This is a genomic window from Burkholderia sp. HI2714 (assembly GCF_002223085.1).
GTDB lineage: Bacteria > Pseudomonadota > Gammaproteobacteria > Burkholderiales > Burkholderiaceae > Burkholderia > Burkholderia lata_D.
Map to the genome: position 1 here is coordinate 346,029 of NZ_NKFM01000053.1, position 115,343 is coordinate 461,371.

Below are 115,343 nucleotides of genomic sequence, written 5' to 3' on the forward strand. Positions count from 1 at the left end.
TACCCGGTGCTGCTGGCCGCGCTGCTGTTTACGCTCGCACTCGACTCGGTCAGCCTGCAGATCGAGCCCGTCAGCCACAAGATCCGCGACGTCGGCCTCGTCGCGTTCCTCGTGAACCTGTTCTCGCTGCAGGGCGTCGCCGGCTACACGTACGGGTCGAACGGCGCGCTGTGGACGCTGTCGCTCGAAGTGCAGTTCTACGCGATCTACCCGCTGCTGTTCGCGATCCGCCGGCGCATCGGCATGCCGGCGGTCGTGGCCGCGGTCGCGCTCGTCAACGTCGCGTCGGCGTGGCTGCTCGAACGGCACGACCTGCAGTTCTTCACGTCGTACTGGCTGTCCTGGACGATCGGCGCGTGGATCGCCGACGTGCGCGCGCAGCCGGCACGCGGCGCGGCCGCCGTGCCGTCGCGCGCGTGGTACGGTACGGCCGCCGTGCTGCTGGCCGCCGGCTGCGGCGCGTTCCATTTCGGCCAGTACGGCGCATTCCAGCTGTGGTCGGCCGGCTTCGCATGCTTCCTTTATCGCGCGCTCGCCCGTCCTCCGCGCCCGACGCCGCCGCTGCGCGTGCTGAGCTGGTTCGGCGACTTCAGCTACTCGCTGTACCTGATCCACCTGCCGCTGTTCGTCTGCCTCGGCTCGGTGCTGTTCCATTCCGAGCTGCAGCTGTCGATCTGGCCTTCGTTCGCGTTCATGGCCGCCGCGATCCCGGTCGCGTATGTGTTCTACCGGATGTTCGAACGGCCCGCGATGACGTGGTCGGCCAGCTTCAAGCCGGCTCGCCCTGCCCGGGTCGTTTCGGCGGCGCCCGAACGAGCCGTCTGACCCGGCCGGAACGCTTTCCCGAGCCCTCGCGCGGCGGTACGCTGCGCGGGGGCTTTTTCATGGCCTGAGCGCGCCGGCAAGCCGGGTTGGCGGGATGGGGTAGCCCTCCGGCGTGCGACGGCGCCACGCCCCGCACAGGCCGTCTCCGACCGATTTTCTCCACGCAGGCTGCCTGGGTGTCGCCTTCTCGGGTCGCCTTCTCGAGTCGCCCCACGCGCCGCCGTCTTCTCCGACGTCTCGCACCGCCCGTCGTCGCCCCAATCGACGATCGGTCAAGCCCGCGCCCAACCCCGCACGAGACAACCTGCCAGCCGCCCCTCGCCGGACAAAGCCCCGGCGCTGAAAAACAAAGCCCCCACGCGGCGCACCGCCGCATGAGGGCCTGTTTCCCGCCGGCTCGCGCCGCTTTTACCGCTTCTTCGCCTTCGCGGCCTTCGCCGTATCCGCGAGGATCTTCTCGACCCGCTCCACGTAGGTTTCGGTGCCGAACCGGCGCACCGCCGTCGCGCGCCCGCTCGCGACGAGCCGCTCGCGCAGCGCACCGTCACGCTTCAGCGTAGCCAGCGCATCGGCCAGCGCGGCCGCATCGCCCGGCGCGCAGAGCAGCCCGTTGTCGCCGTCCTCGATGATCTCGACGACGCCGCCCGCGCGGGCCGCGACGACCGGCCGGCGCGCGAGCATCCCCTCGACGATCACGCGCCCGAACGGCTCCGGCGTGATCGACGTGTGCGCCACGACGTCGACCGCCGTCATGCAGGCGGCCACGTCGCGCTGGAACCCGAGGAAATGCACGCGCCCGCCCATCCCGTGCCGTGCGACGGTCTCGTGCAGCTGCGCCGCGTATTCGTCCTCGCCGAACAGCGGCGCGCCGACCAGCACCACGTGCATGTCGGGATGCCGCGCGGCGGCTTCCAGCAGCACGTGCTGTCCCTTCCAGCGCGCGAGACGGCTGAACGAGCCGACGAGCCATGCATGCTCGGGCAACCCCAGCCGCGCGCGCAGCGCGGCCTGGCTGACGCCTTCCAGCGCATCGAACGGCTCGGCCGAAATGCCGTTGAACACGACATCGACGTGCTGCGGCGTGAAGCCCGTCAGCGTCCGGAACGCCTGCGCGGACGCGTCGGAGTTCGCGATCACGCGCGTGATGCCGAGCCGCGCGCAGTATTTGATCGCCAGCAATTGCTTGCTGCCGAAATGGTCGGTGCTGACGATGTCGCGCAGGTGCCACACCACCGGCTTGCGTGCGAGCCGCCCGGCGAGCGCGGCGACCACCATCGCGCGCTGCGTGTTCGCGTAGATCACCTCGGCACGGCGCGCGCGCCGCGCGACGTCGCGCACCAGCCGCACGAGCTGTTTCACCGCCCCGACCGACACGCCACCCTGCTTGCGCACGCCCGCGAGCGCGCCCTGGTCGACCACGTCGACGCGCGCGCCGATCTCGTCGAGCGCCGCACGGAACGGGCCGTCGTCGAACAGCAGCACGTCGGCGTTCGCGCGCATGTGCTTCATGATCTCGAGCAGCGACAGCTCGGCGCCGCCGAGCACGCCGCTCTGGTCGAGCACGAGCGTCGCCGGGCCGCGCGCGGCCGGCATCGGCGCGATGGCCGTACCGCGCTGCGCGGTCGAGCCGGGCAGCGCGGCTTCCACATAGTCGAGAAAGCGCCGCCGGAACGTATCGGCGGAAAACCGCTCCGCATTCGTGCGGCAGGCGGTCGGCGTGAAGCGCTGCGGCGCACGCTCGAAATCGTCGACGGCCGCGACGATCGCGTGCGGCGTCTGTTCGTCGAAGAAGAGCCCGGTCGGATTCAGGTTCGATTGCGGGTCGAGCACGGTTTCGAGCGCGCCGCCCTTGCCGTACGCGATCACCGGCGTGCCGCACGCCTGCGCCTCGACCACCGAGATCCCGAAATCCTCCTCGGCCGCGAACACGAACGCCTTCGCGCGCCGCATCCGGTCGTGCAGCACCGCGAACGGCTGGTAGCCCATGATCTCGACATTCGGGCCGGCCTTCGCGCGGATCTTCTGCATCTCGGGACCGTCGCCGATCACGACGAGCTTGCGCTCCGGCGTGCGCGAAAACGCTTCGACGATCAGGTCGATCTTCTTGTACGGCACCATTCGCGACGCGGTCAGGTAGAAATCCTCCTTCACCGCGTTCAGCGAGAACGCGTCGACGTCGACCGGCGGGAAGATCACCGCCGCGTCGCGGTGGTAGACCTTCTTGATACGCCGCGCGATGAACGCGGAGTTCGCGACGAAGCCGTCCACCGCGTTCGCGGTGCGCGTATCCCAGTTGCGGATGTAATGCAGGATCATCCGCGCGAGCAGCGATTTCGGCCCGTGCGTGAGATTCGACTGTTCCAGATACTGGTGCTGCAGGTCCCACGCATAGCGGATCGGCGAATGCACGTAGCTGATGTGCACCTGGTCCGGCCCGGTCAGCACGCCCTTCGCGACCGCGTGGCTGCTCGAGATCACCAGGTCGTACTCCGACACGTCGAGCTGCTCGATCGCGAGCGGCATCAGCGGCAGGTAGCTGCGGTACTTGGTGCGCGCGAACGGCAGCTTCTGGATGAACGACGTCGTCACCGGCTTGCCGCGCACGAACGCGCGGTCGTCGAGGAAATCGACGAGGCTGAACAGGTCCGCGTCGGGAAAGCACGCGACGATCTGCTCGAGCACGCGCTCGGCGCCCGCATAGGTGACGAGCCAGTCGTGGACGATCGCCACGCGCAGCGCGCGCGCCGGATGGCGTGCGCTTGCGCGTTCGGCCGGCAGCGCCCGGCGCAGCGCGGTGGCGTCGCCGGCTTCGGCCACGGCCGCATCGGCGGTGGCGAGATTCAATACGGCGTGTTCCGCCAGATCGCGATTCATACGGTTCTCCTCGCATTGAGACGGACAAACAGGTCGCGCACCAGCGCACGCAGCCCCGGCGTCATCGTGAGCGACCACGCGACGTTCAACAGCAGCACGACCGCGCACATGCCGATCGACTCGACGAGCCCCGGCCACGCCTGCGCCAGGAACAGGCTCGCGAGCAGGAAGGCCAGGTGCGCGAGCATGTCGAGCACGATCGCGCGCATCCGGATCGCCGACAGGTACAGCAGCACACCGTAGTCGACGAGCGCGCGCGCCGCGACCACCACCGCCGCGCCGATCAGCCCGAAGTGATGAATGCCGAACCACAGGCCGCCGACGAAGAACGGCATCTCGACGAGCCCGGCAAATGCCGCGCGGGCCGGGTTGACCTGCGACTGGATCAGGATGCGCGTGACGCTCGCCTGGCCGACGAGCCACACGCTGATCACCAGCACGCGGCCGACCGGCGCCGAATGCGCGGCGAGATCCGCGCCAACCCACAGCGTGAGGAACGGCGCGAGCGCGAAGATCGCGACGATGCCGACCGGCGTGAACACGCCGTTCAGGAATTCGAGCGACTGGCGCGCGAGCGTGTCCGCATGGTCGCGGCCGACCGCCGACAGACGCGGGAACAGCGTGCGCACGAGCGCGTTCGGCAGCATGTTCAGGCGCGTGACGAGGTTCTGCGGCACCGTGTAATAAGTGACGAACTTCGCGCCCATGCCGGCGCCGAGCATCACGCGGTCGAGCGTGTCGGCGATCATGCTCGTCGTGCTCGCGATCAGCATCCAGCCGCCGAAGTTGAACAGTCCTTTCGCGGTGCCCCACTGCGGCGGATCGATGCGCCGGATCCCGAGCACCTTGATGCTCGCCTGGCCGAGCATCACCGCCGCGATCAGCCGCGCGACGACCGCCGCGGCGAGCACCGTCTGCAGGTTCGGCGCGATCCACCACGCGGCGCCGAGCGGCAGCAGCTGGAACAGGAACGTGCCGATCGTCTGGTTCGTGTTGAACACGCCGAAGCGTTCGGCGCCGTTGATCGCGCCGGCGAACACCCACGACACGTTCGCCAGCGGAATCGCGAGCGCGAGCCACGGCAACGCGAGATACACCTCGTGCTGCATCGCCGCCGACACCTTCGTGAAGTACGCGGTGTAGACGAACGCGCCGAAATAGATCAGCAGCCCGCCGACGATGCCGGTGCCGAGGTTCAGCCAGAACGCGCTCCAGAACACGCGCGCGCTTTCGTCGGCGTTGCCGCTCGCGAGCGCCTTCGAGATGTGGTTCTGCGCGGCCATGCTCATCCCGAGATCGAGGATCCCGAAATAGCCGATCAGCGTCCACACGAGGCTGACGACGCCGTAGCGTTCGACGCCGAGCGCGTGGATATAGGCGGGCACCGTCACCAGCGACACGAAGGTCGGCAGGATCAGCCCGATGAAGTTGATCGAAACGTTCTTGAGTATGCCTTTGTCCATGCTTCTGCCTTGTGTGACGTCGCCCGTCACGGTTTCCAGCGATACATCAGCACCTTGCCGCGCGCGTCTTCCTCGACGAACACGAGGTACTCGCCGTTCTCGCGCCGGAACGCGCTGATGCCGAACGGCACGTCGACCCAGCCGGAGGCCTTGCCGACCTCGGCGCCCGGGCTCATCACGCCCACTTCCTTGCCGGTTTCCTTGTCGTACACGTGGATCTTGCCGACCGGCTCCACCCCGAACAGGTAGCGGCCCTCGGCCGTGAGCCCGATCAGGTCGAAGATCGGCTTCGCGTCGAGCTGCCACGGCAGCGCGACCTGGTAGCGCACGACCGGCGAGCCCGTCGACCACTTGTCGAAGCGGATCAATACACGGCCCACTTCCTTGTTGATGCCCGGCTGCGGCGGTGCGTCGGCCGTATAGCCGGTCACGTACAGCGTGTCGGTCTGCGGCTCGTAGATCGCGCGGCGCAGCTGCGTGAACGGCTGCGGCATCGGATAGGTCGTGACCTTGTCGTACGAGTAGATCGGGTTACCGGCCTTGTCGACGCCGCCGTACTGGAAGCGGTGGATGCCGCGCACGTCGCTGGTGCGCCAGATGTCGCCCTTCGTGTCGACCCACCAGCCCCAGCCGCCCGCCTTCGCCTTTCCGGTCGTGTTGATCTCGGCCTCGTCGGCATCGATCCGGCCGTTGCCGTTCGCGTCGCGCCACAGCCAGTCGCCGCCCGGCGGCTTGTTCGGCACCTTGTCGACCGGTCGCGCACGCCCCGCGATCAGGCCCGACGGAATCGCGACCTCGCCGTCGCGCTTCGCGTCGAAGCGGTAGATCTTCAGGTGGTCGGCGTACATGTCGGTCAGGTACAGGAACGTGCGGCCGTCGAGGCGCCGTGCGAACGGCATGCCGGGATACTGGTCCGTGTGGAACACAGGATCGTCCGGATACTTGAAGCGGTTCGACAGGAACCCGACGTATTTCCAGTCCTGGCCCGGCGGCTTCGACAGATCGAGCTCGAAGCGCTTGTTGCCCGTGTACACGCTGTTCGGCCGCGCCGGGTCGAGCCACGCACCGTCGACGAACAGCAGCCCCTGCACCTGCCAGCGCTGCTTGCCGTCCGGCGTATAGCTTTCGAGCACCGCGCCGAGCCCTGCGCCGATCGTGTCGTGGCGCGGCCCGATGCCGTTCATCGACACATAGATGTTGCCAGCGCGGTCGACACCGACGCCCGTCAGCCCGTTGAAACGCTGCGGCCCCGGCCGGCCCGGCACCGGGCCCGCGAAGATGCCGCCGCGCTCGCCGAGCGTGCCCGACGGCGCATAGCCCTTGCCGCCTTTCGAGAAGATCAGGATTTGCTGGCGCGGCCCGTTGTCCGCCACCAGCACGCGGCCTTTCGCGTCGACGGCCACGTCCACCGCATCGGTGCCTTCGGGCAGGACCGGCGCGTCGTCGAGCTTGCGGCCGTCCGCGCGCACGTGCACGAGGTGCGCGGGCCCGTTGAGCGTATCCGTGAGCAGCCACAGCGTGCCGTCGCCCGCGAGTGCGATGCGGCCCGGCTCGTGCGCGCTCCACGTGCCCTTCTGCTGCATCGTCTCCGCGTCGTACACGGCCACCGCGTCGCGCGACGGATTCGTCGCGAACAGCGTCTTGTCGTCGGCTGCGAGGCCGCCGACTTCCGCCTTCTGCTCGCCCACTTCCGAGCGCGCGGGCGCCGCGACCTCGTTCATAATCATGAAGCTCGCGGCCATCCGCGCGCGGCCGGTGTCCGCGCGGCCGCCCGGCGCAAGCTGCGGCGCCGCGCGGAACGGCGCGGGCTGCTTCAGGTCGCCGATCGTGCGACGCGAGATGCCGAACCACTGCTTGCCCTTGTCCGGCCAGATGCCGGGCGACTGCAGATGGCCGCGCTCGTTGCCGACACCGATCGCGACGTACGCGTACTTGCTGTTCACGGCGATCGCGCTGCCGCCGAGGTTGCCCCAGCCGTGCGTGCCGCCGGCGAAGCCGAGCATCTTCCCGTCCTGGTAGACGCTCGCCTCGGCCCCGCTCTCGTCCCACGGCGCATTCGTATACACCTTGCCTTCAGGCGTCACCGCGATCGCGCGGATGTCGATCTGCGTCCAGCTGCCGTCGCCATAGCCGAACGTATTGCCGATCCACGACGTCGTCGCGGGCAACACCGTTTCGGCCGGTGCGGCGCTCGTCAGCAGCGTCGCGCATACCGTCATGCCTACCAGAATCAGACGTCGCAATGCGCTTCTCCAGACTTGATGCAACAGCGACCGGGCCGCCGCAAGGACTGCCGCCGGCGCACCCTGTCGCTAAATGGGTTTCAAACGTCGCGATGCAGGTTACAAGCAAAAATAATCACAAGAAATTTGGAAATATTTGGGGATGTTTCCGCCTGAAATATCGAACCGGAACAGCGGCGAACAGACGCTCGAAAGCGGCAATAACGACCGCCTTTCGTTTTCCGTCCTGTAGAAAATGCCGCTTTCCCCCGCCTGACGGGGCCGTCCGGGCGCCGACCTTTCACCCCGCGACAGAAATAATCGGCACTTGAATATTTGTCGCCAGATAAATGACGCGCGTTTTTTTGCCGATTTCTTTTCCCTAGAATCGATTTCGATTCGATATTTCATTTAATGGCATGCATTACGTTCACGTTTACGCATCGGATGTGCGACACGCCCCGGCTCATGTCGCGCGTCGCGAAGGAGCGGCGCGATGACGGGCATCTCGCGACCGACTGACCTCACCCCGCCGCAACACGGCCGCATCGTGCAGCTCGACGGGCTGCGCGCGATCGCGGTGGGCGCCGTGTTCCTGCAGCACGCGCTGAAGGCGCCGCTCTGGATGGGCGTCGACCTGTTCTTCGTGCTGAGCGGCCTGCTGATCACCGGCATCCTGCTCGATCGCAAGGCGCGCGGGCAGTCGTACTTCAGCCACTTCTACGCACGCCGCGTGCGTCGCATCCTGCCGCCGTACGTGCTGCTGCTGGTGGTGTCGACGATCCTGTTCGGCGCGGGCTGGCTGCCGCACTGGCCGTGGTTCGCGTTCTTCTCGACCAACATCGGGCTGTCGCTCGGCAGCATCGGCCATGACAGCCTGAACGTGCTGTGGTCGCTCGCGGTCGAGGAGCAGTTTTATATCTTCTGGCCGTTCGTCGTGCTGTGGTGCTCGGAGCGCGCGCTGCTGTGGGTCGCCGCCGCGCTGATCGTCGCGGCCCCGGTACTGCGTGCGATTGCGACACCGTGGTTCGACTCGTTCTGGCCGATCTACTACCTGACGCCGTTCCGCATGGACCTGCTCGCCGCGGGCGCGCTGCTCGCAATCGTGCTGCGCCGCGACCGGCGCGCACTCGAGCCGTTCTATCCGCTCGCGATCGTCGGCGCGCTCGTGTCGCTCGCGATCCTCGGCTGGCTGCACCTGTCGTTCCCGCGCTTCCGCGCCGCGAACACGCCGCTGTCGAATGCGGCGCTCTACAGCATCTCGCTGCTGCTGTGCACGTCGATCGTCGTGATCGCCCTGCGCGGCCGCGGCCTCGTGCAGCGCGTGCTGACGAACCCGATGCTCGTCTACGTCGGCACCGTCAGCTACACCGTATACCTGATCCACCTCAGCGTGCTGTACGCGCTGTGGCCGCTGCACCTGAACCGCTTCGTCACGGCCGCGCTGGCCCTCGCGATCACGCTCGCGTACGCGACGCTCAGCTGGTACGGCTTCGAACGGCGCCTGACGCGCGGCCCCGCACGCCGCGCGCTGCCGGCCGCCGCCGGCACGACCGCCTGAATTTCATCATCCATCGTTTCTACCAGGACAACGTCATGAGCCAAACTCGCAAGAAGGCCATCATCACCGGGATCTCGGGGCAAGACGGCGCCTACCTGACCAAGCTGCTGCTCGACAAGGGCTATGAAGTCACCGGCACCTACCGCCGCACCAGCTCGGTGAATTTCTGGCGCATCGCCGAGCTCGGCGTCGACACGCACCCGAACCTCACGCTCGTCGAGCACGACCTGACCGACGCCGGCTCGAGCCTGCGCCTGCTCGAGCGCACGCAGCCCGACGAGCTGTACAACCTCGCCGCGCAGAGCTTCGTCGGCGTGTCGTTCGACCAGCCGGCGACGACCGCCGAAGTGACGGGCCTGGGTCCGCTGAACCTGCTCGAGGCGATCCGCGTCGTGAGCCCGAAGACGCGCTTCTACCAGGCGTCGACCTCCGAGATGTTCGGCAAGGTGCAGTCGATCCCGCAGACGGAAGCGACCTCGTTCTATCCGCGCAGCCCGTACGGCGTCGCGAAGCTGTACGCGCACTGGATGACGGTGAACTACCGCGAGTCGTACGGCCTGTTCGGCAGCAGCGGCATCCTGTTCAACCACGAATCGCCGCTGCGCGGCCGCGAGTTCGTCACGCGCAAGATCACCGACACCATCGCGAAGATCAAGCTCGGCAAGGCGACCCGCCTCGAGCTCGGCAACCTCGACGCGAAGCGCGACTGGGGCTTTGCGCTCGAGTACGTCGAAGGCATGTGGCGCATGCTGCAGGCCGACGAACCCGATACCTATGTCCTGGCAACCAACCGCACCGAAACCGTGCGCGACTTCGTGCGGATGGCGTTCGCGGCGGCCGGCTATCAGATCGAATGGACCGGCAAGGGTGAGCAGGAACGCGGCCTCGACGCGGCGACCGGCAATGTGCTCGTGGAAGTGAATCCGAAGTTCTATCGCCCTGCCGAGGTCGACCTGCTGATCGGCTGCGCGGACAAGGCGAAAAGCAAACTCGGCTGGGAACCGAAGACGACGCTCGAACAACTTTGCCAGATGATGGTCGAAGCGGATTTGACGCGGAATCAACACCATGACACGTTCTGAAGCCGGACGCCCGTCGCGCCGTGCATTCGTCACCGGCCTGACGGGCTTCACCGGCCGCTACATGGCCGAACGCCTGCAGGCGGCCGGCTATGAGGTCTGGGGCACGGTCGCGCCCGGCACGGCGCGGCCCGACGACCCGGCCTTCGCGCACTGCACGCTGCTGCCCGTCGACCTGCTCGACGCGGATGCGATGCGCGCAGCGGCCGCCGACGCGCGGCCCGATGCGGTCGTGCATCTCGCCGCCCGCGCGCACGTCGCGCAGGACGAGCCGTCGCAGACTTACGCGGTCAACATCGTCGGCACACGCAACCTGCTGGCCGCGCTCGCGGGCCTCGACCGCCGCCCGTCGGCCGTGCTGCTCGCCAGCAGCGCGAACATCTACGGCAATTCGACGGCCGGCGTGCTCGACGAAACCGTCGCCCCGGCCCCGGCGAACGACTACGCGGTCAGCAAGCTCGCGATGGAATACGCGGCGAAGCTGTGGGCCGACCGGCTGCCGATCGTGATCGCGCGGCCGTTCAACTACACGGGTGTCGGCCAGAGCGATGCGTATCTGCTGCCGAAGCTCGTCGCGCACTACGCGCGCAGCGCACCGCGCATCTCGCTCGGCAATCTCGACGTGAGCCGCGATTTCTCCGACGTGCGCGACGTGACGGCCGCGTACCTGAAGCTGGTCGAGGCCGCGCCGGCGGGCGAGACGTTCAACGTCTGCTCCGAGCGTGCGTATTCGCTGAAGGAAGTGCTGGCGATGCTGTCGCGCATCGCCGGTTACGTGATCGACGTGACGATCGATCCGCGTTTCGTGCGGCACAACGAGGTGAAACGCCTGAGCGGGTCGCGCGACAAGCTGCGGCGCGCGGTGGGCGAACTACCGGTCACGCCGCTCGATGAAACGCTGCGCTGGATGGTGGAGGCGATGCGCAACGACGCGCATGCGGACGGACATCCCGCCGGGTAAGCCGGGCGATTTGCATCGACACCAAAACGAAGGGCCGGTCACGCAAGCGACCGGCCCTTCGTCCATGTACCACGTCAAATCACGTCAATCACGTCACGACATGCGTGACGTGCCGCGTTCAGCCCTCCAGCCCGCGTGCAAGATCCTTGCGCAGATCGCCCGCATCCTCCAGGCCGACCGACAACCGGATCAGCCCTTCGCTGATCCCTGCTGCCGCGCGCGCTTCCGGCGTGATGCGGGCGTGCGTGGTCGTCGCCGGATGGGTGATCGTCGTGCGCGTGTCGCCGAGGTTGCCGGTGATCGAGATCAGCTTCGTGTTGTCGATCACGCGCCATGCATTCGCGCGCTGCTGCTCGGGCGTGTCGCCCTTCAGCTCGAACGACAGGATCGCGCCGCCCGCCTTCTGCTGACGCTTCGCGAGTTCGTGCTGCGGGTGCGATTCGAGGCCCGGGTGAAACACGCGCGCGACGGCCGGATGCGAATCGAGCCAGCGTGCGATCTCCAGCGCGTTCGCCGACTGCTTCTCGACGCGCAGCGACAGCGTTTCCATCCCCTTCAGCAGCACCCACGCGTTGAACGCCGACAGGGTCGGGCCCGCGCTGCGCACGAACGGGAACACCTTGCCCACGATGAATTCCTTCGTGCCGACCAGCGCGCCGCCGAGCACGCGGCCCTGGCCGTCGAGGAATTTCGTCGCCGAGTGCATCACGACGTCCGCGCCGAGCTTCAGCGGCTGCTGCAGCACCGGGCTGCAGAAACAGTTGTCGACGACGAACAGCGCGTTCGATGCCTTCGCGATCTTGCCGATCGCCTCGATGTCGGCGAGTTCGGTCAGCGGGTTCGACGGCGTCTCGAGGAAGAACATCTTCGTTTCCGGACGCACGGCTTCCTTCCATGCGTTCAGGTCGGTCGGGTCGACGAAGGTCGTCGTGATACCGAACTTGCTGAAGATCTGCGAGAACATCCCGAGCGTCGAGCCGAACAGGCTGCGCGAGCTGACGAGGTGGTCGCCGGCCTGCAGCGCGGCCATCACGACCGACATGATCGCGGCCATCCCCGAAGCCGTCGCGATGCAGGCCTCGCCGCCCTCGAGCGCCGCGAGACGCTCCTGGAACATGGTGACGGTCGGGTTCGTGAAGCGCGAATAGGTGAAGTAGTCTTCCGAATTCGCGAAGCGCTGGGCCGCATCGGCCGCGCTCTGGAAGCAGAAGCTCGACGTGAGGAACAGCGCTTCCGAGTGCTCGTTGAAGTCGCTGCGCAGCGTGCCCGCGCGCACGGCAAGCGTGTCGAAGTTGAGGGAGTCGTCCATGTTCCGTTTTCCGTATTCGATGGTCGCGCGGGTGGCGCGAACCCAGTCAAAACCAGGGCAAAACAAAAAGCCCGCTATGCGTCGGCATCAGCGGGCTTCGGTGCGGTACGACAGCGATCGACTCGGGCCGGTTGCCACCGGCCTTCGCTTTAGCTGTTTTGGGAAGTCGCCCCGCGTCCGCAAGCTGATATCAAATCGACGCAAGGCCACATCCTATCACGCTTCGTCAAAAGCGTGCGCCGGTGTCACTCGACCGACAACTGCAGGTTCATCTGCGAGCGTTCGGTATCGCCCGCCGTGTCGCGATCGGCCTGCGATGCCGGCGTGAGGCGCGCGCGCTCGATCGCATCGAGATACTCGGGCGTCACGGCGCCGGTGATGTAGTTGCCGTCGAAGCACGACGCCTCGAAGCGCTCGAGCTTCGGGTTGATGTCGCGCACCGCGCGGCGCAGATCGTCGACGTCCTGATAGATCAGGTGGTCGGCACCGATGATCTTCGCGACTTCCTCGTCGGTGCGGCCATGTGCGACCAGTTCGCCGCGCGTCGGCATGTCGATGCCGTACACGTTCGGGAACTTCACGGGCGGCGCCGCCGACGCGAAGATCACCGACTTCGCGCCCGCATCGCGTGCCATCTGCACGATTTCATGCGAGGTCGTGCCGCGCACGATCGAATCGTCGACGATCAGCACGTTCTTGTCCTTGAACTCGATGCTCATCGCATTGAGCTTCTGGCGCACCGACTTCTTGCGCACGGCCTGGCCCGGCATGATGAAGGTACGGCCGACGTAGCGGTTCTTGAAGAAGCCTTCGCGGTACTCGACGCCGAGCTTCGCGGCGACCTGCATCGCAGCCGGGCGCGACGAATCGGGAATCGGCATCACGACGTCGATCGGCACGTTCGGCAGCTCGCGCTTGATCTTCTCGGCGAGATAGTCGCCCATGCGCAGGCGCACGTTGTAGACCGGCACGCCATCGAGGCACGAATCCGGACGGGCCAGATACACGTATTCGAACATGCACGGATTCAGCGTCGGGTTCTCCGCGCACTGTTGGCTGTGGAAGTTGCCGGCCTTGTCGATGAAGATCGCTTCGCCCGGCTCCAGGTCACGCACGAATTCGAAACCGATGCCTTCGACCGCCACCGACTCCGATGCAACCATCCATTCGGTGCCGTGCTCGGTTTCGAGCTTGCCGATGCACAGCGGACGGATGCCGAACGGGTCGCGGAATGCGAGCAGGCCGTAGCCGGCGATCAGCGACACGATCGCGTACGAGCCCTGCAGGCGGCGATGCACGCCCGAGACGGCCTTGAACACCGAGGCCGGATCGAGCTCGAGGCCCGTGGTCGACAGTTGCAGCTCGTGTGCGAACACGTTGAGCAGCACTTCGCTGTCGGAGTTGGTGTTGATGTGCCGGCGGTCGATCCGGAACATCTCGTCCTTCAGTTGCTGCCAGTTCGTCAGGTTGCCGTTGTGCGCGAGGATGATCCCGAACGGCGCGTTCACGTAGAACGGTTGCGCCTCGGCTTCGCTCGACGCCGAGCCGGCGGTCGGGTAGCGCACCTGGCCGATGCCGTAGGTGCCGGGCAGGCTGCGCATGTTGCGCGTGCGGAACACGTCGCGCACCATGCCGTTCGCCTTGTACATGTGGAAATTGCTGCCGTCCGCCGTCGCGATGCCCGCCGCGTCCTGACCGCGATGCTGCAGCAGCAGCAGGCTGTCATAGATCAGCTGGTTGACCGGGGATTGGGAGATAACGCCTACGATGCCGCACATGGCATGTCCTTCAGAATGACAAAATCGGATACGTCCTGCCCGGCCGCGTCGTCACACGCGTACGTACTGGGCCATGCCGTCGGGCAGGAGCTGCTTCAGCTCGTGCACGCCCTGTTCGGCGAAAGGACGCAATAGCGCATTGCGCCAGAATTCCTGTTTGGGCAGTTCGGTCAGCCCCGCCGCCGCGACCAGCAGCACCACCAGCACGCAGCCGCGGACGAGCCCGAACATCATGCCCAGCGAGCGGTCGACGCCGCCCAGGCCACTCGCCTGCGCGATCCGCGACAGCAGCGCGTTCGCCACGCCGGCGACCAGCACCACGCCGATCACGACCAACGCGAAGGCGATCACCCACTGCGTCAGCGCACCGCCCGGCCAGTTCGCCGGGATATACGGCACGACCAGTCCGACGTAGCGGCCCGCGATCACGATCGCCGCGATCCAGCCGATCAGCCCGAAAATCTCGGACACGAAGCCGCGCCACGCGCCACGCAGCGCAGACAACGCGATCACCGCCAATACAGCGTAGTCGAAAGCCGTCAGCATCGCGCGTTACTGCGTCAGACCGGCTTCGCGCACCTTCGCGATCGCGGCGGACGCCGCCGCGCGATCCGCGAACGGGCCCGCACGCAACAGTGTAGCCGTGCTGCCGTCTGCCTGCTTGCGATGCTCGACATATGCGGGCACACCCGCCGATTTCAATTTGGTGGCCCACGAACGTGCCGTCGCGTCGTCCTTGAACGAACCGAGCTGCACCGCGAAACGCGCACCGGCCGGCGACGACGGCGACGAAGCGTCGCTGCTGTCCGGGCTGGCGGCGTCGGTATGCGCGACGGCCGCGGGCGCGGGTGCAGGCTTCGGCGCGGCCGGCTTCGCCACGGGGGCAGCCGGTTTCGGCGCGGGCTTCGGCGGCGTCACGCTCGCCGTCGTGGTCGTGGTATCGGGTTTCGCGGCCGGCTTGTCGGCATCCTTCGGCGCGGGCGCCGGTGCAGCCGCAACGGCCACATCGGAAGCCGGCGGTTCGTCGTGCGCGACGCCCGCCTGTACGTCGGAGGCGTCATCGTCACGCGGTGCGACCGCCTGGTGCGCGGGCCGGTTCGGAATGTCGATTGCGATGTCGTCCGTGACCGGCTTCGGGTGCGAGTCGAGCACCATCGGCAGCACGATCACGGCGGCGACGACGAGCGCGATCGCGCCGACGAGGCGACGGCGCGCGCGTTGCTTTTCTGGAAGGGTCGGATCGAGGAGCAGTGCGTCCGATTCCGGACGCTCGGTGCGGCGCGAGCGTCGCTCGACGCGTTCAGTGCGCTCCGTGCGCACGTTCCGGGAGGTCCCGGTGCGACCGCCGCGCCGCGGGGGCGCGTCGTCGTCTTTTTTGCCGAACGAGAAAATTCCCATGAATGGCTGAGTCCGAAACTGCCCGTCAGTCAGTGTTGCTGCGATTTACGGTAGGCCAGCACGCCGGCAACCGTATGGAAACTGCCGAAAACCACGATTCTATCATTCTCGGATGCTCTTTTTAGTGCATCGCGAAACGCTTCGGCAGGCGACGTGTAACGCGTGACGCTCGAATCGGGCCCCTCCTCCACGCCAGCCTTGCGCAGCGCGGCTTCGAGCTGCTCCGCGGTGGCCGCGCGCGGCAGCGGCAGGTCGGTCACGCACCAGTGGTCGATCTCGCCCTTCAGGTGCTGCAGCACGCCGTCGATGTCCTTGTCGTGCATCGCGCCGAACACCGCGTACGTGTACGGGAAGAAGCCCATGTTGCCGAGGTTCTGCTCGAGCACGGCCGAGGCATGCGGGTTGTGCGCGACGTCGAGCACGATCGCCGGCTTGCCGGGCAGCACCTGGAAGCGCCCCGGCAGTTCGACGTTCGCGAGGCCGAGCCGGATGTCCTGCGCCGACACCGGCAGCACCGGACGCAGCGCTTCGAGCGCGGCGAGCGCGGCCGATGCATTGATCAGCTGATTCGCGCCGCGCAGCGCCGGGTATGCAAGCGCCGGATAGCGCTTCTCGCGGCCGAGGTAACTCCACTGCTGGCGCTCCGCGCCTGCCTGCGCCTCGTAGCGGAAATCGCGGCCGACGAGCCACAGGTCGGCGCCGATCGCTTCGGCGTGGTCGATCAGCGTTTGCGGCGCGGCCGGATCGCCGCAGATCGCCGGCTTGCCCGAGCGGAAGATCCCGGCCTTCTCGAACGCGATCTTCTCGCGCGTATCGCCGAGATATTCGGTGTGGTCGATGTCGATGCTCGTGACGATCGCGCAATCGGTATCGATGATGTTGACCGCATCGAGGCGGCCGCCGAGCCCGACTTCGAGGATCACCGCGTCGAGCCCGCGCGATGCGAACAGGTGCATGATCGCGAGCGTCGTGAATTCGAAGTACGTGAGCGACACGGGCTCGGGCAGCGACGTGCGCGCGGCTTCGACGGCCTCGAAGTGCGGCAGCAGTTCGTCATCGGTGACGTTCTGCCCGTTCACGCGCGCGCGCTCGTTGAATTCGAGCAGGTGCGGCGACGTGTGGCAGCCGACCTTGTAGCCGGCGCGCACGAGGATCGTCTCGAGGAACGCGCAGGTCGAGCCCTTGCCGTTCGTGCCGCCGACGGTGATCACCGGGCACGCGAATTCGAGCTGCAGCGCCGCCTTGACCTGCCCGATGCGGGTCAGGCCCATGTCGATGCCGACCGGGTGCGCGCGTTCGAGATGCGAAAGCCACGCGTCGAGAGTGGGAAAAGTGCTCATCGGTTCAAATCTGGATCGGGACCGCCACTACGCCAAAAAACGAAGCGCGCCGCCTGACGCTGAAGCCAGGCGACGCGCAGTGTTCACAACCTCGCGCCGGTCAGGCCAGCGCGTCGGCCGGTTGCCGCTGCAGCAGCGCGAGCAGCTGCGCGATCTCGTCGCGCAGCTTGCGGCGGTCGACGATCATGTCGATCGCGCCCGTCTTCAGCAGGAATTCGGCACGCTGGAAGCCTTCCGGCAGCTTCTCGCGAACCGTCTGCTCGATCACGCGCGGGCCGGCGAAGCCGATCAGCGCCTTCGGTTCGGCGATCACGACGTCGCCGAGGAAGGCGAAGCTCGCCGACACGCCACCCATCGTCGGGTCGGTCAGCACCGAGATGAACGGCAGCTTGGCTTCGGCCAGCTTGGTCAGCATCGCGGTGGTTTTCGCCATCTGCATCAGCGACAGCAGGCTTTCCTGCATCCGCGCACCGCCCGAAGCGGTGAAGCAGATGAACGGCACTTGCTGTTCCAGCGCGTTCTGCGCGCCGCGTACAAAGCGCTCGCCGACCACCGAGCCCATCGAGCCGCCCATGAACGAGAACTCGAAGCAGGCCGCGACCACCGGCAGCGTGTGGATCGCACCGCCCATCACGACCATCGCGTCGGTTTCGCCCGTATCGTCCATCGCTTCCTTCAGACGATCGGGGTACTTGCGGCTGTCCTTGAACTTCAGCGTGTCGACCGGCACGATTTCCTGGCCGATCTCGTAACGGCCTTCCGGATCGAGCAGCCCGTCGAGGCGCTCACGCGCACCGATGCGCATGTGGTGATCGCACTTCGGGCACACGTGCAGGTTCGCGTCCACGTCGTTGCGATAGAGTACGGCCTCGCAGGACGGGCACTTGACCCACAGGCCTTCCGGAATGCCCTTGCGGCTTTTCGGGTCGGTCTGCTTGATCTTCGGCGGCAACAGTTTGTCGAGCCAGCTCATCGTATGGTTTCCTGTTCCGTGGCGGGGCGGGCCAACCGGCCCGTTCCCGCTTCCTGTGTTGTGTTTATCGCGCCGCCTTGCCCGCGCCGTCCAGGGCGGCGCGCAGCTCGGCGATGAACGTCTTCAGCGCGGCGGCGGCACCCTCCGGCGCAGCGCTTTCGAGCAGCTGCACGAGGCGGCTGCCGATCACGACCGCGTCCGACACCTCGGCCACCGCGCGCGCCGTTTCGGCGTCGCGGATACCGAAGCCGACGCCGACCGGAACCGGCACGCGCGACTTGATGGCCGGGATTTTACCCGCAATGCTCGAAACATCCAGATTTCCTGCGCCGGTCACGCCTTTGAGCGACACGTAATACACGTAGCCGCTCGCGATCTTGCCGACGTCGGCGATGCGTTCGTCGGTCGACGTGGGCGCGAGCAGGAAGATCGGATCGATCTGCGCGGCGCGCATTTTCTCGGCGAACACGCCCGCCTCTTCCGGCGGATAGTCGACGACGAGCACGCCGTCGACCCCGGCCGCCTGTGCTTCGGCCGCGAACGCGTCGACGCCCATCCGCTCGATCGGGTTCGCATAGCCCATCAGCACGACGGGGGTTTTGGGGTCGGTTTCGCGAAAGCGCTTGACGTCGGCGAGCACGCGCTTGAGCGTGACGCCGCGCGCGAGCGCGCGTTCCGACGAGCGCTGGATCACGGGGCCGTCGGCCATCGGGTCCGAGAACGGCACGCCGAGTTCGATCACGTCCGCGCCGCCTTCGGCGAGCGCGTGCATGAATTCGACGGTTTTCGCGGGATCGGGGTCGCCTGCCGTGATGAACGGGATCAGGCCCTTACGGCCTTGTTCGGCGAGCGCGGCGAAGGTCTGCTGAATACGGGACATGGCAATTTTCCTGGATGCGTTCGGCGATGCAGCGGCGCGATTCACGCGCACGCCGGCGCAGCGAGCGCGTTCACACGCTCGTGCGCGATCGCACAATAGCTTTCGTTGATCTCGTAGCCGACGAAGTCGCGCCCCTGCCGTGCGCAGGCCACCGCGGTCGTGCCGCTGCCCATGAACGGATCGAGCACGCGGCCGCCCGGCGGGCAGCTTGCGAGCACCATCCGCTCGATGATTTCCAGCGGCTTCTGGGTCGGATGATCGACGCGCTCCGCGTGCTGCCGATGCAGGCGCGAGACCGACCAGACGTCCTTCGGGTTGTAGCCCATCTCCAGCCACTTGCTGCCTTCGAACAGCTTGCGCGAGCGGGCCTTCTTCGTGTCGGCGTCGTACGGGATGCGGACCGGATCGAGATCGAAGTAATACGCCTTGGAAACCGCGAAAAAGCCGATGTTGTCGTGCACCGACGTGAAACGGCGCGTCGTGCCGCCCATGCTCGGCACGCGTCGGTCCCAGATGATCTCGTTGACCATCGTGAGTTGCGTCTTCAGGAAACTGAAGATTTCCGGCGCGTACTGCCACGTGCAGAAGATGTACATCGACCCGCTCGGCTTCAGCTTCGGAATCGCGAGCTCGAGCCACTCGCGCGTCCACGCGAGAAAGTCGTCGCCCGAACGCTTGTCCGAGTCGTTGCCGTAGTCCTTGCCGAGCCCGTACGGCGGATCGGCGACGATCAGGTCGATCGACGCGTCCGGCAGGCGCGCGGCATGGGTCAGGAAATCGCGGTTATGCAGTTCGATACCGGACGGCAGCGCGCGCGGCTCGGCAGCGGCGGGCTGAACCGCCCCCGCCTCGCTCGCGGCACCGCCGCCCGGTTCTTCGATCAGGTCACGCATCGGTCGGGGTCAGAGCTCGATGCCCGATCGCTCGGCGACCGTGTGCATGTCCTTGTCGCCGCGGCCCGACAGGTTGACGAGCAGGATCTTGTCCTTCGGCAACGTCGGCGCGAGCTTCACGCCATACGCGATCGCGTGGCTCGACTCGAGCGCGGGAATGATCCCCTCGATCCGGCAACAGTCGTGGAATGCCTTCAGCGCCTCCTCGTCGGTGATGCCGACGTACTGCGCACGGCCGCTGTCCTTCAGCCACGCGTGCTCGGGGCCGACGCCCGGATAGTCGAGGCCCGCCGACACCGAATGCGTCTCGATGATCTGGCCGTTGTCGTCCTGCAGCAGGTAGGTACGGTTACCGTGCAGCACGCCCGGGCTGCCTGCGATCAGCGACGCCGCGTGATGGCCCGTGTCGAGGCCGTCGCCGGCTGCTTCGACGCCGATCAGCTGCACCGAGGTGTCGTCGATGTACGGGTAGAAGATGCCCATCGCGTTCGAACCGCCGCCCACGCAGGCGATCACCGCGTCAGGCTGCCGGCCTGCGAGCTCGGGCATCTGCACCTTGCACTCGTCGCCGATCACGCGCTGGAAGTCGCGCACCATCATCGGGTACGGGTGCGGGCCCGCGACCGTGCCGATGATGTAGAACGTGTTCTCGATGTTCGTGACCCAGTCGCGCATCGCTTCGTTCAGCGCGTCCTTCAGCGTGCGCGAACCCGATTCGACCGGCACGACCGTCGCGCCGAGCAGCTTCATCCGGTAGACGTTCGCGGCCTGGCGGCGCACGTCTTCCGAACCCATGTAGACGACGCACTCCATCCCGAAGCGCGCGCAGATCGTCGCGGTCGCGACGCCGTGCTGGCCCGCGCCCGTCTCGGCGATCACGCGCTTCTTGCCCATGCGCTTCGCGAGCAGCGCCTGGCCGATCACGTTGTTGATCTTGTGCGCGCCGGTATGGTTCAGGTCTTCGCGCTTCAGGTAGATCTGCGCGCCGCCGAGCGTCTCGCTCCAGCGCTGCGCGTGATAGATCGGCGACGGGCGGCCGACGAAATGCTTCAGCTCGCGCTCGAATTCGGCGACGAAATCGGGATCGTTCTGGAATTTTTCATATGCCGCGCGCAGTTCGTCCAGCGCGTGAATCAGCGTCTCGGCGACGAACGTGCCGCCATACGGGCCGAAATGGCCGCGATCATCAGGAAGGTTGTACATGGTGTCTCTCTCGATCGGTCGGCGCGCCCCGCTTTCGGAGCCGCACCGGCTTGCATCACCCGGCGTCCGCTTCGCGCACCGCGCGTACGAACGCCGCCATCCGGGCGTGATCCTTCACGCCCTTCGCGCCCTCCACTTCGATGCCACTCGAGACATCGACAGCAAACGGGCGCAACTGGCGAATCGCATCACCGACGTTTTGCGCGCTCAAGCCACCACTCAAAACGGCCCGATGCGCGAGCTCTGCGGGAATAAGAGACCAATCGAAGACCTTGCCGCTACCACCGTAATCCGGCACCAGGGTGTCGAACAGGAGGCCGCGCGCTTTCGAATAATGAAGACCCGATTCTACCAAATCGGCCGATTGCGTCGAGGGGCCCACGCGCACCGCGCGCAGCCACGGCAGGCGTGCCGCGCGGCCAAGTGCGTCGCACTGTTCGGGCGTCTCGTCGCCATGGAACTGCAGCAGCGTAAGCGGCACGTCGCGCACGACGGCCTCGATCTCGGCCTCGGTCGCGTTCACGAACAGCCCGACCACCGACACGAACGGCGGCGCGAGGCGCGCCAGCTCCGCCGCCTGCGCGATCGACACCGCGCGCGGGCTCTTCGGATAGAACACGAGACCGATCGCATCGGCGCCGAGCGCCGCCGCGTGCAGCACGTCCTCGGGACGCGACAGCCCGCACAGCTTGATGCGGGTGCGCGGCGGCAGGCCGGCCGCGGCGGGAATCGAGGGAGACACGGCGTGATCCGTCATGATTGCGGGTCCAGATCGGCCCAGACGCTGCTCCACGGCACACTGCCGAGCTGCGCGGGCGGGACGGCGAATTCCGCCGGGTAGCCGACGTGGGCGAGGTACAGCCCGTCGGCCATGAACGTGGGCGCTGCAAGCTTGCGATCGCGTCCGGCCAGCACGTCGGCGAGCCAGTCGGCCGGATAGCGGCCGCGACCGACCGCGACGAGGCAGCCCATCAGGTTGCGCACCATGTGGTGCAGGAACGCGTTGGCGCGGAAGCGGAAATGAATGAAATAACCCACGCGCCGCACGTCGATCTGATACAGGTGTTTGACCGGCGTCTTCGACTGGCATTCCGACGACCGGAATGACGAGAAGTCATGCTCGCCGATCAGGTGCACGGCGGCGGCGCGCATCGCGTCGTCGTCGAGCGGTGTATGGATCCAGCCCGCGCGCCCCGCCAGCATTGGCGAGCGTACGGGATGCACGTACAGCGTGTAGTAATAGGTGCGCTCGAACGCCGAGAAGCGCGCGTGGAACGTGTCCGGCATCGGCTTCGCCCATTGCACCGCCACGGTCGGCGGCAGGAACGCGTTGGTGCCGCGCACCCACGAGAAAACCTCGCGATCGAGGTCGGTATCGAAGTGCACGACCTGCCCGAGCCCGTGCACGCCCGTGTCGGTCCGCCCGGCCACCGTCGTATGCAGCGGCACGCGCGCGAACTCGGCCAGTGCGTGCTCGAGCCGATCCTGCACGGTCTTGCCGTGCGGCTGCGCCTGCCAGCCGCAGAACGCCGCGCCGTCGTACTGAATGCCGAGCGCGATCCGCATCACGCCTCGTCCGCCAGTTTCGCGAGCAGCGCGCGCGCATCGTCGCGCGTCGCGGCGTCGTTCGCGTCGACCACTTCCTGCAGCAGCGTCCGCGCACCGGACAGGTCGCCCAGCTCGACGTACTCCGACGCGAGATCGAGCTTGTTGCGCGCGATGCGGGCAAGCTCGTCCGGCGTCAGCGCCGGCAACGCGGCGCCCGGCGCGGCCGGCAGGTCGAGATCGAAATCGAGCTTCAGCGCGCCGAACTGCGCGCCGCCGAGCGGCGGCAGCGACGACGTCGCGAACGAACTGCCTGCCTGGCTCGCAGGCGTCGCTGCGTCCGGATCCCAGTCGAACTCGTCGTCCTGGTCGGCCGGATGTTCCGGGGCCGGATCGATCGCGCCAATCGGGAGGGGCTGGGCAGCTTGACCGTTAGTTGCGATTTTATCGGTGCCGGACTGCCCTGCTTGCGCAGGCGGCTCATCCGCCGCCATCGGCGACTCGTCCGGCGTGCGCGGCGGCAGCGGCATGTCGAGGCTGCTGAGCGCGCTGATCGCGTTCTGCATCAGCGCCGCGTGCTGCGCTTCGGTGGCCGCGGGTGCGGCCGGCGTCTCGACCGGCATCGCGCCCCGTGCCTCCACCGACGTCTCGATCGGCGTCTCTGACGGCTTTTCGGCCGGCGTTTCGGCTGCGACCTTTTCGATCGGCTCGGCATCGTGCGAAACCGGCGCCGTCTCGCTCGCGGGCTGCACTGCCGCGTGCGCGGTCGGCAATTCGGGCTGCTCGACATGCGCCGTCGCCACGTCCGGCGCCGGCGATACGTCCGTATCCGGCGTCTCGACCGGTTCCGCCGCTGCGGCAGTCGCCGCGGCAAGGCTCAAGTCGGAAGCGGCATCACGCGCGACCGGCATCTCGGGCCGGATCGGCAAGTCAGGTTCGACAGCAGGCGCGGCTTCGGCTTGCGCAGCGGCAGCCGCTGCCGCGACACTGCCCGCTGCCGTAGCGGTAGCCACCGTGTCCGTACCCGCATCGTCCGTGCGTCGGCTCTTCCTGCGCTTGCGCCACGCGAAACCCGCCGCGAGGACGATCACGGCGGCACCGGCCACCGCGGCCGGACGCCAGTCGATCTGCTCGTTACCGCGTGCAGGCGCCACCACCGGCGCGACCGGTTGCGCGGGCGCCGATACCGATGCCGGCTGCACCGCGCTGGCAGCAATGCCGGACGCCGCTTCGACTGTCGTCGACGCGGCCGCGGACGCGCCCGTATCGTTCGCGGCCGGACGCGGCGCGACAGGTGCCGGCGCCGGAGCCGGCTTGACCTCGTTCGTCGTGGCCGGCTTGCCGATACCGTGCTTCTGCAATTCCATCAGCACGCGGTTCTTCAGCGCCAGCAGTTGCTGCAGGCTCGACGGCCGCGGCTGCGACGCGCCCGTGACCGGTGCCGCGCCAGCCGGTTCGTTCATGCCCGGAACCTGGCTGCCCGATGCAGGCGGGATCACGGCACCGCTCGCGGACGACGGCACCGACTGGATCGTGCCGCTCCACACATGCGGACCGCTTGCCCCGGCAACGGGTGCCGCCGGCTGCATGCTTTCGACAGCCGATGCGCCGTGGGCAGCCGAAGCACCGACCGATGCCGACGCGCCGGCGGCCGTCGCGACGCTCGCCCCGCTGACAGGCGCCGCATGCGCGGCCGGCGCCACCGGCGCGGATTGCACGGTCGACCCCGGGTGCGGTGCGGACGCACCATGCTGCGCGACTGCCGTGCCGCCCGACGCGGCGGCTGGTGCGGACGCTGCGGCTGCACCGGACGCTGCGGATGCAGCGGATGCACCGGCCGGCACGAGTGCCGCGCCTGTCGCGTCGAGCGCCGGCACGGTCAGCGTCGCGCCGACTTTCAGGCGGCTCGCGTCGTGCTTCATGAACGCCTGCGGATTGGCGTCGAACAGCGCGCGGCCGGCGCGCGCGAGCACCCCCGGATCGCGCGACTGCGTGGCCGCTTTCGCGATGTCGTTCAGCGACTGGCCCGGCTGGACCGTCACGGTAAGCGGCACTGCGCCGTCGGCAGCGGACGCCGGCAGTTCGCCGGTGCCGGCCGCCCAGGCCGATGCGGTTGCGCCGAGCGCCAGGATCGCCAGCGCGCCACGCACGGCGCGCGACAGACGGGACTGACGCGGAAACAAGGAAATTCGGGACATCGTTGGCTCTATCGCCGCGCGCGGGCGCGGCTCGGATTCGCGGTTGAAGGCGTCAATAAAGTTGCCGCAGAAATGCAAAAGCGTCGCGTGGAACGCGACGCTTTCGGCGGCTCTGTGCGTCGTAACCGCGTAGTTTACTTCACGTGATCAGGTTCGGGCCGAATTCATCGCCGACAGGTGCAACCGATCGCGCGCACGCGTCGGCGCGTCCCGCGGTCGGGCCGCGTGGATGTCCGGTTGCGCACGCTGCGACCCGCGTCCGCGATCGACCGGAGGCGCGCCTCTCTCGGATGAAAAACCGTCCGGCCGCATCGCCCGCCGAACGCATCCCACGTGCCTTTGCTCACTCAACGGTGCGGTTCGCACAACCCGGGGCCCGACACAGGACCACGACCGGGAAATCGGGTGCGTTTGTTCAATAATTCGCGCTGCCCGCCGTTAATGAATTAACAAGCGCCAATCAAAATAAATCCATCCGGCCATTATCTTATTCCAATAAATTTCAATTGATCGATAAGAGGCCGATTCCCCCCTCTGATCGCCGAATTGAGCATTCCCGCCGCAAAACCCCCGCCCCACAAGGCTCCCCAGCCTGACCTCCGCTTCATTGCCCATACGAAATCAAACATTTCGACAGCAATTCAATTTCATTACACAAAATTACACAGATCGAATAATTGCCGTCGTTAGGATCATCCTCAAACAAGAATCGGCGCAATTCGACCATCGCGCTCGCACCCGCCATAAAAGCGGGAACGCGGTCGGCCGGGCCGACGCCGTGAGGTGCCAGGGAGGCATCGCGCAGTCGCACGACTGCATTTACTCACCAGCTCGTTACGGGGATCGAACATGGGCTATCAACAGGGTTTGAGCGGGTTGGCCGGCGCGGCAAACCATCTCGACGTGATCGGCAACAACATCGCGAACGCAAACACGGTTGGCTTCAAGCAGGGTCGCGCGAACTTCGCCGACATGTATGCGAATTCGGTCGCGACGTCGACCAACACGCAGATCGGCATCGGCACGCGGCTCACGTCGGTGCAGCAACAATTCGGCCAGGGGACGATCAACACGACGAAGTCGTCGCTCGACATCGCGATCAACGGCAACGGCTTCTTCCAGATGTCGAACAACGGCGTGACGACGTACTCGCGCGACGGCGTATTCCACCGCGACAAGAGCGGCGCCATCGTCGACGCGCAGAACCGCAACCTGATGGGCTATGCGGCAGGCCCCGGCGGCGCGATCAACACCGCGGCGACCGTGCCGCTGCAAGCGCCGACCAGCAACATCGCCCCGCAGGCGACGACGAAGATCACCGGCCAGTTCAACCTGAACTCGCAGGACAAGGTGCCGGCCAAGACGCCGTTCAACGCGGGCGACAGCACCACGTACAACTACAATTCGTCGATCCAGGTGTACGACACGCTCGGCGGCGCGCAACAGGTGTCGATGTATTTCACCAAGAACGCGGCCGGCACCTGGCAGGCCTACGCGGGCGTGCAGGGCCAGACGCCGACGCATCTCGGCACCGTCACGTTCGACGCATCGGGCCGGATCAGCTCGACGACGTCGGCCGCAACCGGCCAGCCGACGCCGAGCCTCGGCCAGTTCGCGTTCTCGATCCCCAACGCGTCGGGCGGCGCCAATCCGCAGAACCTGACGCTCGACCTGACCGGCACGACGCAGTTCGGCGGGAAAAGCGGCGTGAACAACCTCGCACAGGATGGTTTCGCGAGCGGCACGCTGACGACGTTCTCGATCGGCACCGACGGCAAGCTCACCGGCAATTACTCGAACGGCCAGAGCGCCGTGCTCGGCCTGATCGCGCTCGCGAACTTCAACAACCCGAACGGGCTCGAGAACATCGGCGGCAACCAGTATGTGGAAACCGCCGCGTCGGGCGTGCCGCAGATCTCCGCGCCGGGCAGCACGAACCACGGCACGCTGCAGGGGAGCGCGCTGGAAAACTCGAACGTCAACCTGACGACCGAGCTCGTGAACCTGATCAAGGCGCAGCGCGATTACCAGGCGAACGCGCAGACGATCAAGGCGCAGCAGGCCGTCGACCAGACGCTCCTGAACATGCGCTGACCCGCACATGAAAAACGCGCCGCGCCAGCCTTGATATCGTCAAGGCCGACGCGGCGCGCAATCTTGTGCACCGCGGCCCGCATATCGCGGGCCGGACATGCAACTTACTTGTCGAGCAGGATGCGCAGCATGCGGCGCAGCGGCTCGGCGGCACCCCACAGCAGCTGGTCGCCGACCGTGAACGCCGACAGGTATTCACCGCCCATCGCGAGCTTGCGCAGGCGGCCGACCGGCACCGTCAGCGTGCCCGTGACGTTCGCCGGCGACAGGTCGCGCATCGACGCTTCACGCTCGTTCGGCACGACCTTCACCCAGTCGTTCGCCGATGCGAGGATGCCGTTGATCTCGTCGAGCGGCACGTCCTTGTTCAGCTTGATCGTCAGCGCCTGCGAGTGGCAGCGCATTGCGCCGATCCGCACGCACAGGCCATCGACCGGGATCGAACCCGGCTCGCCCATGGCCGGCTTGCCGAGGATCTTGTTGGTTTCCGCGCCGCCCTTCCACTCTTCCTTCGACATCCCGTTGCCGAGATCCTTGTCGATCCACGGAATCAGCGAACCGGCGAGCGGCACGCCGAAGTTGCTCGTCGGCATCGCATCGCTGTTCATCGCGGCCAGCACGCGGCGGTCGATGTCGAGGATCGCGGAAGCCGGATCGGCGAGCTGCTCCTTCACCGCGCCGTTCAGCGTGCCCATCTGCGCCAGCAGCTCGCGCATGTTCTGCGCGCCCGCGCCGGATGCGGCCTGGTAGGTCATCGCCGTCATCCAGTCGACGAGGTTCTCGCGGAACAGGCCGCCGAGTGCCATCAGCATCAGGCTGACCGTGCAGTTGCCGCCGATGAAGTTCTTCTGGCCCTTGACGAGCGCATCCTTGATCACATCGAGGTTGACCGGATCGAGGATGATGACCGCGTCGTCCTTCATCCGCAGCGACGATGCCGCATCGATCCAGTAGCCGTTCCAGCCGGCCGCGCGCAGCTTCGGGAACACGTCGTTCGTGTAGTCGCCGCCCTGGCACGTGATGATCACGTCGCACTTCTTCAGCTCGTCGACGTTGGTCGCGTCCTTGAGCGTAGTCTCGTTTTTCGCGAACGACGGCGCTTTGCCGCCCGTGTTGCTGGTGCTGAAAAACACCGGTTCGATCAGGTCGAAATCGCCCTCTTCCTGCATGCGCTGCATCAGGACGCTGCCGACCATGCCGCGCCAACCTACGAGACCTACGTTCATGACTAACCCTTTGATGGAGCTTCCCCGCCATTTCCGTCCCCGGTGTGACCGCGCGGGGAAATAGGCGGGCACGACGGACGATCAGCGTTTAATGATCGTTTTCGTGGTAATGGTTTTCGTGATGACGATGGCGCGCGCACCCGCACGGGCTGTGTTGCCGTGGAGTTTCAAGACCGGGGAGATCAGGGAAAGATGCGCCATCGTTCGAGTCTACACAAAGCCGGTGGCCCGCACAACGGCCAACCGCACGCGAACCGGCCGATTTCGCGGCCCGTTCGCACCCTTTCTACGTGATTGCGTTACAGCGCCGCGACCACCGCGTCGCCCATCGCCGTCGTGCCGACCTGCCGGCAACCCGGCGTCGCGATATCGCCCGTGCGGTAGCCCTGTTCGAGCACCGTTTTCACCGCGCGCTCGATGCGATCGGCCTGCTCGGCGCGATTCAGCGAGTAGCGCAGCATCATCGCGGCCGACAGGATCGTCGCGAGCGGGTTCGCGATGCCCTTGCCCGCGATGTCCGGCGCCGAACCGTGCGACGGCTCGTACAGGCCCTTGTTGTTCTTGTCGAGCGATGCCGACGGCAGCATGCCGATCGAACCCGTCAGCATCGACGCTTCATCCGACAGGATGTCGCCGAACATGTTGCCGGTGACAATCACGTCGAACTGCTTCGGCGCCTTCGCGAGCTGCATCGCCGCGTTGTCGACGTACATGTGCGACAGCTCGACATCCGCGTATTCCTTCGACACGTCGATCATGATGTCGCGCCAGAACTGCGACGTCTCGAGCACGTTCGCCTTGTCGACCGACAGCAGCTTCTTCGCGCGCTTGCGGGCCGCCTCGAACGCGACGTGCGCGATGCGGCGCACTTCCGGTTCCGAATAGCGCATCGTGTCGAAGCCTTCGCGCTCGCCGGCGAACAGGCCGTCCGGTGCGGCGCGCACGCCGCGCGGCTGGCCGAAGTAGATGTCGCCGTTCAGTTCGCGCACGATCAGGATATCGAGGCCCGCGACCAGCTCGGGCTTCAGCGGCGAAGCATCGACGAGCTGCGGATAGCAGATCGCCGGACGGAAGTTCGCGAACAGCTCGAGGTGCTTGCGCAGCCCGAGGATCGCCTGCTCGGGGCGCAGCGCGCGCTCGAGCGAGTCGTACTTCCAGTCGCCCACGGCGCCGAACAGGATCGCATCGGCTTCCTTCGCGAGCTTCAGCGTCGCGTCGGGCAGCGGATGGCCGCTTGCCTCGTAGCCCGCGCCGCCGACCGGCGCCTGTTCGAGTTCGAACTTCTCGTCGAGTGCGTTCAGCACCTTCACGGCTTCATTGACGATTTCCGGACCGATGCCGTCGCCGGGCAGCACTGCAATCTTCATGCGAAATTCCTGACTGGGTAGGTTTTTATGGAGGCAGGCCGGCGAACGCGCCGCCGGCGCGCCCGCCCGAAAGGCGATCTCAGCCGACCAGCTTGGTGTTGAGCCACGGCTGCTTCACGAGGCGCTCGGCTTCGAACTGGCGGATCTTGTCCGCGTGGCGCAGCGTGAGGCCGATGTCGTCGAAGCCGTTCAGCAGGCAGTACTTGCGGAACGCGGCGATCTCGAACGGATACTCGCGGCCGTCGCCCGTGCGCACGACCTGCGCGTCGAGGTCGACCGTGACTTCGAAGCCGTTGAACGCGACCGTCTCGTTGAACAGGTGATCGACCTGCTGCTCGGTCAGCACGATCGGCAGCAGGCCGTTCTTGTAGCAGTTGTTGAAGAAGATGTCCGCGAAGCTCGGCGCGATGATCGCGCGGAAGCCGTACTGCTGCAGCGCCCACGGCGCGTGCTCGCGCGAGCTGCCGCAGCCGAAGTTCTTGCGCGCGAGCAGCACGGATGCGCCCTGGTAGCGCGGCTGGTTCAGCACGAAGTCGGGATTCAGCGGACGCTTCGAGTTGTCCTGGCCCGGCTCGCCGTGATCGAGGTAACGCCACTCGTCGAACGCGTTCGGACCGAAGCCGGTGCGCTTGATCGACTTCAGGAACTGCTTCGGGATGATCGCGTCGGTGTCGACATTCTCGCGATCGAGCGGCGCCACGACGCCGGTATGCACAATGAATTTTTCCATGATCCGTCTATCCGGTTGGAGGGCCGGCGTTCAGCCGGCGCACATCGACAAATTCTCGGTGGGGGACGTTACTCCGCGGCGCGCTTCAGCGCGCTGCCGGCGGCGTTGACGTCCTGCCCGAAACCCTGGACGGTATTGCAGCCCGCGAGGCCGAAGCCCAGCCCTGCGAGCGCCAGCGCGGCAACCAGCCGCGCCACGAGTTTCGATGCCGTCATGCGTTACCCCAGCTGGCGAATGTCGACGAAGTGACCTTCGATCGCCGCGGCTGCCGCCATCGCGGGGCTCACGAGGTGCGTGCGACCGCCCGCGCCCTGCCGGCCTTCGAAGTTGCGGTTCGACGTCGACGCGCAGCGCTCGCCCGGATCGAGCCGGTCGGCATTCATCGCGAGGCACATCGAGCAGCCCGGCTCGCGCCATTCGAAGCCGGCGTCCGTGAACACCTTGTCGAGCCCTTCGCGTTCGGCCTGTGCCTTCACGAGGCCCGAGCCCGGTACGACCATCGCGAGCCGCACGTTCGACGCGACGCGCCGGTTCAGCTTCTTCACGACATACGCGGCCGCGCGGATGTCTTCGATCCGCGCGTTCGTGCACGAGCCGATGAAGATCTTGTCGACCTTGATCGATTCGATCGGCGTGTTCGGCTCGAGCGCCATGTAGGCCAGCGCACGCTCCATCGCATCGCGCTTGACCGGATCCTTCTCGCGCTCGGGATCGGGCACGCGGCCGTCGATCGACGTGACCATTTCCGGTGACGTGCCCCACGTGACCTGCGGGACGATTTCGGCTGCGTTCAGCTCGACCACGCGATCGAACTGCGCGCCGTCGTCCGACTTGAACTGGCGCCAGTATTCGACGGCCTGGTCCCATTCCGCGCCGGTCGGCACGAACGGGCGGCCCTTCAGGTAGTCGATCGTCGTGTCGTCCACCGCAACCATGCCTGCGCGCGCACCGGCCTCGATCGCCATGTTGCAGACGGTCATGCGGCCTTCCATCGTCAGCGCGCGGATCGTCGAGCCGCCGAATTCGATCGCGTAGCCCGTGCCGCCGGCCGTGCCGATCTTCCCGATGATCGCGAGCACGATGTCCTTCGCGGTACAGCCGCGCGGCAACGTGCCCTCGACCTTCACGAGCATGTTCTTGCTCTTCTTCTGCAGCAGGGTTTGCGTGGCGAGCACGTGCTCGACTTCCGACGTGCCGATGCCGTGCGCGAGCGCACCGAATGCGCCGTGCGTCGACGTATGCGAATCGCCGCACACGATCGTCATGCCCGGCAGCGTCGCGCCCTGTTCCGGCCCGATGATGTGGACGATGCCCTGGCGCACGTCGTTCATCTTGAACTGCGTGATGCCGAACGCGTCGCAGTTCGCGTCGAGCGTGTCGACCTGGAGCTTCGAGACGGGATCGGCGATGCCGTGGCTGCGATCGGTGGTCGGCACGTTGTGGTCCGACACGGCCAGGTTCGCGCTGATGCGCCACACCGGACGCTGCGCCATCTTCAGCCCTTCGAACGCCTGCGGGCTCGTGACTTCATGCAGCAGCTGACGGTCGATGTAGAGCAGGGTCGTGCCGTCTTCCTCGGTGTGGACCACGTGGGTGTTCCACAGTTTGTCGTAGAGAGTCTGTGCCATGGGTATGCGGGGTCGTTGTGACTACAAGCCTTGCGGATGTGATCGATTATGCCACGCAAAATCGGCCCACGGAGTACCACGATAACGAAAAAAGTGAATAAAAACAGTGAGTTGGGTGGTACAGGCGATACCCGGATAAGCATTACCCGGCAACGCGGACACCACGGCGCGGCGCCGATTGCCGCCGCCGCGCCGCGTTGCGCGTGTCAGGGCGACGCGCGCCGGCCGGCCGCCTTCGCCGGCGGCACATACCCGTCGTCGAGCGTCGCGAGGAAGGCCGCGACATCGTCGATATCGCGCGCGCTCCACACCGGTTTCTCGCCGCGCTTGCGCGTGAGCGGCTCGTCCGTCGTGTCGACGTTCACGCGCAGAGGCGCAGGCAGGTCGTCGTACTGCACGACGCGGCCGTGCCGGTCGGCCGGATACCACTTCGCGGGGTCGGTATCGCGCTGCACGTAGAAGCGCAGCGCGTCCTTCAGCGTGTGGAAACGGCCGTTGTGGAAGAACATCCGGCGCAGTGACGTGCTGCGCAGCGAAGGCGTCTTGAAGAACCCGCAGTTCGCGCGGTCCGCCGCCTGGTCCTTCCATACGGGGGCCGCACACCCCGAGGTCGTAGTAGTCGGGATTCGCGTTCGCGCGCAATGCGCGGTTGCGCGGCACGCCGAGCGCCTCGAACGTGAAGTCGGTCAGCGCGTGGCACGCAACCAAAAACGAAAGGACATGACGATTCCTGAACCGAAGAAGTTGATGAACGGGAAAGGTTCAGCGAACGTCCGGCGGCTTCAGCCGTTCGGGTATTCGCGCTTGATCAGGTCGAGCCGCAGCATGCCCAGCTGCACGCCGACGTTGCTCAGCAGGTAGAGATCGCGGCGCCGCAATGCCGGCATCTGCGCGGACGCGTCGTAAAGCGACGGCAGCGTCAGGCCCGCCGGCACCGCGGCCTGCATCCCCGCGGCATTCGACACGCGCACGGCAAGCGACGCCTGATCCGTATGGGTGACGATACCGACGTTGCCGAGTGCCGCAGCCGAGCCGGCCTGCTTGACGATCGCGGCAGCGACGCCATCTGGCGTCGGTATCGGGCTGCCGGCGGCCAGGGCCGGGGTTGCGATCGACGTCACGCCGGCCGTCAGCCCGTATTTCGACGCGAGCACGCTCGCGACTTCCTGCTGCGCGAAGATCCGCACGGCAACCTTCTGGCGCAGCAGGAACACGGCGTCGGCGATCGCCTCGTTCACCGGGCCCGGCACCGGCGCGGCACCGGTCGCCGCCGCGGCGCGACTGCCGAAGCTGAATGCGGCAATCGTGTTGATGGCCGTGTTCTGGACGGTCGGCGGCATCCACGAGAAAAACGTATCGAACAGGTAACCGGTCTCGTCGGTGGCGGCTGCGCGGTCGTTCAGTTCGTTCGTCAGCTTGCCGAGCATCTGGCGTTGCAGTTCGGCGTCTGAAACAGGCGCGTCGCTCGCGAAGGCCGGCGTACTGGCGGCATCGGTCGCGGCCAGCGCGGAAGCGGAAACGGAAGCGAGAAAATGGCGGCGGGTCTGCATGGTCATCGGAATCGGGAGAAAGAAAGAGCGTCAGCCCTTCGGGAACGCCTGCATCGTCGCGCCGATCGCGCGGCCGAGCATCTGCGCATACATGTCGTGCACGAGGTACAGGCTGCGGTTACGCGTCCACGGCTGGCCCGACTGCGGGTCGTAAAGCGTCGGCAACGCCACCTCGGCAACCGCGGCCGCCTTCATGCCGGCCTGTTGCGAGGTCTGGATGCAGCGCTTCGCGTGATCCCGATGACCGACCACCGCGACGCTGCCCATCGCGGCCGCGCCGCCCGCGCGCGACACGGCCTCGGCGGCCACGCCCGCCGTACTGAGGTACACGATCGTGCCGTCGCTCGCGATCACGGGCTCGATCGACGACAGCACGTCGGCGCCCATCCCGTATTTCGACACGAGAAAGCGCGCAATCTCCCACTGCGCGTAGACCTTGACCGGTTTCAGTTGCCGAATGCGGTAGACGGCGTCCGCGAGCGCTTCGTTGACGGGCCCCGGATCGGGCAGCGCGGACTGATTGCCGCCCGTGCTCGACGTATTGCCGCTTGCCGCGTTCGGGCGATTGCCGAAGCTGTATGCGACGATCGCGCCGGCCTGGGCCGCCGGCATCGACGGCAAGTCCCAGGTAAAACCGACGTCGGTCAGCGCGGGCTGGATCGCACCGACCGTCGCGGCATCACCGAGCTGCGCATTCAGCTTCGCGGACATTTGCGCGGCCAGCGCCGCGTCGGTCACGGGGGCCGACGTAACGTCGTCGCCACCGCACGCGCTCAGCAGCGGCACCGCCGCGACGGCCGGCGCGGCGGCCAGGAATTTTCTGCGTGAAGCAGCCAGCGGATTCAGTTTCATAAGAAATACGAAATGATGCGAATAACGTCGACGGGATGCCTCGGCGTCGCATTCACGGTCACGGGAAATGGCAATCGGGCGGGTCGCGCAGGTGGGCGACGGACGGCAGTGCCGCAGCGCGGATCGAATCGCTGCGTCTCTGTCGATTGACGAGGCCGGATCGTAGTCGGTGTTTATTAAATTGCGGTGAAGCTCACGATAGAATCCGCGCAATCGCATCGTCGTTTCACGGATGGACACCGCTGTTTCATGCATGGCGAGCGCCCGCGTGACTCGTTCCACGGATGGCGATCGCGCGTCCCGCGCGCCGTATGACGCCCCGGCATTTCGCGCTACGATGGCACGACCCGTATGGCCCGATCCCCACGATCCAGACCCGGAGCCCCCGCCATGAAGCTCGGCCTGAACGAATCGCTCGCCCGCCTCGACGAAGAAGGCACGCTGTTCACGACGTTGTTTCGCCACGGCACGCTCGACGTCGAGCTGTACCGGCCGCGCATCGAGGACAAGCAGAAGCCGCATACGCGCGACGAGATCTACGCGATCGCCACGGGCACGTCGCGCTTCGCCGTCGACGGACGCGAATGCGAAGTCGCGGCCGGTGACGTGCTGTTCGTCCCGGCACACGCCGAGCACCGCTTCATCGGCTTCTCCGACGACTTCTCGACGTGGGTGTTCTTCTACAGCCCCGAAGGCGGCGAGCGCGGCGCGTAACGCACGACGCACGCGGCACTTTTCCTGCGATCGCCTAGACTGTCTATTCGCAGCGGGTGGCGCGCGACGCGTGGCCGCCCGGTCGTCACGATGCCGGTGGCAGCCGGTTCAACGAACGGGAATACAGCATGCGATACGAACTGTATTACTGGCCCGAGATCCAGGGCCGAGGCGAGTACGTGCGGCTCGCGCTCGAAGCGGCCGGAGCCGACTATGTCGACGTCGCGCGCGAATCGGGCCGCGGCATGGGCGTGCCGGCCATGATGCGCATGATGGACAGCACGAAGGCGGAATGCGTGCCGTTCGCGCCGCCGTTCCTGAAGGCCGGCGACGTCGTCATCGGGCAGACCGCGAACATCCTGCTGTTTCTCGGCGCGCGGCTGGGGCTCGCGCCCGACGACGAAGCCGGCCGGCTGTGGGTGCACCAGCTTCAGTTGACCGTCGCCGATTTCGTCACCGAGATCCACGACACGCACCATCCGATCGCAAGCGGCCTCTACTACGAGGATCAACAGGCGGAAGCCGCCGAACGTGCCGCCGATTTCCTCGAAAACCGGTTGCCGAAATTCCTCGGTTACTTCGAGCGCGTGCTCGACCAGAATCCGCACAAGAGCGGCTACCTCGCCGGCAATGCACTCAGCTATGCGGACCTGTCGATGTTCCAGTTGATCGAGGGCCTGCGCTACGCGTTTCCGAAAGCGATGAAGCGTGCGGAGCGGAAGATCGCGGCGCTGGTTGCACTGCACGACCGTGTTGCACTGCATCCGCCTGTCGCGCTCTATCTCGAGTCGGCACGCCGCATCCCGTTCAACGACATGGGCATCTTCCGGCACTATCCGGAGCTGGACAAGTAACGCCGGCACGGCATCCGCAGCGCTTCCTTCATGCAGGGCGGCGGATGCCCCCTGCTCACGCGGCGACCGGCGTCTCGTGCAGATGACGCCACACGCTAGCCGCACGCATCGGAGCCGGCCGGACAAAACATGCCGGCTCCCGTTATCGCGCTTTCGGTACCAGGCAGTCAGTGCGACTGCCCGTGCTGCGTGGCCGCTGCATCGACGGCCTCGACCGAACGCGTCAGCCACGGCCCGATGTCCATCTCCTCGTAGCGCACGAGCCGGCTCTTGCGCGCACGGCGATACGCCCACCAGATCGCGACGAACAGCGGAATCCACACGTAGATCGACAGCACTTCCATCCAGTCGATGCGGGCCGCGAAGAACGCCTGGTAATCCTGTCCGAGCGAGATCACGATGCAGATCGCGATCGCGAACAGCGGCCCGAACGGGAACCATTTCGCGCGGTACGGCAGTTGATCGAGCCGGTAGCCCTGCTTCAGGAACCCCTTGCGGAACCGGTAATGGCAGACCGCGATGCCAAGCCACGCGATGAAGCCCGTGATGCCGACCGTGTTCAGCAGCCACAGGTAGATGCTCTGGTTGTTGGTCAGCGACGTGAGGAAGCACAGCCCGCCGACGGCCATGGTCGCGTACAGCGCGTTGCGCGGCACGCCGCCCGGCGACAGCGTCGCGAACATTGCCGGCGCGCGCCCTTCCGCCGCGAGGTTGTACAGCATCCGCGTCGCCGCGTAAGTCCCGGAATTGCCGGCCGACAGCACGGCCGTCAGGATCACGAGATTCATCGCGCCGGCCGCGAGCCGGAAACCCGCATGGCTGAACACCAGCGTGAACGGGCTCACGCCGAGTCGGTCACGTCGCTCTTCAGCAGGTTCGGGTCCGTGTACGGCACCAGCAGCCCGATCACGAAGATCGCGAACACGTAGAACAGCATGATCCGCCAGAAGATCTGCTTCACCGCACGCGGGATCGTCTTGCGCGGGTTTTCCGATTCGCCGGCCGTGATCCCGACCAGCTCGGTGCCGAGAAACGAGAACCCCGCGATCAGCGCGACGCTCATCATCGCGTGTACCCCGCCGACGAGCGGTGCGTCGCCCGTCGTGAAGTTGCGCAAGCCGACCGGATGCCCGTTCCCGATCAGGCCGGCGGCGATCAGCAGCCCGGCCGCGATGAACGCGACCACGGTGACGACCTTGATCAGCGAGAACCAGTATTCCGATTCGCCGAAACCGCGCACCGACAGCGTATTCAGCAGGAAGATCAGCACGAGGAAACCCGCGCCCCACCAGATGCCGGGTAGGGTTGGAAACCAGTAGCGCATCACGATCTGCGCGGCGACCAGCTCGATCGCGATCGTCACGGCCCAGCTGTACCAGTAGGTCCAGCCGAGCGCGACGCCGAAGCCTTCGTCGACGTACTTCTCGCCGTAGATCGCGAACGAGCCCGATACCGGCATCAGCGCGGCCATCTCGCCGAGGCCCGTGACGACGAAGTACACCATCAGCCCGATCGCGATATACGCGGCGATCGCCCCGCCCGGCCCCGCCTGGGCAACCGACGCCCCCGACGCGACGAACAACCCCGTGCCGATCGAGCCGCCGATCGCGATCATCGCGATGTGGCGGCCCTGCAGACGGCGCTTCAGCGTCGTTCCGGACGGTGCGACCGTCTCCGCTGTCGCTTGCAAAGCATCCATAGTGTTCACCCTGGTTCGATTGGAGCCTGACGATTTGCTTCGGAATGCAAATCGTCAGGCCCAGTCATTCGCGTCGAAACCGGCCCTTCCCGGCCGGCCGCATCACACGATGCTGCGCTTGATCGCCTGCAGTTCGGCCGTCGTCACGATCTTCTCGATCCGGAACCGCGGGCTTTCCAGCCACACGTTCGCGATCCGCCGGTACTCGTCGAGATCCTCGCACGCGAGCCGCACGAGAAAATCGAACGTGCCGCTGACGAGCCAGCAATCGAGCACGGCCGGATTCGTCCGCATTTCGTCCTCGAACGGCGCCTGCGAACGCCCGTGGTCGGCCAGCGTGATCTGCGCGATCACGACGATCGGCTTGGTCGCGCGCGGCGCCTTGATCACCGCGCGGTATCCTTCGATCACCCCGAGCGCCTCGAGCCGCTCCACGCGCGCCTGGCACGGCCGCGGCGTGAGGTTCACGAGTTCCGACAGCTTCCGGTAGGAAATCCGCCCATCGGTGCGCAGGATGTCGAGGATCCGGAGATCGATCTTGTCGAGCTGCATCTTCTTGTCGGTCATCCGCGTTCGCTCCGGTCGGGTCGTGGCTGATGCGCGGAACGTCTCCTGTTCCGCGCGGGGGCCACATTATCCGGCCGAAGCGGCCGCGCGCCAATCGGCTAGAACCGCAGCGACAGGCAAGTCAGGCCGCCGTCCATCTTGCGGAACTCGCTCGTATCGATCACGTGCAGCGGCAGCCCGAGCGACGCGATCGCGTCGTGCACGCGCGGGTAGCCGGCCGGGGTGATCAGCGTGCCGTTCACGCGCAGCGTGTTGCCCGCGTATTCGTCGGCGGCCGAGATCGCGATCCGGCGATAGTCGGCGAAGGCCGGATGCGCGGCCAGCGCTTCGGTCACGAGCAGCGTGTCGTCACCGAGCGCGTTGACGACCGACTTGAGATGCAGGCCGGCGCCCACCGGCACCGCGACGACCGAATAGCCGTAACGCGATACGAGCGATTCGAATGCGGCGATGCCGTCGGCGTCGGTACGGCCCGTCAGGCCAATGTAGAAGCGCTTGCCGACCTGCATCACGTCACCACCGTCGAGGCGGCCGTCCTGCATCGGCAGCAAGTCGCGATGCGCGGCCAGCGCCGCTTCGATATGCACCGTCTCGCCACGCCGCGCCGGCGCACCGGGGCGCGTGATTACCGCGAATTCCGGCGTCACGACCGCGGTGTCCTCGACGAAGTGCGAATCGGGGAACGCCTCCAGCGGCGGCAGCTCGGTCAGTTCGACGCCGAGTGTGCGCAGCGCTTCGCAGTAAGCGTGGAACTGGGTGAGCGTCTTGTCGTAGTCGGGCGCGCCGAGTTCGGCGGTGGTCAGGCCCGCGCCACAGGACGGCGCGGGGCGGCGAACGATCGCTTGCGTGAATTGCATCGACTCCTCCATGGTCAGCGCCACACCCGTGCTTCACACGGGGCGGCTGCGTTGTGTCCGGACCATTATCGGAAGCCAAATTGCGCAATTCGCGTCGATTTCGGCGGCGCCGACAGCCGATTGCGTCGAATTGCGCGCGGCGCGCAGCGGATTCGGCAGCCCGCCGTTCGCCGCCTGGCGGGCCGCCGCTTTCACGGGCGGCACGCTTGCTACACGCCCGCCCCGAACCCCATCTGCGAACGGCCCAGCGCCGTGAGATCGTCCTCCCCGTCCCGCCCGTCGAATTCGACCTCGAAATGATCGGCCGGGAAATCGGGCGGGCTTTCGCCGCGCAGGAACGCAGCGCGCTGGCGCTGCAGGTACGCGTCGTTCTTCGCGCAACCGGGCGCGGCCGCGATGTACATCACGTTGCTGTCGCCGCTGCCACGGTGCGCATCCTCGACCGCGTGCACGACGTCGCCGTGCCAGAACACCGCGTCGCCCGGCTCCATGTGCGGGATCGGCACCAGCGCGTCGAGCAGCAGCGCGTGCCATTCGGGCCGGATCGACAGCGCGCGGCCCGGGCGCGCGCCGCACAGGTCGTCGTCGGCAACGTCGTCCTGCAGCGCACGCAGCACGACGTAGGCCATCGCGTTCGCCACCGGGATCAACTGCAGCGTGCCGTCGCCGGGCCCCTGCGGCGTCAGTGCGGTCCAGCCCTGGAACGTGCGGAACATCGAGCACACGGCCGGCGACGGAATCTCCTCGACGTCGGGACGGAACGCCGCATCGAACGGATCGTAATCGCGCCAGCGGCCGGCCAGCACGTGACGGTAGACCTGCCGGAAATTCGCGCCGAGCCAGCGCTCGACCGAACCGCCGTCGACATGCGGCGACAGCCCGAGCGACGTCGAGCCGGGCGGGCGGCGGCGAATCCGGTCCGCATAGGCCGGCACCTGGTCGGGATCGAAGTGCGTGCGGCCGCCGTCCGCGTGCCGCCACAGGCGGTTCAGGAACACGCGCGCCTGGGTCAATGCCGGCGACTGGCGCGCAGCCACCTGCGGCTTCGACCAGTAGACGCCGTAGATCTGCGGCTTGCCCGACGCGAGGTTGCCGAAATAACGGTCCTCGGCACGAGCGTGCAGCCGCTCGGTGAAACGGTTCGCGTCCAGGTACGCGCCGATCTCGTCGTTCCAGTCGCGCGCCTGCTGCGCATCGAATACGCCACGGATCACGACCGCGCCATGCGTGCGGATCGCGGCAATCGCGTGCGGATCGACGGCCCCGCCCGCAATGTCCGCGAACGGCACTACCGGAATCACGTCATGACCATGCGCATGCGCACGCCGAATCGCGTCGACCTGCCGCTCGATATCGCCCTCCAGTTCGCGGAACGTGGCCGCATATCCGGGCAAGTCGGCGCACAGCGCCCTTTTCGCGTCGCGAATCGCGGCAGGCAGGTCGTCAATCGTCAGTTGCATCGTGGTCTCCTCGCTGACAGGTGTCGTGATGTGCTGTCAGCGTACGGCCGGCGCGCGGCCGCGATTACCACTATCCGGCCAACTATCGATACAATCCGGACAACCGTGCATCACGCCGGACGATGGCAGACCACGCACAGCTTGTTGCCGTCCGGATCGCGGAAATACGCGCCGTAGTAGTCGCGGTGATAGTCCGGCCGCAGGCCCGGCGCCCCTTCGCAGGTGCCGCCGTGACGCAGCGCGAGCGCGTGACAGCGATCGACGTGCGCGCGGGTCGGCGCAACGAACGCGATCGTGTGGCCATTGCCTGGTTCGGGCGCGCGGCCGTCGAGCGGCTGGCCGAAGAAGAACAGCGGCCGGTCGGTGTCAGGCGGCATCCAGCCCGACCAGCCGTCCGGCTCACGGAATTTCAGGCGCAGCCCGAGTTCCGCGAACAGCGGCGCGTAGAAATCGTAGGCGCGCGCGGTGTCGGACACCCCCACGCAAACATGTGAAAACATGGCATCGCTCCGTCGTGACGATCGCCCACGATCATGCCACGGCGCGATGCCGCTCTCCCCCGGAGGCCGCGATGAAACCGCAGTACGAGCACGTGACGTTCGCCCCCGGCTGTTCGATCCGCGTCTATCACCGTCAGCTCGCGCGCATTCCGTTCGAATGGCATCGCCATCCCGAATACGAGCTGACGCTGACGCTCAACAGCCGCGGCCGGCGCTTCATCGGCGATCACGTCGCGCACTACGCGGACGACGACCTGGTGCTCGTGCCGCCCAACCTGCCGCATACCTGGTCGTCGAATGCACGCATCGATCGCGATGCGCCCGAAGTCGCGCTCGTCATCTGGTTCGACGGCGACTGGGCGCGGCGTCTGGCCGACTGTTGCCCCGAATACGCACCGCTGCGCTCGCTGTTGCGGCGTGCCGCACCGGGCCTGCGCTTCGACACGGACGCGGCCCGCGCGATGCGCGCAAGGTTGCCGCAGTTGCTCGATCCGTCGCCGCGCACCCGGCTCGCGGCGGCACTCGACACGCTCGCCGATCTCGCGGAAGCCGGCGGCGAACCGCTCGCCACCGCGCACGCGTACGACCGGGCCGACGGCACGACCCCGCCCGCCAACGTCGCCGCCCCGGAAGCCGAACGCCTCGACCGCGTGCTCGATGCGATCGACCGGCACTTCCACGAGCCGTTGCGCATCGACGCGCTCGCCGCCACCGCGCACATGTCCGAACGCACTTTGCAGCGCCTGTTCGTCCGGCATCTCGGCGAAAGCGTCGGCCGCTACGTGCAGCGGCTGCGGCTTGCGCACGCGTGCCGTCATCTCGTCGGCACCGACTGGCCGATCGCGACCGTGGCCGCGCGCTGCGGCATTCCGAATGCCGCGAACTTCAATCGCCAGTTCCTCGCCGCACGCGGGATGACGCCCGGCGCATACCGGCAATTCTTCGTGCAGCACGGCCACGCGCCCGATGACGACGCACCCGCACTCGACACGCGCCCGCCGTCGCTCGAGCGCCGCGCCGGCCCGGGCGAAGCTCGGCCGCACAAATGAAAACACCCCGACGGGATGACCCGTCGGGGTGTCGTGGCGTTGCGATCGCCCGACGCGAGCGGCCAGCCGGCCGTTCGCGCCGCGCACGACTTAACGTGCGTTGAGCGGCTTCGCTTCGCGCGGCGTATCGCCGATGAACAGCTGACGCGGACGGCCGATCTTCTGTTCCGGATCGCCGATCATTTCGTTCCACTGTGCGATCCAGCCGACCGTACGTGCCATCGCGAAGATACACGTGAACATCGACGTCGGGATGCCCAGCGCGCGCTGGACGATGCCCGAGTAGAAGTCGACGTTCGGGTACAGCTTGCGCGACACGAAGTATTCGTCTTCCAGCGCGATCTTCTCGAGCTGCATCGCGAGCTTGAACAGCGGGTCGTCGTGCAGGCCCAGTTCGTTCAGCACTTCGTAGCACGTTTCGCGCATCAGCTTCGCACGCGGGTCGTAGTTCTTGTACACGCGGTGACCGAAGCCCATCAGCTTCACGCCCGAATTCTTGTCCTTCACCTGCTTGATGAATTCGGGGATGTTGTCCGGCGAACCGATCTGCTCGAGCATGTTCAGCGCGGCTTCGTTCGCACCACCGTGCGCCGGGCCCCACAGACAGGCGATACCGGCAGCGATACAGGCGAACGGGTTCGCGCCCGACGAGCCGGCCAGGCGGACGGTCGACGTCGATGCGTTCTGCTCGTGGTCGGCGTGCAGGATCAGGATGCGGTCGAGCGCGCGGACGAGCACGTCGTTGACCTTGTACTCTTCGCACGGGTTCGAGAACATCATGTGCATGAAGTTCGCGCTGTACGACAGCGAGTTCTTCGGATACACGAACGGCTGACCGATGCTGTACTTGTACGCCATCGCGACGAGCGTCGGCAGCTTCGCGATCATGCGGATCGCCGACACGTCACGGTGACGCGGATCGTTGATGTCGAGCGAGTCGTGGTAGAACGCCGACAGCGCGCCGACTGCAGCGACCAGGATCGCCATCGGGTGCGCGTCGCGACGGAAGCCACGGAAGAAGAAGTGCATCTGCTCGTGCACCATCGTGTGCTTCGTGACGGTGTCGACGAATTCCTTCTTCTGCGCTGCGTTCGGCAGTTCGCCCTTCAGCAGCAGGTAGCAGCTTTCGAGGAAGTCCGCGTTTTGCGCGAGGTTGTCGATCGGGTAGCCGCGGTACAGCAGCTCGCCCTTGTCGCCGTCGATGTACGTGATCGCCGAATTACAAGCTGCCGTCGACATGAAGCCCGGGTCGTACGTGAACTTGCCGGTCTGGCCGTACAGCTTGCGGATGTCGATCACGTCCGGGCCCATCGTGCCCTTGTAGATCGGCAGTTCGACGCTCGGCGAGTTGTCGCTGAACGATAGCGTGGCTTTAACATCAGACGGAGTCATGGCACATCCTCAATCGAAATAAAGAAACGGGATTCGATAACGGGCACAACGCGTTACGCCTTGGCGTTACACGTTGCGCAGCATCTCCAACAGCCGGTGAATATCCGTGCTGTCTAGGTCGCCTTCTGGTTCCTTGCGCGCGAGGAGCAAGTCCATCAGGTCGTTGTCGCTCAGATCGAGCAGGCGCGACAACGCGCCTACGTCTGCATCGGTGAGGTCATGCTCGTATCTGCTGAAGAAACGCTCGAAAATGATGTCGTTCTCCAGCAGACCCCGCCGCGCACGCCAGCGAAGGCGTGCGCGACGGTGCGGGTCGGATTGATGCGAATCGCTCATCTCGACTTAAACAGCGCGGCGGACCATCAGTTCCTTGATCTTGCCGATCGCCTTCGTCGGGTTCAGGCCCTTCGGGCAAACGTCGACGCAGTTCATGATCGTGTGGCAACGGAACAGACGGTACGGGTCTTCCAGGTTGTCGAGACGCTCGCCGGTGGCCGTGTCGCGGCTGTCCGCGATGAAGCGGTAAGCCTGCAGTAGGCCGGCCGGGCCGACGAACTTGTCCGGGTTCCACCAGAAGCTCGGGCACGACGTCGAGCAGCTCGCGCACAGAATGCACTCGTACACGCCGTCGAGCTCGTCGCGCTCTTCCGGCGACTGGAGGCGTTCCTTCTCCGGCGGCGGCGCGTCGTTGATCAGGTACGGCTTGATCGAGTGGTACTGGTTGAAGAAGTGCGTCATGTCGACGATCAGGTCACGCACGACGGGCAGCCCCGGCAGCGGACGCAGCACGATCTTCTGCGGCAGGTCGTTCAGGTTCGTCAGGCACGCGAGACCGTTCTTGCCGTTGATGTTCATCGCGTCCGAACCGCACACGCCTTCACGGCACGAACGGCGGAACGACAGCGTCTCGTCCACGGCCTTCAGCTTGACCAGTGCGTCGAGCAGCATGCGCTCGTGCTCGAGCTCCAGCTCGTACGTCTGCATGCGCGGCGCTGCGTCCTTGTCCGGATCGTAGCGGTAGACTTCAAAAATGCGTTTTGCCATTTCGGATTCCTTTGACTCGGCTTAGAACGTGCGCGGCTTCGGCGGCACGGATTCGACCGTCAGCGGCTTCATTTGAACCGGCTTGTAGTCGAGGCGATCGCCTTCGCTGTACCACAGCGTGTGGCGCAGCCAGTTGTCGTCGTCGCGGTGTTCGTAGTCGCTGTGGGCGTGTGCGCCACGGCTTTCCTTGCGCGCTTCCGCCGACACCATCGTCGCGCGGGCCACTTCGATCAGGTTCTCCAGCTCGAGCGCTTCGACGCGCGCGGTGTTGAACACCTTCGACTTGTCCTTCAGGTGGATGTTTTCCACGCGCGCCTTCAGGCCGGCCATCTGGTCGACGCCTTCCTTCAGCAGTTCCGACGTGCGGAACACGCCTGCGTGCTTCTGCATCGTCGCGCGGATGTCGTTCGCGACGTCCTGCGTGTACTCGCCCGAGCTCGACTTGTCGAGCTTGTTCAGGCGCGCCAGCGAGAACTCGCCCGCATCGGCCGGCAGCGGCTTGTGTTCCTTCTGGTTCTTCACGTGCTCGACGATGTGGTTGCCGGCCGCACGGCCGAACACCACGAGGTCCAGCAGCGAGTTCGTGCCGAGGCGGTTCGCGCCGTGCACGGACACGCACGAGCATTCGCCCACTGCGTAGAAGCCGTTGACCGGATCCTTGTGACCGCGCGACGTGCCGACGACCTGACCGTGGATGTTGGTCGGGATGCCGCCCATCTGGTAGTGGATCGTCGGGACGACCGGGATCGGTTCCTTGATCGCGTCGACGTTCGCGAACTTCAGCGCGATTTCGCGGATCGACGGCAGACGCTTCATGATCGTCTCGGCGCCGATGTGCGACAGGTCGAGCAGCACGTGATCCTTGTTCGGACCCACGCCGCGGCCTTCCTTGATTTCCTGGTCCATCGAACGCGACACGAAGTCACGCGGCGCCAGATCCTTCAGCGTCGGCGCGTAGCGCTCCATGAAGCGCTCGCCGTTCGCGTTGCGCAGGATACCGCCTTCGCCGCGCACGCCTTCGGTGATCAGCACGCCCGCGCCGGCCACGCCGGTCGGGTGGAACTGCCAGAACTCCATGTCCTGCAGCGCGATGCCCGAACGCGCAGCCATGCCGAGGCCGTCGCCGGTGTTGATGAACGCGTTGGTCGATGCCGCGAAGATCCGGCCTGCGCCACCCGTCGCGAACAGCGTCGTCTTGCCTTCCATGATGTAGACGTCACCCGTCTCCATCTCGAGGGCCGTCACGCCGAGCACGTCGCCGTCCGCGTCGCGGATCAGGTCGAGCGCCATCCATTCGACGAAGAACTGCGTCTTCGCTTCGACGTTCTGCTGGTACAGCGTGTGCAGCAGCGCGTGACCGGTACGGTCGGCGGCCGCGCAGGCGCGCTGGACCGGCTTCTCGCCGTAGTTCGCGGTGTGGCCGCCGAACGGGCGCTGGTAGATCGTGCCGTCCGCGTTGCGGTCGAACGGCATGCCGAAGTGCTCGAGTTCGTACACGACGTTCGGCGCTTCACGGCACATGAACTCGATCGCGTCCTGGTCGCCGAGCCAGTCGGAGCCCTTGATCGTGTCGTAGAAGTGGAAGTGCCAGTTGTCTTCGCTCATGTTGCCGAGCGACGCACCGATACCGCCCTGCGCGGCCACCGTGTGCGAACGGGTCGGGAACACCTTCGACAGCACGCCGACCGACAGGCCCGCGCGCGACAGTTGCAGCGCTGCGCGCAAGCCGGAGCCGCCTGCGCCGACGATCACGACGTCAAACTTGCGGCGCGGGAGGGAAGTTTTGATTGCAGCCATTCTTTACACTCTCCAGAGAATCTGCGCGGCGTAGCCCGCACATGCGAGCAGCCAGACGATGGTCAGCGATTGCAGCAGCAGGCGCACACCGACGGGCTTCACGTAGTCCATCCAGATGTCGCGCACGCCGACCCATGCGTGGTAGAAGAGGGAAAGCAGCATCACGAAGGTCGCGAGCTTCATCCATTGCGCGGCGAAGATCGAGGCCCAGCCTTCGTACGAGAAATCGTGCGCGCCGAAGAACAGGACGAGCAGAATGACCGTGTAGACCGCCATGATCGTGGCGGTGATGCGCTGCGCAAGCCAGTCGCGCAGGCCGTAATGTGCGCCGACGACGAGGCGCTTCGAGCCGATTCGGTTATTGGCTGCCATTTTCTTAGAATGCTCCGAACAGTTTGAGTGCCATGGCGATCGTCAGCGCGATCGAGACGACAAAGACGACGACTGCCGTCCGCTTGCCGCCTTCCTTCGTGACGGCGTCGTGGTTGACGTCCATCAGCAGGTGGCGAATGCCGGCGCAGAAATGGTGGAAGAAGGCCCACGACAGTGCGAGGACGATCAGCTTGACGATAATGTTGGAGAGGAACTGCTTGAAGACTTCGAAGCTGAGCTCGGAGGTGAGGCTCTGGTCGAAGAGGAACAGCAAGAACGGCAGGAACAGGAACAGCAGCGCGCCGCTGACTCGATGGAGAATCGACAAAGTCGCTGCCAGCGGCATGCGATATTTCATCGTGATATCGGCGAGTCCGATGTTCCGGTATTCCGGCCTCGGCTTTCTTACTGCATCAGTCATGCTAGACCCCTACTATGTTGTCACACTAATCCGCGATTTTAGCGCCTTTTTATATCGCGCTGCAGCGAAAGTCTGCTCTGGATAGTTGCGCGAACAAGAACAAAGGCGGCCCGAAACGTGCTTCGCGAACGTGGGGAACGCGAACGCACTCGGCTTGAGCCGATACACCGTCAACTCAAGTCATTCTGATAGTAGTACCCGGTTGTGACATACCAGCCGCGACGCACTTCCACCGGCCGGTCTCCGTATGTATAGGACACACGCTCGACCGACAGCAACGGGAAACCTGCCGGCACGTGCAGCAGGTCGGCCACCGCCGGCTCCGCCGCTACCGCGCGGATCTTTTCCGTCGCGCGGATCATCCGCGTGCCGAACTCCGTCTCGAACATCGCGTAGAGCGGCCCCTTGTACTCGCTCAGCCGCTCGAACGTGAGCCCGCGGAACATCGCACCCGGCAGCCAGATCTCGTCCAGCACCGTCACTTCGTTCTCGAACTCCAGCAGGCGGCGCACCTGCACGACGGGATCGGCCGGCTTCAGGTCGAGTTGCCGCGCGATCTCGGCCGGCGCGCGCAGGCGCCGGCATTCGAGCAGGCGGCTCACGTGCGGATGCTCGGCACCGTCGTCGGCCAGCAGCCGCAGGAAGCGGAACTGCGCACGATCTTCATTGTGCGTTGCAACAAACGTACCCTTGCCCTGCCGCCGGACCACGAGGTTTTCGGCGGCCAGCTCGTCGATCGCCTTGCGGACGGTGCCCTGGCTGACCTTGTAGCGGGCCGCGAGCTCCACCTCGCTCGGGATGATCTCGCCCGGCTTCCACTCGCCGGTTTCGAGACTTTGCGTGATCAATGACTTAATCTGCTGGTATAACGGGCTGAACGTCGGCGACGGAGCCGCCGCAGGCGAAGGTGCGGGATCGCTCGCGCCCGGCTGCCCTGGGCCGCCTGCGCCGGTCTGATTCGCGGTATTCGCCTGGTTCGATGTCATGGCGCGCATTTCATCACAAACCGCACTTTTAAGTCCACTCAATTTCCGCAAAACATCTGTCTTATATAAGACATATGATACCGTTTGACTTTGAGCCGGACGGCTCCTACACTCCGGGTCGAGCAAGGGTTCGCGGGTGCAAAAGCGCGTCCCCGGCTACGTGCCACGGCCGTCTCCAGGTTCACCGCGTCTGCCATCGCGAGTCCTCCGCCCTGCTTCAATGCAACACTCAGCACAACGCGCATAGAATGGCGTTTTCGCGAGTGTCCAACGCTTCACCCGTCCTGGAGATTTTCAATGGCTAAGCCCGCAAAGCGCGTTGCCGTCACCGGCGCCGCAGGTCAAATCGCTTACTCCCTGCTGTTCCGCATCGCGAACGGCGACCTGCTCGGCAAGGACCAGCCGGTCATCCTGCAACTGCTCGACCTCCCGCAAGCCCAAGGCGCCGTCAAAGGCGTCGTGATGGAACTCGACGATTGCGCGTTCCCGCTGCTGTCGGGCGTCGTGATCACCGATGATCCGAAGGTCGCATTCAAGGATGCCGACGTCGCACTGCTGGTCGGCGCACGTCCGCGCTCGAAGGGCATGGAGCGCAAGGACCTGCTGTCGGCAAACGCCGAAATCTTCACGGTTCAGGGCGCTGCGCTGAACGAAGTCGCGAGCCGCGACGTGAAGGTGCTGGTCGTCGGCAACCCGGCGAACACGAACGCCTACATCGCGATGAAGTCGGCACCGGATCTGCCGAAGAAGAACTTCACGGCCATGCTGCGCCTCGACCACAACCGCGCGCTGTCGCAGCTCGCGGCGAAGTCGGGCAAGCCGGTCGCATCGATCGAGAAGCTCGCCGTGTGGGGCAACCACTCGCCGACGATGTACCCCGACTTCCGCTTCGCGACCGCCGAAGGCGAATCGCTGCTGAAGCTGATCAACGACGACGTGTGGAACCGCGACACGTTCATCCCGACCGTCGGCAAGCGCGGCGCGGCGATCATCGAAGCGCGCGGCCTGTCGTCGGCAGCGTCGGCAGCAAACGCAGCGATCGACCACGTGCGTGACTGGGTCCTCGGCACGAACGGCAAGTGGGTCACGATGGGCATCCCGTCGGACGGCTCGTACGGCATCCCCGAAGACATCATCTACGGCGTGCCGGTCACCTGCGAAAACGGCGAATACAAGCGCGTCGAAGGCCTGGAAATCGACGCGTTCTCGCGCGAGAAGATGGACGGCACGCTGGCCGAGCTGCTCGAAGAGCGCGATGGCGTCGCCCACCTGCTGAAGAACTAAGCACCAAGCACCTCGCCGGGCGGCCCTCGGGCAGCCCGGTTTCGGCCCGGGCCGGCATGCCGCCGGCCCGGCCGACCGATCCGATCCGCGCACGTTTTGCCGCCCCGCGCTTGCCGCGCACCGGCCCAGAACGCGTCCGAATCCGATTTTCTCCACGTTGACCCGCTTCCCTGACGTAGACGAGATGGCCGCGCTCACTCCCGCACAAGTGCTGTACGACGGGGCGTCCCCGCCCGCGATCCTGCCCTGCTGTGATCATTACGCGGGCAGCGAAAAGCTGATGCGCAAGTCGCTCGCGCTGCAGGCCGAGCTGGGCCCCGTGTTCGACATCACGCTCGACTGCGAAGACGGCGCCGCCGTCGGCCAGGAAGCCGCGCACGCGGCGCTCGTCACCGACATCCTCGGCAGCGACGAGAACCGCTTCGGCCGCGTCGGCGTCCGCATCCACGACTTTTCCCACCCGCACTGGCGCGACGATGTACGCATCGTGCTGCGTGCGGCGCGCGTCCCCGCCTACATTACGCTCCCGAAGATCGCGAGTGCCGCCGATGCAGCCGAAATGACCGCGTTCATCGAGGGCACGCGCCGCGAGCTCGGCATCGCGCAGCCGATTCCCGTCGACGTGCTGGTCGAGACGCACGGCGCGCTCGCGCAGGCGGCCGCCCTCGCCGCGCTGCCGACGGTCGGCACGCTGAGCTTCGGGCTGATGGATTTCGTCTCCGCGCACCATGGCGCGATTCCCGATTCCGCGATGCGCTCGCCCGGCCAGTTCGAGCACCCGCTCGTGCGCCGCGCGAAGCTGGAAATCGCCGCGGCCTGCCACGCGCACGGCAAGACGCCGTCGCACAACGTGACGACCGAGGTGCGCGACATGAGCGTCGTCGCCGCCGATGCACGCCGCGCGCGCGACGAATTCGCGTTCACGCGGATGTGGAGCATCCACCCCGCGCAGATCCGCCCGATCGTCGACGCATTCGCGCCGCGCACCGACGAGGTCGCGCTGGCCGCCGAGATCCTGCTGGCCGCGCAGGCCGCCGACTGGGGCCCGACGCGCCACGGTGATACGCTGCACGATCGCGCGAGTTACCGGTATTACTGGTCGGTGCTGCGCCGCGCGCGGGCCACCGGCCAGCCCGTGCCGGCCGAGGCCGCGCCGCTGTTCGGCCCGGCCGCCGAGGGCAGCGCGGCGTAAGCCGCGCGCCGCCGGCCGATACACGAGTTTCATGCATTCGACGAGGCGCGAACCGGATAGAGGTTTGCGAAACGACAAAAAACGTAACGGAGCCCGAAAACCTGATATACACGCGGCCAAATAGGTGAAAATAGCGGCCGCTGCGCGCTTTCGGGGCGCGTGCAGTTTCAAACCGGCCGGTGGCGCAGACTGCCGGCCCTTGTCAACTGATTATCGAAAGGTTCTGACTCCATGAAGAAACTCCTGATCGCTACCGCCATCGGCGCCTTGTCCGCCACGATGCTGGTGTCGGCTCCGAGCGCGTTTGCCCAGGGTACGACCACGACGACCGCGAAGAAGGCAACGGCCAAGCGCCCGGCGCCGGCCAAGCGCATCATCCCGCGCAGCAAGAAGGCACAGGCACGTGCCGCAGCCAAGGTTGACACGGTGCCGGACGGCGCAGTCAAGTGGTCCTGCAAGGAAGGTCTGTCGTTCGACCTCGCCGGTGACATGAAGCGCGACCAGGTCGTCACGGTTCACTGGGCGAAGAAGAACTACAAGCTGCCGCGTCAGGCCACGACGACGGGCGCCGACACGTTCTACGATCCGGCCGCGGGCTTCAAGCTGGTCGTGATCCCGACCAAGGCGATGCTGTTCTCCGACGCGAACGGCGGCGAACGCCTCGCGGACGAATGCGTGACGCCGGAAATGGCGCAAGGCACGCCGGCACCGACGCAGTCGAACGAGCTGAAGCCGGCAACGAACTAAGCGCGTTCCCATCGGCCCCTCGATGTCCGCCCCGGTCTCCAACGTCCGCCCTGCTCCGGATACGGTACTCGTCGATATCGTCGACTACGTGCTGAATGCCGGCATCGACAGCGCGCTCGCGCTGGAGACGGCGCGTCATTGCCTGATCGACACGCTCGGATGCGGACTCGAGGCGCTGTCCTACCCTGCCTGCACCAAGCTGCTCGGCCCTGTCGTGCCCGGCACGATCGTGCCGAACGGCGCGAAGGTGCCCGGCACGTCCTTCCAGCTCGATCCCGTCCAGGCCGCCTTCGGCATCGGCGCGATGATCCGCTGGCTGGACTTCAACGACACCTGGCTCGCCGCCGAATGGGGTCATCCGTCCGACAACCTCGGCGGGATCCTGGCGACGGCCGACTGGCTTTCCCGCACGGCCGTCGCGGCCGGCCGGAAGCCGCTCACGATGCGCGACGTGCTGGTCGCGATGATCCAGGCCCACGAGATCCAGGGCTGCCTCGCACTCGAGAATTCGTTCAATGCGGTCGGACTCGACCACGTGCTGCTCGTGAAGGTCGCGTCGACGGCCGTCGTCGGCCGGCTGCTCGGGCTCACGCGCGACGAGCTGATCAACGCGGTATCCAACGCGTTCGTCGACGGCCACGCGCTGCGCACCTACCGCCACGCGCCGAACACGGGCTCGCGCAAGTCATGGGCGGCCGGCGACGCAACCTCCCGTGCGGTGCGCCTCGCGCTGATCGCGAAAACGGGTGAAATGGGCTACCCGTCGGCGCTCACCGCCAAGACCTGGGGCTTCTACGACGTGCTGTTCGACGGCAAGCCGTTCCGCTTCCAGCGCCCGTACGGCACGTACGTGATGGAAAACGTGCTGTTCAAGATCGCGTTCCCCGCGGAATTCCACGCGCAAACGGCCGCCGAGGCCGCGCTGCAGTTGCACGCGCAGCTCGCCGCCGCGGGCCGCACGACGGTCGACATCAGCCGGATCACGATCCGCACGCACGCGGCCGCGATCCGCATCATCGACAAGCAGGGCCCGCTCGCCAATCCGGCCGACCGAGACCACTGCATCCAGTACATGGTCGCCGTGCCGCTGCTGTACGGCCGGCTGACCGCGGCCGACTACGAAGATTCGGCCGCCGCCGATCCCCGCATCGACGCGCTGCGCGCGAAGACCGTGTGCGTCGAGGATCCGCAGTTCACGAAGGATTACCACGACCCGGACAAGCGCTCGATCGCGAATGCACTGACGATCGAGTTCACGGACGGGTCGAAGCTTGCCGAGGTGGCGGTCGAATACCCGCTCGGCCACCGGCGGCGCCGGGCCGAAGGCGTCCCGCTCCTGGTCGAGAAGTTCCGGACCAACCTTGCCCGCCGCTTCCCGGCAAAGCAGCAACAAGCGATTCTCGACGTGTCGCTGGACCAGGCAAAGCTCGAAGCGATGCCGGTCGATGAGTACGTCGATCTGTACGTGATATAGCCGTCATTTACAGGACACGTAGTTTCCTAGCCTTAAACCCAGGAAAATCACCATGGCCCACAATCTCCACAAGACCCTCAAGGAATTCGACAGCGGTTCCGGCAAAGGCAAGTTCTACTCGCTGCCGCAGCTGGGCAAGGAACTGAAGACGAAGATCGAACGCCTGCCGGTGTCGATCCGTATCGTGCTCGAGTCCGTGCTGCGCAACTACGACGGCAAGAAAATCACCGAAGAGCACATCGAGCAGCTTGCGAACTGGAAGCCGACCGCGAAGCGCGTCGACGAGATTCCGTTCGTGGTGTCGCGCGTCGTGCTGCAGGACTTCACGGGCGTGCCGCTGCTCGCCGACATCGCGGCCATGCGCGGCGTCGCGGAGCGCACGGGCAAGAACCCGAAGAAGATCGAGCCGCTGGTCCCGGTCGATCTCGTCGTCGATCACTCGGTGCAGATCGACTACTTCCGCCAGAAGGACGCGCTCGACCTGAACATGAAACTGGAATTCCAGCGCAACAACGAGCGCTACCAGTTCATGAAGTGGGGCATGCAGGCATTCGACACGTTCAAGGTCGTGCCGCCGGGCGTCGGCATCGTCCACCAGGTGAACCTCGAATACCTCGCGCGCGGCGTCCACAAGAAGACGGACGGCGGCGACACCGTGTACTACCCGGACACCCTCGTCGGCACCGACAGTCACACGACGATGATCAACGGCATCGGCGTGGTCGGCTGGGGCGTGGGCGGCATCGAGGCCGAAGCCGGCATGCTCGGCCAGCCGGTGTACTTCCTGACGCCGGACGTCGTCGGCGTCGAGCTGAAGGGCAAGCTGATCGAAGGCGTGACGGCCACCGACCTGGTGCTGACCATCACCGAAATGCTGCGCAAGGAGAAGGTCGTCGGCAAGTTCGTCGAGTTCTTCGGCGAAGGCACGAAGTCGCTGTCGCTGCCGGACCGCGCGACGATCGGCAACATGGCGCCGGAATACGGCGCGACGATGGGCTTCTTCCCGGTCGACGAAAAGACGATCGAGTACTTCGAAGGCACGGGCCGCACGAAGGCGGAAATCGCCGCGTTCGAAAACTACTTCAAGGCGCAGAAGCTGTTCGGCATCCCGAAGGCCGGCGACATCGACTACACGAAGGTCGTGACGCTGGATCTGGCGACGGTCGCCCCGTCGCTGGCCGGCCCGAAGCGCCCGCAGGACCGCATCGAGATCGGCAACGTCAAGTCGACGTTCACCGACCTGTTCTCGAAGCCGGTCGCGGAAAACGGCTTCGCGAAGAAGGCGGACGATCTGGCCACGCAATACACGACGAGCAACGGCGTCGACGTGAAGAACGGCGACGTGCTGATCGCCGCGATCACGTCGTGCACGAACACGTCGAACCCGAGCGTGCTGCTGGCCGCCGGCCTGCTTGCGAAGAAGGCGGTCGAGGCCGGCCTCACGGTCGATCCGAAGATCAAGACCTCGCTCGCGCCGGGATCGCGCATCGTCACCGAGTACCTGACGAAGACGGGCCTGCTGCCCTACCTGTCGAAGCTCGGCTTCGAAGTCGCGGCCTACGGCTGCACGACCTGTATCGGCAACGCGGGCGACCTGACGCCGGAGTTGAACGAAGCGATCACGAAGAACGACATCGTCGCGGCAGCCGTGCTGTCGGGCAACCGTAACTTCGAAGCGCGCATCCACCCGAACATCCGCGCGAACTTCCTCGCGTCGCCGCCGCTGGTCGTCGCCTACGCGATCGCCGGCAACATCACGCGCGACCTGATGACCGAGCCGGTCGGCAAGGGCAAGGGCGGCCGCGACATCTACCTCGGCGACATCTGGCCGACGAGCGAAGAAATCCACGCGCTGCTCAAGTTCGCGCTCGACCCGAAGAAGTTCGAGGACAACTACTCGAAGCTGACCAAGAAGGGCGACCTCTGGAGCAAGATCGAGGGCGAATCGGGCCAGGTCTACGACTGGCCGAAGTCGACGTACATCGCCGAGCCGCCGTTCTTCGGCAACGACTTCTCGATGGAACCGGCTGCATCGATCCCGACGGTCAAGGGCGCGCGCGCACTCGGCATCTTCGGTGACTCGGTCACGACCGACCACATCAGCCCGGCAGGCTCGATCAAGGAAGACTCGCCGGCAGGCAAGTGGCTGAAGGAAAACGGCGTGCAGAAGGCCGACTTCAACAGCTACGGCTCGCGCCGCGGCAACCACGACGTGATGATGCGCGGCACGTTCGCGAACGTCCGGATCAAGAACCTGATGATCCCGGCGAAGGCAGACGGCACGCGCGTCGAAGGCGGCCTGACGATCCACCAGCCGAGCGGCGAACAGCAATCGATCTATGATGCAGCGATGCAGTACGTTGCCGCCGGCACGCCGACCGTCGTGTTCGCGGGCGAAGAGTACGGCACGGGCTCGTCGCGCGACTGGGCCGCGAAGGGCACGCAACTGCTCGGCGTGAAGGCCGTAATCGCTCGCAGCTTCGAACGCATCCACCGCTCGAACCTGGTCGGCATGGGCGTGCTGCCGCTGCAGTTCAAGGGCGCGGACAGCGTCCAGTCGCTCGGCATCACCGGTGAAGAGACGTACGACATCGAAGGCCTCGGCGACGACTTCAAGCCGCAGCAGGACGTCACGCTCGTGATCCATCGCAAGAACGGTGAAACGCAGCGCGTGCCGGTGCTGCTGCGCATCGATACGCCGATCGAAGTCGACTACTACAAGCACGGCGGGATCCTGCCGTTCGTGCTGCGCTCGCTGCTCGCAGCGTAAGCGCCCTGCACCTTGCAGGTGCCGCAGCCGCCTCGCGGGCGGTTGCGGCCGATTTGGATGCCCGACCTCGTGTCGGGCTTTTTTTGCCTGCGCTACGCTGCGTGACCGGTCGTGCGGCGCGTCATGCCGCCTTGTCGGCCCGCGCCTTCGTGCCTGCGCCGGCTCGCCGCGCATTCTTCTTCAGATGCGTGCGGTTGTAGTCGATCGCCGCGCGCACCAGATTCTTCAGTGCCCGCTTGTCGAGCTTGTCGCCTTCGAAGAAATCGATCGCGCGCCGCGCATTGCCGTCGAGGCCGTCGTTAAAGAGCTTGTCGGGATCGGGCAACTGCGCGCCGTGCATGAAGGTCAGCTTCACCTTGCCCTTGTGCGCGTTCGCCACCGCGATCATCCCGTCGCACGACCATACGGGGCTGCCCATCCATTTCCATTCCTCGACGATGCCCGCCTGCGCGTCGAGGATCGTCTGGCGCAGGTCGGCGAAGGTCTTGCCGCGCCAGTCGGCGATGCCGGCGATCAGCGCGTCGATACGCTCCGACGGCGTGAGATCCGTTGTGCTCATGCGCGCGCCTCCGTGCCTTCGTCAGGGCGCGCCAGCACCTGTTCGAGCGAGTCGAAGAACCGGACCCAGCCGTGCTGCGCACCGCGGTACGCCTGCTCCTGGTCGGTCCGGAAGCCGACCTGCTCCAACCGCAGGTGCGTGCCGTGCGGCGTCGGCGTGAGCGTCCACGTGACGACGCTTTCGAGGCCGTACGCGGCCCACGTATAGGACAACGCATGCGGCGGCTCGATCGTCAGGACCGTGCAGTCTACCGAGCCCCAGTCGGCGCGGAAGCTGAAGGCGCGGCCCGCGACGGGCTCGAAGTCGCTCTTCATCAGCCACGCCTCGATCAGGTGCGGTTGCGTGAGGGCGCGCCAGATCTTCTCCGGCGGATGAGGCAGCTCCCGGTCGACGACGACGGAGCGCGTTTCGGTAGTGGCCTGGTTCATTACTGGTCCATCCTTTTCAGAAGATCTTCGAGGGCATCGAACCGGGTCTGCCAGAAGCCGGCCATCTGGCTCGTCCAGTCGATCAACGGGGCCAGCGCTTGAGGCTGTGCGCTGTAGTGCGTCTGCCGGCCTTCGTGACGGTCGCTCACGAGCCCGGCCTGCTTCAGGACGCCCAGATGCTTCGAGACGGCCGGCTGCGAGACGCCCGCATGGGCCGTCAATGCGGCAACCGTCAGCTCGCCGTCCGCGCACAGCCGCTCGAAAAGTGCGCGGCGCGTGGGATCGGCAAGTGTCCTGAAAAGCATGTCGTGTGCGTTCTGCATGTCCAAATCCATAACCCGATGGTTATGAATTGAAGCATATCCGCTGATCGACGCACGTCAAGGCGGAATTTCGCGAATGACGCCGCGCGATCTTGCGCGGGCCCGCCGTCCGCCGCGCCCGGGTGTGGACGCCCCCGAATTCGAGCCTTTCCTCTAATCCGCAATTGCCGCATGCGATCCGAAAGTCGCCTGCAAGACTGCCGGAAGCACCGTTCCACAGTTCGGGAAACGTTTGCGATCGACCGGCCCCTTTCTTGTGCACGCGCGAATCCCGTTCCTGCCGTGCCGCTGCGTTTGACCAAATAGTGCGACGCGGCACGCGGCAACGACCGGTCGCGCGCGATGCGTTCACGCGGCGATCCGCTCCGCGATCGCGCACGTTCCGGCGTCGCGACGAGCGACTCGTGCGTGCGAGCGTCGCGCATTGCCGCGTCGTCGTATCGCGAACCGGTTCCGCTCGCCGCTGCCGCAATCGCCTGCGCGCATGACGCCGCGCATGCGTGCACCCGCGCCGATGTCAGAACTGACAGCTATGGAAAATGGCAGCTACCTGAACGGCAGCGACGCCCTACGCTCGTCACCGCTCGCGATCCCACAAGGGTCGAGGGCTCCAGCAACGTCGTCTCTCCTAAAAAGGACTCCCGATGAAAAGGAACGCCTGGTTTGCCCTGCCCCTGCCGTCGCCCCGCCGCCTTGCGTGCGTGGCACCGCTCGTGTTCGCCGCCGCTGCGGCGCATGCGGCGACGGACTGGGTCGACACCCATACGAAGGCCTTTCTGACCGGCACGCAGTTGATGGCGCGCAGCGCGGCGCCGTCGCTCGAACTCGCGGCCGGCGAAACGACCGACGTCGTCGTCAGCCTGAAACTGCGCAATGCCGCGCAGCTCAAGCAACTGTCGCGCGACGTGAACCGGCCGGGCAGCGCGCATTACCGCCAGTACCTTACGCACGAACAGTTCCTTGCCAACTACGCGCCGACCGAAGCGCAGGTGAAGTCGGTCGTCGACTATCTGCACAAGAGCGGCTTCGTGAACGTCGAGGTCGCACCGAACCGGCTGCTGGTATCCGCACGCGGCACGGCCGGCACCGTGAAGACCGCATTCAACACGTCGCTCGTGCACTTCGAATACGCGGGTCACTCGGGCTTCGCGAACACGTCGACTGCGCAGGTGCCGCGCGCGCTCGGCGACGTCGTCGGCTCGGTGCTCGGGCTGCAGAGCGTCGCACGCGCGCGGCCGCTGCTGCACATCGGCAACGTGTCGAAGCCGCAGGCGCTCGCGGCCGGCACGGCGACCGGCCACTATCCGAAGGAATTCCCGGGCCTCTACAACGCGACCGGCGTGCCGACCGCGGCCGGCGTGACCGTCGGCATCGTCACGATCGGCGGCGTGTCGCAGACGCTGCAGGACCTGAAGCAGTTCACGTCGAGCAACGGTTACGGCACGGTCTCCACGCAGACCGTCAAGACGAACGGTACGGGCGGCAGCTACACCGACGACCAGGACGGCCAGGGCGAATGGGATCTCGACAGCCAGTCGATCGTCGGCTCGGCCGGCGGCCAGGTCGGCAAGCTCGTGTTCTACATGGCGGACCTGAACGCCACCGGCAACACGGGCCTCACGCAGGCGTTCAACCGCGCGGTGTCGGACAACACCGCGAAGGTGATCAACGTATCGCTCGGCTGGTGCGAGACCGACGCGAGCGCGGACGGCACGCTCGACGCCGAGGAACAGATCTTCACGACCGCCGCGGCGCAAGGCCAGACGTTCTCCGTTTCGTCGGGCGACGAGGGCGTGTACGAGTGCAACAACCGCGGCTATCCGGACGGCTCGAACTACACGGTGTCGTGGCCGGCATCGTCGCCGCACGTGCTCGCGATCGGCGGCACGACGCTCTACACGACGTCGTCGGGCGCCTTCTCGAACGAGACGGTGTGGAACGAAGGGCTCGACGCCAACGGCAAGCTGTGGGCAACGGGCGGCGGCGTCAGCACGATCCTGCCCGCGCCGTCGTGGCAGTCGGGCAGCAACCGCCAGTTGCCGGACGTCTCGTTCGACGCCGCGCAAAGCACGGGTGCGTACATCTACAACTACGGCCAGTTGCAGCAGATCGGCGGCACGAGCCTCGCCGCACCGATCTTCACCGGCCTCTGGGCGCGCCTGCTCGCAGCGAACGGCACGGGCCTCGGCTTCCCGGCCGGCAAGTTCTACGCCGACATTCCGTCGAACCCGTCGCTCGTGCGCTACGACGTGGTGTCGGGGAACAACGGCTATCAGGGGTATGGCTACAACGCAGGCACCGGCTGGGATTACACGACCGGCTTCGGCAGCCTGAACATCGCGAACCTCAACCAGTTGATCAAGTCGGGCGGGTTCTAAGCGAAGCGTGAAGGCCGGCGCGTGGCGGTGGTGGCCGCGCGCCGGCTCAAAAATTTCCCGCGATCGTCGTTCGGTAATCGGCCTGCGCCGCAACCGCGCGCGACCCTACTCCGTCGCCCGCTCGCCTACGCGCTCCGGCGCGGCCGGCACACCGGCCCGATGCGACGGCGCAAAGAGCCGCAATCCGCTCGCGACGCTCGCGGCCCCGGCAAAGCCCGCGCCGAGCATCAGCGCGAGCGTCGGCCCATGGCGTCCCGCGATCCCGAACGACAGCGCGACGAGCGCCGCGCCCGTCGCCTGCCCGATCAGCCGCGCGGTCGCGATGATCCCGCTCGCGCCACCGCTGCGCTCGGGCGGCGCACTCGACATCAGCGCTTTCAGGTTCGGCGACTGGAAGAAACCGAAGCCCGCGCCGCACAGCATCATCCGCCAGCCGATGTCGATGACGCTGGGCGCCGCCGGCAACGCGGCGAGCGACACCATGCCCGCGCTCAGCAAGGCCAGACCGACCGCGCCGAGCAGGCCCGGCGGATAGCGATCCGACAAGCGCCCCGCGATCGGCGCGGCGAGCGCGACGATCACCGACCACGGCGTCATCAGGAACCCCGTCTCGACCGCGTTGCGATGCAGGACGGTTTCGAAATAGAACGGCAGCGACACGAACGCGAGCCCCTGCGCAGCGAACGCGCACACCGCGGTCAGCGCGGACAGCGTGAACACCGGCCGGCGAAACAGGTCGACCGGCAGCATCGGCGCCGGGTGCCCGGCCTGGCGGCGGATCAGCAGCCAGCCGAAGGTGAGCGCGACCGCCGCCGCCGCGAACACGATGGAAAGCGGCCCGCGCTGCGCGAATTCGCCGAGCGCGAAGATCAGCGATGCGAACGTGATCACGTTGAACAATGCGGCGACCGGATCGAACGCATGCTTGCCGCGCGCCGTCTGCGGCAGCGACGGAATCGCCACGGCAAGCGCGAACACACCGAGCGGCACGTTCACCGCGAACAGCCACGGCCATGCGGCGACCGACAGGATCAGCGACGCGATGGTCGGCCCCACCGCGAACGACACGCCGACCACGAGCGCGTTGAAGCCGACGCCGCGCCCGAGCCGGTGCGCGGGAAACAGGCCGCGGATCAGCGCGACGTTCACGCTCATGATCGCGCTCGCGCCGAAGCCCTGCACGATCCGCGCGGCCGTCAGCATCGGCAGCGTCGACGCGAGCGAGCAGCCAAGCGACGCAACCGTGAACACCGCGAGCCCGGCAATATACACGCGCTTGTGGCCGACGATGTCGCCGAGCGACGCGAATGGCAGCAGCGTCGCGACCATCGCGAGCTGGTAGGCGTTGATGATCCATACGGACGCGGCCGGCGATGCATGCAGGTCGGCGGCGATCGCGGGCAGCGCGGTGTTCGCGATCGCGGTGTCGAGCGTCGCGAGCGCGACGGCCAGCAGCACGGCGGACATCGCACGCCAGTTGACGGCCGGCTCATGCGCGCAGGCGGGGGAAGCGAATTCGGACAAGATGAGGCTCGGCTGACGAGCGACGCGTTGCGCCGCGTCGCGGATTGGACTCGCGGCGGCGTTCCGGACGCACCGCACGGAACGCGCGCCGCCGCGCCCCGTATTGTTGCAGAGCCCCATCGAACGTGCAGGCGGCCGCCTCGTCAGTCAGCGAAATGAAAGCAAATACGTTGCCGTGCAGGATGCGCGGCAACGCAGGCGCGGCAGGCAGGCTCGCCGCGTCAGGTCACCGCGCGCCGCGCATTGCGACCGCGCAGCCATTCGAGCGCCAGCAGCAGGCTCGTCGAGAAGATGATCAGGATCGTTGCGAGCGCAGCGATCGTCGGGCTGATGTTCTCGCGGATGCCCGTGAACATCTGGCGCGGCAGCGTCGTCTGGTCCGCGCCCGCGAGGAACAGCGTGACGACGACTTCGTCGAACGACGTCGCGAACGCGAACAGCGCGCCGGACATCACACCCGGTGCGATCACCGGCAGCGTCACGCGGAAGAACGTCGACACCGGATTCGCGCCGAGCGACAGGCTCGCGCGCACGAGGTTCTGGTTGAAGCCCTGCAGGGTTGCCGCAACCGTCGTCACGACGAACGGCACGCCGAGCGCCGCGTGCGCGGCGATCAGCCCCGTGTAGGTGTTCGCGAGCCCGAGCGGCGCGAAGAACAGGTACATGCCGACACCGACCACGACGACCGGCACGATCATCGGCGACAGCAGCACGGCCATCAGCAGCGCCTTGCCGCGGAAGTCGGCCTTCGTGAGACCGATCGCGGCAAGCGTGCCGAGCACCGTCGCGACGACGGTCGCCGACGGCGCGACGATGAAGCTGTTCTTCGCGGCCATCCGCCACTCGTCCGATGCGATCAGGTTCTCGTACCAGCGCGTCGAGAAGCCCGGGATCGGATAGACGAGGAACGTGCTCGACGAAAACGACAGCGGCACGATCGCGAGCACCGGCAGGATCAGGTACAGCAGCGTCAGCACGACGAGCACGCGCAATGCGACGTACCACGCGCGCTCGACGAACGACATGTGCGGCGCGAACAGCGGCCTGGCGAGTTTCATGGTCCGAATCCCCTTCCCGTTTCGTAGTGCGCGGCGCTCAACCGAGGCTCACGTTGGTGCGCGTGAAGCGCCCGTACACTGCGTACAGCACGAGCGTTGCTGCAAGCAGCAGCCCGCCGAGCGCGCACGCCATGCCCCAGTTGATCGTCACGTTCGTGAAGTACGCGACGTAATAACTGACCATCTGGTCGTTCGGTCCGCCGAGCAGCGCGGGCGTGATGTAGTAGCCGATCGCGAGAATGAACACGAGCAATGCGCCCGCGCCGACGCCCGGGTAGGTCTGCGGCACGTACACGCGCCAGAACGCGGCGAACGGATGGCTGCCGAGCGAGACGGCCGCGCGCTGGTAGGTCGGCGGGATCGACTTCATCACGCTGTAGAGCGGCAGGATCATGAACGGCAGCAGGATGTGCGTCATCGAGATGTACACGCCGATGCGGTTGAACAACAGCGTCAGCGGATGCGAGATCAGCCCGCTGCCGATCAGCGCCGTATTGATGAGCCCTTCGCTCTGCAACAGCACGATCCACGCGGCGACACGCACGAGCACCGACGTCCAGAACGGAATCAGCACGAGGATCATCACGAGGTTGGCACGCCGCTCCGACAGCGTCGAGATCCAGTACGCGAGCGGATAACCGAGCAGCAGCGCGAACAGCGTGACGGCGACGCCGATCACGAACGTGCGGCCGAAGATCGCGAGATAGATCGACTGGTCGGGATCGGCCTGCACGATGTGGCCGAAGCCGTCCTGCTTGTGGTCGAGTGCGGCGAGCAGGTAGAACGGCGAATACGCGCTGCCGTTCTTCGCGATCGCCTGCCAGTATGCGGCATCGCCCCAGCGCGAATCGAGCTCGACCAGCTTGTCGCGCGTCTGCGCGGGTGTCAGTGCGGCATCGTTGTCGCCCTTCAGCGGCATCGCGCGCGCCGTCTTCGCGACGAGCGAGCGATAGCCGGGAATCTCGGTGTTCAGCCGTCGCGCGAGCGCACCCATCGCCTCGCTGTCGGCCACCTTCGTCATGTCGGCCGCGAGTGCAACATACGCGGCGTCGGCCGGCGGCGCCTTGCGGTCCCAGCCCGACAGCGCCCTGACCGTGTTCGGCAACGCTGCGGCGATCTCGGGGTTCTGCACCGCGCGCGTGAGCAGCGTGCCGATCGGCACGACGAAAATCAGCAGCAGGAAAATCGCGAGCGGCGCGACCAGCAGCAGTGCCATCGTGCGCTTGCGGGCCTCGGCGGCCTTCAGCTCGCGCTTGAGCGCGGCGTTCGACGGCGAGGAAGGCGCGATCGTCATCGTATTCAACGGTTCTCTCCGGCCGGGCACGATCCGGCGGAAGGCCGCGCGACACGATCGACGCGTCGCGCGGCCGGTTGCATCACGACACCCGTGAGGATGCCTGACCGGTTACTTCGTTGCCCACGCGGCGAAGCGCTGTTCGAGCTCGTCGCTGTGGTCGGTCCAGAAGCCGATGTCCTCCAGTACCGCGTTCTTGCCGTTGGCCGGCGAGTTCGGCAGGTTCGCGAGCGTCTTCGCGTCGAGCGACTTGATCGCCGCGACGTTCGCCGGGCCGTACGCGATGTGCTGCGCATATGCCTGCTGCGGCTTCGGCGTCAGCGTGTACGCGATGTACTGCTCGGCCAGCGCCTTGTTCGGCGAGCCCTTCGGAATTGCCCAGTAGTCGAGGTCGTAGATGCTGCCGTTCCACACGACCTTCAGGTTCTTGCCTTCCTTCTGCGCGGCGTCGATGCGGCCGTTGTACGCGGTCGACATCACGACGTCGCCGGCGACGAGGAACTGCGGCGGCTGCGCGCCCGCTTCCCACCACTGGATGTACGGCTTCAGTTCGTCGAGCTTCTTGAACGCGCGATCCTGGCCGGCCTTCGTGCCGAGCACCTTATACACGTCCTTCGTCGCGACGCCGTCGGCCATCAGCGCGAATTCGAGGTTGTAGCGCGCGCCCTTGCGCATGCCGCGCTTGCCGGGGAATTTCTTCACGTTCCAGAAATCGGCCCAGCCGGTCGGTGCCGATTTCAGCTTGTCCGCGTTGTACGACAGCGCCGTCGACCACACGAAGAAGCCGACGCCGCACACCTGCGGCGATTCCGGAATCAGGTCGGATTTCTTCGCGATCTTCGACCAGTCGAGCTTCTCGTACAGCCCTTCGTCGCAGCCGCGGTTCAGGTCGCCCGATTCGACTTCGACCACGTCCCAGTTGACGTGCTTCGCCTCGACCATTGCCTTCACTTTCGCCTGCTCGCCGTTGTATTCGACGGCCGTGACCTTGTTGCCGGTCGCCTTCTCGAACGGCTGGTTGAACGCGGCCTTCTGTGCGTCGCCGTTCGCGCCGCCGAAGTTGACGACCGTGAGTTCGGCAGCCGATGCCGATGCGCCGACGACGGCGAGCGCCAATGCCAGCGCGGTGCGCCGTGCGGTAATGCGTGCTCGGTTCATGGTGGTTCCTCTCCTCTCGTGGTGGAAGTGGGCAGTTGTTGTTGACGACGTGCTACGGAAAATCGGGGAAACCGTGCTCAAGCGAACACGCGCAGGTGTTCGGGCGAGAACGCGAGCGCGACCGGTGCGCCGGGCGAGAACGCATCGAGCGCGCCGGTGCCGAGCGGCACCTTCACGAAGCATTCGTCCTGGCCGGGCAGCGCGCAGCGCATGCGCACGTGGTCGCCGAAATAGATGAGGCTGCGCGCCTCGCCGCTCAGCTGGTTGGCGGCCGAGCCGTTCGCATGCCCGTTCGCGCCGTGCGCGGCGAGGCTCATGCGTTCGGGGCGGATGCACGCGACGGCCGGCGCCCCCTCGGCTGCATCGCCGATGCGGCGGCCGACGAGCTTCGTGCCGTCGTCGAGCCGGAATTCGCAGAATTCGCCGTCGACGCGCGCGATGGTACCGCGCAGCCGGTTGCTGTCGCCGATGAAGTTCGCGACGAATTCGTTGCATGGCGATTCGTACAGGCGGTCCACGGTGTCGAGCTGCTGCACGATGCCCTTGTCGAACACGGCGACGCGATCGGACATCGTCAGCGCCTCGCCCTGGTCGTGCGTCACGTACACGAAGGTCACGCCGAGTTTTTCGTGCAGCGCCTTCAGTTCGTACTGCATGTGTTCGCGCAGCTGCTTGTCGAGCGCGCCGAGCGGCTCGTCCATCAGCACCAGCTTCGGCTCGAACACGAGCGCCCGCGCCAGCGCGATGCGCTGCTGCTGGCCGCCCGACAACTGCGCGGGATAGCGTTTCGCGAAGCGCTCCATCTGCACCATCTTCAGCGCGTGCGCAACGCGTTCCACGCGCTCGGCCGCCGCCAGCTTGCGCACGGTCAGCGGGTACGCGACGTTCTGCTCGACCGTCAGGTGCGGAAACAGCGCGTAGTTCTGGAACACCATGCCGATGTTGCGCTTGTGCGGCGGCACGTTGTTCAGCAGCTCGCCGTCGAGGCGGATCTCGCCGCCGGTCGGGAATTCGAAGCCGGCCAGCATCATCAGGCAGGTGGTCTTGCCCGAGCCCGACGGCCCGAGCAGCGTCAGGAATTCCCCGCGGTGGATATCGAGGTCGAGCGATTTGACGACCAGCGTTTCGCCGTCATAGGTCTTCCGCACGCCGCGAAAGCTGACGATCACATCATCGGACTTCATCGTGGCTGTCCCCTTGCTTCGCGACAATTGATTTTGAGATGCGAGCCACTATACGGCGCCCACGGTTCTACAATAGGGAACCATTTCAATATTACTAGTAGGACCACTTTGGATACCGTGATCCTCGCCGACTGGCTCTCTGCCCGCCTCGACCGCGGTTCGCCCGAGCCGATGTACCGGCAGCTGCTGCAGCAGATGCAGCAGGCCATCCTGACCGGGGAATTGGGGCCAGGAACAAAGCTGCCGAGTTCGCGCACGCTCGCGGCCGACCTGTCGATCGCGCGCAATACCGTGCTGCACGTGTACGACCAGCTGACGGCCGAGGGCTACGTGCTGACGACCACCGGCAGCGGCACCTATGTGGCCGACACGCGGCCGGACGCCGCCGTGATCCACGTGCCGGGCGCCGCGCCGCCGCCGTCGAGCGCCGGTGAACCGCCGCTGCCGGACGCGCAGGGCGGCCTGTCGATGCGCGGCCGGCAACTGATCGAGCACGCGGGCGTGTCGCGGCGCCAGTGGGGCGCGTTCATGCCGGGCGTGCCGGACGTGTCGGAATTCCCGAGCCGGACGTGGAGCCGCCTGCAGGCGCGGCTGTGGAAGGAAGCGAATCCCGAGCTGCTGACCTATGCGCCGGGCGGCGGCTACCGGCCATTGCGGCGGGCGCTCGCCGATTACCTGCGCGTCGCGCGCTCGGTCAAATGCTCGCCGGACCAGCTGATCATCACGACGGGCATCCACCAGTCGATCGATCTCGCGGTGCGGCTGCTGTCCGACATCGGCGATCGCGCATGGGTCGAGGAGCCGTGCTACTGGGGCGTGCGCAGCGTATTGCAGGCGGCCGGTCTCGCGCTGACACCGGTGCCGGTCGACCACGAAGGGCTCGACCCGCGTGCCAGCGACATGCAGCATCCGCCGCGGCTCGTGCTCGTCACGCCGTCGCATCAGTACCCGCTCGGGATGGTGATGAGCCTCGCGCGACGCCGGATGCTGCTCGAATACGCGCGCCAGCACCGCTGCTGGATCATCGAGGACGACTACGACAGCGAGTTCCGCTACGGCAGCCGCCCGCTCGCATCGCTGCAGGGGCTCGACGACGGCGGCCGCGTGATCTACGTCGGCAGCCTCGGCAAGATGCTGTTCCCGGGGCTGCGGATGGGCTACATGGTCGTGCCCGAGCATCTGGTCGACACGTTCCGCACCGGGCTGTCGGAGCTGTACCGCGAGGGCCAACTGATGCAGCAGGCCGTGCTCGCCGAATTCATCATGGACGGCCACCTGACTTCGCACGTCAGACGAATGCGCACGCTGTACGGCGAGCGCCGGCAACTGATGATCGATGCGATCCGCGCGCGCTTCGGCGACGCGCTGCCCGTGATGGGCGACGAGGCAGGCCTGCATCTCGTGCTCGGCCTGCCCGACGCGTGCGACGATCGCGCGGTCACGCAGAGCGCGTTCGATGCAGGCGTGATCGTGCGCCCGCTCACCAGCTACTACAGCAGCCTCGACACCGCGCGGCGCGGCCTGCTGCTCGGCTATGCGTGCGTCCCGCACGAAAGCATCGGCCCCGCGTTCGACACGCTCGCGAATACCATCGAGCGCCACCTGCCGCGGGACCTCACCCGCGCGGCATAGCGGCGGTCATGCGCCGCGCCGCCCGCGCCTCCCCCATTACCGGGCGCTGCCCGCCCCGCGATCGAGCGAAGCCGCGCGCACGGCTTCGCCGGGCTTCGTGAACACGCGCTGCCGCAGCGCGGCGATCTGCGCGTCGCGATCCTGCGGCGTCAGGCCTGCCGACTCGATCTGCGCACGCTGCGCCGCATAGTCCGCGTAGCGGCTCTGCCACGACGCGTCATCCTGCTGCAGCTGCGCGACGCGCGCGGCGGCTTCGGGGCCGAGCGTCTGCGTCAGTTGCGCGCGCATCGCATCGGGGGTCGCCCCGCTCTTCTGCAATTGCGCGATCTGGTCGATCGCCGCCCGCTGCCGGTCGATGCGTTGCTGCGCAGCGCGTTCGTCGGCCGGCATCTGCTGTTCGAGCGCAGCGAGCCGATCTGCCTTCTGCGCATCCGTCAGCGTCGGATCCTGCGTGATCTTCAACCGCGCGAGGTCGTAGCGCTGCCGCCACTGCTCCGCACCGAAAAACGGCTGGCTCCAGTCGCCGAGCGTGCGATATGCAATCGACGCACGCTGGTCGAGCGCGAGCTGCAGCGCGCCGAGGTCGGACTTGTCGACCGCGCCGGCATCGCGCAGTTTCGCGAGCGCGTCGAGATAGGCGCGATAGCGGTGCCATACGTCGAGCGCCTCGACCTGTGCAACGGTGCCGTCGAGTTGCGCGGCGATCTCGCGCACGACCAACGCATCGAGCGCGGGCGCGCTCAGGTCGCTCTGCGCGGCCAGGCAGTAGTCGAAGAAATCCCGCACTGCGCGCGACTTCGCGAGATGGCCGCCGGCATCGAGCGGCAACCGGGGCGCGCTGGAGCCGGCGAGCGACGGCGGCAGGCCCGCGCTTGCCGGCACGGCGGCCTGCGGCGATGCGGCAGCCAATCCGCCTGCCACCGGCGCATCCGGCGCATCGCCGCCAGCACCCGTGCCGCGATGCCAGCCCGCACCGCTCCACATCGCCACGCCGGCAATCGCCGCCAGCCCCACGACGCCATAAACCATGGCGCGCCGCGCCAGCGGCGCGCGTCCTTCACGTACCGTCATCGATTACACACCCGCCAGCTTCAGCCGGTTCGCATGCGTGCGGATCACCGCGACCGGATCTTCCGCATACGCGCCGCGCACGCCGAGCAGCTGGTTGATCTCGTCGAGATGGTTCCACTTGTAGCTCGTGCTCAGCACCTTGCCGTACAGCGCACTGCACCTCGACACGACCCCGTCGTTCTGCCCGGCGCCGCGGTTGATCATCACCGTGCCCGTGCCGAGCAGCGCGAGCGTCGACGCGTCGAGTGCGTTCGCCGGATCGACGACCGGAATGGTGCTCGTATCCGTGGCGCCCGTCACGCCCAACACGGAGAGCGTCGGCTGGATCGCCGTGCCGCCCCATGAATACAGCAGGTGCGTGTTGCCGCCGACGGTTTCGGTCGGCGCACCGGTCTGGCAACTGCCCGGCGCACCCAGGCCCGCACTCGGGTAGTTCTGGTTGTACGTGGCGGCCCGTGCGGTGGTCAGCGTCTGCAGTGCGGCGAGCGCGTCCTGGTTCGTGTTGTGGGTGCTGCTCGTCAGGATCCCGAACACATTGACGAACGCGGCGATCACCGATGACGAAAGCCCGGTCGGATCGTATGCAAGCACGCTCTGCACGAAGTCGGCGAACTCGGAGCCGCGATGCGGCGTGCCGATCGTCGTCACCGACGCGACGAGATCGGGCGCGACGGCCGCGACATAGCGCGACGAGAGGCCGCCCTGGCTGTGGCCGACGAGATTGACCTTGGTCGCGCCCGTCGCCGCGAGCACCGTCTTCACGTAAGCGAGCAACTGTTCGCCGCGCCCGTTCGGGCCGTCGTCGCTCTGGTACCCCGACAGGTTCGCGACGTAGACGGTCGCACCGTTCTCTTGCAGGTCTTCCTGGATCCCGTACCAATAATCAAGCACGCCGGCGTACTTGTCGGTACCCGTCAGCCCGTGCACGAGAATGATCGGATAACGCGTCGCCGCGTAGCCATCGGCGGGCGCGGTCGCCGCCATCGCCGCGTGCGTCGTCGCGAGCGTCATTGCCACAGTCGTCCCCGCGAACGGCGCGATGCTCATCGCGCATGCCACTGCCCCTGCCACCACCCTGGAACGCATCGTATTGGCCATGCATGTTCTCCTGATTATTGTGCTGCCGGTGCGAATGAAGCCGGATCGACACGCACTATGCGTCGCCCACATCGCGACCACCATGTGTGTCGAATGCGGGAGTGAATCACGAGTCGCGAACGTTTGCGCCCTGACTAGACACGGCTCTCTAATCGGTTGACGCGCCCCGCCCGTTCGGGCGGGGCCGCGTCCATCCGTGCGCATGCTGCAATGCACACGTGCGATGCGTTACAGCTTCGCACTCACGCGCACCCACGCGGTCCGGCCCGGCTCCATCACCGGCGAGTTCGCCGGGTAGCCGAAGCCCGCATTGCCGGCGAGGTTCAGGTGCTCGGTGTAGGCCTTGTTCAGCACGTTGTCGACGCCGACCGAGATCTGCACGGTCTTGCTGACGTTGTATTGCGTATGCAGCGAGAGCACACCGAATCCGGCACTCGGGCCGAAGTCCTTGCCGACCACATTGCCCTCGTTCAGTGCATAGCGATGCTGCGGCGCAACGATGCGCCACAGCCCCCCTGCCGACCACGCGCCACGCGTGTATTCGAGCCCGAAGCGCGCCTCGAGCGGCGGCATCTGCGGCAACGGATCGCCGGTTGCCACGTTGCGCCCCCACGCATACGCGAGCGACGTCTCGACGCGCAGCGGCGAAACCGGTTTCCACGACACGCCCGCTTCGCCACCCATGATCTGCGCGTTGACGTTGGTTGCCTGCGTGGTCGGGCCCATCATGCCGGCCGCGTAGTTGAACAGGATGAAGTCCTGAACATAACCCGCATACGCCGACACCCATGCATCGAGCCGGTCGCTCTTGTATTGCGCGCCGATGTCGAGCTGCGTGGTCTTCTCCGGCTGCACCGCCGAGAACGCGTTGATCGAGCCGGCCGGCCCGCGCTTCGCGGAAAACAGCTCCCAGTAGTCGGGATAGCGCTCCGTATGGCCGACGCCCGCGTACCACGTGACGGGCAACGACGCGAGATCGCGCTCGTAGCGGACGAAACCGCTCGGCAGCACGCGCGTGCGATCGTCGTCGAAAGTCGGGTTCGGCTTGCTCTTCATCATGCCGCTCGTCGTCGCGCGCTTGTCGCGTGCGCTCGCATAGTCGACGCGCGCGCCGCCGATCACGCGCGACACGTCGCTCGCGTACCACGTCAGCTCGCCGAACACGCCTGCGTTCCACATCGTCGCCTGCGCATCCCACGGCTTGTCGCCGTAGTTCTGCCGCCCCATCGCCGAGCGCGAGTCGAGCCGGTTCGATTGCGCATCGACGCCCGTCACGAGCCTGAAGTCGTCGGCAAGACGGAACGTCGCGGCCGCGCGCGCGCCGAACGTGCGACGCCGCACTTCCGACGCCATCCGCATCGGCATGCTGCTGGCCGGGTCCGGTTGCCGCAACGTGGTGTTGTCCATCACGTGATCGGCTTCGTTGTAGTACACACGTGCCTCGATCCGGTCGAGCACGTCGCCGAGATGCTTCTTGTCGAACGACAGGCCGAACGTCTCGCGGCGGAAATGCGCGCCGTCCATCCCGCGCCCCGCGTAGCGCGCATAGCCGTCGCCGGTGCCGGCGGTCAGCTCGACGCGCGTGTGGTCGTCCGGCGTCCAGCCGAGCGCCGCATCGGCATTCCACTTGTCCCACTGCGACGGCACGGTGTTGCCGTTGCCGTCCTTGTAGTCCTGCGAATGCGCGTGGTTCGCGGTCACGCGGCCATAGACGTCCGGCGTGCCGGCCGTCACGTCGATGTTCTGGTCGTTGCGGCCGAACGACCCGCCGACCAGGCTGCCTTCGAAGCGCATGCCGGGCTTGTCGAAGCGCGGCGTCACGCGCTCGAACATCACGGTGCCGGCCGACGCGCCGGGACCGTACAGCACGGTCTGCGGCCCCTTCACGACGGTGACCTTGTCATAGCTTTCCGGTGCGATATACGACGTCGGCGCATCCATCCGGCCCGGACATGCGCCGAGCGTCGACATCCCGTTCGCCAGGATGTTCAGCCGCGAGCCGAACATCCCGCGCAGCACGAGGTCGCCGTTGGTGCCGCCGCTGCGGATCGACGTGAAGCCGGGGATCGTTTTCAGGTAATCCGCGCCGTCGCTGGCGGGCAGCGGCTGGCGCGGGGTCTTCGGATCCGTGACGACGACGAGCGGCGTCGACAGCGGCGATGCGACGACTTCGATGGCCGGCAGCGGTGCGGCCGTATCGTCGGTCGGCGCGCCGGATGCGCGCGCCGTTTCGGCGGCCGCGGCGCTCGCGGCCAATGCGCCGACAGCGAGCGCGGGAACAGTGAGTTTCAGCACGCGCGGCATACGCCGCGCACAGGCATTGCGTGACGCCCGCGGCGCACGCAACTGGAAAATGGTCATGATCGAAAGCCCGAGTGACGCCCTCCACGCGGCCTCGACGGACCGCACGGATATCGGCGATGAATGGAACGGAAACAGCGCGTCAGGCGCGCTCGGGCGGGGCGCGCGGGTACGCGCGCGGATAGCGGTCGGCGCGCGCCGCGACGGCAGGCGGCGCGACGGCGGAAACGGCAACGACGGGAACGGAAGCGAGTGCCGCGGCGGCAGGCCCGCCGATCGCGGGGCTGTGCGCGAAGAAACCGCAGTAGCCGCACGCATCGAGATGCAGCGCATGATCGTGCATGCGGCCCGCATCGGGCAACGGGTGCGCGCCATGCTCCGTACTGCAGACGATTGCGTCGGGCGTGGCCGCCTGCGCGACGCGCCACTGCGACACCAGCGGCGCCGCGATCGCGAACCAGATCGCGAGCACGCCAAGCCAGGCGGTCAGGTGACGATGTCGGTGCAGCATGCTCGGCAACGAGTAAGCGGAATGTAAAAACAGCCGAGATGTTACAGAATGTTCAACGCGATGGCCAGCGCGGATGGCGGTAAACGAAGCGGGGGCGCATGGTTGTCAACACAACCATGCGCCCCCGCCTGCTGCATGCTTCCGGAACGTGCCGCTCAGGGCGCCATGCGCCGCAGCACGTCGTCGCGCCGGATGAAATGATGGTAAAGCGCGGCCAGCGCGTGCAGGCCGATCACGAAGTAGAACGCGTTGCCGATCAGCTCGTGCGCTTCCTTGATCGTCGGCCGCAGCGCCTTGTCGGGGCCGAACAGCGTGAACGATATGCCGAGCCAGTCGAGCGACACCGGCTTGCCGCCCAGGTTGATCATCATGATGCCGAGCAGCGGCTGCGCAATGATGAACACGTAGAGCGCGACATGCGCAAGCTTCGAGAGCCAGCGCAACAGCGCCGCTTGCGGAATGGCCTGCGGCACACGGCTGACGGCTCGCCACAGCACGCGCAGCACCGACAGCACGAGCACGAGCGTGCCCGCGGTGAGATGCACGTTCATCCAGAACACCCGGCTGTCGCTGCCTTTCGGCCCGCGGATCTCGATGGCCAGATAGGCCAGCGCGACCAGCAGGAAGACGGCCCAGTGGAAGAAGATCGCGGGCGAGCTGTAGCGCGTCTGTTTCGCGAGGATGTTTCTCATGCTTCGTCTCGTGTTGTATGCGGGGATGGGCGCATGCAGCCACCGGCCGGCGCCCGGCAAAACTGCCCCGATTGTAGCCGCACGGGCATCCGGTTTTGCACGACGCGCGCAAATATCCGACGAATCGTCCACGCACGCCGCGCAGCGCACCATATGGAAAGTCCGCATCGCGCGCCCGGACGGCTGTGGCACGATGAAGCTTTGGTGCGACGGCGCGCGGGCATCATGAGCAAGGCGTTCTTCGTTGCGGCCTATCGGCTGACCGCCGCGTTGCTCGCGGTATCCACCACGCTGCACAGCATCGCCGACTACTGGCACCTGCCGGGCTTTCATCTCGGCAACTACCTCAGCTACTTCACGCAACTGAGCAGCCTCTACGCAGCCGCGATGCTCGCCGTCGGGCTCCGGCGCATCACACGCCCCGGCTCGGCCCGCTACGAATCGATGCGCGGCGCCGCGGTGCTGTACATGCTGATCACCGCGATCGTCTACGAACTCCTGCTCGCGCGGCTCGATGCGCTGCACCACGTCACGCCGGCGTTCAACAACTGGGTGCTGCACCGGATCGTGCCGATCGTCGTGCTGTGCGACTGGCTGTACGTGGAGCCGCGCCTGCCGATCCCGTGGCGCAGCGCGTTCGCGTGGCTCTGCTTCCCGATCGTCTATCTCGGCTATACGTTCGTGCGCGGCTCATTCGAGAACTGGTATCCCTACCCGTTTGTCGATCCGCGGCCGCACGGCTACCTGCCGGTCGCGATCCAGTGTTCGCTGATCGCGCTCGGCGCGGCGGCGCTCGCAATGGGTATTCGCTGGCTCGGCAATCACGCGAGACAGGCCGGCGCGGTGACGCTCAGGAAAGGATGAAGGCGGGAGCGTGTGCGCCGCCCGGCGCACACGGGATGAAGCGGACGATCAGCCGCCGTTGCGCGGCAGGAAGTTCATCGGATCGACGACCTTGCCGTTCTGGCGGACTTCGAACTCGAACGTCGAACGGCCGCTCGCGTCCGTGCCCATTTCAGCGACCGGCTGGCCCTGGCGCACCGCGTCGCCTTCGTTGACGAGCAGCTTGCCGTTGTGTCCGTAGGCCGTGATGAGCCCGTTCTCATGCTTCAGGATTACGAGCGGCCCGTAGGCCTTGACGCCGGACCCGGCGTACACCACGCGCCCTGCCGCCGCGGCCCGCACCGAATGGTCGGGCCCGGACGCAGCGATCACGAGGCCGCGCGTCTTGCCGGCCGAGAACGGCGTCGCCACGACACCGGTGGCCGGCCAGGCGAGCGAGCCCGGCTGCGCGGCCGCCGCGGGTGGCTGCCCGAGCGACGTCGCGGCAGGCGGCGGCGCGACGCGCAGCACCTGACCGGGATACACGGCATCGGTCGGCGCCATGTGGTTCCAGCTGGCCACGTCCTGGACACGCTGCCCGTAGGCGTTCGCGACGCCCGCGAGCGTATCGCCCGGATTCACGCGGTAATAGCCGGCGATCACGCCCGGCGTCGCGGCCGACGTGGGTGCCGACTGGCGCGCCGGCTGCCAGCTGTCGGTCCACGGCGTCATCGTGCAGCCCGTCAGCGCGATGGCTGCGGCAACGAGCGCCGCCTGCGGCAGCCAGCGCGTCAGCGCATCGTGGATGGGAATAGTTTCTCTCAAGGGTCCTCCCGGATTTGCGTCGTTGCGCCGCCCACCGCCCCCCGGCGCGCGACGCACGATGTCCGGCCGAACGGCCGGGCCAACCAGTATCCGACCGCGCTCGCGGCCGGCAGTTTCTACAGCGGGACGTGGGTGCGAATGGGCTCATCGGCCCCTTTGTCGCGTCGTCCCGATCGGCAAAGATACCATTTGTGGCGGTCAAGGCCGCGTCAGGTGCCTGATCCGGCAACAATCTTGCGCGTCGCATCCGCACGCCGGTGGCCTGCAAACCGCGCCGCGCGGGCCGTCGGGCGGGCCTGCAGCGGCTCTTCCGCATGCCGTGCCGCCCTCGCGGGCAGTCTCGATCCCGTCACATTCTCCCCGTCGATCGCCACCTATACTCGGTGATGCACTGCGCGATCCAACGACAACGAGGAGCATGACAATGAACAACGCGACGTTTCTTTCCGTGCAGCTCGACGCCGACGACTTCTCCGGTTCCAGCGGCCTGGTCGAATTGCTCAACCGGCACCTGCTGTTCGCGACCGACGTCGCCGAGGCGGCCGATGCGCTCGTCCAGCTGGCGAGCGTCGCGCATATGACCGGCGCCACGCGCCACAGCGTCGAGCTCCCGATCCTCGCGATCGAGCGGCTGCGCGATGCGCTCGACACGTTGAGCGGCTACGACGAAACGTGGCTGCAGGTGCTGGAACCGGCCGAAGCGCTGTTCCGGGATATCGGGCGCCGCCGGCACGCGCTGCACTGAACTGAACTGAACTGAATGACGGCTGGCGCGATACGCGCGCCGCCAATGAAAACAGCCCGCCGTTCCGCATGACGGAACGACGGGCTGTTCGTACTTCCAGGGTCGGATCAGGCCGCCGGGGCGGCCAAACCATTAACGACCCTTGTAGATCGGGGCGTCGTCAGCGATACGCTTGACTTGCCAGCCGGTCTTGGCCTTGGCCGGCGCGCCGGATTCTTGCGCGGCAGCCGGTTGCGCGCCGTAGCCGGTCGTGTCGGCAGCGGCAACGTTCTGTTGCGGGTTCAGGCGGGCTTCAGCAGCCTGGATGCCTTCCGGGTAGTTCGTACGGTCGCTGCCCAGCTTGTAGCCAGCCTGTTGCACGGCGACCAGGTCGGCCTTCACTTGTGCACGGGTGACGGGCGCGTTCTGTTGGGCGAACGAGACGGCGGGAACGGCGAGGACGGCAGCTGCGGCAAACGTTGCGATCAGCGATTTCATGATTACCTCCGGGATTTTTTGCTCCGCCGCACACACCATGTCTGCAGCGATGGAACAGAGTTTAGTCCCGGCAGCACCTAGGGAAAACCATGAAAGAACGAAAACACTGTTTCCCCGGAGCCAACAATGTCGGCATCCGGGAATGAAAAACCCTATTCAAAGAATAGATTTTCGCAACAATGTTGCCGCCGCCAGCCGATCAGGACCAGTTCGCGTGGAAGCTGCCCGGCTTGTCGGTACGCTCGAACGTGTGCGCGCCGAAGAAATCTCGCTGCGCCTGCACGAGGTTCGCCGGCAGCCGCTCGGAACGGTAGCTGTCGAAGTACGCGACCGCCGACGCGAACGCCGGTACCGGCACGCCGGCCTTCACCGCGGCGACCACGACATCGCGCAGCGACTCCTGGTAATTCGCGGCGATGTCCTTGAAGTACGGATCGAGCAGCAGGTTCGCGAGCGCCGAATCCTTCGCGTACGCGTCCGTGATCTTCTGCAGGAAGCGCGCGCGGATGATGCAGCCCGCGCGGAAGATCTTCGCGATCGTCCCGAGATCGAGGTTCCAGCCGTACTCTTCCGACGCCGTGCGCAGTTGCGCGAAGCCCTGCGCGTACGAGATCACCTTGCTCAGGTACAGCGCGCGGCGCACTGCTTCGACGAACGCGGCGCGATCGCCTTCGAACGGCGCGGCGGCCGGGCCCGACAGGACCTTGCTGGCCGCGACGCGCTCGGTCTTCAGCGACGACAGCACGCGCGCGAACACCGATTCCGTGATCAGCGGCAGCGGCACGCCGAGATCCAGCGCATTCTGGCTCGTCCACTTGCCGGTGCCCTTCTGCGCGGCGCGATCGAGGATCACGTCGACCAGGTGCTTGCCGGTTTCCTCGTCCTTCTTGCCGAAGATCTTCGACGTGATCTCCATCAGGTAGCTGTCGAGCTCGCCCTGGTTCCACTCGGTGTACACCGCGCCGAGTTCGTCGTTGGTCAGGCCCGCGACGTCCTTCAGCACCGCATAGCTTTCGGCGATCAGCTGCATGTCGCCGTATTCGATGCCGTTGTGGACCATCTTCACGTAATGGCCTGCACCGTCCGGGCCCATGTACGCGACGCACGGCTCGCCGTCCGACGGCGCCTTGGCGGCGATCTGCTTGAGGATCGGCTCGACGAGGTCATACGCATCACGCTGGCCGCCGGGCATGATCGACGGGCCGCGCAGCGCGCCCTCTTCGCCACCCGACACGCCGGTGCCGATGAAGTGCAGGCCCGATTGCGCGAGTTCCTGATTGCGGCGGATCGTGTCGGTGAAGTGCGTATTGCCGCCGTCGATCAGCACGTCGCCTTTCTCCAGCAGCGGCTTGAGCGATGCGATCGTCGCATCGGTCGCCTCGCCGGCCTTCACCATCATCAGGATCCGGCGCGGCGTTTCGAGCGACGCGACGAACTCCTCGAGCGTATAGGTCGGCACCAGATTGCGGCCGGGGAATTCGGCGATCAGTTCGTCGGTTTTCTCGCGGCTGCGGTTGTACACCGACACCGCGTAACCGCGGCTCTCGATATTGAGTGCGAGATTGCGGCCCATCACCGCGAGCCCGATCACACCGATTGCTTGTTTGCCCATTAGTCAATTCTCCGGAAAAAACGGGGCGCGACCCGAGCCGGGTCGCGCGCACAGGCGAAAGGATAGTGGAAACCCGGCGGCGATGCGCGCTTGCGTGTCATTGCTCCGCGTGCGGCAGCCGCCGGAACACGACGCTCAGGTTGTTCGCCGGCATCTCGACCACCTCGATGCAGTCGAGGCCGCGATCGAGGCCGAGCGCGACGACGGTCTCGAGATCGCGCACGCCCCATGACGGGTCGCGGCTGCGCAGTTGCAGGTCGAACGCTTCGTTCGACGGCGCCGTATGCCGGCCCTCGCGGCGATACGGCCCGTACAGAAACAGCACGCCGCCCGGCCGCAGCAGGCGCGATGCACCCGCGAACAGCGCGTCGGTGCAGGCCCACGGTGAGATGTGAATCATGTTGATGCAGACGATTGCATCGAGCGCGTCGACCGGCCACGACGCGTCGCGCACGTCGAACGCGAGCGGCCCGGCAACGTTGGCGAGGCCCGTATGGGCAACCCACGCGGCGATCGAACGCCGCGCCTGCGCATCGGGATCGCTCGGCTGCCAGTGCAGGCCCGGCAGCGCCTGCGCGAAATGGACCGCGTGCTGCCCCGTGCCGCTGGCGATTTCGAGCACCCGGCCGCTCGCGGGCAGCACGCGGCGCAAGACGTCGAGGATCGGCCCGCGATTGCGTTCGGCCGCCGGCGCCGACAGCCGCTCGGACGGATCGGGCGAAGATGCCGGGCCGGTCACGACGCAAGCTCCGGTGCGTGGCCCGCCAGGCCAAGCCGCGCATTCAGCGCGTCGAGCGCGGGTGCGCAGCGCGCCTCGACCTTCAGCGTCAGCATCGGATCGGCGCGCGTATGGCCGAGATTGAGCGCGGCGACCGGCTTGTTCTGCGCCTGCGCCCACACGCAGAAGCGGTAGCCGGAATACACCATCAGCGACGAGCCAACGACCAGCAGCGCATCGGCCGCATCGAGCGCCTGCGACGCGAGCGCCACGCGCTCGCGCGGCACGTTTTCGCCGAAGAACACGACCGCCGGCTTCAGCAGCCCGCCGCACGCGGGGCACGCCGGAATGCGGAAGGTGTCGAGCGCGGCCCATTCGAGGTGCGCGTCGCCATCCGCGGCCGGCTCGGCCTCCGCGCCCAGCAGTTCGGGATTGTCGGCCTCGAGCATGACCTGGATCGTCGTGCGCGCATGATGCGCGCCGCAGCCGAGGCACGTGACGCCGTCGATGCCACCGTGCAGTTCGATGACGTCGCCGCTGCCCGCGCGCTGGTGCAGGCCGTCGACGTTCTGCGTGACGAGACGCTCGATCCGTCCCGCGCCGCCGAGCCGCGCCAGTGCCACGTGCGACCCGTTCGGCTGCGCGCGGCCGACGACGGGCCAGCCGATCATGCTGCGCGCCCAATAGCGCCGCCGCGCGGCATCCGAGCCGAGGAATTCGTGGAGCTGGATCGGCGGCGAGCGCATCCATTGGCCGTTGCGGTCGCGATAGCCGGGAATGCCGGAATCGGTGCTGATGCCCGCGCCGGTCAGCACCAGCAGGCGCGGATGACGCTCGACGAACGTGTGCAGCGCATCGAGTGCGGCCGGATCGACGTCGGCGGTTGAGGGATCGTTCTGAGCTGTGTCGTTCATGTTGGCAACGCGTGATCGGGCGCGCCGGCAAGCCGTGCGCCCGCACGGGCGGCCAGGCACGCCAGCACATGATACAGAACGCCGCGCGATCGGGCCGATGGCCGCGTCGCACATCGGCGCACAAAAAAAGACGCCCATCCGCCACTCGGCGATGGGCGCTCCAACAATTGATCCATCGGGGTAGTGGATCAACTGACAGCACAATTTCGCGGCGTCCGCCCTGCTGCGGCTGGTGAACGCTTCCCCCTGGACTCCATGTGTTCCGCGATGCCGAATGCATCGATGCGCTGCCGGCTTTCCGGTGCGTTCCGGTTCGGCCCCGTCGCGCCGCCGCGATGCACGGCACGCACACGCCTGCGCCGCACGACGACTCGCGTTGCGCGCGGCAGATTGACGATCCGGGATCCGGGCCGGGCCATCCGCAGGCATTCACGGTTCATCCCCGACGGCCGACTGGCACCAGTCGGCCTCGTGCGTCATGCCTGCACGTCGTCGTTCAGAACAAACCCGATTGCTCGGATGGAACGGAAAGCCGCGCGCTTACGTCGCCTCGATAAACGGCGAAGCGAATAGCCCGGCAGGTCGGCGATTCATGTTTGCAACACGACACGTTGCGATTCGGTCTGTTTTCATTCTCTTGTCCCCGTCTCCGATACATCCGACCCACTGAAGCGATCGCCGGACCGACTGCGTCCGCGACCGCGCTCACGGCCTGCATAGATATGCAAGGAGCGCACCATGCTTCACGCCGCAAGGCCGCGCGGGTCGAAATGGGGCCATCGACGCGAATCGCGCACCGCCAAAAAGCGCGAACGTTTCGAAACTGAAACGCATGTCGGATCGGTTGCCGTCGGCCGGGCGAACCGTCACGCCGCACACGCCCGGCCCGTGCGGACAGCGCGACGTTGCCTCTGCGCGTGACCGTCGCGCGACTTACAATCGGCCCACAGTGCCGCACCGCGCGTCACGACGCGTGGCGTCGCGCCTCGGCCTCACGCTGCGCGGCACGACGCTGCGGGTGGCATAGCACTGGGGCCGGCGCGACACCTCAACGAAAGGCTTCGATTACCTTGACGCGACGCTCGGTTTCGTCGACGAAGCAACTGTCAACCTCCACGAGCCCGAGCGTGCCGCCCGCATCGGGCTGCCGCGATTCGGCACACTTCGCGTCCCGCGCCTTGAGCCAGCGGCGCTCGTCGTTGCGCAGTCTCGCGTGGCCCTGCGCATCGAGGCTCGCCATCTTCGTCTTGTAGACGGCATTCAAGCGCTTGTCGGCTGCTTCGTATTTCAGTCGGAGGCAATTGCGAATGTCAGCCGTGTAGCCCGTTTCCTCGGCGGTCTTGCAAATAGCGGCGCGCTCCGCATCGTCCGCGAGCGCGTCCGATGCGACCGCGAAAAGCATCGCGCTCGCCGCCAGACCGATCGCCATGTATTGAAGCGTGTTCATCCGGATTCGTTGTTTTCCATGACGGAAGGCACCGATTATGCCGGCCCGTTGCCCGCATGGCCTGCGTTGCGTCGACGTCGACTGGTCACTGCGCATGCCATACCGCGCAACCGTCGTGCAAACACGCTAGCATTCGGACACGCAACGTCGCGCGTTCGCTTCGCGCCGCCTCCAAGGACTCGACATGACCACGCCCGCCCCTGCCCGCCCCGACGTCGCGCATCGCGTCTTTTCGGACGGACGGTTGTCGATCGGCCTCACGCTTCCGCTGCTGCGCACCGGCCATATCGTCGCCGACTTCGACGAGCAGCTCGAACTCGCGGCGCTGGCCGACACACTCGGCTTTCGCGCGCTGTGGATTCGCGACGTGCCGCTGAACAGCGCCGACTACCCCGATCCGGTCGGCCACCTCGACCCGTGGGTCCTGCTCGGCGCACTGGCGTCACGCACGCGCCGGATCGCGCTCGCCAGCGGTGCGATCGTGCTGCCGCTGCGTCATCCGCTGCATATCGCGAAAGGCGCGCTGTCGGTCGCGACGCTGTCGGGCGGCCGCTTCATCCTCGGGCTCGGCTCAGGCGACCGGCCGCCCGAATATGCGGCGTTCGGTGTCGACGCAGAGACGCGGCGCGACCGCTACCGCGCCCACTGGGACGTCGTCGCGGCCGCGCTCGGCGTGCCATCGCGCGTACTGCCCGACGAAGTGCCGCCCGATGCGCCCGAATTCACGCTGCTGCCGCGCGGCGCCGACGCCGTGCCGATGCTAGCGGTCGGCTCGGGCGGACAAAGCGTCGACTGGATCGCACGGCACTCGCTCGGCTGGATGACGTACCACCGCGATCCGGACACGCAGCGCGCACGCTATTCGATGTGGCGCGCGGCGGTCGACCGGCTCGCGACGCCCGCCTTTCGCGCGTTCGGCGTATCGATGCGGCTCGACCTCGTCGCGGATCCCGATGCGCCGGCCACCGCATTGCCGCTCGGCTATGCAACCGGACGCCGCGCATTGATCGACATCCTGCGGGACATGCGCGCGGCCGGCACGCATCACGTCACGCTGAATCCGGGCGCGGACCGGCCCGTGCGCGAAGTCATCGAGGAAATCGCGGAACACGTCCTGCCGGTTTTTCACGCCGAACCGGCATGATTCGGCAGGATTCCAGATTAATTCAACCCGACGCGTGCGCGGCTCATCGTTGTCGACGCGCCAGCATTACAAATATCTTACGCGCCGACCATTGAAACACCCCGACCTATCCGACGACCTACAGTCCGCGTCGGACCCATGACTGCGCAAACGCGCCGCAAGCGCCCGCGCCGCGTCGGGTATGCCTGATTCGAATGATCGTCGACGGAACTATTCGGTTCCGATCGCGATCATGTTAACTTCCGTCCATCGTTCAGCCTGGCGGGCCGCGCGCCGATACGCGCCCGCATGCCTACTCCATGCGACATTTCCTCCTCGGCTGGCTGCTGGCCGCCGTCATCACGGCCGCCCATGCGGCCGCTCCCGCCCCGGCCGCCGCGTCGGCCGCTTCCGGCGCCGCGCCCGCGCTGACGCCACAACAGGCGCAGCAGGCACTCAATGTGCTCGAAAATCCACGCGAGCGCGCGCAGGTCGAAACGACGCTGCGTGCGATCGCGGCCGTCGGCGCGCTGAGCGCACCCGCGATCGCGGCGAGCGATGCGGCTGCGGCCAGCGCCGCGTCGGCCGCCGCGACCCCGGCCGCACTGACGTCGAACGGGCTCGCATCGATGCTCGTCCGGCAGGGATCGCGCTGGACCATCGAAATCGGCGGTGCGCTGAAGGAATCGCTGCACTCGCTGCTCGACGTCGGCTCGGTCGGCAACTGGTGGCATGACAAGCTGGTGCGCGCCGACGAGCGCGCGGATCTCGCACACGCGCTCTGGATCATCATCGCCGTGCTCGTGCCCGCACTCCTCGTCGAATGGTTCGCGAAGCGGCTGCTGCGACGCGCGCTGGCCGCAGTGGCCGCCCGGCGCGCCGACACGTCGCGCCGCACCGCGCCCGAATCCGCTACACCCGACTCCGCGACGCTCGACGACGACGACGCACCACCGAACACAGCCGCCCCGCCAGATGCGCCCGACACCCCGAACGCCGCGCCCGCATCGTCGCAAGGCCGCGGCCACGCGCGCCGCCACACCACGCTGCTGCACCGGATGCCGCGCGCGCTCGTCAGCCTTGCGTTGCGTGCCGTGCCGCTGCTCGTGTTCGTCGGCGTCGCGAGCCTGACGATGTCGCTGATCGGCGATACGGGCGCCCCGGTTGAATCCGCGCTCGAAGCGCTGATCGACATCTACGTGATCTGCCGGCTCGTCACGATCGTCAGCCGGCTGTTCTTCCAGCCCGATGCGCGGCAATTGCGGTTGCTGCATATCAGCGACGCATGGGCCGACTTCGCGCAACGCTCGATCGCGCGGATCGTGATCGTGGTCGGCGCCTGCACGGCCGCGGTCGAGATCGCCGCGAGCTTCGGCCTCAGCGACGCCGGTCACGTCGCGCTGCTGAAAGCCGTCGCGCTCGTCGGGCACCTGATGATCTCGGCGCTGATCGTCCAGTGCCGCCTGCCGGTCGCCGCGCGAATCCGCGCGGCCGGCGAGGATCGTCCGTCGTTCACGATGATCGCCAACGCGCTCGCGGACGCGTGGGCACCCGTATCGGTCTTCATCGTGATGGCCCTGTGGTTCGTGTGGGCGCTCGACGTCCACAACGGCTACCGCGTGCTGATCACGCTCGGCGGCCGCTCGATCGCCGTGATGATCGGCATGCGGATCGTGTCGATCGTCGTGTTCGGCGCGCTCGCGCGGCTGTTCCAGGGCCGCGACGAAGACCGCACGCTCGTCCATGCGCACGCGTACCGCTACTACCCGCTGCTGCGCCAGTTCGTGTCGGGCGTGATCGGCATCGTGACCATCGTGCTACTGCTGCAGATCTGGGGCGTGCCGATCTTCCGCGCGTTCGAAACCGGCACGATCGGCCACCGGCTCGCGTCGGCGCTGATGACCATCGCCATCGCGGCCATCGTCGCACTCATCGTGTGGGAAGCCGCGAACATCGCGATCGAGCGCCGCCTGCAACGATGGACGCGCGAAGGCAATCTCATGCGCGCGGCGCGGCTGCGCACGCTGCTGCCGATGCTGCGCACGCTGCTGTTCGTGATGATCGCGCTCGTCGTCGTGCTGACGGGCCTCAGCCAGCTCGGCGTGAACGTCGGCCCGCTGCTTGCCGGCGCCAGCATCTTCGGTGTCGCGCTCGGCTTCGGCTCGCAGAAGCTCGTGCAGGATTTCATCACCGGGATCTTCCTGCTGATGGAAAACGCGATGCAGGTGGGCGACTGGGTCACGCTCGCCGGCGTGTCGGGCACGGTCGAATACCTGTCGATCCGCACCGTGCGGCTGCGCGCCGGCGACGGGTCGTTGTACACGATTCCGTTCAGCTCGGTGACGACCGTCAACAATACGAATCGCGGGCTCGGCAACGCGGCCGTCAAGATCAGCATTGCCTACGGCGAGGATATCGATCGCGCGATCGCGACGCTGAAGGAGATCGGTGCGGCATTGCGCGACGATCCGAAATACCGCGACGGCATCCTGTCGGACTTCAGCTACTGGGGTATCGACCAGGTCGACGGCGCGACGCTCGCGCTGGCCGGACAGATGCAATGCACGGACTCGACGCGCTGGAGCGTGCAGCGTGAATTCAACCGGCGGATCGCGGAGACGTTCCGCGAACGCGGCATCCGGATCGCCAATCCGCAGCGCAGCGTCGTTGCGTACGCGGACGGATCGCGGCCGGTGGTCGATGACGAAAACGGCACCCACGGTGGCAACGGCCATGCTGCCGAAGTGACGGCCCGGCCGCGGTCGCCGGCCGCCCCGGAGCACAAGCCGGACGGGGGCTGACGGCGCGCCGCGTTCAACGCGCGGCGGGCTTGCTCCCGCGCCGCGGGCCTTTCGCGGCGGGCGTCGACGCCCCCGCCTTCGCCGTACGTTTCGCCGTCGCACCCGGCTCCCGCTTCGCGCCGGCTTCAGGATCGGCGGCCAACGCGTCGCGCTGCGCGTGCCATTGCTGGAGCAGCACCCGCGTCTGCTCGGCAATCGTGTCGATCAGCAATTCCGCGCGCTCGCCTTCGAATGCCTCCCATTCGAGCAGCTGCAGCGCCGAACGCTGCGCGATGTGGAACACCGTGATCTGCCCGAACAGGCTCAGTGCACGCAAGCGCGTGACGGGATCGTTGGCCGGCCGCCCCGAGATGCGGCCGATCAGCTCGGCACTCACGTCGTTCAGCGGCTTGCGCATGCGCTTCATCAGGATTTCGCTCGCGCTCGCCGGCTCCTGGCCGCCTTGCTCGCGTGCAAAGAACATCCGCTGGTTCATCGTCTTCGGCGCCGTGAACATCCGGTCCGACAGCGCGCGCAGCAGCCCGACGAACGCATCGATCAGCACGTCGACCTCCGCGTCCGCATCGAGCATCGCCCACGCATGGCCGACCGACGGCGCGAACACTTCCCAGCCGTGCTCAGCGATCGTCTCCACGCACGCGCGGTACACGCCTTCCTTGTTCTCGAAGTAGTACTGGAGCGCCGGCGCATTCACGCCGGCCATCGCGGCGATCTCGCGTGTCGATGCGCCCGCGAACCCGCGCTCGCCGAACAGTTCGATCGCCGCCTCGATGATCCGCTGGCGCGTTTCGTCGCCACGGGCGTAGCCGCCCGCCGACGTACGGCGCAGCTTCTTCGCTTCGTTCATGCCTTCCTCGTCATTCGATCGACCGACATTCTACTTGACACAATTTTATCAACTGGAATAATTCTTCCACTTGGAATAAATTGGATGCCAGCATGTCGACGCTGCAAGACTCGCCACAGAAAGCAAATCGTCGGGAAAACGGAACAACGCCGCGCAACAGCAACGGCACGAAACGGCGCGTCCTGCTCGCCGTCGCCGTGCTTGCGGTGATCGGCGGCGCCGTCTGGCTCGGCCGGTGGTGGACGGTCGGCCGCTTCATCGAAAGCACCAACGACGCGTACCTGCAGGCGGACAGCATGACCGCCGCGCCGAAGGTCGCCGGCTACGTGACCGATGTGTACGTGCGCGACAACCAGGCCGTGAAGGCCGGCGATCCGCTCGTGCGGCTCGACGTCCGCCAATACCAGGTCGCGCTCGCGCAGTCACTTGCGACCGTCGACGCGCGCCGCGCCGACATCGCACGCGCCGAGGCCGACATCCGCCAGCAGCATGCGAATCTCGAACAGGCCGACGCACAGGCAAAGGTGTCGCGTATCAATGCGCAGCACGCCAGCGACGAATACACGCGCTATGCGCCGCTCGCCGCGACCGGCGCGGAAACGCACGAACGCGTGGCCGACCTGAAGAGCACACGCGATCAGGCGACCGCGACGCTCGCCGCGAACAATGCGTCGATCGCCGCCGCCCGCACGCAGATCGCGTCGTTCACCGCGCAGCTCCAGCAGGCGCGCGCCCAGCTCGAAGCCGCGCAGGCCAGCGCCGCACAGGCGCAGCTCGACCTCGACAACACGATCGTGCGCAGCACCCTCGCCGGCCGCGTCGGCGATCGCACGGTGCGCGTCGGTCAATACGTGCAGCCTGGCACGCGCCTGCTGACCGTCGTGCCCGTCGACGCGATCTATCTCGTCGCGAACTTCAAGGAAACGCAGCTCGCCAACATGCGCATCGGCCAGCCCGTCGAACTGCACGTCGACGCGCTGCCGGACGGCGCGCTGTCCGGCGTCGTCGACAGCTTCGCCCCCGGCACGGGCGCGCAATTCGCGCTGCTGCCGCCCGAGAATGCGACCGGCAACTTCACGAAGATCGTCCAGCGCGTGCCGGTGCGCATCCGCCTCGCCGCGGACGCCCGCGCGCAACGCATGCTGCTGCCGGGGCTGTCGGTGACGGTCGACGTCGACACGCGCCCGGGCCGCGACGAGACGCATCATGGCTGAACCGTCCGCCACGATGCCCATGCCGCCGCACGAAGGCCGTGCGAGCGTGACCGACTGGATCGCGGTCGCGGCCGGCGCGCTCGGCGCGCTGATGGCGACCCTCGACATCTCGATCACGAACTCCGCGCTGCCGCAGATCCAGGGTGAAATCGGCGCGACCGGCACCGAAGGCACGTGGATCTCGACCGGCTACCTGATGTCGGAGATCGTGATGATTCCGCTCGCCGCGTGGCTCACGCGCGTGTTCGGGCTGCGCAATTTCCTGCTGACGAACTCCGCGCTGTTCATCGCGTTCTCGATGATGTGCGGCTGGTCGCATTCGCTGCCGATGATGATTGCAGGCCGGATCGGCCAGGGCTTCACCGGCGGTGCGCTGATCCCGACCGCACAAACCATCATCCGCACGCGGCTGCCGCTGTCGCAGTTGCCGGTCGGCATGACGCTGTTCGGCCTGATCGTGCTGCTCGGGCCGCTGTTCGGCCCCGTGCTCGGCGGCTGGCTCGCGGAGAACGTCAGCTGGAGCTGGTGCTTTTTCCTGAACCTGCCGGTGTGCCTGTTGCTGATGGCGCTGTTGATATTCGGGCTGCCGTCGGACCGCCCGCAATGGCATTCATTCCTGAACGCGGACTGGCTCGGGATCTTCGGCCTCGCGATCGGTCTGAGCTCGCTCACCGTCGTGCTCGAGGAAGGCCAGCGCGAACGCTGGTTCGAATCGCAGATGATCGTCACGCTGAGCCTCGTATCGCTCGCCGGGATGATCCTGATCGCGTTGTCGCAGATCTTTGCGAAGCGGCCGATCATGCGGCTGTCGCTGATGCGCAACCCGCGCTACGCGAGCGTGATCGTGATCGTTTCCGCAGTCGGTGCCGGGCTGTACGGCGTGTCCTACCTGCTGCCGCAGTTCCTGGCGATCGTCGCCGGCTACAACGCGGAACAGGCGGGCGCGATCATGCTGCTGTCGGGGCTGCCCGCCTTCCTCGTGATGCCGATCCTGCCGCGCCTGCTCGGCAAGGTCGATTTCCGCATCCTCGTGATCTCGGGGCTGCTGCTGTTCTGCCTGAGCTGCATGCTCGACATCAGCCTGACCGCGCAGAGCGTCGGCCACGACTTCGTCTGGTCGCAACTGATCCGCGGCGTCGCGCAGATGCTCGCGATGATGCCGCTCAATCAGGCCTCGATGGCGGCCGTCGCGCGCGAAGACTCGGGCGATGCGGCCGGGCTCTACAACATGGCGCGCAATCTCGGCGGCTCGATCGGACTCGCGATCATCGGCACCGTGATCGACCGGCGCACGACCTTCCATACGGCCGCGCTCCGCGAATCGGTGACGGCGAACTCGCTGATCGGGCAGGACCGGCTGTCGGCCTATGCGGCCAACTGGTTCTCGCACACGGGCGACCTCGCGTATTCGAACATGCGCGCGCTCGGACAGCTGGCGCAGCAGATCCAGATCCAGGCGATCGTGATGACCTATTCCGAAACCTTTTACCTGCTGGGCCTCGCGCTGCTTGCCTGCGTGCCGCTCGCGCTACTGCTGAGAACGCCGCGCGGGCCGCAGCCGATGTCGTCCGGCCACTGAACCGTCTTACGCGATGAAACCCTTCTCCCTGCCCCGCCGCCCCGCGCTCACGCTGTGCGCGGCCGCATGCCTGCTCGCCGGCTGCACGGTCGGCCCCGACTATCGCGGCGCGCCCGCCGCACCGGATGCGCCGACCTTCGTGCGCGCGCCGGCCTCCGGCATCGACCCCGCCGCGCCCGCGCCGAGTGCATGGTGGCGCGCGCTCAACGATCGCCAGCTCGACGACCTGATCACCGCCGCGCTCGCGTACAACCCCGATCTGCACGCGGCACAAGCCCGCTTGCGCGCATCGCGCGCGCAGCTCTCGCAACAACGTGCGGCCCAGTTGCCGAAGTCGTCGGCTACCGTCGCCGCCATCCGCACGCGCGAGCCGGATGTCAGCGCGCTCGGTTCGCTGTTGCCGTCCAACGGTTCGAGCCAATCGGGTGGCACCTCGCCGTCGCTGGGTGGCTCGGGCCCGCTGCAGCTCTATTCGGCAGGCTTCGACGCAACCTGGGAAATCGACCTGTTCGGCGGCACGCGCCGCGCGGTCGAAGCAGCATCTGCGCAAGCGGAAGCGGTCGACGCCGATCTCGCCGACACGCAGGTGTCGATCGCTGCCGAAGTCGCCAACGCGTACATCGACCTGCGCGATCAACAGCAGCGGCTTGCGCTGTCGCGGCGCACTGCCGAGCTGCAGCAGAAGATGCTCGAACTCACGCAGCAGCGTCGCGCGCGTGGCGTTGCCGCGGATGTCGACATCGAACGCCTGACGACGCAAGTCGAAAGCACGCGCGCATCGCTGATCCCGCTCGACGCGCAGGTGACGGAATCGCTCGACCGGCTCGCGATCCTGACGGGCCGTGCGCCTGGTGCGCTCGACGCGGCGCTGTCGACACCGGATGCGCCGTTGCCGACGCTACCCGGCAGTGTCGCGATCGGCGATCCGGCCACGCTGCTGAAACAGCGCCCCGACATTCGCGCGGCCGAGCGCCGGCTCGCTTCGAGCAATGCGCAGATCGGCGAGCACGTCGCCGATTATTTCCCGAAGGTAACGCTGCTCGGCGATCTCGGCTTCAGCGCGACGGACCCGGGTCACCTGTTCCGCAAGCAGAACTTCACCTGGGTCGGCGCGCCGTATCTGCAATGGAACATTCTCGACTTCGGGCGCACGCGCGGTGCGGTGCGCGCGGCCGAAGCATCGCGAGACGAGGCGGAAGCGAATTATCAGAAGGCGGTGCTCGGTGCCTTGCAGGACGCCAACACGGCATTGCAGCGTTACGGGCACCAGCGTGAACACGTCGTTGCGCTCACCAAGGTGCAGACGTCGGCCGTGCATTCCCGATCGCTGATGGATGAGCGTTATCGCGCAGGCGTCGCTTCGATGATCGATCTGCTCGATACGCAACGCGAAGCGCTGTCCGCCCAGCAGAACGTGATCGCGGGCCAGGCCGAGCTGATCAAGGATTACGTGTCGCTGCAGAAGAACCTCGGGCTCGGTTGGCAGGCGGGCGCGGGTTGATACCGAGTTGATCGGTGCCGCGCAGCCGGGTCCGTCGAGGCTGCTGCGGCACCGATGCCAGACATCCGGATCGCAAAAATTCACGCAAGGCATCGCACGTTCGATGAGTCGGCGTTCGACGCTTGCCGATCGCTTCACGGCACGCGACGCAACAACTCATTGCGCGCGCAACAATATTCATTGCCCGCGCCGATGAGAACCGCGCTCACGCCGTATCGACGCCGTCGCTATCGGAAACATATCGAATATCAATTAGCCAATCGTCTGACGATCTCTTCTAATTCAGTCGGCTTCCCCACCACCGATCGGATTCAAGGAGTTCCAACGTCATGTCCTCATCCTCCCGTCGCGTGCTGAGACACGCAGTCGCCGCGATCTGCGTTGCACTTTCCGCGTCCCCCCATGCCGCCGAACTCACGCGAGACACGGGCGCCCCCGTCGGCGACAACGAGAATTCGCAGACGGCCGGCCCTGCCGGCCCCGTGCTCCTGCAAGACTCCGCACTCATCGAGAAACTGCAGCGCTTCGATCGCGAACGCATTCCGGAACGTGTCGTGCATGCACGCGGCACCGGCGCATTCGGCGAGTTCGTGCCGACCGCCGACATCTCGAACCTGACGAAAGCGAAGGTCTTCACACCCGGCACCCGCACGCCCGTGTTCGTGCGCTTCTCCACCGTGATGGGCTATCGCGGCTCGCCCGAACAGGCGCGCGATCCGCGCGGTTTCGCGGTGAAGTTCTATACGCAACAGGGCAACTGGGACATGGTCGGCATCAACTGGCCCGTGTTCTTCATTCGCGACGGCATCAAGTTCCCCGACTTCGTTCACGCGAACAAGCCGAGTGCCGTGACCGGCGTGCAGGACCCGAACCTCGCATTCGACTTCTTCGCGCACACGCCCGAAGCGACGAACATGCTGACGATGCTGTACACGAATGCGGGCATGCCCGATTCATATCGTCACATGGACGGCTTCGCGGTGCACGCGTTCAAGTTCGTCAATGCGCACGGCGACGTGCACTACGTGAAATTCCACTGGAAAAGCCAGCAAGGCGTGCACGGCCTGCGTCCGCAAGACATCAACGCATCGATCGGGCGCGACTGGAACATGATGACGAACGACCTGTACGGCGCGTTGAAGCAAGGCGACTTCCCGAAGTGGGATCTGTACGTGCAGGTGCTCACGCCGCAGGACCTGAACCGTTTCGACTTCGATGCGCTGGACGATACGAAGGTCTGGACCGGTGTGCCCGAGCGCAAGATCGGCACGATGACGCTGAACCGCGTGCCAGACAACTACTTCCAGTCGACCGAGGAATCGGCGTTCGCACCGTCGCGACTCGTGCCCGGCATCGAGCCGTCCGAAGACCGGATGCTGCAGGACCGGCTGTTCGCGTACGCCGATACGCAGATGTACCGGCTCGGCGCGAACTACATGGACCTGCCGATCAACCGGCCCGTCGTGCCGGTGGTCAACAACAACCAGGACGGCAAGATGAACGCCGGCGACCGCAAGGGCGAGGTGAACTACGAACCGTCGACGCTGCATGAACTCGCGCCGGATCCGCAATACAAGTCCGTGCGCATGACGCTCGGCGGAACGACGCAGCAGGAAGCGATCCACAAGAAGCTGCGGTTCCGCCAGGCCGGCGAGTACTACCGCGGCCTGTCGCAGCAGGACAAGGACGACCTGATCACCGCGCTGTCCGGCGATCTCGGCAAGGTGACGAACGCGCACAACCAGTACGCGATGCTGTCGTACTTCTACAAGGCCGATGCCGATTACGGCACGCGTCTCGCGCAGGCCGTGCACGCCGACGTCGGGCAAGTGCAGGCACTCGCAGCGAAGCTGAGCGAGAACTGATCCCGCGACTCCGGTCGCCGTCGACGTGCGGGGCTGCGCCTCGCACGTCGACCCTACCCACCCATCAGGACATCCTCATGCAATCCGAACGCCTGACGCGCGCGATCCGCTCCACCGCAACAGTCCTGGCGCTGGCCACGCTCGCCGGTTGCGCGCACCTTCCCGACCGGCCGGCGTATACGCCGGCCGACCCTGCCGCGCTGCGCCGCTACGACGGTGACTGGTTCGACGCCGCCCGTGTCGGACGCGTCGACATCCTGCGCGCACTGCACGACGCCGGCTATCCCGTCGATGCCACCGACAGCCATGGCTTTACGGCCGTGATACTCGCGTCCTACGACGCCCAGCCGGCAGCGCTCGACTACCTGCTGTCGGCCGGCGCAAACGCATGCGCCGGCGACCGCCACGGCAATACGGCGTTGATGGGTGCCCTCTTCAAGAACGAACCCGACATCGCGCGGCGCCTGATCGATACGCAATGCCCGATCGACCAGACGAACGGCGCCGGGGAAACCGCGCTCGGATTCGCCACGCTGTTCAATCGCTTCGACCTGATTCCGCTCCTCGTCGCGCGTGGCGCGAACCCGAATCATGTCGATCGGCGCGGTCAGTCGCTGCTGCAGCTCGCGCGGTCGCACGACAACACGGAAGCCGTGGACGCGCTGCGGCATGCAGGTGCGAGGCAGTAGCTTCATGCCCTGCTTCCTGATGCCCGCGGACTCGCCTTGCTTCACAGCGTCCGGCGATTCGAGTCACACCTCGAACACGATCGGTCAATTGCACCCATTACGCATCAAACCAGAAACGATCGGCAAATCGGATTCCGCATTACTTTCTTTCGCGGCCTCGAATATTACAAAATACTGCCAATATTTTCAAAAACATTGCACTTATTCGCTTTAATTTAGTTTCATATAATCAAAAAAAGTTTGACACCTCGCTTTCGTTCTTGATACCGTCCGATGCAAGCAATCTGACGAATTGCTCACTACGCAGTCGCTTCCGCTCTACGTTTTTTCGCTTCCGCCGCACCGCAGTGCTCGCCGCCGGCCATATCGTTCGCGCGCCGGCGCACGCAACATCCCGATGCATCTCATTGGACAACTGCCATCCGGCAGCGGGCCGAAGGATCGAATCAAATGAGCAGGACAACGAAACTGTTGCTCTAGCAATCCCGCCCGCGTCACGTCCGGCGCAGTTGCGTCGTGTCGCGGCGCTGCCTTCCCGTTACCGCGTTTTCCGTATTTCGTCCCCGGAGAAAAGACACCTTTCCGGATCGGGCGAAAGGCCCTGTCGCGTCCGTGCCATCCGCACGCATGCGACAGAAATCGGCGGTGCATGACCCGCACCGCTGTCGACCGTTGTTGTACGTGCAGTTCGATGTTCAACCGGAGGGGTAATTCAAATGAATCAGGTTGCAGACAAGAATCAAAAGCACCATCGCTTCGTCAAACTCGCATTCGCCGCCGCAGCAGCCGCATCGTTCGGCATGGCGACCGCCCACGCCGCGCCTGCGGCCGGCTGGACGGAAACGCACACCAAGGGTTTCCTGCCGCTCGTGCAGCAGAGCGAAGCCGGTACGGCCGGCGCGCCCGCCGCGAGCACGGCCGCCGCGGCAGCAGCAGCCGTCGAGATGGCGCCGGGCGAGTCGGTGGACATCGTGCTCGGGCTGAACCTGCGCAACGAAGCGCAACTCGACCAGTATCTGCACGACCTGCATACGCCTGGTTCGCCGCACTACCGGCAGTTCCTCACGCCGGCGCAGTTCGCGTCGCAATATGCGCCGACCGACCAGCAGGTCGCTTCGGTCGTCGCGCATCTGCGCAAGGAAGGCTTCGTGAACATCGTCGTCGCGCCGAACCGTCTGCTGGTCTCCGCGTCCGGCACCGCGGCCACCATCAAGTCCGCGTTCCGCACGACGCTCAAGCGCTTCACGCGCAACGGCCGCAGCGTCTACGCGAATACCGACGCCGCGCAAGTGCCGAACGCCATCGGCGGCGTCGTGGGTTCGGTGCTGGGCCTGCAGAACGTCGAGCTGATGCACACGGGCGCGGGCAGCCAGCCGCAAGGCAACACCAGCAACCTGACGATTCCGGCCGGCGCTTCGGCCGTGCCGCACAACCCGACCGAATTCTCGTCGATCTACGGCGGCGACGGCACGCCGACCGCCTCGCAGACCACCGTCGGCATCATCTCCGAAGGTGACCTGTCGCAGACGGTAAGCGACCTCAATACGTTCGCCGCAAACAACGGCCTCGGGACGATCAGCAGCAGCATCGTGAAGACGGGCCCGTCCGGCAGCTCGTACACCGACACCGACGGCACCGTCGAATGGAACCTCGACAGCCAGTCGATCGTCGGCACGGCCGGTGGCAGCGTGAAGCAGGTCGTGTTCTACGTCGCACCATCGATGACGCTCACGGCGATCACCGCCGCATACAACAAGGCCGTGACCGACAACGTCGCAAAGGTGATCAACGTGTCGCTCGGCGTGTGCGAATCGTCCGCGAACAGCACGGGCTCGCAGGCCACCGACGACACCATCTTCAAGCAGGCAGTCGCGCAGGGGCAGACCTTCTCGGTCTCCGCGGGCGACCATGGCGCGTACGAATGTGCGAGCGGTACGCCGTCGCGCTCGACCTACACGGTGAGCGAGCCGGCAACGTCGCCGTACGTGATCGCGGTGGGCGGCACGACGCTGTTCACCAATACGTCGACCAACGCGTACAACAGCGAGATCGTCTGGAACGATCCGAGCTGGCAGCCGGGCACCGTGTGGTCGACGGGCGGCGGGTACAGCAAGTACGAAGCCGCACCGTCGTGGCAATCGTCGAGCCTCACGGGATCGACCAAGCGCGCACTGCCTGACGTCGGCTTCGACGCAGACCTGCGCACCGGCGCGATTCTCGTCGTCAACGGCCAGACGTCCGACACGCTGTGGGGCTCGGGCTACCTCAACAATGAAGGCGGCACGAGCCTCGCCGCGCCGATCTTCACGGGGATCTGGGCGCGCCTGCAGTCCGCGAACAACAATGCGCTCGGGTTCCCCGCGTCGAGCATCTACAAGTACTTCCCGAGCAACGCGGCGCTGCTGCACGACGTCACGTCCGGCAACAACGGCAGCGGCACCTACGGCTACAAGGCAAAGGCCGGCTGGGACGCGACGACGGGCTTCGGCAGCGTGAACATCTCGAAGCTGAACACGTTCATCCAGAGCACATCGGATTTCGCACGCTGATGGACAGATGACCGCCCCGGTTCCGCATGCGCACCGCAGCGCATGCATGGAACCGGATGTGATCGCTCGAACAACCCGCGAGGGCCGCAAGGCCTTCGCGGCCTGGCGCGATGCGCGAGGAGCGGCAGCAGGCCATGCAGCAGGCGCACGCCGCGCAGGAAAATCGTGCGGCCGCCCAACAGCAGCAATTGCAGCAGCAACAGCGCAACGAGGCACAGCAACAACGCGAAGCGATGCAACAGCACAATGCGGTACGGCAGCAGCCACGCGAGGACATGCAGCAACACAATGCGGAGCAGCAACGGCAGCGTGACGCCATGCAGCAACGCAACGAGACTCAGCAGCAAGTGCACAAGGAGGCGCCACCGCACAACGAAGCGCAACCGCAGGAACACGCGGCAGCGCAGCCACGGCAGCCGGCCCCCGAGCACGCGCCCGCCCCGCATCCGCCACACGAGACGCATGAGCATCGCACCGAGTGAAATGCACGCCGTGACGGCAGTGCGGCATTCGCGCTGCCGGCCGGCGAAACCGCGTCTCGTTGCCGTGCGAACGCTGCATGGATTCCGCGCGCCACCGTTTCAGCGAAACCGCACGGCCTTGCCGTGCAACTTACTCCTCCCAGTTCCGGACATAATCCGGCACCGGCACGTTCCCGTCGGCATGAACCGGCCTGCCGCGCGCCATCTTCAGCGGCAGGATCCCCGTCCAGACAGCGAGTGAGAGATCTTCGTCCTTGTCGGACGGCATTGAATCGCTGACCTTTACCGCCGCTTCCGCAAGCGCAATCCGCAGCACGCTGGTCGCATTGAGTTCCTTCTCGTTGCCGGGCCGCGCATCATGCTTGCGACCCGGAGCGATCTTGTCCATCAATGCATCCAGCGCCACCAGCTTGTCCGCACTACGCTCCACCCTCTCGAACCGCCCGTAGATCACCGCGGATCGATAATTCATCGAATGGTTGAAGGCCGACCTGGCCAACACGAGACCGTCCAGCAACGTCATCGCGACGGAGGCCTGTGCACCCGCAGCCAGCGCCTTGATCATCCGGCTGCCGTTCGACCCGTGAATATAGAGGTGGTCGCCCCGTCTCCAGTGCGCGGTCGGGATGCAGTGCGTGTCCTCGCCCGAACCGAATGCGATGTGGCACACGTAGGCCTCGTCCACGATGCGATGAAGCACCTCGCGATCGTGGTTGGCCAGCTCCGGCAGGCGGCGAATGGTGGTGCGGGATGTGGGGGAGATGACGGTCTGGTCTTTCATGTTTCGTTTTCCTGTTTGCACGCCCTTGCGCGCATCGAGCGGCCCGCGTTTCGGCAACGCGCAGGCAGTCACTCGAAATATATTTGCACTACGAAGTTAATGGCATCGAACGCTACACTTTGCACGCGCGAATGCCCGGTCGATCGGCCCGTCGACAGTCGCTTGCCAAATCGATCAAAATACGCGCACGCGCCTATCCGTGACGATCGCTGGACATGCCCGCGCACCGGCCGGCACCACGAGAACGTGAACGATACGATGCGCGTCGAATCTTCAAAAGAACCAGCTCACCAAAAAATTCTGGAACCAGCCCATGGATCTCGCGCTGCTCGTCTCATCGCTTTCCAGACAGGACGGCACGACACGCCACAGCCGGCAGGAAGCCCTCTACCGGAGCCTGCGCAACCTGCTGCTGGACGGGCACCTCCCGCCCGGCACGCGGCTCGTGTCGACGCGCGTGCTCGCGGCCGAGCTGGGCATCGCGCGCAACTCGGCGGTCTATGCGTACGAGCGTCTTGCCGAGGAAGGCTTCGTGGCGGCCACGCGCAACGGGACGATCACGCTATGGGACGGGTGCGGCCGTTCTGGCGCAGATCCCGAACGCGGCCCGGCCCCGGTTCGATTGTCCGAGCGCGTGCACGGGCTGGAGAACGCTGATCCCGAACCCGAACGCATGCTGCCGTTCGTTCCCGGCCTCCCTTCGCTCGATGAATTCCCCGTCGTCCAATGGCGCCGTTGCATCGAGCGCGCGTGGAGAGCCATCAAGCCCGCGCAGCTCGCCTACGGCCCGGTCGAAGGGCTGCCCGAATTGCGGCGTGCCGTGGCCGCCTACATCCGGGTCTCGCGCGGCGTGCGCTGCGAAACAGGCCAGGTATTCATCACCGACGGCACGCAAAGCAGCCTCGAACTGTGCGCGCGCATGCTCGCGAATCCCGGTGAATATGGCTGGCTCGAGAACCCCTGCTACAACGGCGCCCGAACCGCGTTCCGGTCGACCGGCCTGGATCTCGTGCCGATCGAGGTCGACCACGAAGGAATGGCGCCAACCGACGAACAGTGGCGTACCCGGCCGCCCCGGCTGATCTATACGACACCGTCGCACCAATACCCGCTCGGCGCGCTGATGAGCCCCCGACGGCGCGCGGCGCTCGTCGAGCATGCACGTGCGTGCGGCGCGTGGATCATCGAGGACGATTACGACAGCGAGTTCCGCCACGACGGCCAGCCGCTGCCCGCGATCCAGGGCCTCGATGCCGACGCACCGGTCTGCTATCTCGGCACCTTCAGCAAGACGATGTTTCCCGCCCTTCGACTCGGCTTCATGGTGGTTCCGCCGACGCTGGTCGAACGCTTCACGCGCACGCTGCGCGAACTCGTCCATCGCGGCCACTCGGCCGATCAACTGGCGATGGCCGAATTCATCGACACCGGCCTCTTTGCGCGACACCTGCGCCGGATGAGGACGCTGTATGCCGCGCGGCGGAGCAGCCTCGAAGCCGCACTCGCCCGCCACCTCGGCGCCGTGCTGAGCGTTCGCGAAAGCCCGGGCGGCATGCATCTGTCGGCCGATCTCGCGATGCCGCTGCACGACACCGACGTCGCCCGCGCCGCAGCCGCGCATGGCCTGCTGCTTCAGCCGCTGAGCAGCTATCGGGTCGGCGACGGCCGGCCGTACAACGGCTTCGTGCTGGGGTACGCCGGGCTGAGCGACACGACGATCGAGACCGCGACGATGCAGCTCGCGGCCGTCATCGAGCAGCACGGCCGCACGCGCGGCTGAATGTCGCGCGCGGCAGCGCCGCTCACAGTTGCGATTCGATCGGAAACAGCCCGAGGAACCAGACTTCCATCCGCCGCGCGGCCGACACCTCCGGTTCGTGATCGAGCTCGGTGACCTTGCCGTCCGAATCGGTCTGAATCCACTTGAGCTGCCCTTTGCCCGCCGGATCGGTCCTCGGCTCGACGCGCCACGCGATTCGATCGAGCCGTGCTTCCAGATCGTTGGCCACCTGCGACGCAATCGCCGGACTCTCGCAGTAAACGCCGATCTCCGTGTTGAGGTTCAGCGAGCGCGGATCGAGATTCATCGACCCGATGAAAATGCTCTTGTGATCGAACACGTAGGTCTTCGCATGCAGCGATGCGCGCGACGACCCGATGATGACCTGCTTCGAGATACTCTTGTCGCCCGACGGCCGCCGCTCGTAAAGCCGCACGCCTGCGGCCACGAGATCGCTTCGGTAGTGCCGATAGCCCGCATGCACGGCCGCCACGTCGGTCGACGCAAGCGAGTTGGTCAGCACCGTCACGCGCACGCCGCGCGCCGTCAGTGCGCGCAGCCGCTCGACGACCTCCTTGCCCGGCACGAAATACGGCGACACGATCAGCAGGTCATGTTCGGGCTGCAATGCGAGCGCCCGCAACTGCGGCATCAGGTGCCCGTCGCTGTCCTTCGGTGCGTGCGCGATCTTCGACGGGTCGTCGTACAGCACCGTCGCGTGCCCCCACGACAGTTCCGTGCCCTGCCCATGAACGATGCGGTCGAGCCGCTGCCGGGCCTCCAGCACGTACGGATTGTCCTCCATCGCTCTCAGGTAGTCGCGCAACCGTTCGCGCTCGCGGTCCAGCCCGCCCGGTGCCGCGTCGTGCCCGACCAGCGCACTGATCGGATACGCGTACGGGGAATTCCAGAACGTATCGAATTCGGTTGAGATGTGCTTCACGACCGGGCCGTGAACGACGACGTCGAGATCGCCGAACTCCAGCATCGACGATGCGCCGAAATACTCGTCGCCGATATTGCGGCCACCGATGATCGCCGCCTGGTTGTCCGCGATCATCGCCTTGTTGTGCATGCGACGGTTGACGCGCGAGAACTCCAACACCGTGCCGATCTTCTTGAACCGGCGCGTGGCGACCGGATTGAAGAGCCGGATCTCGATGTTCGGATGCGAACTGATCTCGAGCAGCTTGCGGTCGTCCGCGTTCGTGCCGAGATCGTCGAGCAGCGCACGCACGCGCACGCCGCGATCGGCCGCACGAATGATCGCGTCGGCCAGTTCGTGCCCGGTCAGGTCGTCGTGCCAGATGTAGTACTGAAGGTCAAGCGAGCGGTCCGCGCGATCGGCCAGCAACACGCGCGCATCCAGTGCGTCGACCGGATCGGTCAGCAGATGAAACGCGTCCTGCCCCGGATGCGTACTGGCCTGCTGCTGGAACGCGACACCCAGCCGCGTATTGTCCGTATCGGTGTACGCGTGCGTCGGCGCGCGCTCGGCCTGCGGCGGCAGGCTCGCGCATGCAACGAGCGCCAGCAACGAAAGAAGCGCACCCCACGAACGCAGCATGGTCATGATTGCCGTCCCACTCCCGGCCGAAGTCTGTTTATTCTTGCCGCCGAATGGATCGCGGGGCTGTCTGGTTTTCGTTCGGCCGCAACCGGTGTCGCGCGTGGAACGGCCGCGCTACAGCATACTTCGATTGACGACGGCGCGGCACCTTCTCGGTACTTTCCTGATCACCACATTGATCACGCGTCCACGCAAAGAAAAACCCGCGACGCATGAAGCCATCGCGGGTTTTCGGCATGCCGCGCAATCGCGCGCATGAAATCTGGTGGGCCCGGCGGGGTTCGAACCCGCGACCAATCGATTATGAGTCGACTGCTCTAACCGCTGAGCTACAAGCCCTGATGAGAAGCGAAGCGTGTCACACGCTGCCCCGACGAAGAAGCCGGGCCGGCATTGTAACAACAAAGGAGAGAAACGCCACCGGCATCACGCGGATGCCGGCGGCGTTCGCAGGAGAGACGCTGGAAATCAGTTCCCTTCGAGGAACGACTTCAGCTTGTCGGAACGGCTCGGGTGACGCAGCTTGCGCAGCGCCTTGGCCTCGATCTGACGGATCCGCTCACGCGTGACGTCGAACTGCTTGCCGACTTCCTCGAGCGTGTGGTCGGTGCTCATCTCGATACCGAAGCGCATCCGCAGCACCTTCGCCTCGCGCGGCGTCAGCGAATCGAGCACGTCCTTCACGACGTCGCGCATGCTCGCATGCAGCGCGGCATCCGCCGGCGCGACCGTGTTGGTGTCCTCGATGAAGTCGCCGAGATGGGAATCGTCGTCGTCACCGATCGGCGTTTCCATCGAGATCGGCTCCTTCGCGATCTTCATGATCTTGCGGATCTTGTCTTCCGGCATCTCCATCTTCTCGGCGAGCGTTGCCGGATCCGGCTCGAGACCGGTTTCCTGCAGGATCTGCCGCGAGATGCGGTTCATCTTGTTGATCGTCTCGATCATGTGAACCGGAATACGGATCGTGCGCGCCTGGTCCGCGATCGAGCGCGTGATGGCCTGGCGGATCCACCACGTCGCATAGGTCGAGAACTTGTAGCCACGACGGTATTCGAACTTGTCCACCGCCTTCATCAGGCCGATGTTGCCTTCCTGGATCAGGTCGAGGAACTGCAGGCCGCGGTTCGTGTACTTCTTCGCAATCGAGATCACGAGACGCAGGTTCGCCTCGGTCATTTCGCGCTTCGCCTGGCGCGCCTTCAGTTCGCCGGCCGCCATCTGGCGGTTGGTTTCCTTCAGGTCCTTCAGCGGCAGCACGACGCGCGCCTGCAGGTCGAGCAGGCGCTGCTGCTGTTCGCGGATCGCCGGAATGTTACGCGACAGCACCGCGCTGTACGAATGGCCTTCGGCCATGATCTTCTCGGCCCAGTCGAGATCGGTCTCGCTGCCCGGGAAACGCGCGATGAATTCCGAGCGCGGCATGCCGCACTTGTCGACGACGATGTGCAGGATCTGGCGTTCGACCTGACGCACTTCGTCCACCTGCGCACGCAGCGTGTCGCACAGGCGTTCGACGGTACGCGCGGTGAAGCGGATCGTCATCAGTTCGGTCTGGATCGTTTCCTGCGCCTTCAGGTAGGCCTTCGACTTGTAGCCTTCCTTTTCGAATGCGCGGCGCATCTTGTCGAACCACTCGCTGATCTGCGAGAACTTCTCGAGCGAGGCACGCTTGAGGGCTTCGAGCTGGGCGGCGTTGGCCGATGCCTGGGCGGCACCGTCATCTTCCTCCTCTTCCTCTTCTTCCTCTTCCTCTTCGGCTTCCTCGTCCTCGTTCTCGATGGCTTCCGCTTCCTTCGCGGAGAAGCCGTCGGTATCGGCGGAGTCCGAAGCATTCGGATCAAGCAGGCCGTCGACGAGCTCGTCGACGCGGATCTCTTCGTTCGCGACGCGTTCGGCCATCGCGAGGATGTCGGCGATCGTCGTCGGGCACGCGGAGATGGCCATCACCATGTGGCGCAGGCCGTCCTCGATCCGCTTCGCGATCTCGATTTCGCCTTCGCGCGTGAGCAGCTCGACCGTGCCCATTTCACGCATGTACATCCGGACCGGATCGGTCGTGCGGCCGAATTCCGAATCGACGGTGGACAGCGCGACTTCCGCTTCCTCTTCGACTTCATCGTCCGACGACGCGGCGGGCGCGTTGTCGTTCAGGAGCAGGGTTTCCGCGTCCGGCGCCTGCTCGTAGACCGCCACGCCCATGTCGTTGAACGTGCCGATGATGCCTTCGAGGGCTTCGGTCTCGGTGAAGTTGTCCGGCAGGTGGTCGTTGATTTCGGCGTACGTGAGGAAGCCGCGCTCCTTGCCGAGCTTGATCAGCGCGCGCAGTTTCACGCGGCGCTCTTCGAGCTCCTCGGCCGTACCCGGCGTGCTCGTCGCGAACGCTTCCTTCAGTAGCGCCTTTTCCTTGGCGCGACGATCTCGCACCTTGGATTTGCCCGGTGCAGCCGCTGCTGCTGCGGGCTGCTCGTCGCTCTGATTTGCGTCGTCTTCGACGGATACTTCGTTCAGCTTTTTGGTCATGGAGTTCGCCGTACCGGCTATATCGACTCGCGGCTGCTGGACGACAGCCGGTTGAACCGTGGGTGCATGAGTAGTACGTACTGCCGTTTCGTCCGCGGCGGCAGTCGTGTCCCTTGCGCTTTTCGCACTTGCCCGCTTCGCCGCCGGCTTGGCCGGCCCGGAGTCGGGTCTGGCGGCAGCCCGTGTTCTGGCTGCCAGCGCCGGCGCAGCCTGAGCAGTGCCGGCCGCGGTTTTCTTTCCTGCTGGGGCTGACGTGGCTGAAGACGTTGTCCTGGTGGAAGAAGCAGACTTGGCCGCTGTGACCTTTTTGGTCGGCTCCGTCGAGCCCTTGCCTGTTGCTTTCTTTCCGCCTGTCGTCTTTGCCATCGCGATTCTCGCCTCTGCTTAGAAAACAAACCGCTGGAAACCTTATATTATAGCACGCTGGGGAGCCCTCTCTAAGCTCTCCAGCCGCCTACAGCCCGAGCCGACGCTTCATGTCGGTCCGCTGCTGGTTCAATTCCGTCAATTCGGCCAATTCCTCGGGTGTGAAGGTAGATTGCCGCGCCAGCCTGTCGAGCCGGTCGCAGCAGGCGTCGTAACGCATCTTGAGCACCGCCGCCTGCAGTTCCTCCCCCGCGATCCGTTCCTGTTCACGCTGCCGCTCGGGCACCGTCTCGTCCTCCGGATTCTGTAACAGCAAGTCGCGGACGTTTTCATCATAGTCCAGAATTTCGCGGAAGATTTCCTCGTAAGTCGCTCCATTCGAGGACGTCCGCAGGACATCCGACAGCAGCCGGAACTCCGCGCCTTCGCCCAGCGCGCGCGCATGATCGACGACTTCCGCGAACAGCTCGCCGATGCGCGGCAATGCGCGCAGGGTCGCCAGCTGCTCATCGTCGAGCTGCGACGCGATGCGCGGATGCATCACCAGCGTGCGCAATGCACGCTTTTCGCTGTCCGTCACGCGGCGCCGCTCGCTGCGCGCAGGCGCCTGGCGCGGCGGTGCCGCGATCCGCGTATCGACGTCGGACAGCGCCGCGACCTCTTCGAACGGAATGTCGAGGCGGTCGGCGAACATGTGCATGATCTGCGCGCGCAACGCGTTCGCGGGCAGCGCCTGCAATAACGGCTTCGCATCGAACAGCGCCTTCGCGCGGCCTTCCGGCTGATCGAGCGCCTTGCCGGAAATTGCTTCGTTCAGCAAAAATTGTGACAGCGGCATCGCACGCTCGACCTGCTCCGAGAACGCCGCCTCGCCGAACTCGCGCACATAGCTGTCCGGATCGTGCTCGGACGGCAGAAAAAGGAACCGGATCGTGCGGTTGTCCCCCGCATGCGGCAGGCATGCCTCGAGCGCTCGCCGGGCCGCTCGCCGCCCGGCCGAATCGCCGTCGAAACTGAAAATGACCGTATCGGTCTGGCGCAGCAGCTTCTGCACGTGAATCGGCGTGCACGCGGTGCCGAGCGTCGCGACCGCGTTCGGGAACCCGAGCTGGGCGAGCGCGACGACGTCCATGTAGCCTTCGACGACCAGCACGTACTTGCGCTCGCGAATCGCGAGCCGCGCCTCGAACAGGCCGTACAGCTCGCTGCCCTTGTTGAACAGCGGGGTTTCAGGCGAATTCAGGTACTTCGGCTCGCCGCTGCCGAGCACGCGGCCGCCGAAGCCGATCACCTGCCCCTTCACGTTGCGAATCGGGAACATGATCCGCTCGCGGAACCGGTCGTAGCGGCGCGCGACGCCCTGCGCATCGGTCTTATCGCTGACGATCACGAGCCCCGACTCGACGAGCGACTCGTCGCGATAATCCGGGAACGCGGCTTCGAGGTTCTGCCAGCCATCCGGCGCATAACCGAGCCCGAAGCGCGCGGCGATCTCGCCGGTCAGGCCCCGGTTCTTCAGGTACTGGATCGCGACGGTCGCGCCGCGCAACTGCTTGCGGTAGTAGTCGCAGGCGGCGGTCATCGCATCGGACAACGCAGTCGCGACCGATTTCGACACCGGCGCCGGATAGTCACCGCCACCGCCACCCCCACCGCCACCACGCATCGACGGTTCGTGCGGCACGGTCAGCCCGACGGACTGCGCGAGATCCTGCACGGCCTCCGGGAACGTGAGCCCCGCATGCTCCATCAGGAAGCCGATCGCTGTGCCGTGCGCCCCGCAACCGAAGCAGTGGTAGAACTGCTTGGTCGGGCTGACGGTAAACGACGGGCTCTTCTCGTTATGGAACGGGCACAGCCCCATGAAATTGGCGCCGCCCTTCTTGAGCTGCACGTACTTGCCCACCACGTCGACGATATCGACGCGGTTCAGCAAATCCTGCAGGAACGAATGCGGAATCACCGTGGGATCGAGCGAAAAAAGACAAGACGACACCCCGGCGCACGCACGGCGCGCCGGGGAAACAGGTGTTACTTCGTGAGCGCGGCCTTGACCAGCGCGGAAATGGCCGTCATGTCGGCGCGGCCGGCGAGCTTGCCCTTCAGCACGCCCATCACCTTGCCCATGTCCTGCGGGCCGGCGGCGCCCGTCTGCGCGACCGCGGCCTGGACTTCGGCGGCCACCTCGGCCTCCGACAGCTGCTCGGGCATGTAGCCGCTCAGCACGACCAGCTCGGCCTGCTCCTTCGCGACGAGGTCGTCACGATTGGCTGCCTGGAACTGGCTGATCGAATCCTTGCGCTGCTTGATCATCTTGTCGATCACGGCCGTGATGCCCGCATCGTCGAGGGTGATCTGATCGTCGACTTCGCGCTGCTTGATCGCGGCCATCAGCAGGCGAATCGTTGCCAGGCGCTCGCTTTCCTTCGCGCGCATCGCGGCCTTCATGTCTTCGCTGATCTGCTCTTTCAAACTCATCTTTCACCCGGGAAGGAAACGTGAATCCGACGCCCGGCAAAGGGCGTCAACACAAAAACCCGCTTGGGACAATGTCTCAAGCGGGTTGCTCGAATCCGGCATCGGCGGCTCGCCCGATCATGCTCGGCCTTTCGCGATCACCTGATCGCACGGAGTCGCCGGTGCGCCGCTCAGCGAACCGCGCGGCGCCCAATCGTTCAGTACAGCTTCTTCGGCAGTGTCTGGCTGCGGATACGCTTGTAATGACGCTTCACTGCAGCAGCCTTCTTGCGCTTGCGCTCCGCGGTCGGCTTCTCGTAAAACTCGCGCGCACGAAGCTCGGTCAGCAGACCGTTCTTCTCGATCGTGCGCTTGAAGCGACGCATTGCAACTTCGAACGGCTCGTTCTCTTTAACGCGAATGATCGTCATGATCCGACACGAATAAAGGTTTGCAGGGAAAGACTACCGAGTATAGCAGAGCGATTGCCTAAAGGCACGGGGCCTGGTCCCGCCAAAACGGCCCCCGCCCGGCCTCGTCAGGCGCCGCGCGCATACTCCGCCGCCGCCTGCCCGGCCGCCGTGCCGGACGCCCACGCCCACTGGAAGTTGTAGCCGCCGAGCCAGCCCGTCACGTCCACCGCCTCGCCGACGAAGAACAGCCCCGGTACGCGCGCGCTCATCATCGTCGCCGACGACAGGTCGCGCGTGTCGACCCCACCCTTCGTCACTTCGGCCTTCTTGTAGCCCTCCGTGCCGTTCGGCGTCAGCGTCCAGCCGGACAGCGCGTCGCCGATCTGGCGCAGCGTCTTGTCGGGCAGGTCCGCGAGCCGCGCGTCGGCCGCGACGCGATGCGTGTCGAGCCACGCATGTGCGAGGCGCGACGGCACCCAGTCCGCGAGCAGCGAACCGATCTGGCGCTTCGACGTGCGCTTCGCATCGAGCAGGTCGGCCACCGTGTCGCGCTGCGGCAAGAGATCGACGCGAATCGGGTCGCCGGGCTGCCAGTAACTCGAGATCTGCAGGATTCCGGGCCCGGACAGGCCGCGATGGGTCAGCAACAGGTCCTCGACGAATTCGCCGCCGCGCTTCTTGTCGCCGGTCGATACGCGCACTTCGAGCGATACGCCGGACAATGCCGCGAACGGCTCCCAGTCCTGCTGCGCGAACGTCAGCGGCACGAGTGCGGGCCGCGTATCGATGAGCTTGTGACCGAACTGCTTGGCGATCCGGTAGCCGAAGTCGGTCGCGCCGATCTTCGGGATCGACAGGCCGCCGGTCGCGATGATCAGTGCGCGCGCACCGATCGTCCCCGCCTGCTGCGTGTCGAGCGTGAAGCCGTCCGACGGCGCGTGGCGCACCGCGTCGACGACGACGGGCCGGCGCCACGCGATGCCGCCCGCGTCGCACTCGTGCTTCAGCACGTCGATGATCGCGTCGCTGCCGTGGTCGCAAAAGAGCTGGCCCTTGTGCTTTTCGTGCCAGGTCACGTGATGGCGCTTGAGCAGCCCGAGGAAGTCGCGCGGCGTATAGCGCGCCAGCGCCGAGCGCGCGAAATGCGGATTCGACGACAGATAGTTGTCGGGGCCGGCGTACAGGTTCGTGAAGTTGCAGCGGCCGCCGCCCGAGATGCGGATCTTCTCGGCGAGCCGCGGCGCGTGATCGATCAGCACGACGCGGCGGCCGAGCTGCCCGGCAACCGCGGCGCTCATCATTCCGGCGGCGCCCGCGCCGATCACGGCGATGTCATAAGTTTCCATGGCGCGGATTGTACCTGCCCGGCATCCGGCCCGGGCCGCTGCCAGCGGGGGCAGGCCCTCGCCTGCTATACTTTCCGGTTACGTTGACCTTCCCGCGGCGCGCCCGACAAGGCGCGCCCTGCCCGTACCCATGCTCGTTCTCGGCATCGAAAGCTCCTGTGACGAAACCGGCCTCGCGCTCTACGACACGCAGCGCGGCCTGCTCGCGCACGCGCTCCACTCGCAGATCGCCATGCACCGCGAATACGGCGGCGTCGTGCCCGAGCTCGCGTCACGCGACCACATCCGCCGCGCGCTGCCGCTGCTCGAGGAAGTGATGGCGCAAAGCGGCACGCGCCGCGACGACATCGACGCGATCGCGTTCACGCAAGGCCCCGGCCTTGCCGGCGCGCTGCTGGTCGGCGCAAGTATCGCGAATGCGCTCGCGCTCGCCTGGAACAAGCCGACCGTCGGCATCCACCACCTCGAAGGCCACCTGCTGTCGCCGCTGCTCGTCGACCAGCCGCCGCCGTTCCCGTTCGTCGCGCTGCTGGTGTCCGGCGGCCACACGCAACTGATGCGCGTGACCGACGTCGGCGTGTACGAGACGCTCGGCGAAACGCTCGACGACGCGGCCGGCGAAGCATTCGACAAGACGGCCAAGCTGATCGGCCTCGGCTACCCGGGCGGCCCGGAAGTGTCGAAGCTCGCCGAAACCGGCACGCCGGGCGCGGTCGTGCTGCCGCGCCCGATGCTGCATTCGGGTGACCTCGACTTCAGCTTCAGCGGCCTGAAGACCGCCGTGCTCACGCAGATGAAGAAGTTCGAAGCGGCGAAGCTCGAAGGTGAAGCACTCGAACGCGCGAAGGCCGACCTCGCGCGCGGCTTCGTCGACGCGGCCGTCGACGTACTCGTCGCCAAGTCGCTCGCCGCGCTGAAGAAGACGAAGCTCAAGCGCCTCGTGGTCGCGGGCGGGGTCGGCGCGAACCGCCAGTTGCGCGCGGCGCTGTCGGCCGCCGCGGCCAAGCGCGGCTTCGACGTGCACTACCCCGATCTCGCACTCTGCACCGACAACGGCGCGATGATCGCGCTCGCGGGCGCATTGCGGCTCGGCCGCTGGCCCGAGCAGGCGAATGCCGACTATGCATTCACGGTGAAGCCGCGCTGGGATCTCGCATCGCTCGCGCGCTGAGCCGCGTCACGCACGCGACGCAATGTCGCATCGGCAAACAGAAAGGCCGCTCGATTTTGAGCGGCCTTTCTTCATCGGCGCGACAAAACGCCGCGGCGTTATGCAGCCTGTCGCTTGTCGCGTTCGATCAGCGCATACGCGCTGTGATTGTGGATCGACTCGAAGTTCTCGGCTTCGAGCACGTACGCCGCCACACGCTCGTCCGCATCGAGACGCTGCGCGACGTCACGCACGAGATCCTCGACGAACTTCGGGTTCTCGTACGCGCGCTCGGTGACGAACTTCTCGTCCGGACGCTTCAGCAGGCCCCACAGCTCGCACGACGCCTCTTCCTCGGCGATGCGGATCAGCGCCTCGACCGGCAGGTCGGCCGCGAGCTCCGCGTCGATCGTCACGTGCGAACGCTGGTTGTGCGCGCCGTACTGCGAGATCTTCTTCGAGCACGGGCACAGGCTCGTCACGGGCACGAGCACCTTCAGGAACAGGCGTGTGTCGCCGTTACGGCTTTCGCCCGCGAGCGTCACTTCATAGTCGAGCAGGCTCTGCACGCCCGACACCGGCGCCGTCTTGTTCACGAAGTACGGGAACGTGACCTCGATGCGACCGGCTTCGGCTTCCAGCTTCTCGAGCATCGATGCGAGCATCGCGCGGAAACGCTCGACCGTCAGCGCTGCACGGTTCTCTTCGAGCAGCGCAACGAAGCGCGACATGTGCGTGCCCTTCTGGTCGGCGGGCAGGCGGACATCGAGGTTCCAGACACCGACGGTCGGCTGCACGTCGCCGCTTTCGGTGCACACCGTCAACGGATGCCGGACCGCCTTCACGCCCACACGCTGAATCGGAATCTGGCGGGTATCCACCGTGCTCTGCACGTCGGGCATCACGAAGGCGGGATTCATCTGGTTCATCTTGTTCAATCCTTGTAAGCCGCGCGTTCGACGACGCGCACGCCGCGTCATGCGGCAGCCGGAAAAGCAACATGGGCCCGCAGGCCCATGTTTTCCGCATCAATGAAGACCGGTTGCGCCAGTCGCACCGACGCCGCCCGCGGGCGGCGCCAGCTTATGCGACGCGCTTCGCCTGACCGGCGACATCGGCCGCCGGATTCAGAAAGCGTTCGCGAATCGATTTCGCGATACCCGCGCCGTCGAGGCCGCATTGCGACAGCAGCTTCGCGGGGTCGCCGTGATCGATGAACAGGTCAGGGAGGCCCAATTGTAGTACGGGTCGGATAACCCCACTCTCCATCAGGGCTTCCACGCAGGCCGAGCCCGCGCCACCCATCACGCAGCCTTCCTCGACCGTGACGAGGTAGTCGTGCGTCTCGGCGAGCTCACGCACGAGCGCCGCATCGACCGGCTTCACGAAGCGCATGTTCGCGACGGTTGCATCGAGCTCCTCGGCCGCGGCGAGCGACGGTGCGACCATCGTGCCGAACGCGAGGATTGCAACGCGCTTGCCTTCCGGCTGCGACGTCTGGCGACGCACTTCACCCTTGCCGAGCGGGATCTCGGTGAATTCCTTCACCGTCGGCACGCCCGTGCCCGCGCCGCGCGGATAGCGCACTGCGGTCGGGTTCGGCTGCTGCAGCGCCGTGTGCAGCATCTGGCGGCATTCGTTCTCGTCGGACGCAGCCATGATCGTCATGTTCGGGATGCAGCGCATGAACGCGAGATCGTACGCGCCCGCATGCGTCGCGCCGTCCGCGCCGACGAGGCCCGCACGGTCGATCGCGAACACGACCGGCAGGTTCTGCAGCGCGACGTCGTGGATCAGCTGGTCGTATGCACGCTGCAGGAACGTCGAGTAGATCGCGACGACGGGCTTGAGGCCTTCGGTTGCCATGCCGCCCGCGAACGTCACCGCGTGCTGCTCGGCAATGCCGACGTCGTAGTAGCGATCCTTGAAGCGCTTCTCGAACTCGACCATGCCCGAGCCTTCGCGCATCGCGGGCGTAATGCCGACGACGCGCGTATCGCGCTCGGCTTCGTCGCACAGCCACTCGCCGAACACCTGCGTGTACGTCTTCTTCGCGGGTGCGGTGGACGGCTTGATGCCTTCGGCCGGATTGAACTTGCCGGGGCCGTGGTAGAGCACGGGATCCGCTTCGGCAAGCTTGTAGCCCTGGCCTTTCTTCGTCACCACGTGCAGGAACTGCGGGCCGCGCAGTTCGCGGATATTCTGCAGCGTCGGGATCAGCGAATCGAGATCGTGACCGTCGATCGGGCCGATGTAGTTGAAGCCGAACTCTTCGAACAACGTGGCCGGCACGACCATGCCCTTCGCGTGCTCCTCGAGCTTGCGCGCGAGTTCGAGCACCGGCGGCGCCACGCTCAGCACGCGCTCGACGCCCGCGCGCGCAGCCGCATAGAAGCGGCCCGACATCAGGCGGGCGAGATGGCGATTCAGCGCGCCGACCGGCGGCGAGATCGACATGTCGTTGTCGTTCAGGATCACGAGCAGCTTCGCATCTTCCGACACGCCTGCATTGTTCATCGCCTCGAACGCCATGCCGGCCGTCATCGCACCGTCGCCGATCACGGCGATCGAGAAGCGGTCGTCGCCGTTCAGCTGGCTGCCGATCGCCATGCCGAGCGCGGCCGAGATCGACGTGCTCGAGTGCGCGGTGCCGAACGTGTCGTATTCGGATTCGCTACGACGCGGGAAGCCCGAGATGCCGTCCTGCTGGCGCAGCGAATGCATCTGGTCGCGGCGGCCCGTCAGGATCTTGTGCGGGTAGGTCTGGTGGCCCACGTCCCAGACGATCCGATCGTTCGGCGTGTTGAACACGTAGTGCAACGCGATCGTCAGCTCGACCGTCCCGAGGTTGGACGACAAATGGCCGCCCGTCTTCGACACACTGTCGAGCACGAACGCGCGCAGTTCATCCGCGAGCGGTTGAAGTTGGCGACGATCGAGGCGGCGCAAATCCGCCGGGTCGTCGATGGTTTTCAGCAAGTCGTACATCGTCGTTCCATTGTAGGAAATCAAACGCGCCCGCATTCTGTTGCACGCACCGTAGCAGGTGCGCGGCGGCGGGCTTTCGCGTCAGCTGACCCGGTTCACTACCAGGTCGGCAAGTTCGGCCAGACGCTGTGCGCGTGCGCCGAACGGTTTCAGCGCGTCGTGCGCTTCGGCGCGCAGTTGTGCTGCGAGCTCGCGCGACGCTTCGAGGCCGAGGATCGATACATAGGTCGGCTTGTCGTTCGCCGCATCCTTGCCGGCCGTCTTGCCGAGCGTCGCCGAATCGGTCGTGACGTCGAGAATGTCGTCGACGACCTGGAAGGCCAGACCCACGGCCCCCGCGTATACATCGAGCGCAGCCATCGTTTCCGCGGACGGCGTCTCGCCGGCCAGCGCGCCCATCCGCACGGCCGCGCGCAGCAGTGCGCCCGTCTTCATCCGGTGCATCGTCTCGAGCTGCTCGCGCGTCAGCTTGAGGCCGACGCTCGCCAGGTCGATCGCCTGCCCGCCGGCCATGCCGATCGAGCCGCTCGCCAGCGCCAGCTCGCGCACGAGCGCAGCCTGCTGCACCGGCGACAGCGCAGCGGCGTCGGTCAGCGCAACGAACGCCTGCGACTGCAGCGCGTCGCCGACCAGCAGTGCCGTCGGCTCGTCGTACTGCACGTGCACCGTCGGCTTGCCCCGACGCAGCGCGTCGTCGTCCATGCACGGCATGTCGTCGTGCACGAGCGAGTAGACGTGGATCATCTCCAGTGCCGCCGCCGCCGCATTGCGCGCCGCTTCCGTCGCGCCGGTCAGTTCGCCTGCTGCATGGCACAGCAGCGGGCGAACGCGTTTCCCGCCGCCGAGGACCGCATAGCGCATCGCCTCGTGGAGTTTCTCCGGCACCGCGGTTTCAGCGGGCAAATAGTGGCCGAGTGCGTCCTCGACACGGTCAAGCACGGACCGCATCCATTGTTCGAATGTCATAGATCGTCGTCTTCGCCGTCCGTGGCGGCCGTTCCGGACGAAAGCGGCTTCAGCGTCGCGCCGTCGAGCACGCGAACCTGCTGCTCCACTTTCTCGAGCTGCTGTTGGCAAAACGCAACGAGGGTCGCACCGCGGCGATACGCCGCCAGTGAATCCTCGAGGCTCAACGCGCCGCCTTCCATCCGGGCAACCAGCGTCTCGAGTTCCGCGAGCGCCATCTCGTAATTGTCCGGCAACGGTTCGGTGCCATTGCCGGGCGGCGTGGCGCCTGGGGATGCGGTTTTCGCCATGGACGAGGGTGTCAAATTTCAAAACAAGTCGGACATTCTACGGCAAAAGAGAATTTTCCGACCTGCCGACTTGGGCTCCCGGGTACATCCGGGCACATATTCCGGCCCCATCTTCGACACACATTGTGCGCCTTCGGATTGCCGCCCGACAAAAAATTGACACAAATCAGGCACTTAATCCTAGCCTTGCGAGGCGAACCGGGTATAATTCCCCGTTTCCCTAAATCGATTTTTCGATGGTTGGGTTGTTCACTGCTTTCACGCTAACACCGGGAGTGGGAATGTCCAATCTGAGCGACGCGCTTCAGTTGAAGTCGGCTCACAGCCAGCTTCCAGTCACTGCATACTTCGATGAGGCGCTACTCGAGCGCGAGATCGAAACCCTCTTCAAGAAAGGTCCTCGTTACGTCGGGCACGAGTTGATGGTGCCCGAGGCGGGGGATTATTTTGCGCTGCCGTCCGAGAAGGAAGGCCGCGTGCTGGTCCGCAATCAGGCGAACCAGGTCGAACTGCTGTCGAACGTGTGCCGCCACCGGCAGGCGATCATGCTCAACGGGCGCGGCCACACGCAGAACATCGTGTGCCCGCTGCACCGCTGGACGTACGATCTGGAAGGCCAGTTGCTCGGCGCGCCGCACTTCCCCGACAAGCCGTGCCTGAACCTCGGCAAGAGCCCGCTGCAGAACTGGCAGGGGCTGCTGTTCGAGGCCGAGGGCCGGAATGTCGCGCGCGACCTCGCCAACCTCGGCACGAAGCATCACTTCGACTTCTCCGAGTACCTCTTCGATCACGTCGAAGTGCACGAGTGCGATTACAACTGGAAGACGTTCATCGAGGTCTACCTCGAGGATTACCACGTCGTCCCGTTCCACCCGGGCCTCGGCAGCTTCGTGTCGTGCGACGACCTCAAGTGGGAGTTCGGCGACTGGTACAGCGTGCAGACGGTCGGCGTGCACAACGCCCTCGCGAAACCGGGCAGCGCGACTTACCAGAAATGGCACGAGCAGGTGCTGAAGTTCCGCAACGGCGTGCCGCCGGAGTTCGGCGCGATCTGGATGGTCTACTACCCGGGCCTGATGATCGAGTGGTATCCGCACGTGCTCGTCGTGTCGTGGCTGATTCCGCAAGGCCCGCAAAAGACGACCAACATCGTCGAGTTCTATTACCCCGAGGAAATCGCGCTATTCGAACGCGAATTCGTCGAGGCGGAACGCGCCGCCTATATGGAAACGGCCGTCGAGGACGACGAGATCGCGATGCGGATGGACGCCGGCCGCCGTGCGCTGATGGCACGCGGCGAGTCGCAGGTCGGCCCGTACCAGAGCCCGATGGAAGACGGCATGCAGCACTTCCACGAGTTCCTGCGCCGCCACCTCGGCGACATTTGACAACCGGTGCGGCGCTTTGACGCTGCGCGGTATCCGGCAGACGAAAAGACGGGCTTCGGCCCGTCTTTTTTTGTTTAGACTTGGAATGTCAGGCCATTCGCACTCCAGGGAGCCGTCATGCCACACACTCACTACACCACGCTCATCTCCGCCGCCAATCTCGCCGAGCGCCTGGCGGCGGCGCCCGGCAGCGTCGCGCTGTTCGACTGCCGCTTCGATCTCGTCGACCCCGCTGCCGGCGAAGCCGCGTATGCGGCCGGCCATATCCCCGGCGCCCAATACCTCCATCTCGACCGCGACCTGTCGGGCCGCAAGACGGGCACCAACGGCCGCCATCCGCTGCCGACCCGCGACGCACTCGCCACGCTGCTCGCGAGCCGCGGCCTCAAGCAAGGCCAGCAGGTCGTCGCGTACGACGCGCAAGGCGGCGCCTATGCGGCGCGCCTGTGGTGGCTGCTGCGCTGGCTCGGGCATGATTCGGTTGCCGTGCTCGACGGCGGCCTGCAGGCCTGGGAAGCAGCCGGCCAGCCGCTGACGGCCGACGTACCGCACCCGGCCGCCGGCGATTTCCACGCGGCCGCGCCGCTCGAATCGACAGTCGACGCGGCAGCCGTGCTCGCCAACGTGAACGCACCCACGCGTGTCGTGATCGATGCGCGCGCACCCGATCGCTACCGCGGCGAAAACGAAACGATCGATCGTGTGGGCGGCCACATCCCCGGCGCGCGCAACCGCTTCTTCAAGGACAACCTGACCGCCGACGGCCGCTTCAAGACCGGCCATGAACTGCGCGAGGCGTTTTCCGCCGTGCTGGCGGGCACCGAACCGAACCGCGTGATCCTGCAATGCGGCTCCGGCGTCACCGCATGCCACAACGCGCTTGCACTGGAGGTTGCGGGCCTGCACGGCGCGTCGCTGTATCCGGGCTCGTGGAGCGAATGGAGCGCGGACCCGTCGCGGCCGATCGCAACCGGCCCGACGCCGTAAGCGCCGGCGCGGCGCAGCAACAACGAAGCGGCGGCATGTGCCGCCGCTTGCCGTTTACATCACGCCGTACTTGCGGAGCCACGCGATCGCACGCTTCCAGCTCTCCTCCGCATCCGCCTTCACATAGCTCGGCCGGTAATCGGCAAAGAACGCGTGACCGGCATCCGGGTACACGACGATCTCCGATTCGCGTGCGAGCTTCGAGTCGCTCGTCTGGATTGCCTTGCGCATGTCGGCGAGCGACGCCTGCGTGATGTTCGCGTCCTTCTCGCCATACAGCCCGAGCACGGGCACCTTCAGCAACGATGCATGATCGACCGGGTTGAACGGCGTCATCTCGTCGGTCTTGCCTTCGACGAACCCGTACCATGCAACGGCCGCACGCACGTGCGGATTGTGCTCCGCATACAGCCAGCTCTGGCGGCCGCCCCAACAGAACCCGACCACGCCGAGACGCGACAGGTCGCCGCCGTTCTTGCCGGCCCACGCGACGGTCGCATCGAGATCCTCGGTCACCTGCCGGTCCGGCACCTTGCTGACGATGTGGTCGACCAGATCCTTGATCGTCGGATATTTCTCCGCATTGCCCTGCCGCGCGAACAGGTCGGGGGCGATCGCAAGATAACCGAGCTTCGCGAAGCGGCGGCAGACATCGGCGATGTGCGCGTGCACGCCGAAGATCTCGTGGATCACGATGACGACCGGCAGGTTCGTCTTGTCCTTCGGCTGCGCGCGATACGCGGGCACGCTCGCGTCGCCCGAGCGGATCTCGACGGTGTCGACGTCCAGCCCTTCGCTGTCGGTCGTGACCGTCTGCGCCGACACGGGCAGCACGGCCGCCGCGAAAGCCCCGCCCAGCGCGGCCTGCATGAACTTGCGGCGCGAGAACGGAACGTGGGGAACCAGGCTGTCGACTTCGGGTTTCAACATGAATGCACTCCTCGATTGGGGGCCGCCGTCACGATCACGGACACGGCATGACGGGGCGTCGCGCCGGCGCCCGGCGCGGATGTCGCGGCGGTTGGCACCCCGCCGCGAACGGAAACCCGGACAAGATGCCCAATAATCCGTTGTCGCGTCAACTGTCGGATATGTAAGACTCGATTACGGCGTGTTGATCCGGCACGTCGATCGTCGCGCCAAACACCGCGGGCGGCCCGTCGGATCGCGATGCAACAAGCCGCATGCCGATCGCCGTTGCACGATCGGATGCTTGCCGATTGAAACGAAAACCACGCGGTCGATGTTGCCCGTCACACGCGGGCACGGCAGCCCGGCTGCCCACAAAGAACAACGGGCGGAGACGACGCACGACATGCGCACTCCCCGCCCGCCTCATGCGCGAACGCGCGCTCAGTGCAGCTTGACGCGCGGCAGCGTCGTGCGCCGCAGCCAGTGCGCGACCGTATCGAGCATCATGCGCGGATAGCCGTGCAGCGCGGCGATGTGCATCCGGTACAACGACATGTACATGAAGCGCGCGAACAGCCCTTCGATCAACATGTTGCCGCCGATCAGCCCGCCCATCAGGTTGCCGACCGCGCTGAAATGGCCGAGCGACACGAGCGAGCCCAGGTCGCGATAGGTGAATTCGGGCAGCGGGCGCCCATCGAGCCGGCAGCCGATTGCCTTCAGCAGGAAGTTCGCCTGCTGGTGCGCAGCCTGCGCGCGCGGCGGCACGTTGCGCTCGTTGCCGGGCCATGCGCATGCCGCACAATCGCCGAGCGCGAACACGTTGTCGTCGGTAAAGGTCTGCAGCGTGCGGCGCACGTCGAGCTGGCCGAGCTTG

At 66.3% G+C, this 115,343-nt stretch carries 98 protein-coding genes, 1 tRNA gene and 1 pseudogene (2 of these 100 cut by a window edge); 29 read left to right on the forward strand and 71 right to left on the reverse strand.

The genetic code is table 11. The features are described 5' to 3' along the window. Positions 1-825 carry the 3' portion of an acyltransferase family protein gene (locus CFB82_RS28300; RefSeq protein WP_089486186.1) on the forward strand. It extends 351 nt beyond the left edge of the window, so 825 of the gene's 1,176 nt are visible here — the last part of the coding sequence; the start codon falls outside the window, past its left edge; it ends in the stop codon at positions 823-825. 408 nt (positions 826-1,233) lie between these two features. On the opposite strand, the gene CFB82_RS28305 is transcribed toward CFB82_RS28300, so the two are convergent. Genes CFB82_RS28305 through CFB82_RS28315 form a run of 3 tightly spaced genes read right to left on the reverse strand, consistent with a single transcriptional unit; the run spans position 1,234 to position 7,381 of the window. Beyond that, the gene (locus CFB82_RS28305; RefSeq protein WP_179255463.1) at positions 1,234-3,699 is read right to left on the reverse strand and encodes a glycosyltransferase family 4 protein; all 2,466 of its coding nucleotides are present in this window, start codon (positions 3,697-3,699) and stop codon (positions 1,234-1,236) included. After that, positions 3,696-5,162, reverse strand: coding sequence for a flippase (locus CFB82_RS28310; protein WP_089427929.1), 1,467 nt, complete (start codon positions 5,160-5,162; stop codon positions 3,696-3,698). The genes CFB82_RS28305 and CFB82_RS28310 overlap by 4 nt, the downstream gene beginning before the upstream one ends. A 26-nt stretch (positions 5,163-5,188) precedes the next feature. Next, positions 5,189-7,381, reverse strand: coding sequence for a hypothetical protein (locus CFB82_RS28315; protein ID WP_179255468.1), 2,193 nt, complete (start codon positions 7,379-7,381; stop codon positions 5,189-5,191). Positions 7,382-7,880: 499 nt separating this feature from the next. Here CFB82_RS28315 and CFB82_RS28320 point away from each other — a divergent pair, with 499 nt between their 5' ends. From CFB82_RS28320 to CFB82_RS28330, 3 genes are read left to right on the forward strand one after another with little or no spacing between them, the layout of a single operon-like run. Then, positions 7,881-8,945, forward strand: coding sequence for an acyltransferase family protein (locus CFB82_RS28320; protein WP_069251161.1), 1,065 nt, complete (start codon positions 7,881-7,883; stop codon positions 8,943-8,945). Between the two features lie 35 nt (positions 8,946-8,980). Further along, a complete protein-coding gene (gene gmd, locus CFB82_RS28325) occupies positions 8,981-10,027 on the forward strand; it encodes a GDP-mannose 4,6-dehydratase (protein ID WP_069251160.1) in 1,047 nt (348 codons plus the stop codon). Beyond that, the gene (locus CFB82_RS28330; RefSeq protein WP_089486189.1) at positions 10,014-10,985 is read left to right on the forward strand and encodes an NAD-dependent epimerase/dehydratase family protein; all 972 of its coding nucleotides are present in this window, start codon (positions 10,014-10,016) and stop codon (positions 10,983-10,985) included. Before gmd ends, CFB82_RS28330 begins: the two co-directional genes overlap by 14 nt. A gap of 118 nt (positions 10,986-11,103) precedes the next feature. Here CFB82_RS28330 and CFB82_RS28335 read toward each other — a convergent pair whose 3' ends face one another. The 13 genes from CFB82_RS28335 to CFB82_RS42480 all read right to left on the reverse strand — a co-directional run bounded on the left by CFB82_RS28335 (position 11,104) and on the right by CFB82_RS42480 (position 25,313). Further along, a complete protein-coding gene (locus tag CFB82_RS28335) occupies positions 11,104-12,294 on the reverse strand; it encodes an O-succinylhomoserine sulfhydrylase (protein WP_089486190.1) in 1,191 nt (396 codons plus the stop codon). 245 nt (positions 12,295-12,539) lie between these two features. After that, positions 12,540-14,072: an amidophosphoribosyltransferase gene (gene purF / locus CFB82_RS28340; protein ID WP_069251157.1), complete on the reverse strand. Its 1,533-nt coding sequence runs from the start codon at positions 14,070-14,072 to the stop codon at positions 12,540-12,542. 51 nt (positions 14,073-14,123) lie between these two features. Further along, the gene (locus CFB82_RS28345) at positions 14,124-14,618 is read right to left on the reverse strand and encodes a CvpA family protein (protein ID WP_069251156.1); all 495 of its coding nucleotides are present in this window, start codon (positions 14,616-14,618) and stop codon (positions 14,124-14,126) included. A 6-nt stretch (positions 14,619-14,624) separates the two neighbouring features. Beyond that, a complete protein-coding gene (locus CFB82_RS28350) occupies positions 14,625-15,470 on the reverse strand; it encodes an SPOR domain-containing protein (RefSeq protein ID WP_089486191.1) in 846 nt (281 codons plus the stop codon). Between the two features lie 29 nt (positions 15,471-15,499). Continuing rightward, positions 15,500-16,810, reverse strand: coding sequence for a bifunctional tetrahydrofolate synthase/dihydrofolate synthase (folC, locus tag CFB82_RS28355; protein WP_089486192.1), 1,311 nt, complete (start codon positions 16,808-16,810; stop codon positions 15,500-15,502). Between the two features lie 100 nt (positions 16,811-16,910). Continuing rightward, the gene (gene accD, locus CFB82_RS28360; protein WP_069251153.1) at positions 16,911-17,783 is read right to left on the reverse strand and encodes an acetyl-CoA carboxylase, carboxyltransferase subunit beta; all 873 of its coding nucleotides are present in this window, start codon (positions 17,781-17,783) and stop codon (positions 16,911-16,913) included. Positions 17,784-17,847: 64 nt separating this feature from the next. Beyond that, entirely contained in the window at positions 17,848-18,663 is an 816-nt protein-coding gene (trpA, locus tag CFB82_RS28365; RefSeq protein WP_089486193.1) for a tryptophan synthase subunit alpha, read from the reverse strand. A 41-nt stretch (positions 18,664-18,704) separates the two neighbouring features. After that, entirely contained in the window at positions 18,705-19,556 is an 852-nt protein-coding gene (locus tag CFB82_RS28370; protein ID WP_089486194.1) for a DNA-methyltransferase, read from the reverse strand. A gap of 9 nt (positions 19,557-19,565) precedes the next feature. Further along, a complete protein-coding gene (gene trpB / locus CFB82_RS28375; RefSeq protein WP_089474483.1) occupies positions 19,566-20,759 on the reverse strand; it encodes a tryptophan synthase subunit beta in 1,194 nt (397 codons plus the stop codon). 55 nt (positions 20,760-20,814) lie between these two features. Continuing rightward, a complete protein-coding gene (locus tag CFB82_RS28380) occupies positions 20,815-21,516 on the reverse strand; it encodes a phosphoribosylanthranilate isomerase (protein ID WP_069251149.1) in 702 nt (233 codons plus the stop codon). Next, a complete protein-coding gene (truA, locus tag CFB82_RS28385) occupies positions 21,513-22,325 on the reverse strand; it encodes a tRNA pseudouridine(38-40) synthase TruA (RefSeq protein WP_179255464.1) in 813 nt (270 codons plus the stop codon). Before truA ends, CFB82_RS28380 begins: the two co-directional genes overlap by 4 nt. Continuing rightward, positions 22,325-24,502, reverse strand: coding sequence for a FimV/HubP family polar landmark protein (locus tag CFB82_RS28390; RefSeq protein ID WP_089486196.1), 2,178 nt, complete (start codon positions 24,500-24,502; stop codon positions 22,325-22,327). Before CFB82_RS28390 ends, truA begins: the two co-directional genes overlap by 1 nt. Positions 24,503-25,106: 604 nt before the next feature. Then, positions 25,107-25,313 carry a hypothetical protein gene (locus tag CFB82_RS42480; protein ID WP_143750977.1) on the reverse strand — a complete coding sequence of 69 codons (207 nt, stop codon included), beginning with the start codon at positions 25,311-25,313 and terminating at the stop codon, positions 25,107-25,109. Between the two features lie 38 nt (positions 25,314-25,351). Here CFB82_RS42480 and flgE point away from each other — a divergent pair, with 38 nt between their 5' ends. Then, positions 25,352-26,596, forward strand: a complete 1,245-nt coding sequence (gene flgE / locus CFB82_RS28395; RefSeq protein ID WP_069251146.1) for a flagellar hook protein FlgE — start codon at positions 25,352-25,354, stop codon at positions 26,594-26,596. Between the two features lie 104 nt (positions 26,597-26,700). Here the strand turns inward: flgE and asd are convergent, their stop codons facing one another. The 8 genes from asd to CFB82_RS28440 form a co-directional block, all read right to left on the reverse strand. Then, positions 26,701-27,822 (reverse strand): aspartate-semialdehyde dehydrogenase, encoded by a 1,122-nt coding sequence (gene asd, locus CFB82_RS28400; protein WP_089447393.1) that lies wholly within the window; start codon positions 27,820-27,822, stop codon positions 26,701-26,703. 299 nt (positions 27,823-28,121) lie between these two features. Then, positions 28,122-29,189: a 3-isopropylmalate dehydrogenase gene (leuB, locus tag CFB82_RS28410; protein ID WP_089486197.1), complete on the reverse strand. Its 1,068-nt coding sequence runs from the start codon at positions 29,187-29,189 to the stop codon at positions 28,122-28,124. A gap of 79 nt (positions 29,190-29,268) precedes the next feature. Next, complete coding sequence (leuD, locus tag CFB82_RS28415; protein ID WP_069251144.1) at positions 29,269-29,919, reverse strand: 3-isopropylmalate dehydratase small subunit; 651 nt, start codon at positions 29,917-29,919, stop codon at positions 29,269-29,271. Between the two features lie 68 nt (positions 29,920-29,987). Beyond that, positions 29,988-30,134 (reverse strand): entericidin A/B family lipoprotein, encoded by a 147-nt coding sequence (locus tag CFB82_RS28420; protein ID WP_043177617.1) that lies wholly within the window; start codon positions 30,132-30,134, stop codon positions 29,988-29,990. A 3-nt stretch (positions 30,135-30,137) separates the two neighbouring features. Continuing rightward, positions 30,138-31,547, reverse strand: a complete 1,410-nt coding sequence (gene leuC / locus CFB82_RS28425) for a 3-isopropylmalate dehydratase large subunit (protein ID WP_069251142.1) — start codon at positions 31,545-31,547, stop codon at positions 30,138-30,140. Between the two features lie 206 nt (positions 31,548-31,753). Next, a complete protein-coding gene (locus CFB82_RS44135) occupies positions 31,754-32,056 on the reverse strand; it encodes a hypothetical protein (RefSeq protein ID WP_256990500.1) in 303 nt (100 codons plus the stop codon). Between the two features lie 273 nt (positions 32,057-32,329). Beyond that, positions 32,330-33,097, reverse strand: coding sequence for a Tat pathway signal protein (locus CFB82_RS28435; RefSeq protein WP_089486304.1), 768 nt, complete (start codon positions 33,095-33,097; stop codon positions 32,330-32,332). A 30-nt stretch (positions 33,098-33,127) separates the two neighbouring features. Then, positions 33,128-33,949 (reverse strand): hypothetical protein, encoded by an 822-nt coding sequence (locus tag CFB82_RS28440; RefSeq protein ID WP_089486198.1) that lies wholly within the window; start codon positions 33,947-33,949, stop codon positions 33,128-33,130. A gap of 390 nt (positions 33,950-34,339) precedes the next feature. On the opposite strand from CFB82_RS28440, the gene CFB82_RS28445 reads away from it, so the two are divergent. Then, positions 34,340-34,663, forward strand: coding sequence for a cupin domain-containing protein (locus CFB82_RS28445; protein ID WP_089486199.1), 324 nt, complete (start codon positions 34,340-34,342; stop codon positions 34,661-34,663). A 128-nt stretch (positions 34,664-34,791) separates the two neighbouring features. Next, a complete protein-coding gene (locus CFB82_RS28450) occupies positions 34,792-35,517 on the forward strand; it encodes a glutathione S-transferase (protein ID WP_089486305.1) in 726 nt (241 codons plus the stop codon). A gap of 167 nt (positions 35,518-35,684) precedes the next feature. On the opposite strand, the pseudogene CFB82_RS28455 reads toward CFB82_RS28450, so the two are convergent. The 5 genes and pseudogenes from CFB82_RS28455 to CFB82_RS28475 form a co-directional block, all read right to left on the reverse strand. Then, a pseudogene (locus tag CFB82_RS28455) lies at positions 35,685-37,216 on the reverse strand (amino acid permease). Between the two features lie 102 nt (positions 37,217-37,318). After that, the gene (locus tag CFB82_RS28460) at positions 37,319-37,783 is read right to left on the reverse strand and encodes an Lrp/AsnC family transcriptional regulator (protein ID WP_069251137.1); all 465 of its coding nucleotides are present in this window, start codon (positions 37,781-37,783) and stop codon (positions 37,319-37,321) included. 98 nt (positions 37,784-37,881) lie between these two features. Beyond that, on the reverse strand, positions 37,882-38,640 hold the full coding sequence (locus CFB82_RS28465; protein ID WP_089486306.1) for a dimethylarginine dimethylaminohydrolase family protein: 759 nt from the start codon (positions 38,638-38,640) through the stop codon (positions 37,882-37,884). Positions 38,641-38,849: 209 nt separating this feature from the next. Continuing rightward, positions 38,850-40,100, reverse strand: a complete 1,251-nt coding sequence (locus CFB82_RS28470; RefSeq protein WP_089486200.1) for a DUF1479 domain-containing protein — start codon at positions 40,098-40,100, stop codon at positions 38,850-38,852. Between the two features lie 110 nt (positions 40,101-40,210). Next, positions 40,211-40,600: a VOC family protein gene (locus tag CFB82_RS28475; protein WP_089486201.1), complete on the reverse strand. Its 390-nt coding sequence runs from the start codon at positions 40,598-40,600 to the stop codon at positions 40,211-40,213. A 71-nt stretch (positions 40,601-40,671) separates the two neighbouring features. On the opposite strand from CFB82_RS28475, the gene CFB82_RS28480 reads away from it, so the two are divergent. Next, positions 40,672-41,649 carry a helix-turn-helix domain-containing protein gene (locus tag CFB82_RS28480; protein ID WP_089486202.1) on the forward strand — a complete coding sequence of 326 codons (978 nt, stop codon included), beginning with the start codon at positions 40,672-40,674 and terminating at the stop codon, positions 41,647-41,649. A gap of 90 nt (positions 41,650-41,739) precedes the next feature. On the opposite strand, the gene gltA is transcribed toward CFB82_RS28480, so the two are convergent. The 7 genes from gltA to CFB82_RS28515 form a co-directional block, all read right to left on the reverse strand. Next, positions 41,740-43,041: a citrate synthase gene (gene gltA / locus CFB82_RS28485; RefSeq protein ID WP_069251133.1), complete on the reverse strand. Its 1,302-nt coding sequence runs from the start codon at positions 43,039-43,041 to the stop codon at positions 41,740-41,742. A gap of 66 nt (positions 43,042-43,107) precedes the next feature. Beyond that, positions 43,108-43,377, reverse strand: a complete 270-nt coding sequence (locus CFB82_RS28490) for an FAD assembly factor SdhE (RefSeq protein WP_089486203.1) — start codon at positions 43,375-43,377, stop codon at positions 43,108-43,110. Between the two features lie 6 nt (positions 43,378-43,383). After that, positions 43,384-44,085, reverse strand: a complete 702-nt coding sequence (locus CFB82_RS28495) for a succinate dehydrogenase iron-sulfur subunit (protein ID WP_011355743.1) — start codon at positions 44,083-44,085, stop codon at positions 43,384-43,386. A 21-nt stretch (positions 44,086-44,106) separates the two neighbouring features. Then, entirely contained in the window at positions 44,107-45,882 is a 1,776-nt protein-coding gene (gene sdhA / locus CFB82_RS28500; protein ID WP_069251132.1) for a succinate dehydrogenase flavoprotein subunit, read from the reverse strand. A 3-nt stretch (positions 45,883-45,885) separates the two neighbouring features. After that, positions 45,886-46,254, reverse strand: a complete 369-nt coding sequence (gene sdhD / locus CFB82_RS28505) for a succinate dehydrogenase, hydrophobic membrane anchor protein (RefSeq protein WP_011355745.1) — start codon at positions 46,252-46,254, stop codon at positions 45,886-45,888. A 4-nt stretch (positions 46,255-46,258) separates the two neighbouring features. Continuing rightward, the gene (sdhC, locus tag CFB82_RS28510) at positions 46,259-46,675 is read right to left on the reverse strand and encodes a succinate dehydrogenase, cytochrome b556 subunit (RefSeq protein WP_069251131.1); all 417 of its coding nucleotides are present in this window, start codon (positions 46,673-46,675) and stop codon (positions 46,259-46,261) included. A 170-nt stretch (positions 46,676-46,845) separates the two neighbouring features. Then, on the reverse strand, positions 46,846-47,670 hold the full coding sequence (locus CFB82_RS28515) for a GntR family transcriptional regulator (protein WP_039358249.1): 825 nt from the start codon (positions 47,668-47,670) through the stop codon (positions 46,846-46,848). A gap of 288 nt (positions 47,671-47,958) precedes the next feature. On the opposite strand from CFB82_RS28515, the gene CFB82_RS28520 reads away from it, so the two are divergent. From CFB82_RS28520 to acnA, 5 genes are all read left to right on the forward strand, one after another. After that, positions 47,959-48,945: a malate dehydrogenase gene (locus tag CFB82_RS28520; protein ID WP_069251130.1), complete on the forward strand. Its 987-nt coding sequence runs from the start codon at positions 47,959-47,961 to the stop codon at positions 48,943-48,945. A 184-nt stretch (positions 48,946-49,129) separates the two neighbouring features. Further along, positions 49,130-50,137 (forward strand): HpcH/HpaI aldolase/citrate lyase family protein, encoded by a 1,008-nt coding sequence (locus CFB82_RS28525; protein ID WP_089486204.1) that lies wholly within the window; start codon positions 49,130-49,132, stop codon positions 50,135-50,137. A 231-nt stretch (positions 50,138-50,368) separates the two neighbouring features. Beyond that, positions 50,369-50,884, forward strand: coding sequence for a hypothetical protein (locus CFB82_RS28530; RefSeq protein ID WP_069251128.1), 516 nt, complete (start codon positions 50,369-50,371; stop codon positions 50,882-50,884). Between the two features lie 22 nt (positions 50,885-50,906). Continuing rightward, on the forward strand, positions 50,907-52,358 hold the full coding sequence (locus tag CFB82_RS28535; RefSeq protein WP_089486205.1) for a bifunctional 2-methylcitrate dehydratase/aconitate hydratase: 1,452 nt from the start codon (positions 50,907-50,909) through the stop codon (positions 52,356-52,358). Positions 52,359-52,410: 52 nt separating this feature from the next. Then, positions 52,411-55,128 carry an aconitate hydratase AcnA gene (acnA, locus tag CFB82_RS28540; RefSeq protein ID WP_089486206.1) on the forward strand — a complete coding sequence of 906 codons (2,718 nt, stop codon included), beginning with the start codon at positions 52,411-52,413 and terminating at the stop codon, positions 55,126-55,128. 121 nt (positions 55,129-55,249) lie between these two features. On the opposite strand, the gene CFB82_RS28545 is transcribed toward acnA, so the two are convergent. Genes CFB82_RS28545 through CFB82_RS28555 form a run of 3 tightly spaced genes read right to left on the reverse strand, consistent with a single transcriptional unit; the run spans position 55,250 to position 56,438 of the window. After that, a complete protein-coding gene (locus tag CFB82_RS28545) occupies positions 55,250-55,687 on the reverse strand; it encodes a DUF1801 domain-containing protein (protein ID WP_089486207.1) in 438 nt (145 codons plus the stop codon). Beyond that, a complete protein-coding gene (locus CFB82_RS28550) occupies positions 55,684-56,115 on the reverse strand; it encodes an SRPBCC family protein (protein WP_089486208.1) in 432 nt (143 codons plus the stop codon). Before CFB82_RS28550 ends, CFB82_RS28545 begins: the two co-directional genes overlap by 4 nt. Continuing rightward, positions 56,115-56,438, reverse strand: a complete 324-nt coding sequence (locus CFB82_RS28555; RefSeq protein WP_069252885.1) for an ArsR/SmtB family transcription factor — start codon at positions 56,436-56,438, stop codon at positions 56,115-56,117. The genes CFB82_RS28550 and CFB82_RS28555 overlap by 1 nt, the downstream gene beginning before the upstream one ends. A 644-nt stretch (positions 56,439-57,082) precedes the next feature. On the opposite strand from CFB82_RS28555, the gene CFB82_RS28565 reads away from it, so the two are divergent. After that, complete coding sequence (locus CFB82_RS28565) at positions 57,083-58,816, forward strand: S53 family peptidase (RefSeq protein WP_089486209.1); 1,734 nt, start codon at positions 57,083-57,085, stop codon at positions 58,814-58,816. 105 nt (positions 58,817-58,921) lie between these two features. Here the strand turns inward: CFB82_RS28565 and CFB82_RS28570 are convergent, their stop codons facing one another. From CFB82_RS28570 to CFB82_RS28590, 5 genes are all read right to left on the reverse strand, one after another. Beyond that, on the reverse strand, positions 58,922-60,340 hold the full coding sequence (locus CFB82_RS28570) for an MFS transporter (RefSeq protein ID WP_089486307.1): 1,419 nt from the start codon (positions 60,338-60,340) through the stop codon (positions 58,922-58,924). Between the two features lie 221 nt (positions 60,341-60,561). Next, positions 60,562-61,398: an ABC transporter permease gene (locus CFB82_RS28575; RefSeq protein ID WP_069251120.1), complete on the reverse strand. Its 837-nt coding sequence runs from the start codon at positions 61,396-61,398 to the stop codon at positions 60,562-60,564. A 37-nt stretch (positions 61,399-61,435) separates the two neighbouring features. Then, the gene (locus CFB82_RS28580) at positions 61,436-62,692 is read right to left on the reverse strand and encodes an ABC transporter permease (RefSeq protein ID WP_069252883.1); all 1,257 of its coding nucleotides are present in this window, start codon (positions 62,690-62,692) and stop codon (positions 61,436-61,438) included. 111 nt (positions 62,693-62,803) lie between these two features. Then, a complete protein-coding gene (locus CFB82_RS28585; protein ID WP_069251119.1) occupies positions 62,804-63,850 on the reverse strand; it encodes an ABC transporter substrate-binding protein in 1,047 nt (348 codons plus the stop codon). A gap of 77 nt (positions 63,851-63,927) precedes the next feature. Continuing rightward, positions 63,928-65,034, reverse strand: coding sequence for an ABC transporter ATP-binding protein (locus tag CFB82_RS28590; protein WP_089486211.1), 1,107 nt, complete (start codon positions 65,032-65,034; stop codon positions 63,928-63,930). A gap of 108 nt (positions 65,035-65,142) precedes the next feature. Here CFB82_RS28590 and pdxR (CFB82_RS28595) point away from each other — a divergent pair, with 108 nt between their 5' ends. Continuing rightward, positions 65,143-66,666 (forward strand): MocR-like pyridoxine biosynthesis transcription factor PdxR, encoded by a 1,524-nt coding sequence (pdxR, locus tag CFB82_RS28595; protein WP_089486212.1) that lies wholly within the window; start codon positions 65,143-65,145, stop codon positions 66,664-66,666. A gap of 36 nt (positions 66,667-66,702) precedes the next feature. On the opposite strand, the gene CFB82_RS28600 is transcribed toward pdxR (CFB82_RS28595), so the two are convergent. The 5 genes from CFB82_RS28600 to CFB82_RS28620 all read right to left on the reverse strand — a co-directional run bounded on the left by CFB82_RS28600 (position 66,703) and on the right by CFB82_RS28620 (position 72,339). Next, a complete protein-coding gene (locus CFB82_RS28600; RefSeq protein ID WP_089486213.1) occupies positions 66,703-67,737 on the reverse strand; it encodes a lipase secretion chaperone in 1,035 nt (344 codons plus the stop codon). 3 nt (positions 67,738-67,740) lie between these two features. Continuing rightward, positions 67,741-68,835 (reverse strand): esterase/lipase family protein, encoded by a 1,095-nt coding sequence (locus CFB82_RS28605; protein ID WP_089486214.1) that lies wholly within the window; start codon positions 68,833-68,835, stop codon positions 67,741-67,743. 228 nt (positions 68,836-69,063) lie between these two features. After that, on the reverse strand, positions 69,064-71,196 hold the full coding sequence (locus tag CFB82_RS28610) for a TonB-dependent copper receptor (protein WP_089486215.1): 2,133 nt from the start codon (positions 71,194-71,196) through the stop codon (positions 69,064-69,066). Between the two features lie 82 nt (positions 71,197-71,278). Continuing rightward, on the reverse strand, positions 71,279-71,647 hold the full coding sequence (locus CFB82_RS28615) for a DUF2946 domain-containing protein (RefSeq protein ID WP_089486216.1): 369 nt from the start codon (positions 71,645-71,647) through the stop codon (positions 71,279-71,281). A 155-nt stretch (positions 71,648-71,802) separates the two neighbouring features. Continuing rightward, the gene (locus tag CFB82_RS28620; protein WP_046549930.1) at positions 71,803-72,339 is read right to left on the reverse strand and encodes a cytochrome b; all 537 of its coding nucleotides are present in this window, start codon (positions 72,337-72,339) and stop codon (positions 71,803-71,805) included. A 225-nt stretch (positions 72,340-72,564) separates the two neighbouring features. Here CFB82_RS28620 and CFB82_RS28625 point away from each other — a divergent pair, with 225 nt between their 5' ends. Further along, positions 72,565-73,203: a Pr6Pr family membrane protein gene (locus CFB82_RS28625; protein WP_069252882.1), complete on the forward strand. Its 639-nt coding sequence runs from the start codon at positions 72,565-72,567 to the stop codon at positions 73,201-73,203. Between the two features lie 48 nt (positions 73,204-73,251). Here CFB82_RS28625 and CFB82_RS28630 read toward each other — a convergent pair whose 3' ends face one another. Next, a complete protein-coding gene (locus tag CFB82_RS28630; protein ID WP_069251112.1) occupies positions 73,252-73,986 on the reverse strand; it encodes a peptidoglycan DD-metalloendopeptidase family protein in 735 nt (244 codons plus the stop codon). Between the two features lie 424 nt (positions 73,987-74,410). On the opposite strand from CFB82_RS28630, the gene CFB82_RS28635 reads away from it, so the two are divergent. Further along, on the forward strand, positions 74,411-74,731 hold the full coding sequence (locus CFB82_RS28635) for a hypothetical protein (RefSeq protein WP_069251111.1): 321 nt from the start codon (positions 74,411-74,413) through the stop codon (positions 74,729-74,731). 132 nt (positions 74,732-74,863) lie between these two features. On the opposite strand, the gene CFB82_RS28640 is transcribed toward CFB82_RS28635, so the two are convergent. From CFB82_RS28640 to CFB82_RS28665, 5 genes are all read right to left on the reverse strand, one after another. Next, positions 74,864-75,208 carry a DUF4148 domain-containing protein gene (locus CFB82_RS28640; RefSeq protein ID WP_043177725.1) on the reverse strand — a complete coding sequence of 115 codons (345 nt, stop codon included), beginning with the start codon at positions 75,206-75,208 and terminating at the stop codon, positions 74,864-74,866. Positions 75,209-75,407: 199 nt separating this feature from the next. Further along, on the reverse strand, positions 75,408-76,820 hold the full coding sequence (gene gndA, locus CFB82_RS28645) for an NADP-dependent phosphogluconate dehydrogenase (protein WP_089486217.1): 1,413 nt from the start codon (positions 76,818-76,820) through the stop codon (positions 75,408-75,410). Between the two features lie 97 nt (positions 76,821-76,917). Then, entirely contained in the window at positions 76,918-77,559 is a 642-nt protein-coding gene (locus CFB82_RS28650) for a DUF938 domain-containing protein (RefSeq protein WP_069251110.1), read from the reverse strand. Next, complete coding sequence (locus CFB82_RS28655; protein WP_089486218.1) at positions 77,556-78,452, reverse strand: NAD-dependent protein deacetylase; 897 nt, start codon at positions 78,450-78,452, stop codon at positions 77,556-77,558. The genes CFB82_RS28650 and CFB82_RS28655 overlap by 4 nt, the downstream gene beginning before the upstream one ends. A gap of 1,048 nt (positions 78,453-79,500) precedes the next feature. Beyond that, complete coding sequence (locus tag CFB82_RS28665; RefSeq protein WP_179255465.1) at positions 79,501-79,899, reverse strand: lysozyme inhibitor LprI family protein; 399 nt, start codon at positions 79,897-79,899, stop codon at positions 79,501-79,503. A gap of 184 nt (positions 79,900-80,083) precedes the next feature. Between CFB82_RS28665 and CFB82_RS28670 the strand changes: the two genes are divergently transcribed. Beyond that, positions 80,084-81,043 carry an LLM class oxidoreductase gene (locus CFB82_RS28670; protein WP_089486220.1) on the forward strand — a complete coding sequence of 320 codons (960 nt, stop codon included), beginning with the start codon at positions 80,084-80,086 and terminating at the stop codon, positions 81,041-81,043. Between the two features lie 299 nt (positions 81,044-81,342). After that, the gene (locus CFB82_RS28675; RefSeq protein ID WP_089486221.1) at positions 81,343-83,823 is read left to right on the forward strand and encodes a mechanosensitive ion channel domain-containing protein; all 2,481 of its coding nucleotides are present in this window, start codon (positions 81,343-81,345) and stop codon (positions 83,821-83,823) included. A gap of 13 nt (positions 83,824-83,836) precedes the next feature. Here CFB82_RS28675 and CFB82_RS28680 read toward each other — a convergent pair whose 3' ends face one another. After that, entirely contained in the window at positions 83,837-84,670 is an 834-nt protein-coding gene (locus CFB82_RS28680) for a CerR family C-terminal domain-containing protein (protein WP_089447363.1), read from the reverse strand. 92 nt (positions 84,671-84,762) lie between these two features. Here CFB82_RS28680 and CFB82_RS28685 point away from each other — a divergent pair, with 92 nt between their 5' ends. The 6 genes from CFB82_RS28685 (at position 84,763) to CFB82_RS28715 (ending at position 94,067) form a co-directional block, all read left to right on the forward strand. Continuing rightward, entirely contained in the window at positions 84,763-85,884 is a 1,122-nt protein-coding gene (locus CFB82_RS28685; RefSeq protein ID WP_089486222.1) for an HlyD family secretion protein, read from the forward strand. Then, on the forward strand, positions 85,877-87,463 hold the full coding sequence (locus CFB82_RS28690) for an MDR family MFS transporter (protein WP_069251104.1): 1,587 nt from the start codon (positions 85,877-85,879) through the stop codon (positions 87,461-87,463). The genes CFB82_RS28685 and CFB82_RS28690 overlap by 8 nt, the downstream gene beginning before the upstream one ends. A 13-nt stretch (positions 87,464-87,476) precedes the next feature. Then, positions 87,477-88,964: an efflux transporter outer membrane subunit gene (locus tag CFB82_RS28695; protein ID WP_089486223.1), complete on the forward strand. Its 1,488-nt coding sequence runs from the start codon at positions 87,477-87,479 to the stop codon at positions 88,962-88,964. Between the two features lie 329 nt (positions 88,965-89,293). Then, positions 89,294-90,829, forward strand: coding sequence for a catalase (locus CFB82_RS28700; RefSeq protein WP_089486224.1), 1,536 nt, complete (start codon positions 89,294-89,296; stop codon positions 90,827-90,829). 77 nt (positions 90,830-90,906) lie between these two features. Continuing rightward, complete coding sequence (locus tag CFB82_RS28705) at positions 90,907-91,518, forward strand: ankyrin repeat domain-containing protein (protein ID WP_089486225.1); 612 nt, start codon at positions 90,907-90,909, stop codon at positions 91,516-91,518. Positions 91,519-92,234: 716 nt separating this feature from the next. Continuing rightward, positions 92,235-94,067 (forward strand): S53 family peptidase, encoded by a 1,833-nt coding sequence (locus CFB82_RS28715; RefSeq protein ID WP_089486226.1) that lies wholly within the window; start codon positions 92,235-92,237, stop codon positions 94,065-94,067. Here CFB82_RS28715 and CFB82_RS43425 read toward each other — a convergent pair. After that, positions 93,965-94,531 carry a hypothetical protein gene (locus CFB82_RS43425; RefSeq protein ID WP_179255466.1) on the reverse strand — a complete coding sequence of 189 codons (567 nt, stop codon included), beginning with the start codon at positions 94,529-94,531 and terminating at the stop codon, positions 93,965-93,967. The two genes, CFB82_RS28715 and CFB82_RS43425, sit on opposite strands and share 103 nt — an antisense overlap. Positions 94,532-94,679: 148 nt before the next feature. After that, positions 94,680-95,330, reverse strand: coding sequence for a pyridoxamine 5'-phosphate oxidase family protein (locus CFB82_RS28725; RefSeq protein WP_089486227.1), 651 nt, complete (start codon positions 95,328-95,330; stop codon positions 94,680-94,682). 313 nt (positions 95,331-95,643) lie between these two features. On the opposite strand from CFB82_RS28725, the gene pdxR (CFB82_RS28730) reads away from it, so the two are divergent. Continuing rightward, positions 95,644-97,110 carry a MocR-like pyridoxine biosynthesis transcription factor PdxR gene (gene pdxR / locus CFB82_RS28730; protein WP_089486228.1) on the forward strand — a complete coding sequence of 489 codons (1,467 nt, stop codon included), beginning with the start codon at positions 95,644-95,646 and terminating at the stop codon, positions 97,108-97,110. A gap of 22 nt (positions 97,111-97,132) precedes the next feature. Here the strand turns inward: pdxR (CFB82_RS28730) and CFB82_RS28735 are convergent, their stop codons facing one another. From CFB82_RS28735 to CFB82_RS28765, 7 genes are all read right to left on the reverse strand, one after another. Further along, entirely contained in the window at positions 97,133-98,683 is a 1,551-nt protein-coding gene (locus tag CFB82_RS28735) for a phospholipase D family protein (protein WP_089486229.1), read from the reverse strand. A gap of 260 nt (positions 98,684-98,943) precedes the next feature. Further along, positions 98,944-99,019: transfer RNA gene (locus CFB82_RS28740), tRNA-Ile, on the reverse strand. A gap of 129 nt (positions 99,020-99,148) precedes the next feature. Beyond that, positions 99,149-101,569 carry an RNA polymerase sigma factor RpoD gene (rpoD, locus tag CFB82_RS28745; RefSeq protein WP_089486230.1) on the reverse strand — a complete coding sequence of 807 codons (2,421 nt, stop codon included), beginning with the start codon at positions 101,567-101,569 and terminating at the stop codon, positions 99,149-99,151. 88 nt (positions 101,570-101,657) lie between these two features. Then, positions 101,658-103,532: a DNA primase gene (gene dnaG, locus CFB82_RS28750; RefSeq protein ID WP_089486231.1), complete on the reverse strand. Its 1,875-nt coding sequence runs from the start codon at positions 103,530-103,532 to the stop codon at positions 101,658-101,660. A gap of 68 nt (positions 103,533-103,600) precedes the next feature. After that, positions 103,601-104,047 (reverse strand): GatB/YqeY domain-containing protein, encoded by a 447-nt coding sequence (locus CFB82_RS28755; protein WP_089447354.1) that lies wholly within the window; start codon positions 104,045-104,047, stop codon positions 103,601-103,603. Positions 104,048-104,244: 197 nt separating this feature from the next. After that, positions 104,245-104,457: a 30S ribosomal protein S21 gene (gene rpsU / locus CFB82_RS28760; protein WP_006479415.1), complete on the reverse strand. Its 213-nt coding sequence runs from the start codon at positions 104,455-104,457 to the stop codon at positions 104,245-104,247. Between the two features lie 107 nt (positions 104,458-104,564). Continuing rightward, entirely contained in the window at positions 104,565-105,785 is a 1,221-nt protein-coding gene (locus tag CFB82_RS28765) for an NAD(P)/FAD-dependent oxidoreductase (RefSeq protein WP_089428000.1), read from the reverse strand. Between the two features lie 130 nt (positions 105,786-105,915). Here CFB82_RS28765 and tsaD point away from each other — a divergent pair, with 130 nt between their 5' ends. Continuing rightward, positions 105,916-106,956 carry a tRNA (adenosine(37)-N6)-threonylcarbamoyltransferase complex transferase subunit TsaD gene (tsaD, locus tag CFB82_RS28770; protein ID WP_011355802.1) on the forward strand — a complete coding sequence of 347 codons (1,041 nt, stop codon included), beginning with the start codon at positions 105,916-105,918 and terminating at the stop codon, positions 106,954-106,956. 98 nt (positions 106,957-107,054) lie between these two features. Here tsaD and folE2 read toward each other — a convergent pair whose 3' ends face one another. The 4 genes from folE2 to CFB82_RS28790 form a co-directional block, all read right to left on the reverse strand. After that, the gene (gene folE2, locus CFB82_RS28775) at positions 107,055-107,864 is read right to left on the reverse strand and encodes a GTP cyclohydrolase FolE2 (RefSeq protein ID WP_089486232.1); all 810 of its coding nucleotides are present in this window, start codon (positions 107,862-107,864) and stop codon (positions 107,055-107,057) included. Between the two features lie 154 nt (positions 107,865-108,018). Beyond that, positions 108,019-109,923, reverse strand: a complete 1,905-nt coding sequence (gene dxs / locus CFB82_RS28780) for a 1-deoxy-D-xylulose-5-phosphate synthase (RefSeq protein WP_069251093.1) — start codon at positions 109,921-109,923, stop codon at positions 108,019-108,021. Between the two features lie 81 nt (positions 109,924-110,004). Beyond that, positions 110,005-110,889 (reverse strand): polyprenyl synthetase family protein, encoded by an 885-nt coding sequence (locus CFB82_RS28785; protein ID WP_069251092.1) that lies wholly within the window; start codon positions 110,887-110,889, stop codon positions 110,005-110,007. Further along, positions 110,886-111,179 (reverse strand): exodeoxyribonuclease VII small subunit, encoded by a 294-nt coding sequence (locus CFB82_RS28790; RefSeq protein ID WP_006479428.1) that lies wholly within the window; start codon positions 111,177-111,179, stop codon positions 110,886-110,888. Before CFB82_RS28790 ends, CFB82_RS28785 begins: the two co-directional genes overlap by 4 nt. A 281-nt stretch (positions 111,180-111,460) precedes the next feature. Here CFB82_RS28790 and CFB82_RS28795 point away from each other — a divergent pair, with 281 nt between their 5' ends. Beyond that, complete coding sequence (locus CFB82_RS28795; protein WP_089486233.1) at positions 111,461-112,567, forward strand: aromatic ring-hydroxylating oxygenase subunit alpha; 1,107 nt, start codon at positions 111,461-111,463, stop codon at positions 112,565-112,567. Positions 112,568-112,684: 117 nt separating this feature from the next. After that, on the forward strand, positions 112,685-113,554 hold the full coding sequence (locus tag CFB82_RS28800) for a sulfurtransferase (protein WP_089486234.1): 870 nt from the start codon (positions 112,685-112,687) through the stop codon (positions 113,552-113,554). Positions 113,555-113,608: 54 nt separating this feature from the next. Here the strand turns inward: CFB82_RS28800 and CFB82_RS28805 are convergent, their stop codons facing one another. After that, entirely contained in the window at positions 113,609-114,484 is an 876-nt protein-coding gene (locus tag CFB82_RS28805; RefSeq protein ID WP_089447349.1) for a dienelactone hydrolase family protein, read from the reverse strand. A gap of 423 nt (positions 114,485-114,907) precedes the next feature. Then, positions 114,908-115,343, reverse strand: the final stretch of a protein-coding gene (locus CFB82_RS28810) for an NAD(P)/FAD-dependent oxidoreductase (RefSeq protein ID WP_089447348.1). Its footprint extends 899 nt past the window's final position; 436 of the gene's 1,335 nt are visible here — the last part of the coding sequence; its start codon lies off the right edge, out of view; it ends in the stop codon at positions 114,908-114,910.

Coding starts and splice junctions, on each gene's coding strand:
- CFB82_RS28305 (WP_179255463.1), bottom strand. CDS start 3,699: ATGAATCGCGATCTGGCGGAACACGCCGTATTGAATCTCGCCACCGCC.
- CFB82_RS28310 (WP_089427929.1), bottom strand. CDS start 5,162: ATGGACAAAGGCATACTCAAGAACGTTTCGATCAACTTCATCGGGCTG.
- CFB82_RS28315 (WP_179255468.1), bottom strand. CDS start 7,381: ATGACGGTATGCGCGACGCTGCTGACGAGCGCCGCACCGGCCGAAACG.
- CFB82_RS28320 (WP_069251161.1), top strand. CDS start 7,881: ATGACGGGCATCTCGCGACCGACTGACCTCACCCCGCCGCAACACGGC.
- gmd (WP_069251160.1), top strand. CDS start 8,981: ATGAGCCAAACTCGCAAGAAGGCCATCATCACCGGGATCTCGGGGCAA.
- CFB82_RS28330 (WP_089486189.1), top strand. CDS start 10,014: ATGACACGTTCTGAAGCCGGACGCCCGTCGCGCCGTGCATTCGTCACC.
- CFB82_RS28335 (WP_089486190.1), bottom strand. CDS start 12,294: ATGGACGACTCCCTCAACTTCGACACGCTTGCCGTGCGCGCGGGCACG.
- purF (WP_069251157.1), bottom strand. CDS start 14,072: ATGTGCGGCATCGTAGGCGTTATCTCCCAATCCCCGGTCAACCAGCTG.
- CFB82_RS28345 (WP_069251156.1), bottom strand. CDS start 14,618: ATGCTGACGGCTTTCGACTACGCTGTATTGGCGGTGATCGCGTTGTCT.
- CFB82_RS28350 (WP_089486191.1), bottom strand. CDS start 15,470: ATGGGAATTTTCTCGTTCGGCAAAAAAGACGACGACGCGCCCCCGCGG.
- folC (WP_089486192.1), bottom strand. CDS start 16,810: ATGAGCACTTTTCCCACTCTCGACGCGTGGCTTTCGCATCTCGAACGC.
- accD (WP_069251153.1), bottom strand. CDS start 17,783: ATGAGCTGGCTCGACAAACTGTTGCCGCCGAAGATCAAGCAGACCGAC.
- trpA (WP_089486193.1), bottom strand. CDS start 18,663: ATGTCCCGTATTCAGCAGACCTTCGCCGCGCTCGCCGAACAAGGCCGT.
- CFB82_RS28370 (WP_089486194.1), bottom strand. CDS start 19,556: ATGCGTGACCTGATCGAAGAACCGGGCGGCGGTGCCGCGAGCGAGGCG.
- trpB (WP_089474483.1), bottom strand. CDS start 20,759: ATGTACAACCTTCCTGATGATCGCGGCCATTTCGGCCCGTATGGCGGC.
- CFB82_RS28380 (WP_069251149.1), bottom strand. CDS start 21,516: ATGACGGATCACGCCGTGTCTCCCTCGATTCCCGCCGCGGCCGGCCTG.
- truA (WP_179255464.1), bottom strand. CDS start 22,325: ATGCGGATCGCGCTCGGCATTCAGTACGACGGCGCGGCGTTCTGCGGC.
- CFB82_RS28390 (WP_089486196.1), bottom strand. CDS start 24,502: ATGTCCCGAATTTCCTTGTTTCCGCGTCAGTCCCGTCTGTCGCGCGCC.
- flgE (WP_069251146.1), top strand. CDS start 25,352: ATGGGCTATCAACAGGGTTTGAGCGGGTTGGCCGGCGCGGCAAACCAT.
- asd (WP_089447393.1), bottom strand. CDS start 27,822: ATGAACGTAGGTCTCGTAGGTTGGCGCGGCATGGTCGGCAGCGTCCTG.
- leuB (WP_089486197.1), bottom strand. CDS start 29,189: ATGAAGATTGCAGTGCTGCCCGGCGACGGCATCGGTCCGGAAATCGTC.
- leuD (WP_069251144.1), bottom strand. CDS start 29,919: ATGGAAAAATTCATTGTGCATACCGGCGTCGTGGCGCCGCTCGATCGC.
- CFB82_RS28420 (WP_043177617.1), bottom strand. CDS start 30,134: ATGACGGCATCGAAACTCGTGGCGCGGCTGGTTGCCGCGCTGGCGCTC.
- leuC (WP_069251142.1), bottom strand. CDS start 31,547: ATGGCACAGACTCTCTACGACAAACTGTGGAACACCCACGTGGTCCAC.
- CFB82_RS44135 (WP_256990500.1), bottom strand. CDS start 32,056: ATGTTCTTCCACAACGGCCGTTTCCACACGCTGAAGGACGCGCTGCGC.
- CFB82_RS28435 (WP_089486304.1), bottom strand. CDS start 33,097: ATGCAGACCCGCCGCCATTTTCTCGCTTCCGTTTCCGCTTCCGCGCTG.
- CFB82_RS28440 (WP_089486198.1), bottom strand. CDS start 33,949: ATGAAACTGAATCCGCTGGCTGCTTCACGCAGAAAATTCCTGGCCGCC.
- CFB82_RS28445 (WP_089486199.1), top strand. CDS start 34,340: ATGAAGCTCGGCCTGAACGAATCGCTCGCCCGCCTCGACGAAGAAGGC.
- CFB82_RS28450 (WP_089486305.1), top strand. CDS start 34,792: ATGCGATACGAACTGTATTACTGGCCCGAGATCCAGGGCCGAGGCGAG.
- CFB82_RS28460 (WP_069251137.1), bottom strand. CDS start 37,783: ATGACCGACAAGAAGATGCAGCTCGACAAGATCGATCTCCGGATCCTC.
- CFB82_RS28465 (WP_089486306.1), bottom strand. CDS start 38,640: ATGCAATTCACGCAAGCGATCGTTCGCCGCCCCGCGCCGTCCTGTGGC.
- CFB82_RS28470 (WP_089486200.1), bottom strand. CDS start 40,100: ATGCAACTGACGATTGACGACCTGCCTGCCGCGATTCGCGACGCGAAA.
- CFB82_RS28475 (WP_089486201.1), bottom strand. CDS start 40,600: ATGTTTTCACATGTTTGCGTGGGGGTGTCCGACACCGCGCGCGCCTAC.
- CFB82_RS28480 (WP_089486202.1), top strand. CDS start 40,672: ATGAAACCGCAGTACGAGCACGTGACGTTCGCCCCCGGCTGTTCGATC.
- gltA (WP_069251133.1), bottom strand. CDS start 43,041: ATGACTCCGTCTGATGTTAAAGCCACGCTATCGTTCAGCGACAACTCG.
- CFB82_RS28490 (WP_089486203.1), bottom strand. CDS start 43,377: ATGAGCGATTCGCATCAATCCGACCCGCACCGTCGCGCACGCCTTCGC.
- CFB82_RS28495 (WP_011355743.1), bottom strand. CDS start 44,085: ATGGCAAAACGCATTTTTGAAGTCTACCGCTACGATCCGGACAAGGAC.
- sdhA (WP_069251132.1), bottom strand. CDS start 45,882: ATGGCTGCAATCAAAACTTCCCTCCCGCGCCGCAAGTTTGACGTCGTG.
- sdhD (WP_011355745.1), bottom strand. CDS start 46,254: ATGGCAGCCAATAACCGAATCGGCTCGAAGCGCCTCGTCGTCGGCGCA.
- sdhC (WP_069251131.1), bottom strand. CDS start 46,675: ATGACTGATGCAGTAAGAAAGCCGAGGCCGGAATACCGGAACATCGGA.
- CFB82_RS28515 (WP_039358249.1), bottom strand. CDS start 47,670: ATGCGCGCCATGACATCGAACCAGGCGAATACCGCGAATCAGACCGGC.
- CFB82_RS28520 (WP_069251130.1), top strand. CDS start 47,959: ATGGCTAAGCCCGCAAAGCGCGTTGCCGTCACCGGCGCCGCAGGTCAA.
- CFB82_RS28525 (WP_089486204.1), top strand. CDS start 49,130: ATGGCCGCGCTCACTCCCGCACAAGTGCTGTACGACGGGGCGTCCCCG.
- CFB82_RS28530 (WP_069251128.1), top strand. CDS start 50,369: ATGAAGAAACTCCTGATCGCTACCGCCATCGGCGCCTTGTCCGCCACG.
- CFB82_RS28535 (WP_089486205.1), top strand. CDS start 50,907: ATGTCCGCCCCGGTCTCCAACGTCCGCCCTGCTCCGGATACGGTACTC.
- acnA (WP_089486206.1), top strand. CDS start 52,411: ATGGCCCACAATCTCCACAAGACCCTCAAGGAATTCGACAGCGGTTCC.
- CFB82_RS28545 (WP_089486207.1), bottom strand. CDS start 55,687: ATGAGCACAACGGATCTCACGCCGTCGGAGCGTATCGACGCGCTGATC.
- CFB82_RS28550 (WP_089486208.1), bottom strand. CDS start 56,115: ATGAACCAGGCCACTACCGAAACGCGCTCCGTCGTCGTCGACCGGGAG.
- CFB82_RS28555 (WP_069252885.1), bottom strand. CDS start 56,438: ATGCAGAACGCACACGACATGCTTTTCAGGACACTTGCCGATCCCACG.
- CFB82_RS28565 (WP_089486209.1), top strand. CDS start 57,083: ATGAAAAGGAACGCCTGGTTTGCCCTGCCCCTGCCGTCGCCCCGCCGC.
- CFB82_RS28575 (WP_069251120.1), bottom strand. CDS start 61,398: ATGAAACTCGCCAGGCCGCTGTTCGCGCCGCACATGTCGTTCGTCGAG.
- CFB82_RS28580 (WP_069252883.1), bottom strand. CDS start 62,692: ATGACGATCGCGCCTTCCTCGCCGTCGAACGCCGCGCTCAAGCGCGAG.
- CFB82_RS28585 (WP_069251119.1), bottom strand. CDS start 63,850: ATGAACCGAGCACGCATTACCGCACGGCGCACCGCGCTGGCATTGGCG.
- CFB82_RS28590 (WP_089486211.1), bottom strand. CDS start 65,034: ATGAAGTCCGATGATGTGATCGTCAGCTTTCGCGGCGTGCGGAAGACC.
- CFB82_RS28600 (WP_089486213.1), bottom strand. CDS start 67,737: ATGACGGTACGTGAAGGACGCGCGCCGCTGGCGCGGCGCGCCATGGTT.
- CFB82_RS28605 (WP_089486214.1), bottom strand. CDS start 68,835: ATGGCCAATACGATGCGTTCCAGGGTGGTGGCAGGGGCAGTGGCATGC.
- CFB82_RS28610 (WP_089486215.1), bottom strand. CDS start 71,196: ATGACCATTTTCCAGTTGCGTGCGCCGCGGGCGTCACGCAATGCCTGT.
- CFB82_RS28615 (WP_089486216.1), bottom strand. CDS start 71,647: ATGCTGCACCGACATCGTCACCTGACCGCCTGGCTTGGCGTGCTCGCG.
- CFB82_RS28620 (WP_046549930.1), bottom strand. CDS start 72,339: ATGAGAAACATCCTCGCGAAACAGACGCGCTACAGCTCGCCCGCGATC.
- CFB82_RS28625 (WP_069252882.1), top strand. CDS start 72,565: ATGAGCAAGGCGTTCTTCGTTGCGGCCTATCGGCTGACCGCCGCGTTG.
- CFB82_RS28635 (WP_069251111.1), top strand. CDS start 74,411: ATGAACAACGCGACGTTTCTTTCCGTGCAGCTCGACGCCGACGACTTC.
- CFB82_RS28640 (WP_043177725.1), bottom strand. CDS start 75,208: ATGAAATCGCTGATCGCAACGTTTGCCGCAGCTGCCGTCCTCGCCGTT.
- gndA (WP_089486217.1), bottom strand. CDS start 76,820: ATGGGCAAACAAGCAATCGGTGTGATCGGGCTCGCGGTGATGGGCCGC.
- CFB82_RS28655 (WP_089486218.1), bottom strand. CDS start 78,452: ATGAACGACACAGCTCAGAACGATCCCTCAACCGCCGACGTCGATCCG.
- CFB82_RS28665 (WP_179255465.1), bottom strand. CDS start 79,899: ATGAACACGCTTCAATACATGGCGATCGGTCTGGCGGCGAGCGCGATG.
- CFB82_RS28670 (WP_089486220.1), top strand. CDS start 80,084: ATGACCACGCCCGCCCCTGCCCGCCCCGACGTCGCGCATCGCGTCTTT.
- CFB82_RS28675 (WP_089486221.1), top strand. CDS start 81,343: ATGCGACATTTCCTCCTCGGCTGGCTGCTGGCCGCCGTCATCACGGCC.
- CFB82_RS28680 (WP_089447363.1), bottom strand. CDS start 84,670: ATGAACGAAGCGAAGAAGCTGCGCCGTACGTCGGCGGGCGGCTACGCC.
- CFB82_RS28685 (WP_089486222.1), top strand. CDS start 84,763: ATGTCGACGCTGCAAGACTCGCCACAGAAAGCAAATCGTCGGGAAAAC.
- CFB82_RS28690 (WP_069251104.1), top strand. CDS start 85,877: ATGGCTGAACCGTCCGCCACGATGCCCATGCCGCCGCACGAAGGCCGT.
- CFB82_RS28695 (WP_089486223.1), top strand. CDS start 87,477: ATGAAACCCTTCTCCCTGCCCCGCCGCCCCGCGCTCACGCTGTGCGCG.
- CFB82_RS28700 (WP_089486224.1), top strand. CDS start 89,294: ATGTCCTCATCCTCCCGTCGCGTGCTGAGACACGCAGTCGCCGCGATC.
- CFB82_RS28705 (WP_089486225.1), top strand. CDS start 90,907: ATGCAATCCGAACGCCTGACGCGCGCGATCCGCTCCACCGCAACAGTC.
- CFB82_RS28715 (WP_089486226.1), top strand. CDS start 92,235: ATGAATCAGGTTGCAGACAAGAATCAAAAGCACCATCGCTTCGTCAAA.
- CFB82_RS43425 (WP_179255466.1), bottom strand. CDS start 94,531: ATGCGTCTCGTGTGGCGGATGCGGGGCGGGCGCGTGCTCGGGGGCCGG.
- CFB82_RS28725 (WP_089486227.1), bottom strand. CDS start 95,330: ATGAAAGACCAGACCGTCATCTCCCCCACATCCCGCACCACCATTCGC.
- pdxR (WP_089486228.1), top strand. CDS start 95,644: ATGGATCTCGCGCTGCTCGTCTCATCGCTTTCCAGACAGGACGGCACG.
- CFB82_RS28735 (WP_089486229.1), bottom strand. CDS start 98,683: ATGACCATGCTGCGTTCGTGGGGTGCGCTTCTTTCGTTGCTGGCGCTC.
- rpoD (WP_089486230.1), bottom strand. CDS start 101,569: ATGGCAAAGACGACAGGCGGAAAGAAAGCAACAGGCAAGGGCTCGACG.
- CFB82_RS28755 (WP_089447354.1), bottom strand. CDS start 104,047: ATGAGTTTGAAAGAGCAGATCAGCGAAGACATGAAGGCCGCGATGCGC.
- rpsU (WP_006479415.1), bottom strand. CDS start 104,457: ATGACGATCATTCGCGTTAAAGAGAACGAGCCGTTCGAAGTTGCAATG.
- CFB82_RS28765 (WP_089428000.1), bottom strand. CDS start 105,785: ATGGAAACTTATGACATCGCCGTGATCGGCGCGGGCGCCGCCGGAATG.
- tsaD (WP_011355802.1), top strand. CDS start 105,916: ATGCTCGTTCTCGGCATCGAAAGCTCCTGTGACGAAACCGGCCTCGCG.
- folE2 (WP_089486232.1), bottom strand. CDS start 107,864: ATGAACCAGATGAATCCCGCCTTCGTGATGCCCGACGTGCAGAGCACG.
- dxs (WP_069251093.1), bottom strand. CDS start 109,923: ATGTACGACTTGCTGAAAACCATCGACGACCCGGCGGATTTGCGCCGC.
- CFB82_RS28785 (WP_069251092.1), bottom strand. CDS start 110,889: ATGACATTCGAACAATGGATGCGGTCCGTGCTTGACCGTGTCGAGGAC.
- CFB82_RS28790 (WP_006479428.1), bottom strand. CDS start 111,179: ATGGCGAAAACCGCATCCCCAGGCGCCACGCCGCCCGGCAATGGCACC.
- CFB82_RS28795 (WP_089486233.1), top strand. CDS start 111,461: ATGTCCAATCTGAGCGACGCGCTTCAGTTGAAGTCGGCTCACAGCCAG.
- CFB82_RS28800 (WP_089486234.1), top strand. CDS start 112,685: ATGCCACACACTCACTACACCACGCTCATCTCCGCCGCCAATCTCGCC.
- CFB82_RS28805 (WP_089447349.1), bottom strand. CDS start 114,484: ATGTTGAAACCCGAAGTCGACAGCCTGGTTCCCCACGTTCCGTTCTCG.